The following is a 94925-nucleotide window of genomic DNA, read 5'->3' on the forward strand; positions in this document are numbered from 1 at the left end:
CGCCAGGCATTGAAGCCCGTGGCGATGGGACATGTGCACCAGAACCCATTCACATCTCCCTCCCCCGCATCACAACGGGGCAGGTACACGCCGGCACACACAAGCCGGCCACCGCGGGGTGGAGCAGCCCGGTAGCTCGTCAGGCTCATAACCTGAAGGTCACAGGTTCAAATCCTGTCCCCGCAACCATATCCCCCCGATATACCACACACCACCGCCTCGGCAGCTACACGCTCCGGGGTTTTTTGCGTTTGTGCTGAAATTCTCCCGGCAGGGCAACGGTATAGAACAGATCGTTGCCTATGACCCAACCGTCGAGGATGACGCCGGCTCATGTGATCCACGGACCGCGGAGTAGCCGCCTGCACTTCGGCCGAAACCTGATTTCCACCCTCGGGGGGATCGTGGCCGGACCGGGATCGTTACCGGTGGCAGCGCACCTTGTCTGGTCGCGCTACTGTCCCGAAAAGGCCGATACCCATGAACGCTGCCGATGTCTTCACGACGCTTGATATCGAACTGAAACCCGATCCCTCGCGCACCGTGATCCGGCCGTTCAGCTTCGGCTACCCCGCCGCCTTCGCCGATGGCCATCCGCCACGGCCCGAAGCGGTGGTCGATCGTATCCAGGCACTCGATGCCCCGATGCGGGCGCGGATGCGCGACCTGCTGCTGACCGCGATGAACGACCGGCACCGCAATGCCGAGCAGGTGCTGCTGCGCCGCTTCGAGGAAGTGCGCCCGGATATCGGTGAGGGGGATTTCGATCATGACGAACGCGTGCTGATCGGCGCCTATTTCAGCCAGGAATATGCCTTCGAATCCGCTGCGCTGTTCAACCCCAGCGTCGTCACACTGACCGAATTGACCCCCTCGGTGCCGGGGGCGGTGCCTTTCCTCCTGTCGCTGCGCGGAATTGGCGAGGGACATATCTCTTCGATCACGCTGCGCACCGGTGAATGGGGTCCCGGCGACCGGCTGGTGATCGATCCGCCGAGCCCCGAGGCGGTGCCCCCCCGGATCGAACGGCAGGACGACGGCTGGGTGCGACTGGTGTGCGACGACAGCGAGGATGCGTCCGAGACGATCATCTTCCCTATCCTGCCCAGCCAGCGGCAGGGCGTGGAGGATCTCCGCCTCGTCAACTTTACCGATCATGACGGCGTGCGCAGCATCATCGGCACCTATACCGCCTATGACGGCAAGGCCGCGCGGCAGGAGATGCTGCGCGGCATCGACCTGCGCACGGTCGAGATGCGGCCGCTGACCGGGGCGATGACCGGATACAAGGGCATGGCGCTGTTCCCCCGCCGGATCGGCGGGCAGTTCGTGATGCTGGGGCGGCAGGACAACGAGAACATCTGGCTCCTGCGCTCCGACGATCTCTACACCTGGGAAACCGGTACGCCGATCATGGCGCCGAAATACCCGTGGGAGTTCGTGCAGATGGGCAATTGCGGCTCTCCGATCGAGATCGACGAGGGCTGGCTGGTGTTCACCCACGGCGTCGGCATGGTCCGGGGCTATTGCGTTGGCGCCTGCCTGCTCGACAAGGACGATCCGTCGAAGGTGCTGGCGCGCACCCCCTCGCCTCTGCTGTTCCCCAGCGCAGAGCAGCGTGGCGGCTATGTGCCCAACGTCACCTATAGCTGCGGCGGGATGCTGCACGACCGGCGCATCCTGCTGCCCTATGCGATCGGCGACGAGTTCAGCGCGTTCGCCGTCGGGTTGGTCGACGATTTGCTGTCGGTGATGGTGCCGGCCTGAACGCAGAGCCGGTCATCGGCACCGGCTTGTGTAGCCAAATCCGTCGCGATGCGTTGCGGCAGGGTGATTCAGCGAAGGAGTTGACGTGACGGCATCGCCTTCCACCCATCCCGGCCCTACGCTGCTGGCCGATATAGCGACGCTGGAGACGCCGTCGCAGGCTCCGCACATGCTGCGGCTTTCACCGGCGATGGTCGCGACGATGGCGGCGCAGTGGCGGGCCAGCTTTCCGGGCGGGCATCAGCACGAACAGGGCGGGACGATCGTCGCGGATCGCCACGGCGCCCTGTCGATCCAGAACATCGGCGGGCAGCGCGGCGTGCTGCACAGCAACCATCACCTGTTCCTGCCCGACATCAAGCTACGCGATGCCGCCCATTACCGGGTCGTCGGGACGTTCCACACGCACCCCTATGACAAGGCGAACGGCGGGGCGACAGGGGTGCCGCAGAGCGGTGCCGATATGGGGGTGCTGATCCTGATGACCCCGTTCCTGCTGTCGATCGTTCAGTCGGGCAGCCAGCTGTTCGCCTTCGTCAAGACGCGGATGACCCCCAGCTATGTCGACAAATGGGAGCTGCACAAGAACAGCCAGGAGGAGGTGTGGATGTGGATGAAGGCGGGGCAAAGCTTCGAGGTTGGCAGCCGGAAGATGGCGGAGGGGCACGCGCTGCGGTTCGGTTTCGCCTATTATCGCGGATCGGGCAGCGTCCTCACCCGGTCCTGACCCCGACGGCTGTCCCACCCCGTTCAGATTGAGTTGGGCCCGCCCGGCTATCGGCGCGTCCTCCGCCCGAAGTGCCGGCGGCTGGAGTATCCCGTTGAGCCTTGCCGTCGTCGCCACCTGGTCCGTCTGCGCCGCGGCGATCGGCGGTGTCGTCGCCCGGCCGTTCCGCTGGGCGGAGGCGGTGTGGGCGATCGCGGGGGCATCGGTCCTGTTGCTGGCCGGCCTGATCGCGCCGGGGGCGGCGTGGACGGCGGTGGGGCGCGGCCTCGACGTCTATCTGTTCCTGATCGGCATGATGCTGCTGAGCGAGACCGCGCGCGAGCATGGCCTGTTCGACTGGGTCGCGGCCACCGCGGCGATCCATGCGCGCGGATCGTCGCCCCGCCTGTTCCTGCTGATCTATGCGGCCGGCATCGTAACCACCACCTTCCTGTCCAACGATGCCACCGCCGTCGTGCTGACGCCCGCCGTCTATGCCGCGGCGCGCAAGGCCAGGGCGGAGCCGTTGCCGCTGCTGTTCGCCTGCGCGCTGATCGCCAATGCCGCCAGTTTCGTGCTGCCGATCTCCAACCCCGCCAATATCGTCCTCTATGGCGGCACGATGCCGCCCCTGGGGGAATGGCTGGGGTCGTTCGCCCTACCCTCGGTCGCGTCGATCGTGGTAACGTTCCTGGCGTTGCGCTGGATCGAACGACGCCGGATCGCGGGGACGTGCGCCACGGATATCGCGCGCACGTCCCTGTCCGCCGGCGGGCGGGCGGCGCTGGCCGGGATCGTCGGCACCGCCGGGCTGCTGCTGGCGGTGTCCGCATTCGACATCGCCCTCGGCCTGCCCACCGCGCTGGCCGGGATCGCGACGACGCTGGGCGTCTGCGCCCTGGTGCGAGGCTCGCCGCTGGTGCCGCTTCGGGCGGTATCGTGGAGCGTGCTGCCGCTCGTCGCCGGGCTGTTCGTGCTGGTCGAGGCGCTGACGCTGACCGGGGTGACCGGCCAGATCGCCGCGCTGCTGCGGGTGGTGTCGGCCGATCCGATGCACGGCGCGGCGATCGCGGGGGCGGTGCTGGCCTTCGGGTCGAACGCGATGAACAACCTGCCGGCGGGGCTGCTCGCCAGCATGGCGGTGGCCCAGGCGCAGCCGCCCCGGATCGTGACGGATGCGCTGCTGATCGGCGTCGATCTCGGTCCCAATCTGTCGATCACCGGATCGCTCGCCACCATCCTGTGGCTGCAGGCGATCCGGCGCGAGGGCGAGGATGTCGGCTTCCGGCAATTCCTGAAGGTCGGTGCGGTGACGATGGTGCCCGCGCTGATCGCCGCGCTGGGCACGCGGCTGATGCTGGGCTGAAGGGAAATGACGATGACGATGGCGACGCACCCGGACGGGCGCGACGGAGCGGATAGACGGGTGCCGACCCGCACGCTCGATGTGCTCAACTTCTTCCTGGCGGACGTGCGCGACGGGCTCGGCCCCTATCTCGCCATCTATCTGATCGCGGTGCGCGGGCCGGCCCATGGCTGGAACGAGGCGACGGTCGGCGTCGTGCTGACCATCGCGGGGATCGTCGGCCTGTTGTCGCAGACCCCGGCGGGGGTGCTGATCGACCGGGCGCGCAACAAGCCGCGGATCATCATGATCGCTGCGCTGCTGGTGACGCTCAGCAGCGTGTCGTTGCCGGTCGTGTCCGGCTACACGATGGTCGCGATCACCCAGTCGGTCGCGGCCGCGGCCGGCGCGGTCTTCGCGCCCGCCATCTCGGCGGTCACGCTCGGGCTGGTCGGGCCGAAACTGTTCGCGCGCCGGGTAGGCCGGAACGAGGCGTTCAACCATGCCGGCAACGCGGTGTCGGCCGGGCTGGCGGGGGTGCTGGCCTGGTCGTTCGGCCCGGTGGTGGTGTTCTGGCTGATGGCCGCGCTGACCGTGGCGAGCATCGCGGTCGCGATGCGGATCAGGAACGGCGACATCGACAATGCCGTCGCCCGTGGCCTCGACTGCGAGCCCGACGGGGACGGTGGCGAGGATTGCGCGCAGCCGGGCGCATGGCGCTGCCTGATCGAGAACCGGCCGCTGATGATCTTCGCGGGCATCGCCTTCACCTTCCACCTCGCCAATGCGGCGATGCTCACCTCGGTCGGGCAGTTGCTGGCGAAGACGGTGGGCAAGGATCAGGCCACCTCGCTGACCGCGGCGTGCATCGTCGCGGCGCAACTGGTGATGGTGCCGGTGGCGATTGTCGTCGGGCGCAACACCGAACGCTGGGGGACCAAGCCGATCTTCCTCGTCGCGTTCGGCTTCCTCGCCGTGCGCGGGGCGCTCTACACCGTATCGAACGATCCGTGGTGGCTGGTGGGGGTGCAGGCGCTGGACGGGATCGGCGCGGGCATCTTCGGCGCGCTGTTTCCCGTCGTCATCGCCGACCTGACCAGGGGATCGGGCCGGTTCAACGTCAGCCAGGGCGCGGTCGCGACCGCACAGGGGCTGGGCGCGGCCCTGTCGGCGACGCTGGCCGGATCGATCATCGTCTGGGCGGGCTACAGCGCCGGCTTCCTGACGCTCGCCGTGATCGCCGCGACCGGCTTCGTCCTCTATCTGGTCGCGATGCCGGAGACGAAGCGGAGGTGACTGCCCGACAGCCGCTCACCAAGGCTCGCCGCGGTCGCGGCCGGGTGGCAGGATCAGCCGGTCATCGCGCAGCCGCTGCCGACATTCCCCTGCGAACGCGGTCGCCGCGGCGATGTCGGTGACGAAGCATCGATGCTCATCGGACGTCAGGCGGTAATATTCCTCGTAATCGACCAGCCCGTTCCCGACCGGGATCGACAGATAGGGATCACCCGTTTGGCGATCGGTGCCGATCGAGAAACGTCGTTCGTGCGATACCTGTTTATCCTGAAATCTCATGGGTCTACCGGACCTCGAAACCAATCTGTTCCAGACCCGATCGGGGATCGCGCACCAGCTCCACGCGTATGGCGTGATCCGCGAACCGGACGGCCCCGAACATCGCCTTCATCAGACGGTCGTGCCCGGCACGACGTTCGTGTTCCGCATGCTCGTAATCCTCCCATTTGTCGCCTGGCCTGCACATCCAGAAACAGCCGCTATGCACCTTGCCGTCGAAAAACGTGACGGATGCATTCACAAGGCGATCATCGACCCGGATGAAGCTTCACGCGCGATTGTCCGGCATGGGTTCGATCCTGACCGACAGTGATCCTGTCAGCTGTGCAGCCGTCACGCCGGGGCCGATGGCAATCCCGTCGAGAAGAAAGCATGACCGCGCGTGATCGAACGCGAGCATCGGGTTATCCCCTTACACCGGCGTACGCATCAGGGCGTGACGAACGATCCTGCAGCCGGCGGGATGGGTCGAGAGTATATGGGCAGGCGACTGACCGTCCAGCACATCGATTGGCCGATTGAGCCAGCCCGCCATCCCGACCGAACATGCCGATCAGGGTTTCAGCCAGCCCGGGATCGTCCGGAAGCAGGGACCGGGCCGCACCCTGCGGGCCGTTCACGGCATCGGCGCTGAAGACGGCAGCGAAGTGCGCCCATGCCGGGTCCCCCGGATATTTGCGGCGCAATGTCTCGATCGACGACATCGGCATTCGGATACTCCTGACCTGGAAGCGGAGTGGCGGATCATCCGTTCCCGTCATCGATCGCTTCCAGCCGGTCGAGGGCGCGACGATATTTCGCCCCCCGTTCACGGTCAGATGCGGTGATCCGGGTAAGGCGCGCAAGATCAAGATTGTCCTCGATATCGGCGCGTTTGACGTCGCGGGCGATCGGATTGCGGGCACAGCGCTCGATGAAGGCGTCGTAATCCTCGTCGTCGCGCCGGCTGAGCGCGACCACCGCCTGCGCCACGTCATCGCCGAACCGGGCCGCGATGACCGCCGGATTGATCCCGCTATCTTCAACCACGTCATGCAGCACCGCAGCCATGCGCCGCTCGTCCCCCGATACCCCCAGCATGACGCGCAGCGGGTGAAGGATATAGGGGGCTCCGCCCTTGTCGAACTGCCCGCGATGCGCGGTGCAGGCGAGGATGATCGCGTCTTCCAGAGTGTCGGTCATGACTGCCTACCCCTGTCGTTGAACACCATCTTTCCTACGGCCGGTGCGGCGATCGGCCATCCGGCCTTCGGGCGTTTCTCCGGAAACGCCGGTATAGCGTGCCCGTGCCATGCCGCCAGCGCAACGCGGTCATGGTCATGCAGACCCGGTGATCGCCGCCAGCGCCGCGGCAAAGGCGGGGTCGGGGCGGCGGGTGCCGTCCGGGGCGGTGTGGAGCAGGCCGTTGGGACATGGCCGCTCGTCGTCCCAGCCGGGATGGTCGAGGATCGGATAGAGGCAGACGCCCGCCACCGGCACGCCCAGTGCCCGCGCCCGGTCGACCTCGCCGGCGATATGCGCCAGCCAGACCGGGCGTTCGTCGCCCTCGATTCCCGTTTCCGCCACGAAGATCGGGCGGCCATAGCGGGCATAGGTGTCGGCGAGGATGCGGTGGAACGGTCTGGCGAGCGGATGGTGGCGGTCGATCGGCGGGCCGCCATGGATCCACTGGTTGTTGTGATAGTAATTGACGCCGACGATATCGAGCAGGTCGGGCCGTCCGCCGATCTGCGGCCAGATGCGGCCTGAAATCAGGTCCCACCCCTGGAACTGCGCCTGCCGGTGCCCCTCTGCATGGGGGGCGTCCCATGGTCGGTGCGGATCGGTGATGACGTTGATGACCGGATCGACATGGACGAAGCGTGCGGCCGGATCGATGCGGCGAATGGCGTCCATCGCGACGATCGCGGCGCGGGCCAGCTGCACCTTCAGCTCGTAGCCGCGGCCGCGCGCGAAGGGGTTGAGGTAGGCGGCGTCGCCCCCGCCCCATGACAGGAACGAGATCTCGTTGACCGGACAATAGAAGCGCGTGCCCGTCGTCCGCGCGGCGATCACCTGTGCGGCTGCGGTGGCGAAGGCGGCGAAGCGGGTGACGAAGGCGGGGCTCCACACATCGACATCGTCGGGCCAGCCATAATGAAGCAGGTCCCAGATCACCTCCGTCCCGCTGGCGGCTGCGCCGGCGAGCTGATGGTCGAGGCTGGACCAGTCATAGACGCCGGGGGTCGGCTCGATCAGGTGCCAGCGCAGGCCGTCGCGGACGGTGCGGATGCCGTGCGGGTGGAGCGTACGGTAATCATGCTCCGCTTGTACGTCGTGGCGGGTGGCGGCGATCACGTCGACCCGCCGGCGATCATGGGCGCGGCGATGCGTAGAGCATTCGAACCCGCCCTGCCAGAAGCTGCGGAACAGCGGCTCGGGCGCAGGCGGCACCGGGCGGCGGACCGCATCGAACAGGCGCTGCCACTGCGGCACCACCACCTCGACCGCATAGTCGCGGGCGACCTTCGCGTGGAGCGCCGTGCCCAACTGGCGGCGCAGGGGCGCATCGTCGATCAGGCGCAGCATCGCCGCGGCGACGGCCGGCGGGTCCTCATGCGGCACGAACAGGCCGCTGGTGCCGTCCTCGATCTGCTGGAGCGCGCCATTGTCGGGGGTGGCGATCACCGGCAGCGAGGCCGCGCCCGCCTCGGCGATGACGTGGGGCATCCCCTCCCCGCGCGACAGCCAGACGAAGATGTCGAGCGCCGCGAGCAGCGCCGGGAGGTCGCTGCGGTCGCCGAGGAAGGTCAGCGCGCCGGCCAGCCCCGCCGCCTGCGCCTGTTTGCGCAAGCGGTCGGCATAATCGGGCATGAAGGCATCCGCCCCGCCGATGACGAGGAAGCGCGCATCGGGGCGGACGGCATGGACGAGCGCGGCTGCGGCGATGAAGTCCTCGACCCGCTTCTTGGCATCCAGCCGGCCGACCCAGCCGATCAGCGGCACGGTATCGCCGATGCCCAGTGCCCTCCGCATCGTCGACCTGTCGACAGGTCGATAGGCCGACATGTCCACCATCGAGGGGATTTCGATCGCATCCCCCTCCCGCCCCGGCATTCGCGACGCCGCGGCATCGCGGATCGACGCGCAGACGCCGACATAGCGGCTGGTGAAATGCTTGGGGCCGGCCAGTGCCTCCGATACCAGCCCGCCATGCTCGATCAGGGGCGGGCGCAGGTGCAGGCGTTCGAGCGCTGGGTAGATATCGGCGACGTTCTGGCACGACACCACCGCGTCATAGCCGGGGACGATACTGGCGAGGTACGCGACCGTTTCGTCGAACGACAGGTGATAGGGGGTGGTGTCGACCCGCGCCCCGATCGCGGTCAGCTGCGCGTGCGTCTGGTCGGGCATCCCCGGTTTATGGAAGCAGGCGACGACGTCGATCGTGTGACGCGCGGGGTCGAGCGATTGCGCGAGCAGCCGCACCTCGGTCTCCTCGCCGCCCACGACCAGCCAGGCGAAGACGAACAGGATGCGCATCGGGGGGGCGGTATCAGGGATCAATCGACGTTTCCTGCCAGCCTGTCGTGGTAGCCCCGGCCTTGAGCGGGGCCTTCGCGAAAATACGCTTCCATCCTGCCAGAGCCACCACCCCGGCGGAGGCCGGGGCCCAGTTGGGCGAACGGTGATGATGACCCACGATGGCTATCCCAACTGGACCCCGGCCTCCGCCGGGGTGGTGGAGCGGGTCTTGCACAGGTCCCGCCTCGAACGACGGGACGGGTGACGCCGGATCAATTGACGCCCTTGAACACGATCTGGAGGAACTCCGGCCGGTCCGCGATCAGGTGGCGCAGGAAGTCCGGTGCTTCCTCGATCGGCACGACATGGGTGATGAGCTGCGCGCGGATCGCGTCGCCACGCTCTGCCAGCAAGGCGACCGTCTCGTTCGCCAGCCGGCGCTTGTTCCATGCCGTCGCCATGCCGCGCGGCACGCGGTTGATCTGCGCGCAGCGGAGGTTGAGGCCGTTGTGATGGAACTCCTCGCCCAGCCGCAACCGGTCGGCGCCGCCCTGATAGAAGGCGAGGTCGATCACCGTGCCCTGCGGGCGCAGCGCCTGCATCGCGGCGTGGAGCGAGGCGCTGTCGGCGCGGGTCTGGAAGACGAGATCGGCCCCGCGATCGTCGCCGCCATGATGCCAGCGCGATTTGGCATAGGCCCAGGCATCCGCCTCGACCATCGGCACCAGCCCGAGGCAGGCGGCGCGGGTACGGCGGAATTCGGAAGGGTCGGCGATCACCACCTCGCTGGCGCCCGCGCGCTGCGCGAACAGCGCCACGAACAGCCCGACCACCCCTGCGCCGATCACCAGCACCGGCCGGTCCTTCACGCCCGCGCCGAAGAAGGGCGCGGTCGGCCCCAGCATCTCGGCATCGGCATGGAGGATGCCGTTGGCGGCGATCGGCCCCATCTGGCCGACATAGATGCCGAGGATCGGGTCGATCGCGGGCGGCAGCTTCGTCAGCACGTCGTGGAAGGGATCGGCGGTGTGGCCGGTCTTGTGCCCGAAGACGGCGCCGATCGTGTCGCCGGGGGTATAGTCCCACGCCCGCGATTCCACGACGCGCGCGGATTCCATGTAACCCAGGAACGGCACCGGATAATGCTGCTGCGGCTCGCCGTGAACGAACACGCCGCGGCCCGCGTCCCAGCGTGCGTGGAGATAGGGGTTGGTGTTCTTGACGAAGGTCAGCTCGGTGCCGGCGGAAAAGCCCGTGTAGAGCATGTCGAGCCGGACCTGCCCGTCGCCGGGCGGTCCCTCGTCATAGCCGTGCAGATACGCCTCGCCGGGCCGTTCGACGCCCAGCGAGCGGATATGGCGCCACTCGCTCATATCAGTTCCTCCAGCATGATCGCGGCGCCCGTGCGCGCGGATTCACCGATCGCCAGCGCGACGCGGTGGGTTTCGACCGCGTCGGCATAGGGGCAGCGGATACGGTTCTCCTTGCCCTGTACCGCGTCGATGAAGTCGCGGTCCTCGTGCCAGACGGGATCGCCCTGCGTACCGCGCACCGGCCGGCCGCGCCCGACATCGACCATCAGTTCGCGGTCGGTGATCTCCACCGCCAGCCGGTCGCCGAACAGGTGCAGGCCGACGCGGTGGTTCCAGCCGAGCAGGCAGGTCGAGGCGAAATTGGCGATCGCGCCGCTCGCGAACTGCAGGCTGGCGGTGCTGACGGTCGGTACGTCGAGACCGAGAAATTCGGCGCGGGCCGTATGGCCGGCGAGGCCGAACACGTGGGTCACGTCGCCCGCCAGATACCGCGCCAGATCGATCAGGTGCGTGGTCTGCTCGACCATCTGCCCGCCCGACTGGTCCTGATGCCACCACCATTGCGGGGGCGGCGTGGAATCGAGCCAGTAGCCCGACATCAGCCGCGCCGGATTATGCGCCAGCAACCCGCGCACCTCGTCCACCGTATCGAGATAGCGCCAGTGATAGCCGACCGCGGTGACGAGGTTCGCGGCCGCCACGTCGACCGCGATCGCCTCGGCGGTGGGCAGATCGAGCGCGACGGGCTTCTCGACGAAGAAGGGCAGTCCCCGCGCGATCGCGGCGCGTTCGGGGGCGCCGTGCGCGAAGGGCGGCACGCAGATGTAGAGCGCATCGACCTCGACCGCATCCAGCATCGCGTCGATATCGGTGAAGGCCTGCGCGCCGAACCGCGCGGCCGCCTCGTCGGCGCGGGCGCCGTCGACATCGGCGATGGCGACGATCGCCACGTCCTCGAACCGTTCGAGCACGCCGAAATGGCGATGGGCGATGCCGCCCGCGCCGATGAAGCCGATTCTGGTCATGCGTGTCCCGTCCGGGCGCGGTGCGCCACTGGTTTCCTCGGCATAGATCGCGGCAGTGTCGCGGATCATGCGGTCGGCGTCGTAATGGGTGCGCTGGTGGTCGCTCGCCGTCGCGGCGACGGTACGCAGCCGGTCATGGTCGGACAGCGCGTCGATCACCGTCGCGGCGAATGCGGCCGCATCGCCGGCGGGGGCGAGCCAGCCGGAGCGGCCATGGTCCAGCATCCCGGCATTGCCCGGCGCGTCGCTGGCGACGACGGGCAGGCCGGCCGCCATCGCCTCCAGCGCGACCAGCGACAGCCCCTCGAACCGCGAGGGCAGCACCAGCAGGTCGGCCGCAGCCATCAGATCGGGCAGGTCGCCCCGCTGGCCCAGCATCCGCACCGATCCGGCGAGGCCGCGTGCCGCGATCTCGCGCGCGATCGTCCATTTCAGGGGCCCCTCGCCCGCCAGCAGCAGCGTGACGCGCGGATGCGCGGCGCGGATCGCGGGCATCGCGTCGAGGATCAGGCGGTGATCCTTCTGCTCGGCGAAGCGCGCCGCCATCAGCAATACCGGGCCGTCGTCCAGTCCCCAATATCGCCGCAGGGTCGCGCGCGGTTTCGTCGGGGCGGCCGGCGGGGCGACGCCGTTGGGGATCGTCGCCAGCCGGTTGCCGAGTTCGGCACGGGCGTGGCTGTCGGCGACCGCATCGGACACCGCGATCAGCCGGTCGACATGGCTCAGGCCGGCCCGATGCACGGCGCACTGGTCCGCATCGGTCAGCAGATAGGGGAGATGCTCGGTACGGACCACGCGGGCGCCGGCATCATGCGCGGCCTGCGCGCTGGCATGGCCTTCCCAGCCGATACCGGCATGGACGTGGACGATATCCGGCCGCGTGCGGGCGAACCAGCGCGACAGGTCCGCGATGTCGCCGGGGTCGATCGCCTTCACCGTCAGGCCGCGCGCACGGGCGCGGGGCAGCAGGCCCGACGCGGGGGTCGCGGCGATCACGATGTCATGGTCGCCGCGCAGCCCCTCCGCCAGCGTCAGCATATGCTCGCCCACGCCGGACGGCGCCGGGCTTTCGGTGACGAGAAACAGCCTTGATCGGATGGTCATGCGGCGACGGATGCCGGTTCGATGCGGGAGGCGAGGCGCCGATAGGTCGCCAGCGCCTGCCCGACCACCTGGTCCATGTTGTAATAGCGGTACGTCGCCAGCCGGCCGACGAAACTGACATCGGGCAGCGCATCGGCGAGCGCGGCATAGCGCCGGTACAGCGCCTGGTTTTCCGGGCGCGGAACCGGGTAATAGGGATCGCCCTCGCCCCGCGGAATCTCGTAGCTGATGCTGGTGCGCGGGGATTGCTGGCCGGTCAGGTGCTTATACTCCGTGATCCGCGTGAACGGCGTATCGGGGGACGGATAGTTGACGACCGCGACCGGCTGATACCGGGCCACGTCATGCGTCTCATGCCGGAATTCGAGGCTGCGATAGGGCAGCGGGCCGAAGCGATGGCCGAAATATTCGTCGACCGGGCCGGTGAACACGGTGTGGTCCGCACGCACGTCGCAATCGGCAACATCTACCCCGGTCTGCACGGTGATGTTCGGGTGATCGAGCATCGCCTCGAACATTGCGGTATAGCCGTGCAGCGGCATCGCCTGATGCCGGTCGGTGAAATAGCGGTCGTCGGTATCGGTGCGGGTCGGGACCCGCGCGGTCACCGCCTTGTCCAGTTTGGACGGATCGAGGCCCCATTGCTTGCGCGTGTAGCCGCGGAAGAACGTCTCGTAGAGTTCCTGTCCCACCGCCGCGACGACGACATCCTCCGAGGTGCGAATTTCGCGCGGTTCGGCGCGTGCGGCGAGGAACGCGGCCGCCGCGGCCTCGTCGTGCAGGTCGAGGCCGTAGAGCGTGTTGAGCGTGGTGCGGTTGATCGGGATCGGCACCAGCTTGGTCCCCACGCTGGCCAGCACGCGATGCTCGTAGGGCCGCCATTTGGTGAAGCGCGAGAGGTAGGCGAACACCTCGTCGCTGTTGGTGTGGAAGATGTGGGGGCCGTAGCGATGGACCATGATGCCCGCCGCGTCATGATGGTCGAACGCGTTGCCGGCGATGTGCGGGCGCTTGTCGATCACCAGCACGCGCTTGCCCGATCCCGCCGCCAGCCGCTCGGCCAGCACCGATCCGGCGAAGCCCGCGCCGACCACCAGCGCGTCGTAATGCGGGCGGCGCCCGGCGGGGTGGATCGCGGGGGCGGCGGGGGATGCGGGAGGCGCGTGACGCGGCACCATCCTCGCCTTTATGCCCGCGAAGGTGCGATCCCATGAGGTCGCCGCCAGCAGCGCATCCGCCTCGTCCCGCCACGCGCCGTCCACCGGCAACGCCAGCGCCGCCTCGCAGGTCACGACGAACGCCGGGGCATCGGCCGCGATGGTCACGCCGGTCAGGTCGCCATAATGGCGGATCACGTCGACGATCGGGGTCGATACCACCGGCTTGCCCGCTGCGAGATATTCGGGGGTCTTGGTCGGGCTGATGAAGCGGGTGGCGGCGTTGATCGCGAACGGCATCAGCGCGACCGACCAGCCGGTCAGGTAGGCGGGCAACTCGTCATAATGCCGGTTGCCCAGCCAGTGAAGATTGGGCCGCCGCGGCAGCGTGGCGGGATCGATCTTCACCACCGGGCCGACCATCACGACCTGCCAGTCGGGCCGCGCCGCGGCGAGGGCATCGACCAGCGCCAGATCGATCCGCTCGTCGATCACGCCGTAGAAGCCCAGTTTCGGACCCATGATCGCGTGCTGGTCCGCCGCCTCCGCCACGTCCCCCCGCGCTGCGGCGAAATGCGCGACGTCGACCGCTGAGGGGAAGGGCGTGATCGCGTCGTGGCGGTCGCGCTTCGCCTCGTACAGGCTGTACCCGCCGGTGAACATCACATCGGCGCGCGCGATCAGCGTCGCCTCGCGCTCGACCAGCAGCGGATCGGCGAAGGCGAACGCGGCCAGCTCGTCCATACAGTCATAGACGACCAGCGACGATCGCAGATGCCCCGCGAACCCCAGCATCATCGGCGTGTAGAACCACAGCACCGGGTCCGCCGGCATGGCCGTCGCGACCAGCATGTCGAGCAGACCGCGCAGCCCTTCCTCCACCTGTTCGCGGTTCCACCAGTGCGGCACGCGCGGGCGCAGCGCGATGACGCCGTCGGCGGGAAAGGGATGATGTTCGAGATAGGGCAGCGGATGATCGCAGCCGATCGGTTCTTCCCAGAAGAACACGCGGCGTTCGGCCGCGAACCGCTTCATCAGGTGCTGCGGCCGCTGGGTCACGAAATCCCAGCGCAGATGAGAGAAACAGATCAGCGGGGCGGAAACGGGATGGGCCGGCGCTTCATCGACGGACCGGGACGGACCATGCACATCGTTCTCCATCTGATCCGACGGGTGTGGGCCGCGGCATCGATGAACTCAACTAACGCAGATCAAATCACAGGATTTTTTCTGTGCGGCCTGCGCCAGCAATGGTCGCAGCCGCGCGATGGTGTGCGGCCACGTCCACCGCGCCAGCGACGTTTCCCGCGGGAAACATCGGCCGGTTTCCGCGCGCATCGCCATGATCGCGGCGGCCAGATCGGCGGGATCGAAGAACCGTCCCGTCTCCGGCAGGATGAACTGCCGCCCGCAGACCAGCTCCGCATTGCAGAGCACCGGCAGGCCGGCGAGCATATATTCGGTCAGGATCGCGGGGGCGCCGTCGTCGCGCCCGCACACCATGCCGAACCGCGCGCGGTTCATCAGCCGGTTGACCGCGTCGAACCCCACCCCCGGCGGGCCGATGCAGTCGACCGACAGGCCGGCATCGGCGATCCGGGCGCGCAGCCGATCCGCCTCCTCGCCGTACCCGAACACGAACAGTCCGCGCACGTCGCGCGGCAGCGTCTCCAGCGCATCCAGCAGCAGGTCGTGCTGCTTGTACCCCTGCGCCGCGGCGACGTAGATCAGGTCATAGTCCCTGGGGCCGTCCAGCGGCCGGAATTGGTCGATCGCGGCGAATTCGGGGCCGACCGGCATGATCGCGGTCGCCATGCCAGGATGGCGCGCCTCGACCTCGTCGGACTGCCACGGCGCGCCGGTCAGCACCAGATCGAAGCGGGCGCTGACCTCCGGGGGGACGCGCAGCGCCGGCGCGTCGATCGAGTTGTACAGGATGATGCTGTTGGCGCACGCCGCCAGCAGCGTCGGTGCGACCCCCAGTCCGTAGACGACCAGGATATGCGGCGCGCCGTGCGTCGCCACGAATTCCAGCATCGCGCGGTTGTCGAACGGGGGGACCGGATCGGCGATTGGAAACCCGCGATAGCCGAGCCGGGGGCCGGCGGGGGCATGGGACGATCGCCCCTGCCCCGCCCGGTGGTGCCAGATCTCCGCCCGCTCGACGATGTCGGCCGCGATGCAGGCGAGCGGCAGGCGTTCCAGATAGCCGCCCGTGACCGCGAAGGGCGCGTCGGTCACCGCCTGCCACGGCGCGGGGGGATCGGCGATGCCGTCATCGGGATGCCAGTCGACCCGGTCGCTGATGACGACGATCGAGGGCATCGGGGTCAGCGGTGCCGGGGCGGTGCTGGCCGCCATCATGCCATCGGTCGCGCTTTAATATATGTCATGGGCGGAGAACGCGTATCGCCATGCTCCGTTCAGCGGGCATGACTTGATCTGATGACGGTAATGTCCCATATTATCGACCTGTACTGGACGAAAGAGTGGACATGGCCGTCGAAGCTAAGGGTATCGGCCGGAAACGCGCAGCGGCAACGATGTCGCCGGCCATCGCACTGGCGGGTCAGGGGTTCGTGACGCATTTCCTCGATCAGGGCGGCATCGTCGACATGGAGCGGGTCGCGGACATATTCCGCATGACCAAGGGCCAGCTCGCCGAGACGGTCGGGCTGGGCGCCGCCACGATCGGCAAGGCGGAACGGCGGACGGCGCCGCGCGCGCAGTCCCGCGTCCGCGAGATGCTGGAGATCGTCGCGCGCATCCGCGACTGGGCGGGCGGCGAGACGCAGGCGATGGCCTGGTATCGATCGCAACCCATCCCCGCGCTCGACGGGCGGACGCCCGAGGCGCTGGTGAAGGCCGGTGAGGCCGGCGCGGTCCGCGACTATCTCGACCATCTGGCGCTGGGTGGTTTCGCCTGAGCGATATCCGGGCGTCGCAGGAATGTTCGCGCAGTGTCGCAAAGAAGATTTGGTTCACGCGGAGGCGCGGAGGACGCGGAGAGTGGCGGACAACATGGCCTTGCCCTTCCCACGATCCGGCTATCCAACCCGGCCGATGATGAATTCTGTGATCGGCCCCGCGCGCGATACCTCTGCGTCCTCCGCGCTTCCGCGCGAACCAGACTTTTTTCTCTTCGCGTCTTCGTGCGAACGGTGAGGTTCGCCAGTCGCTGCTACCGGGGCCACGATCCGATGTGGTCCTTCTCCCCCCTGTCGGGCACGGGCGCGGCGAAGACCGGGGGGCGCTTCAATCGCCGGGGCGAGCCGACGCTGTATCTGTCGCTGTCGATCATGACCGCCGTCAACGAATGCACCCAGGGGTTCGGCCGGCGCCTGCACCCGCTGACGATGTGCGAATATGATATCGACTGCACCCCCGTCGCCGACCTGCGGACCGAGACGGACCGGGCGGCGCTGGGCGTGGCGCTGGCCGATCTCGCCTGTGGCTGGCTGACCTGTCTGCGCGCCGGGCGCGACGCGCCCTCCTGGGCAGTGGTCGATGCGATGAAGGCGGGCGGCCATGCCGGGATGCTCGTGCCCAGTTTCGCCCCCGGCGCGGGGGCGAGCGACGACAATCTGATCCTGTGGCGCTGGGGCCCGGACCTGCCGACCCGCGCGACGGTGTTCGATCCGGGCGGCCGCCTGCCCCGCGATCAGCGATCGTGGACCGAAGGGACCGCCGTCACCGGATCGTGACCCGGCCCGCGTCAGCGGATCGTGACCATCGTCACCGACCGCGCCGGCACGGTCAGCGCCAGCCCCCCGTCCGCCAGCCGCACCCCGTCCAGCGGCACGGGTATGAACGGGTCCGCCTTGCCGAATTCGATGCGCGTATCGATCCGGCCAGCGGTCAGCGTCTCCGCCGTGGCGCCGCGCCCGGCCACTCCCGCCAGCGTGGCGGTGACGGGGGCGGGCCGGTCGGGGTGGAGGTTGACGATCGACAGGTGCAGCACGCCGCCCGCATCGCGGCTGGCCGAGACACTGACCTGCGGCATCCGGCTGTCGCCCTCGACATAATCGGGGGTGCCGATGTCGACGGGGATTTGCGTCGCGCCCTGATGCACCTTGTACAGGTCGAACACGTGCCAGGTCGGCGTTACCACCATCTCGCCCCCGCGCGTCAGGACCAGCGACTGGATGACGTTCACCATCTGCGCTAGATTGGCCATGCGCACCCGGTCGGCATGACGGTTGAAGATGTTGAGGCTGAGGCCCGCGATCACCGCGTCGCGCAGCGTGCTTTCCAGATACAGGCTCGACGCCCCCGGCTCGCTGGCGAACCATGCCCCCCATTCGTCGACCGCCAGCGCGACCTTCTTCTGCGGGTCGTAGCGGTCCATGATCGCGGCATGGCGCGCGATCAGTTCGTCGGTCAGCGTGGCGCGTGCCAGCGCCTTCGCCCAGCCGGTCCGGTCGAAGCCGACATTGCGGCCCTTGTCGCCCCAGTCGTTGCCCGCGAAGGTGTAGAAGTGGAGCGACAGGCCCCACATCAGCGGCCGATCCGACGTCAGCGCCAGTGGCGTCGGATCGGGGCGCCACGTCATCGCGCGCGCCATCATCGTCTCGGTCCAGCCATAGTCGTCGGTATCCGCGCCGACCGCGATCAGATTGGCGCGCGGACCCGAATAGCTGCGCAGGAAGGCGGCATAATGGCGGAACGACGCGGCATAGGTCTCCGCGGTCATGTTGCCGCCACAGCCCCAGGTCTCGTTGCCGACGCCGACGAACGGCACGGCCCACGGCGCGGCATGACCGTTGGCGGCGCGGGCGCGGCCGGGATCGCTGTCGGCGGCCGCGGTCATGTACCGCATCCAGTCGTCCGCCTCCTGCACGCTGCCCGATCCGACATTGACCGACACGAACGGCGCGGCGCCGATCTGGCCCATGAAGTCCATGAATTCGTGCGTGCCGAACGCGTTGGTATCGGGCTTGCCGCCCCACGACGCGTTGATCTCCTGCGCGCGCTTCGTCTTGGGGCCGATGCCGTTTCGCCAGTGATAGGAGTCCGCAAAGCACCCGCCCGGCCAGCGGATGACCGGCACCTTCACCTGCCTGAGCGCGGCCACCACGTCGCGGCGGATGCCGCGCGTGTTGGGGATGGTCGAATCTTCGCCGACCCAGATGCCCTCGTACACGCCGCGGCCGAGATGCTCGACGAACTGGCCGTAGATTTCCGGGGCGATGCGCGGGCCGGGCCGGTCGGCATGGACCAGCAGCGTGGTCGCCGGCGACGGGGACTGCGGCTGTGCCTGCACTTGGACCTGTGCCTGCGCAGGCACGGTCGCGGCGAAGGCCAGCAGCGCCAGCCAGCGCGAACGAAGCGGACGGATCATCGCCCCGGCCCCGTCAGCGCGCGAACCAGCCGCGCAGGCGATCGGCCTCCGCCGGGGTGATCGCCATTACCGTGCCGTGCTTGGGCTGGGAGAAATTGGTCGCCTTCATCCGCGAACCCGGATCGTTGAAGCGGCCGATGTCCCGGAACGTCTGGAAATCGGTCGTCTCGGCAAAGCCCATATTGTTGGGCTTCACGCCGAACACGTCGTACATCAGCACATACGTATCGGTGCCGTGGCGCCGCCACAGATTGGGCGCCTCCGCCGCGACGTTCTCCGGATCGACCTTGCGCGGATCGAAGGCGTAGCCGCCGTCGATGCGGGTCGACACGGCTTGCTTGATACTGCCGGGCTTTTCATGCGCGACGTAGAACATGCGGTACTTGCCGCCGATCTTCGTGATGTCGGCATCGATCGTGTTCACCGCGGGCCGGGGATAGTACAGGATCTGCTTCGGCACCGTCGTCAGCGTGGTGAAGGCGGGGTCGGCATAGGCATAGACCATGTAGTTGGGGCCGTTGCCCATCCGGGTGGTGAAATAGACCATCATCCGCTTCTTCGCGGGATCGTAGATCGTCTCCGGCGCCCAGGCATTGCCGGCGTTGCGATAGGCCGGGAACAGCGCGGCGATATCGACCTTCGCCAGCGTCCAGTGCAGCAGGTCATGGCTCTTCATGAACAGCATGTTGCGGTTGTTGCCCCAGCCATAGTCCTTTTCCGGCCGCTCCCACTGGGTCGTCCGCAGCCCTTCGCGCTCGGCGAAGATGTGGAGGTCGGTCATCGACATATAGAAGGCGCCGTCCGGCCCGCGCATGATGTGCGGATCGCGGATGCCCTGCTGGTCGGCGACCGCCCTGCCCCGCAGCACCGGCTCGCCCCCGTTCACATCGGTGAAGCTGTAGCCGTCGGGCGAGGTGGCGAAATGGAGCGAGTGCGTCTCGTCCTTGAAATAGGCGAGCAGATAGGCCGACCGGGCCTCCGCCTTGTCCGCCTTCGGCGCGGGCGTAGCGGCGATGGTCGGGACGATCGCCAGTTGCCGCGGCGCGATGTTCTCCGCCTGCGCCGGGGGCTGGGGTTGAGGCGGGGTCTGGGGCGGGGCGGCAGGCGCCATGGTACCGAACCCCAGCGCGACGGCCGCCCATGCGATGATCGTCTTCACCTTCTCTCCCCCCGATATCGCCCGCGATCGCGTTTGCCGGCATCCTAATTACTCCGACAAATGTTGCAAGCACTGTTGGGCTGGCCGCAATCGGAAAGTCACGAAAGTCGCATGGTACGGCCTTCTTTGGGGAAACCGTGACGTTCGGGATCGCGGGCGGATGAAGGGTTATGGCGCGGCACGGGGACGTAGGACAGGGGGGGGGGCGGCCCGGCGTTCCGCCCGTCTGTAGCCGGTACTTGTATACCTATCGACACGTAGAAATGTTTTCACATCGACATGTAGACATGTTTTTATATCGACATGTCATTTGCTCTTCCACCGGCGGCATACCGGCCACCGTACGACCACAAGTGGACAGATGACGGGCGTGGAGGGTAGCATCCATGGGTATCGCCCAAAGTCTTTTGGGTCATCCGCCATGGATGCCCGGCGACTGGTGGATTATGGTCACGGCCAGCGATCGGGAGTCGTCGATGAGTCACCATGCCGCCGCGCGCGTCACCGACGTTTTCGGCCATGACGCGATGCTCGAAGGCATTGCTCTGGGCGCGGGGATCGCCGTGGGTGCGATGCTGGCCGCCGGGGTGGTGGTGACGGGCGGGCTGGGCGCGCTGGCCGTCGGCGCCGCCATCGCGACGAGCGGCGGGATCGGCGGGTTGATCGGCAAGTCGATGGACGGGCCCGCCACCGGCAGCCTGCAGACCGGTTCGTCCAGTGTGTTCATCAACACGCTGCCGGCCACCATGGTCGAACAGGCGACCGGTGGCTGCGTGAAGGACGGCATGACGCCCAGACGGGTGGCGACCGGTTCGGCCACGGTTTTCAACAACGGCAAGCCGACCGCGCGGGTTACCGAAACGATGGATTGCGGCGCAGTGATCCGGACCGGCTCACCCAACGTCTTTATCGGCGGACCACGCCAGTCGCCGGTCTGTACGGCGCTGCGCGGGGAGGAGACGACGTTCGAGCGTTTCCGCATCGATGCGCAGGCGGCCACGGCCGTCTATGCACCACCTGACGAACGCAAACCGCCTGACGGACACCGGAATGCCACGACCGAGGATCTGGAGCGGCTAAACCTTACTTCCGCGATGCTTGAGCATCCTATCGATCCCAAAACTGGCGAACCATCGGAATTTCGTGCTGCTGTATTTATCGATAAGGCGACTGGTGCCCCTCTAATTTCTTACAAGGGCACAGAGTCTTGGCTTGGCGAGGATATGGGAACCAATGCAAAGCAGAGTTTTGGTGGAGAGACGTTCTATTACAACCATGCACAGCAGATAGCATCACGTGTTGCTGAAGCACCTGCCGGTCGCAATGCACGTCTGACTGGTCATTCGTTGGGGGGAGGGCAAGCCTCTGCGGGGGCGAAAGCATCTGGCCTGCCTGCTACGACATTCAACGCGGCCGGCCTGCATGCACGCACTGTTCCGCATCCGGTATCCACCAATATCGATGCCGTCTATGTCCGTGGCGAACCCTTGCGTACCCTGCAGCGAACGCCTGGCATTCCACAGGCGGCGGCTACCCGAACATGGCCGCTCGACCCGCCAAGCCGGAAGTGGGCGAGCAACGATCCGAGTAGCAAGGTGAAGATGTCTTCCAATCTGCGGGCGACGCAGGCGGGACTGTTGGCGGCGATCGGCAACGGGATGTTGCACATGATGGACAATGTCGAGGCCGCGCTCGCACAACGTCGGACGGAACTGGAGAGTGAACTGCGGAAGGAAGCTTGCCTGTGATACGTCTTGTGCCTGTTCTGTTGGCAGGCATCCTCTGCATAGCCTGTTCGGACAAGGACCCGACGATGAACAAGAAGAACGTCATGCCCATGCTGGGCGCGGTGATGTATTCCGAAACCGAGGAGGTCCGACGTCTCGCCCGGCAGGGCATCGGTCTTGAAGAACGTGATCCTGCCAATCAGGCGACGCCGATGATCACCGCCTCCGATACGGATCAATGGCCGGTAGTCGAAATCCTGATCGATCATGGCGCCGACATATGGGCGCACGATCGGTTTGGTATCACGACCGCACAACGCACGTTCAAAAGCCGCATCCTGCGTGGTTCCGACGAGGATAAGGCGCGGCTTCGCGTGATCGAGAAGTTGAAGGCGCGGGGATATCCGTTTCCGCCACCGGCGCCCGAGCAGGTGCTGGCGCTCGACAAGGCCGGCCAATGGCCACCGCAGGAGGCGGCACGATGACGCAGGTGCAGGGCATGACGATCGCCTGTCCGGAAGGCTGGCTCGACAAGTCGATGCTGGTGCTGAGCGCCGCCCATCCCGGCCCGACGGGGGTGTCGCCCAGCTTCGTCGTCACCCGCGAACTGTTGCTGGACGATCCGGCGCCGGGCGTCGCCAACCGCCTGCACGATTTCGTGGAACGGCAGATCGCGCAGATGCAGGACATGCTGCCCGGGGTGGCGGTCACCCGGCGACAGGCGTCCGGTTCGTCGGTGGACCTGCGGATCGACTGGCTGTCGGACGGCATCGCACTCACCCAGTCGATCACCTATGCCGATGCCGGCGACGACAATGTCATGATCGCGACGGGCACCGCCGCCCGTGCCGATTTCGACGGGGCGGAGCCGGTCTTCCGAACGATGCTGCAGAGTTTCCGGATCGTCTGAACCCGGGCCCGATGGGAATGTCTGTGCCGGCAGGGCCGGGAATGGACCGGGCAAGTGATGAACCGGGAGCGATGGAATGGAGACGATGGGCGCACCGGTGTTCTACCGAGTGGCGTGCGTGGCGCTCCTTGCATCGTTAGTGGCCGGTTGTGGCGAGCGGCAGGATGCGTCGCTCGACCTGATCGACACCGCAATCGACAGCGGATGGCTCCGCACCGATCTCCAGCGCCTTTTCAACCGGCATCGTGAATGTCTGCCATCACCTTCTGGTCGATCCATCGCGTTCGAGGCGCTCCATCAGGTCCGACAGGGCATCGGATTGATGAAGGAATCTCCTGCTATCGGTCTTGAGGCCGCGTTCGAAATAGAATGTCGACCATCCGAGCAACGATTTCTCCATGACATAAGCCTCGTCGACACGGCGGCCCAGCGAATAGGCGTCGGGACGTATACCCCTGTTTTCGGCCTGTTTCAGGAATGTCGATCTGTCCATCGCCTGCAAACGCCTCAGATAGCCTTCGGCCAAAGCCTTTTCGACCGACATGGGTAATTCATATTGCACGCCCTTTCCGGTTTCCCCGAACCACGGGGCTGCCTTGCCGCCCTGGACTTCCATCGGCCTGACGATGTCGAAAGCCGAATATGGCTTCGAGGTAGTACAGGTCATCGACATACGCTGCTGCACTCGTCAGCTGGTTTGTCGACGGGCGGTCGATGCCCGTTCTCGCACGTGGTGCGAGGCGCTGTCTCGTGCGGATGAAGATACATGCCGTATGATCGACACGAAGACATGTCTTCGTGTTGACATCGGTCTTGTCCGGCATCGACCGGGAGATTCCGCACTCCCTCCGCCCCGTCCGAAAAATCATCCGGCAATTTATCCGCGAAAGCACGAATGGCGGGGGGTTTCAGGGGGCGTTGGGGGTGTTTCCCTAGGGGCGGGGGCATCGCTTCGTGCTTTCGCGGATGAATGACCCGGCCGGTATTCGTGCTTTTGCGGATGAATGGGGGTTCGGGGTAGAACGCGCCATGAAGGATCCCAAGCCGACACCGCTCGACCAGCGCGACCTGTTCGCGCTCGACAGCCCGCTGATGACCGAGGTGCGCGGCGAGCGGTCGCTGATGGCGTTTCCCTTCTTCGCGCTGTCCAAGGGCAAGTGGACCCGGCCGCTGGCCTACAAGACCGACACCGTCTCGATCGAGATCGTGCCGACCGCCAAGGGGGTGGCGACGATCTACGACAAGGAGATCGTCCTCTACATCGCCAGCCTGATGGTCAGGAAGCTGGAGGCGGGCGAGGAGGTGAGTCAGGATTTCTACTTCACCGCGCACGACCTGTTCTGCGTCACCGGCAACAACCCGTCGGCGCGCTCCTATGCGCGGCTGTCGCAGGCGCTGGAACGGTTGCAGGGCACACAGATCAAGACCGACATCGAGACCGGGGGCGAAGGCGAGGAAGGCTATTTCTCGTGGCTGTCCGAGGCGCGGCTTTTCTACAGCAAATCCAAGGAGAAGCCCGGCGAGCGCCGGCTGAAGGCGGTGCGGGTGAGGCTGTGCGACTGGCTGTTCCGCGCGATCCTGCGCGACCGGCAGGTGCTGGACTATGCCCCCGCCTATTTCCAGCTCGGCCCCGTCGAGCGGCGCCTGTACGAGATCGCGCGGTCGGGCTGCGTCGACGGCCCGTACGAGCTGGGGCTGGACGATCTGCGGCTGCAACTGGGCTACCAGAACACGCTCGCGCATTTCCGCCACATCCTGAAGGCGGTGATCGAGGCGGATGCGATCCCCGACTACAGCTTCGCCTTTTCGGAGCCGGAGGAGGATGCGGTGCCCGTCGTCACCGGCAAGGGCGGGCGTCGCGGCCGGCCCGCCGGCCTCGCCCGCGTCGTGATCTCGGCCAAGGCGCTGGCGATCGCGTGACGCGAACAGGGGCGATCGCCTGATTCGAATCGGGCGGCCCCGCGTCGCCCGGGATCGTGGCATTTATCCGCGATAGCACGAATCCGGACCCCGGTTCGGGGGCCTTTTATCCGCGATAGCACGAATCGGCGGGGTATTTATCCGCGATAGCACGAACGATTTTCGCCATTCATCCGCGAAAGCACGAACCGTGAACGCTTCCGATGTTGGATTTTTGCTGCGAAGGTCGTCGGCACCGCGGCGATGCCCGCCGCGGCTCAGGGACAAGCGAGCGACCGTGACCACATAAAGGAAAGCCCGGCACGAAGGCCGGGCATCCCAGGGTATCGATGGAGCGACGTCGCCAAACGTCGATCCGGGCCATTCCGAACGGCTCCCTCCATCTACGCCTGTCCGCCCTCCGGATCAAGGATGCGCGTTTCGCGCCACGCCCCCCTCTTGTCTGGTCCCGGCCCTCGCGAAGGGACGGACGATGACGGCGATTACCCTCGGCCAGGCGGCGACGCTGGCGCTTGGCGGCATGCGTGTGCGCGACAGCGGGCGCATGTCCACGCGCGCGACAGCGGCACCGCGCACCCACATCACCGGGGCACCGGTGCGCCGCGACAGCATCGAGGCGGGGACGTTCGAGGATATGTTCTTCGCGGTGCCCGCCAGGGGGGAGTGCGACCGGCTGCTGCGGATCGCGCGGGTGATGCTGGACGCGGGGCGCAAGTTGAAACGGGCTGCGCGGGCCGAGGGCCGCAGCCTCACCCGCAGCGAACGGCTGGTCGCCGCGCTGGGCGCGGGCGCGGTGCGGATCTACGAGGAGCTGCTGACGCTCGCCCGGCTCAACCGCGGTCGCGTCTATCCCAGCTACGATCGGCTGGCGGAGCGCACCGGGCTGGGCCGCGCCACCGTCGCGCGCGGGCTGGCGCAGCTGGAGGCGATCGGGCTGCTCGTCCGCCAGCGCCGGTTCCGCCGGGTCGAGGGCGCCGGGCCGGGGCCGCGCTACGCCCAGACCTCCAACGTCTATCGCCCGACCCCGCCCGCCGGCCTGCCCGCGCGCATCCTCGCGCATCTGCCCCGCTGGATGCAGCCCGCGCCGCTGCCCGACGACGAGATCCAGCGCGAGGCGGACCGGCAGGGGGAGACGCAGGCGATGCTGGCCACCCTGTCGTGCCGGGATCTGGCGCGGGCGACGCTGGGCGGGCCGCTGGGCCGGATGCTGGCGCGGCTGGGGGCCGGCATCGATCGACGGGCGTGCGAGTCTCATAGAGAGCCTCAACCCCTAACTGATTCACTTTGAACAAACCGAATGAGCCGGCCTAGACGACCGGCACCACATTGAAGGAGACCCAGCAAACCCATTACAAAGAAACCAAGCGCGGAGTGCCGGCTACGCCGTCACATGCTCCCTAGAAGGAGCAAGCGGCTGGTGGTGTGGCCATCAGGGGGGACGGTGGCCGTCATCCTGTCGGAAGGACGGCAGCCGATCATCGACGGCTGGCCCAGCGCAGCCATCCGGTTGCAGCCAGCCCCGTCGCCATCAGCCCGGACAACAACACCAGGATGCGGCCGGCCATGCCCAGCGCCTCGCCGCCATGGAGCGGATGCAGCCAGTCGAGCAGGATATCGCCACCGCGCTCGTGTTCCCCGTCGCGCACCGCCAGGATCGACCCCGTCCACGGGTCCAGCCAGACATTGGTGCGCGGGAAACGCCGGCTGGGTTCGGCCGGCCGGGCGAGGTTGATCCGGACCACGCCGTCGGGCGTGGCCGGGGTTTCGATCCAGGCCGGTACCGCATCGGGGAAACGCTTGATCGCGCGCGCCACCAGCCGGTCGAGCGGAATCGGGGGGCCGGGCCGGGGCAGGGTGATGAGGGCGGGGGCGTGGAACAGCGGCCCCAGCCGGGCCAGAGCAGAGCGCAGCTGATCGGGAAAGGCCAGCAGCACCCCGGTCACCACCACCACGAGCAACAGGGGCGCGCCGGCCAGCCCGATCAGCTTGTGGAGATCGTAGAGCCGCCGGATCGGCGCCGCACGGCGCTTCAGATGCAGTGCACGCCGCCACTGGCCCGGGCGCGGCCACCAGGCGACCAGCCCGGTCAGCAGCAGGAACGCCAGCGCGATGCCGGCCAGCCCCATCACCGTCTCCCCCGTCCGCCCGGCGAGCAATTGCCAGTGCAGTGCATAGATCCAGCTGGTCGGATATTCCCCCCAGAAGCCGGCGCGGACCGTGCGCAGGTCGCGCGGGTCGAGCCACAGCATCAGCGGCGCGAAATCCCGGTCCGCGGTCTCGACCGGGCGATAATAGCGCACCGGGATCGGGCCGCCCGCTGGCGTCACCTCGATCCGCCAGGCGCCGGGGCGGTCGGGATGATCGCGGCGCAGCGCGTCGTACACCGCCTGCCACGACGACGGGCGGCTCCCCGTCGGCACCGCGCGCAACGCGGGCACCAGCGCCCGGTCCAGCTCGGGATAGAAGGCGAGGATGCTGCCGGTGAGGCCCGACACCACGAACAACAGCCCCAGCGACAGGCCGAGCCACAGATGCACGCGCCGGGCGATGATGCGCAGCGTCATCGCCGCGCGCCTCCGGATCTAAGGAGGATAGGCATGGCGAAGGTGCCGACACGCGGCACCCCCGGGAACGGGGAGATCGGAAACGGGAAGATCATGGCCACCGGACAGGATGCGAGGGCAGGGGCCATCGCCACCCGGCAGGGCGGCGGGGCCGGCTATCGTCGGATCGGCAGCGGGGCGGGCGGTGCCTGCGAGGGGGGCCGCAGATACGGCACGCGCCGCCCGGCCTGCGGGGGCGGTGTCGCCAGCGCGACCGCCGCGACCCATGCGAGCGCCGCCCCCAACAGCACCGGATCGACCCCCCCGAGCAGCGGCGCCGACAGGCCGGCAAAGGCGCAGGCCTGCCCGCCGCCCTGATTGTCGCCCGGACCGTCGTGGCGGCCATCGCCGTGCGATCGCTGGCCATGCGCGGCTGGATGCGGGGATGCGCGCGCGCGGTCGCCATCCGCCATGCCGGTCATGGGTGCAGCGCCGGTCGCATCGGGGCAGACGACGATCGCGAACCGGCCGGCCTCGACGACCGGCATATGGCCCGCCGGGATCAGCAGCCGCATCGCCAGCACCGCGAGGCAGAACGGCAGCCACCATCGTCGGTCGATCATGACGAGGCGGCGAAAGGCTTGCACCGCATGGGGTTAGCGCTCCGTGGGGCGGCTGTCACCGCCGGTGATCAAACTGCCGACATGTCGACACGTCGATCATCCGACAGGTCGGATCGGTCCGATGCATGCCGGAGGCCGGGACATGACGACGCAAACCCAGCCTGTCGTCGTTGCGAGCGTAACGAAGCAATCCAGAGCTTCGCGAACCGGGCTCTGGATTGCTTCGCTACGCTCGCAATGACGGGCTGGGTCGAGCCGGTGCCGTCGCGCCTCAGCGCAGCAGATACACGGCGTAATTCTCGTCGGTCTGCGCGGGGGCGTAGGAGACGAGGTGCGTCGTCGCCGCGAGGAAATCCCGCGCTTGCCGCGGCGTGACGGAGAAGGTGATCCGGTAGCCCTCGCTCTCCACCTTCGCTGGCGCAGCCGGGTCGGGCGCCCGGCGCAGCATGATGACGACCGACCGGCCGGTGCGCTGGCGCAATTGCCGGGCGGTGGCGAGCATCTCGCCCAGGCTGAGGTCCTCGTCCTCGAAGAAGGTGAAGTGGACGACCCGCCCGAAGGTGCGCTGGCGCAGCAGCCAGATCGGGTTGGGGGCGTAATAGCCGAGCGCCTCGACCATCACGTCGGGATTGCTCATGACGATGGCGCGGCGCAGGTCGGGCCGGTGCAGCAGCCGCCCGAGTTCCGCGGCGCGGCTGTAGACGCCCTCGTTGGCGGTCTGATAGCCCAGCTGGATGACGGCATAGCTCACCTGGATCGCCAGCAGCAGCGCCGTCAGCAGGGAGGCCGGGGCGGCGATCCGCCGGGCGCGCGCCTCCGCCGGGCCGGACCAGCGGCCCCCGTGCCCGCGCGCGACCATCCAGTGCAGCGACAGCACGAACGGAAACAGCAGCGCGACATGCCGGTATCCACCGGGATACACGAAGTGGAAGAACAGCAGCAGCGCCAGCGTCACGGCCAGCCCGCCCGCCAGCCCGCCGGGCGTCCGGGCCAGGCTGAACGGCAGGGCGAGGACCAGCACGATCAGCAGGACGTCGGTCGCCGGCCGCCATTGCCACATGAACATCGGCAGCAGGCTGCAATAATAGTCCACCATCTGCACGCTGGCGCGCAGCACCGCGCCGGGGCCGATCTCGTGCAGGTGCGGGGATACCGCCGCGTCCTGATAGGGGGGATAGACGGTCGCGAAGCACAGCAGCGCGCCCAGTCCCGCGCACCCCGCCGCCACCGCCCAGGCGCGCAGCGCGGGGGTCCACCGCCAGCCATCGACCGTCAGCAGTTCGACCAGCCAGAACAGCAGCAGCCCGCCCGCGAGCAGCACCGAGGGGACGTTGGTGTTGCAGAGCAGGAACAGCAACGCCCCCGGCCACCAGCCCCTGCTCCGACCCTGCCCCCGGACCTGCCGCGGATCGTAGCGGTCGGCGAACAGGAACAGCAGCAGCGCGCTCATCCCGTAATTGCGGGCGACCGCGGTATATTCGAACACCATCCATTCGCCGAACAGCGCCAGCGCGACGACCAGCCCCCGGAACGGCGCGCGGAACGCCAGCATCGCGGCCGCGCCGATCCCGATGACCGCCGCGATCGCCGGCAACACCTCGCGAACTGGCACGATCATGTGCGCGGCGCGCAGCAGGATGTACCAGATCGCCGGGTGCCCCTCGCCGTGGATGGTGCGCAGCATCGCGACCATGTCGGCGCCGCTGAGCGCGAGCGTGAACGCCCGCACCTCGTCGCGCCACATCACATGCGTCGCGACGAAATAGCCGGCCAGCACCAGCCACGCGGCGAACAGCGCCACCCGCGCCCGCGGATCGGGCCTGCGCGCATCGGCATCCGGCGGGCTGAACAGATCGGTCATCCCCCGATCCTGTAGGCAGGGATGGTTAGCGTCGCGCTAACGGTGTTTCCGGCGGGAGGAGGTTCGAAATTTTACGCCAAGCGCCGTGGCCATCCCGATCGGGATCGAGTTTTCGAAAAATCTTGGCTGGCGTAGCCCCCTGTATGATGTGCGTAGCTTGAAGTATCTTTCTGGCAGAACCGTTCTATGGCAATCGCGGATGTTATTAAATCTTTGTGAGATTTATACATCGTCATGCATACGTTCCTCGGCGAGACACTTAATGCCGGCTAAGCAGGGGCACGAACCTCAATTTTTATACAGTTTTGCCGTCCGCATAAGCGAAGGCGCTACTTTCGGGCTGGGCACGAATATCACTTGGAATGCGTATTTGCGCACGCTCTACAATCAACAGAACGCAGCATTTTCACGTCTAGGGTCCAAACCCAAGCAGCGGGTTGAAGGAGGGCGATTTTCCTGATTCACATGTGATGTGGGTCAAGAGAGGTGCGTGATGGCGCTGTTCTGGTTGTCGGACGAGGCGTGGGCGGTGACCGAACCGCATCTGCCGAAGAACCAGCCCGGCGCACGGCGGGTCGATGACCGCCGGGTGATCCCGGGCATCCTGCACGTGCTGAAGGTTGGTTGCCGCTGGTGCGACTGCCCGCCCGATTATGGTCCGTCGATAACGATCTACAACCGCTTCAACCGCTGGTCGCATCGCGGCTTCTGGCTGAAGCTGCTCGATGCCTTGCTCGATACCGGCGCGGTGACGAAAAGCACCTCGATCGACAGCACCTACGTTAAGGCACAGCGTGCCGCATTCGGCGCAAAAGGGGGCGCTCGGCGCAAGCAATCGGCCGCTCGCGCGGTGGCTGGACGACCAAGGTCCATGCACTCACCGACGTCATCGGCCGTCCGTACGCGCTGATGCTGACGGCCGGCAATGTCAGCGATGTGAAGGCGGCACCGGTGCTTCTCGAACGCGCCAGGCGCATGCGCTACCTGTCCGGCGACAAAGGCCACGATGCCGACCGGCTGCGGCGCTCGCTGCGCGATGCAGGGGCCGTCCCCGTCATTCCAGGCCGACGCAACCGCAAGCGTGCCATCCGCTACGACAAAGACCGCTATCGCAGCCGTCACCTCATCGAAAACGCCTTCTGTCGTCTCAATCCTGTCCTGAGCGTGTCATGCGGGGTCCGTAGACACGGCCCCAGGCAACTGTCCGGGGTTTGGGAAGACGGATGTGGCCCTGCTCAGGAACGGTCTTTGTCGACCGGCTTGTCGAACGGCCTCACATCCGCCGCCTGAGTCGGGTGGCCACCCGGCTCAGGCACCTTGCTGATTACACCATTCCACACAGACAAGCTTGCCGAAGGGGACTTTCGCCGGGTCGCCACCCGCTACGACACGCTCGCCGCCAACTTCCTCTCAGGTGTCGCGCTTGCAACCGCCACCGCGTTCTGGCTCTGAATAAGTCTGAGCCCTAAAAGCTGGACTGGGTTTTTCGACGTCTTGCAAAGATTCATAATCCGATTTTCTTGTAAACTAAATTTCTCATCATTCACCATACCGAGGTATTAACGCGCAATATCTTATCGGTGCGACGAAGTATTTTACCTCACGCCCAACGATTTTGGTTTGGCGCGGCCACCGTCCCTTGCACCGCTGGTGCTGTACATTGATCGCGTAGGGGAGGAATCGATCTACGGATACGTCCAGGATTTCGTACGTTAGGCGAAACGATCATCATCATGATACCGTGCGCCGATGGGCTCGATATACAGGACGGACATATGACGAGAAGGGTCGACGAGTTTCGCTTCCAGGTATCGGATTCGATCGATCTCTGGCAGGCCAACGTCGCCAATCCGTACATACGGGCCTATAACGCCGCCTATAAGACGTACAACCAGACGCTCGAAACGCAGAAGTCGAGCGACAAGGAGAGGGCTGAGCTGCTCGTGTCGGCAGCGGCGATCATGCCGGGCTCCTTCCTGATCGCGACGGCGGCGACGGGATCGCTGCGGGTGCTGGCGCATCGTGCCATGCTGAAGACGCTGTCGATGAACAACCTTACCCGAGTACTCGGCGGCTACAACGCCGCCACCAACAACGCGACCCTCAAATTCGCGTTCGGTGGCCTGCTTGACCTAGCCAAGGGGCAGATGAACGACGGCATCAAGAAGATCGCGGTCAATGCCGCCACGATGAGTCAGAACACTCTGACCGATGATCCGCTGGACCGGGACAAGCATCTCGACAGTTTCTTCAAGAACCACAAGGTGGCGCTGACCGACGCGGCATCGCTGATCGAGGGATCCTCGGTGCCGGAGGCCGAAAAGGTGCGCCAGTTCGCCGCGCTGAAGGCGGCCCCGCTGGCGTGCCGGCCGCAGGGAAAGATCGACAAGGACGCTCTGGCACCCAAGATCGAGCTCGGCCTGTATATGATGGCACTGCTGGAGAGTGATTTCCTGTTGGTCACCCCCGCCCACGCGCCCAACAGCTATGGCGCATCACCCCGCCCGATCCGCACGCCGATCAACGTCATGCCCAAGGATGTGCAGCATTATCCCAAGGCAAGTATGCCCAAGGTCGGCATCGGCGTGATCGGCCAGTCGCAGTCGATTGGTATCGACCGGCCTGGCAGCGACGTGGAAAACCGGATCGACGAGTTGTGCAAGATCGTGCTGAAGCGTCCTTTCTACGCCAAGAGCGGCTTGTTCGGCAAGGATCCGACGCTCAAGGCGGGCGAGCTTCGCCAAGCGCAGGACGTGCTGGAAACGCTTTCCAAGCATCTTTCCCCAATGGTCGCGCTGGGGCTGAAATCGTGAAGCCGCGCCTTGTCGTCGTGTTTTCGGCGCTCGTGACCCTGTTGTCCGCCGGCTGCTCGGCCGACGCGGGCGGGGCAAAGGCCGGCGGCGAGACGCCCCGCGCCCAGCTCGCGCGGCAGGTGGATGGCGTGCGCGCCTGCGCCACGCTCGTCGCGGCCTCGGGTCCGCTCGAGTTCAGCGAAAACCTGATGGCATCCGCCAGCATCGAGGCGCTGGTGGCCGCCGGGCTGATCGCGCGCGAACCGCTGTCCGGTGACGACGGTCGGCCACGCGTGCGGATCGTGGCCGGGCCGAACGGTAAGGCCGATGTGCGCCTGGCCACCGGAGAGGACGGCGCGGCCTCGCCCGCGTTGTGTTTTGGCACGCGCCGCCTCGCCAGCGTGCGCACCGAAAGCGACGGCGCCGGCGGGGAGCGGATGCGCTACAGCTACCAAATCGTCGACGCGCCCGACTGGACACGCGATCCGGCGATCCGAAGTGCGTTCCCCTTCATGGTTCGCCTGCTTGACGGCACGCATGAGGCCGACGCTGCCGCCTTCAAGACGGATGGCCAGTGGCGCATCCCCGGCGATCCCCGCGCCGGGACGATGGCCGATATCGGCAACAAGGGCTTTTTCCCCTGTCCCGTTCCCGATCCCGATCCGGCGAGCCCCTGCACCTGACCATTGGTTCGACCCCGCCCGTGGTCCGGTTGCGGGCGGCCGTATCGATCGCCGGGCGAGGTCCCGAAGCCGTCGCTGCCACTGAACCGTCGACCAAGACATCGATGGTAGATCAGCGGTCGTAAATCGGTGTTGGGCGTGTGGCGCTTTAGGCCATGCATCGTCGGTAGGATCACGTAGGGCCGATGCCCTCATCAAAAGCCTGCATATAGCGACCGGCTGTCATCAAGCATGCTGACGGGAGTGGGGCTGATCCAGTCGGCGCCGCGCTCGGGATAGGGGCCGTAGAAGAGATCGCCCAGCGCCCGGCGGTAATGCGCGTTCATCCATCGCCGGCGCCGATGCTCGGGGTCGTCATGGATCATGTGACAGCGCTGGCAGAGCGCGGCGAGCTGGTGGAACGCGCTGTCGCTGGGATCATGGTTCAGATGCGCACAGGCCAGCACCACCGGTGTCCATGCGCCGTCGGTCAGGATGTCCTCGGTTGGGCGTCGCACCAGCCGGCCTTGGCCGTTGCGCCAGTACAGCCGGTCCCGATCCCACCAGCGGCCGTCGCCGAGGTGGAAGACGCGTTTCCCGTGCGGGCGGCCGCAATGCCCGCAGCGCCCACCGGCACGCACGAAGCGGACATGATGGGACAGCTTGACGGTGGCGCGGCAAGCGCTTGGTTGGGTGATCGTGCAGGAACGGCCGCCTATCACTACGCCACGAGGATGGAGTGGCTGTGATGGGCTTTGTCGATCGGGTGAACCGAGCCTTTTTTCGCCGCCTCCGTGCGCGGTCTCCACGGTACGCTGTGAAGACGGACGCGGTTCGCGTAACGCATCCGGACGGGCGCGACTATCGGCTACTCTTCGCCGATCTGACGACGGCAACGCTCCACCATCGCGATGTCTATGCGTACGACGCGATCATCCTGGCGCTTGGCTTTACGAATGGAGAAACGATCGAATTTGCCCAAGACGATCCGGACTGGGAACAGTTGGTCCATGCACTTGATCGCAGCGGACGCATTGGCGAGCCTTCCAACATATGGCAGCTTTAGGCGATTGGCGATGGTGACGGAGCGCCCGTGCGGCATCTGCCCATCACGTAACCGGCCGATCGCGGTCGTAGTGGTGGACCGGCTTTCCCAAAACGTGTTCCCGAACGAATTTTCTTAGAACTGCCTGTTTTACATGGAGAAACGGAGCGCTCCGCAAATGAGGGTTTGCGTAGCGATCCCCGATTCTGCCCGATCGTCGGTGATCGATGTCATCCGACCCGCCACCCGGTCCATGCGCCGCAAGGGGATGTGGCGTGGCATAGGCTTCCGGACATCCCCTCACCGGTCCCCGTTTACCGGGTTTTTAACGCTTCCGCCCGATAGCGGTGGCGGACAGGGGCGGATGCCTCGCTGGCAGGGACGTGACGGGCGATGATCGACGGGCGCAAGGTCGCGGTGGTGTTGCCTGCCTATAACGCCGCCCTGACCCTGCGTCGCACCGTCGCCGAGATCCCGCGCGATATCGTCGACGACGTGATCCTGATCGACGATTACAGCCGCGACGACACGATCGCGGTCGCGCGCGAACTGGGGCTGCACATCGTCTGCCACCCCGCGAACCGGGGTTACGGCGGCAACCAGAAATCCTGTTACGAAACGGCGCTGACCCGGGGCGCGGATATCGTGGTGATGCTGCACCCGGACTATCAATATTCGCCGCGGCTGGTGCGGGCGATGGCGGCGATGATCGCCAGCGGCCATTACGACGCGGTGTTCGCGTCGCGCATCCTGGGGCAGGGCGCGCTGGCGGGGGGGATGCCGCTGTACAAATACGTCGCCAACCGGATGCTGACCGCGTTCCAGAATCTGGTGATGGGGCAGAAGCTGTCCGAATATCATACCGGCTACCGCGCCTGGAGTCGGACGGTGCTGGAGCGGTTGCCGCTCCGGACCTGTTCGGACGATTTCGTGTTCGACAACCAGATGGTCGCGCAGACCACGTGGTTCGGGTTCCGGATCGGCGAGATATCATGCCCGACCCGCTATTTCGCCGAGGCGTCGAGCATCGATTTCCGCCGCAGCTGCACCTATGGGCTGGGCGTGCTGGGCACCGCGATCGCCTATCGCCTCGCCCGCTGGGGGCTGCGCCCGTCGGCGCTGTTCGCGGTCGAGGACGAGACGCTGCTGATGCCGGCGCCAGCGCCGGTGCCGATACGGGTAGCAGCCTGATCCGACAATCATACCTGTCGTCGTGTCGACAGGTATGATTGTCGATCGGTAGGCCGTTGCTCCCCGATCCCATGCTGCGTGCTTAACGTCTCTTTTAAATCCGTCACTTATGACGGGCGGCGATGCCGAACACGCCAAGCCAGGGGCGCCACGCCCGGATTCGCGAACTGGCCCGGTACGGGGCGGTGGGCGTCGGTCTCGTCGTCATCGAATACGCCCTCTACATTCCCATCGTCCATCTGTGGCCGCAGGCGGTGCTGCCGGCGCATCTGCTGGCGCGCGTCGTCGCCGGGGTCGCGGGTTTCGTGGGGCATTCGCGCTTCTCCTTCGGGCTGGCCGACCTCCGTCCCCGCGACGGGGTGCGCTATGCGCTGATCGTGATCGTCAACATGGCGCTGGCCGCGCTGCTGCTGATGACGCTGCTGCCGCTGCTCGGCCCGCTGGTCGCCAAGCTAGCGAGTGACGGCGCGGTGATCGCGGCAGGCTATATCGCGGGTCGCCGGCTGGTCTTCGCGCGGCCGGCCCGGCGGGAGGCGATCCCGTGAACATGCCCATGACCATGACCGTGCCGGCGGACGCGTCGATCGCCGTCGTCATCCCCTGTCACCGCGTGACCCGCCACATCCTGTCGCTGCTGAACGGCATCGGGCGCGAGGTGCGCCACATCATCGTCGTCGACGATTGCTGCCCCGACCGGAGCGGCGAGCTGGTCACCGCGCTGTGCCGCGATCCGCGCATCACCGTCATCACCCATGCCGACAATCTGGGGGTCGGGGGCGCGGTGATGACCGGGTATCGCCACGCGCTGGCGCTGGGGGCGGACATCGTCGTGAAGCTGGACGGCGACGGGCAGATGGACCCCGCCCTTATCCCGCAGTTCGTCGGCCCGATCCTCGACGGACAGGCGGATTACACCAAGGGCAACCGCTTCACCAATATCGAGGATGTGCGCGCGATGCCCGCCGCCCGGCTGTTCGGCAATGCCGTGCTGTCGTTCGTGACCAAGGCGTCGTCGGGCTACTGGACGCTGTTCGATCCCACCAACGGCTATACCGCGATCCACGCCGCGGTGCTGGCGCGGCTGCCGCTGGACAAGATCCGCCAGCGTTACTTCTTCGAATCCGACATGCTGTTCCGGCTGGGCACGGTGCGGGCCTGCGTGATCGATATCCCGATGGCCGCCATCTACGGCGACGAGGAAAGCGGCCTGAAGATCGGGCGCGTGCTCGGCTCGTTCCTGAAGGGCAATCTGGTCAATGTCGGCAAGCGCGTGTTCTACAATTACTTCCTGCGCGATTTCAGCATCGCCTCGGTCCAGCTGCTGATCGGGATCGCCGCGCTGGTCTTCGCGCTCGCCTTCGGGCTGCACGGCTGGATCGCCAGCGTCGACACCGGCACCCCCGCAAGCACGGGGACGGTGATGCTGGCCGGGTTGCCGGTGATCGTGGGGATGCAGCTGCTGTTGTCGTTCCTCGCCTTCGACATCGCCGCGATGCCGAACCGTGCGCTCCATCCCCTGCTGACGCCGCGCCTGCGGGCCAGATCGACCGCGGGGCCGAAGGCGGAGCCGGAGCTGCGGGTGGTCGACGCCGCGTGAACCGCATCCGGTCGTGGCGCGCATGGTGGTCGGCTTTGCTTCCCGACACCGTCACCCGCTGGGCGTTGCTGGTCGGGTTGCTGGGGGCCGTGCCGCTGGTGCTGCTGACCCCGCCGTTCCAGGTCGCGGACGAGCCGCAGCATTTCGAACGCGCCTATCAGATCAGCCGGCTCGACCTGATCGGCCATGCGCATGGCCGCGAGGCCGGGGCGGTGTTGCCCGTCTCGCTGTCGGCGATGGCGCGCAACCTGCTGGGGACGGACGCGATCGATGCCGACCGGCCGATCACCCCCCGGCCGCTGTCGGCCAGTCTGGCCGGGCTGGGCCGGCCGCTCGATCCCGATCGGGTCGCCTTCACCGCCTTCACCGGCGCCGCGCCCTATTCGCCGCTGCCCTATGTGCCGCAGGCGATCGCGATCGCGATCGGGCGATCGTTCGGCATGGGGCCGCTGGCGCTGCTCTATGCCGCGCGGCTCGCCAATGCGCTGGCGGCGGTCGTCCTGCTCGCGCTCGCGGTGCGGATCGCGCCGGTCGCGCGCGAGGCGATCGTGTTCGCCGGGCTGATGCCGATGACGCTCTATCAATATGCCTCGGCCTCCCCCGATGCGATGACGATCGCGACCGCGCTGCTGTTCACCGCCATCGCGACGCGGGCGATCGTGCGGGGCTGGACCGGGCGGAGCGTCGCGGCCGCAGCCTTGCTGGGTGCCGTCTTCTGTTCGCACAAGCTGGTCTATGCGCCGATCCTGCTGATCGGACTGATGCCGGCGATGGCGGGCGGGCGGGCGCGCCTCCGCACGGTCGGCCTGAGCGTCGCCATTGCCCTGTTCGCGCTGGGCGTGGGGATCGGCTGGTTCGCGCTGAACAGCGGCCTGGCCCTGACGCGGTTGCCGGATACCGATGTCCACGCGCAGGCGGCGTTCCTGATCGGGCGGCCGATGGCGTTCCCCGCGATCCTGTGGGCCAGTTTCCAGAGCTATGGGATGCTCTATTATTTTGGGATGGTGGGCGCGATCGGCTGGCTGGTGGTGCCGCTGCCCCCTACCGCCTATATGCTCGCGCTGTTCGGCATGATCCTGACGGTCCTCAACCGCCGGCCGGACGAGCCGGTGCTGCCGCGCCTCGTGGGTGTCTGGCAGTTGCTGCTGGTGGCGGGGGGCATCGCGCTGGTCGCGCTGGCGCTGTACCTCACCTGGAACACGGTCGGCAGCGCCGCCATCCTGGGGATACAGGGCCGTTATTTCCTGCCGCTGCTGCCGCTGCTGCTGGTCGCCTGCACCTTGCTGGTGCGGCTGCCGCCCGATGCGGCGCGAGCGCGGCTGTTCGGGCGCATCGTGGCCGTGGTGGCGGTGCTGCAGGTCGTCGTGCTCGATGCGACGATCGTCACCGCCTATTCGGTGTTCCGGGACGCCGTGTAACCGAAGCATCACCCCGGTCTTGCCGATTCGACATGTCGACATGTATGGAAGCCGACATGCCGACGATCGCGATCATCAGTCAGAAGGGCGGGGCGGGGAAGACCACGCTCGCGCTCCACCTCGCCGCTGCCGCGCAGGAGGCGGGGCGGGTAGCGCTGGTCATCGACACCGATCCGCAGGCGACCGCCAGCCAATGGGCATCGTGGCGGCAGGATGCGCCGCCCGAGGTGATCGATAGCCCGCCGCCCCGCCTCGCCGCCAAGGTCGCCGCGGCGCGCGGGCAGGGGGCCGACACGATCGTGATCGACACGCCCCCCCATGCCGACAGTGCCGCGCGCGCCGCGGTGGAGATCGCCGACCTCGTCCTGATCCCGTGCCGGCCGAGCGCGTTCGACCTCGCCGCGATCCAGACCAGCGCCAAGCTGGTGCAGTTGCTGCGCAAGCCCGCCTTCGTCGTCTTCACCGCCGGCAGCCCCAACGCGCCGCGCATCTATGCCGAGGCGGGCGAGCTGGTGGCGGGCTATGGCACCCCGTCCTGCCCGATCATCATCCCCGATCGCGCCGCCTATCGCCACGCCTCGGCCGAGGGGCGGACGGTGATGGAGCTGGAACCCGCCGGCAAGGCGGCGGACGAGATCAGACAGCTATACCAGTGGACATGTCGACAGATCGACATGGCCACCTCCACATCCGGAAGGATCACGGCATGAGCCGCAAGCCCAGCTTCGCCAACCTGCGCGACCGCAACGTGCCCGCACCCGCCCCGGCCCCCGTGGTCGATGCCGGCCCCGCCGACGTGGCTGGGGGCGGGGCAACGCCACGCCCCAACAGTCGTAAGGGCCGCAAGCAGATCGCCGGTTTCTTCTCCCCCGACATGTCGTTGGCGATGCACATGCTCGCCCGCCGTCAGGGCCGCAGCCTTCAGGCGCTGATGGCCGAGGCGTTCAACGACGCGCTGCGCAAATATGGCGAGAGTCCGATCGGGGATTGAGGAATGCGGGTCGTCCCGGCCACGTCGCCGGGACGACCCGCATCACTATCGCACCCGGTCTGGGCGAAGGCGGCCGTGAACAGGTCGAGGCCGCTGCGCAGACGATAGCCGATCCCGCCCGTCGTGTTGCCGACCAACTCTGCGCGCGATGCGCCGACCCCGTTCAGCCCAAGCCCACCGCTGGCTTGATCCCGTCGCGATCTTCGACCAGCGCAAGACGAAGGAGGTGCGCCCGATTGCGCCTCACTCACTTCAACGCATTGCCGAGCCCGATGATCGAGAAGGCCGCGTTCGACACCGTCGTTAGGAATTTCTGGAAATCCGCCAGCGGCGCATTTGAGACATAGATCACATCACGGTTCTGGATTTGAAAATCCTGCGCAGCGAACAGCGCGGTGCCGTTGCTCATGTCGAGCCGATAGATGACCGGAATCTTGCCCGCAGCGGTACGGCGCGCCGAGGTGGTAATCGCAGCCGGCAGTGCAGTGGGATCCTCCAACCGGAAGATGAAGACACCGTGGATGCTGGCGCGATCGTCGCGCAGCCCGCCGATCCGGCCTAGCGCCTGCGCCAGCGACAGCCCACCGCCTTCGAACGGCACTTCGGCATTCTGCGCGACCGCGCCTAGCGCGATAAAGCTGTATGGCTGGAACAGCGCGGTCACCACGTCGCCGGGTTGCAATACGACGTTCTGCGCCGGATCGCGGATGACGGTATCGAGCGGCATCGCCGCCGTTCGCCCGTTGCGCGCCAGTTGCACCGTCATTTTGCCGATCGGCTGGCGCGGACCACCTGCGGCTGCCAGTGCATCGAGCAGGCGTTCGCCGCGCGGGGTCAGCGGCATGCGGCGGCTGGCTGCCACTTCGCCCAAGATGGTCACCGAACGGCTGTCGTTCTGCACCACACGCACCACCGCCTGCGGGGCATGCGCGCGTCCAGTGAGCCGGGACACGATCAACTGTGCGACCTGTTGCGGCGTGCGCCCGCGCACTGGCAATTGCCCAATGAAGGGGACGGAGATCGTGCCGTCTTCGTCGACCATCTGCTGCGGGATCGCAGCGCTTTGCGCGACCATTGGATTGGCAGCGAGCCGCGCATCGACGCTGGTCGCGCCGAACAGCACTGCGGGTGGTGCCTCCCAGATCGCGATGTCCAGTATGTCGCCGCTGCCGATGACCGTCCCGGCTGGCTGCGAGGTACCGAAAATCTGGGCGAAATGCTGCGACTGCGCCAGCAGCGAAGTACGCTGGATGACATTATTGTCGAGCTCCATCACTTGAATGTCGCCTGCAGCATAGCTTTGTGCGTCCGCATGGCGGATCGTGCGCGTTGATGGTCCCGACCCGCCGAATGACGAGCAAGCAGATAGCGCGGCCAAGATCATCATGCCGCTGACCGATCGCAAGCGGGTCATCACAGGAACTTTCGGTAAAGCGCGGCAAGATTGTCGCGATAAATCGCCGGGCTGAAGTTCCGAGCCTGTTCTAACCCGCGCCGCGACAGGTCGGCGCGCAGGTCGGCATCGGCATCCAGTCGGCGGATCGCCTGGCTGATCGCGGCGGTGTCATAGGGGTCGACCATCAGCGCCGCTTCGCCCGCGACCTCGGGCAACGAGGAGGTGTCGGAACACAATACCGGCGTCCCTAGCGACATCGCCTCTAGCACCGGTAGTCCAAACCCCTCGTACAGAGACGGGAACAGCGCCGCCTTCGCGCCGCGGATCAGGCTGACCAGCAGGCTGAACGGCGCATATTGCAGCTGGATCACACGCTTGCGGTGGAAGATCGAGCGGTTGGCGATCTGGAACCATTCGAGGCCGTCATTGTCGAGCAGTCGCAGTTCCTGTTCCGACTTCCATGCTTGTGCGCCGACTATCACCAGTGGTGCGTCGATCTTGCTGGCCAGATAGGCCTCGATCATCCGACCGATGTTTTTCTTTGGCTCGATCGAGCCCCAGAAGAGGAAATATTCCTTAAAGCCGGTGCCGGTCGCGCCCTCCACCTCGCGGGCAATCTGCTCATCGGGCTTGTCGCGGTATTTTGCGGGGATTTCGACCGACTGATATGTGTTGGTGATGCGATCGGGCGAGATTCCGGCGATCTCGATCAGGTCGCGGCGCGAGCATTCCGACACGGTCACGAAGTGATCGGCGATGCGATCCAGCTTCTTCAACAGGTTGAAATAACGCCGCTTATGATCGAGCGTCGCATAGGGAAGCCGCAGCGGCACCAGATCGTGCAGCGTGTAGATGTTCGTCGCGCGCTTGACCCTGAGCGGAATGGGATAGGTCCAGTGCACCAGGTCGGGCTTGGCAGGCATCCGCACGTTCGACACCTCGCCCCACAGCTTGAACGCGCTTTGCGACCGCTTGAACACGTCGGTGGCATTGTAGAGCGTGTCGTAATGCGGCATCCGCGCGCTGTACTGGCGCGAAATGACCTTGCCGGTGATCGGTACCTCGGCCGCGACATGGCCGAGCGGCCCCAGCAGCGCACGGTGCATCTGTTCCATGATCTCGATCATCCGATTCCGCTCTCCGACATTGCTGTCAAAGAAGGCGATCTCACGCATAAGCGGCTGGCGCGACGGTGCGGCGCGATTGCCGTAAAGAACCGACGTCTGGTATCCGAGACGACCGATCTCGTAGCTGAGGTTGCGGGCGTAGGTGGCGACCCCGGTGCCCTTTTCCAGCCCGAGATTGTAGCCGTCGATCAGGATGTTCTTCATGGGTTTCGTACCATAGGAGATGAGGTCGCGCCGCTCATTGTTCGATCTGCAGCGTGACGAGGTGCTGCAACGCCGCGCGGGTGAGTGGCCATTCGGCGAAACCGCCTAGCGCGACCAGAAGCGGCAAGACGTCCTGTCCGGCCGCGATGCCATCAATTAGTTCCTGACGTGCCTGATCGGACGTATCAGACAGCGCGATGACGCACAATGTGTGCGCCCAGTCAGTGGTATCGCCGTGTTCGTCTGTATACGGCGTCGGGATCACACCGTTGCTGGCTACGCCATGCTCGCCGGCGTAGCGGATCCAGGCCGTGTGCGCCTCCCGGACCCGGCCATCGGACAACATGGCGAACAGCAGATCATCGAACGTAGCATGGCGGCGTAGCAGGTCGACCACTTCCACCTCTTGGACATCAGTCTTCCACAACAGGCGGGCGAGCACCTCGATATCAGGACGTCCCGGCACCTGATTTTTCACCGGCCCTTTCACATACGGATGGACTGGCCAAGTACTGGGGTCGACGCCCTGCCGGTCCAGTACGAAGGCAAGATGTTCGAACACGTCTTGGATAGGCTCGCCAAAAGCGCAGGCGGTGCGATAGGATGCTTCGGCCCGCTGGAAGTCGGTGCCTTCCTTAGCGACATGCGCGTGCTGGACCCAATAGGACCGCTGATAGGGATGGAGCGCCAACGCGGCGGTGTACCGCTCCTCTGCCTCCGCCCAGCGTCGTTCGTCACGCAGCCAGTCACCTTCACGCACCAGCATGGTGAAGCGTTCGTCCTGCAACGCCCGGTGCTGCGCAACTTCGATGAGCGCACCGCGATCGGTGGTGGTCGAATGATCGACCACCGGCGCGGCGATCAGCCCGATGCGTTCGCGAAACTCACCATACGCCGTCTCGAAATCGTCGTAGAGCGCTAGCTTGCCCTGATGAAGCAGCGCGAAGCGGTTGCAATGATCGCGGACATAGCCCGCGTCATGGGAGATCAGCACCATCGCGCGGTCGCCGCGCTTGCCGAACAGTTCGTAATTGCAGCGGTCGTGGAAGCGCGCATCGCCGACTGCGCCGATTTCGTCGATCAGGAAGCAATCGAACTCGATGATCATCGAGATCGCGAAAGCCAGCCGTGCGCGCATCCCCGACGAATAGGTGCGTACGGGCTCCTTCAAATAGGCGCCTAGTTCGGAAAAATCCTGCACGAACGCCAGGTTGTGTGCAAAATCCTGATCATAGATGCGGCTGATGAAGCGAACGTTGTCGACGCCGGTCAGGTTCTGTTGGAACGCGCCGCCGAAGGCGAGTGGCCATGATACCGACATCGTCCGCTCGATCCGGCCAGACGTCTGCCGCTCGGCACCGCTGATGAGGCGGACCATCGTCGACTTACCCGCGCCGTTACGCCCCAGGATGCCGATCCGCTCGCCCATGCGTAGTTCGAGGTTGATGCCGTCGAGCACGACATTGTCGCCGAAGCGCGTGCGATAGACCTTGCGGACGCGTTCCAGCCGGATCACTCGGGCACTACCCTGCCCGCCACCCAGCGCGTCGCGATCAGCGCGACGAAGGTCAGCGCCAAACAGAAAGGCAGGACATAGCCCAAGTCATAATGCGCGTGAACGCGTGATCCGAAATAGCCCTCGCGCACGATCTCGGTGCCGTGGACCATTGGGATGTAGAGGACGTATTTCTGCGCCACCTCTGGCAATGCGTCGACCAGAAAGGCTGCGCCCGACAGCGGAAAGATGAGATACGATGCCGGGTGCCAAAGCTTGTCCACCAGTTCGCTCTCGTGCGACAGCGCGCCAAGGGTGATCGCCAGCGCCGATCCGAACCAAGCGATGATCAGCCAGCCTCCTGCGACCTCAAGCACGTTCTCGGGCGGCTTCAGCCAGCCGAGTGCGATGAACAGCACGCTGAGCGTCGCGAACGAGATCGTCGCACCGCCGAATTCGAGCAGCAATCGCGCGATATAGATGTCCAGCACGCGGATGTTGCGATGGTACATCAGCGACAGGTTGTTCCACAGCGCGCCGATGCAGCGGCCAGGCATGTTGCGCCATAGCAGCACGCTGGAATAGCCAGTCAGCGCGAAGGCCACGATCGGCAGGTCACTGCCATGCACCGACTTGCTGGCGGTCCACAGCGCGGTGACGCCGGCGGTGAACATCATCGGCTCGACGAACAGCCACAGGAAGCCAATATTGTGCCGGCCGTAGCGGGTCAGCATCTCTCGCATCAGCAACGCGCCCAGTACACGAATCTGGACACGCAAGCTTTCCCGCAGCGCCGGTGCCGATGCCATCAGTCGCGATGCTCGCGCACGCCGGCCAGCAGCACCGAAAGGATGCCCCAGGTCAGCAAGCCGAGCGCCAGTGTCGCGGCGATTGCGCGCAGCCGCTTGGGCTCGTCGGCATAATCGGGCAGGCTGGGATTGGAAATCCGCTCGACATAGGCGCGCTTGCGTCGCGCCTCCGCGCGTGCATCCTGTAGCGAGATCAACGTGGCGGCGAGCTGTTTGCCGGCCAGTTCGGAGTCCAGCAGCAGGACTTGATAGCGCGCTGCGGTTGACGACAGCGATCCGGCGCCGCCGGCAATGCTGGCGGTCTGCGCAGCGATCTCACGCTGCAGTGATGTCACCTGCGTTCGCAGATACGGGATTTGCGTCGCCTGCGGGGTATAGGTCTCCATCTGCTTGAGCTGGGTCTGCGCGGCGATCAGCTCGTCCTGCAGCTTCGACACCATCTGGAGGCGCGCAGCGGCCTGTTTTTCGGGGTCGATGATGCGCGAACTGTTGCGGTAATCGGCGAGGGCTACGGCAGCGCGGCGCGCGCGCGCCTGCGCCTCGTCAACCTCGCGCATGGCGAGCGCCAGCGCATCGCCGCGTGCCCTATCCGACAGGCGATTGACCAGCGCCTCGGAGCGTTCGAGCAGCCGTTCGTTGATGGCTTGGGCTCTTTCGGGGTCGAAGGCGTGGACGGTCAGGTGCAGGACCTGCGTGGTCGTCTCATTCTCGACCTTCACCTTGTCGAGGTAATATTGGAACAGCCGTTCGCGGTTTGGTTGTCTCAGGCCGCCGAAGCGGTCGAATACGAAAATTCCGCGGTCGCCATAGGCGTTCGCCAAGAACCCGTCGCGGTTGATGTCTGATACCGCGCTGCGCGATTCCAGATATTCAAGAACCGCGTTGCTCTCCTCGGTCGCGCCGGTCAGCCCGCCGCTGTTGAGTACTTGGCCCAGCGAGGTGACGGTGGCCTTGCTCGGGCTGCGCACGACGAACCGTGCCTCCGAGACATACACGTCGCTGGCGAACAGACCGAAATACAGCAGGGCTACCAGCGTCGGCAGGACGACGGTAAGGAAGAAGATCGGACCCAGGTTTCTTAGGCGTGCCAGCACAGTGTGTTTCAATCTCGCGGAAATGCGTCTTTACGAGCCGACATAGGTATCGGCAATTCGCACGTGTGGTGCGCGACGGGGGCCGGTCAGGCCCGTGAGCAGCCGGCTCTATAGCTTATAGAACGCCCTCGCACAGCATGATCGGTGCGGCCATTCGGGGCAATGGCGCGGACAGGCTTTCCGTGGACCCCGCGAGTCTTGGCAGCCAGCGTTCCACTCGCGCGAAATGCTCCACCCAAGTCGTGGGTCGGAAACGGCTGATCTGCATGATCTGGCGCCGGTAGCGGGGGCAGGTGTCGCCGAATCCCGCAATCAAGTCGGTCCAAGCCGCGACGTCGTGCGGATCGAGCAGACACGGCGCGCCCTGCCCTACTTCGCGATAGCAGGGCAGATCGCTGGCGATCACGGGTACGCCCAGCGTCAATGCCTCCGCCATCGGCAATCCATAGCCTTCGGCCAGCGAGGGCATCAGCATCGCGCAGGCACCGTTTATCAGTTCGGCCAGATCGTCATCGGTGCAGCCCTTGACCAGCGAGACATGCTCCGCCAGTGCCCGGTCGCGCGTTAGCATGTCGGCAACGGCCTCCGCTCTCCTGCCCCATTGCCCGACGATGACGAGACGGGGCGTCGCTGCGCCGAGGCGCATGCGAAGCCGCTGCCATATCTTGAGCAGCAGGATGTGGTTCTTGCGGCTCTCGATCGTCCCAACGCATAGGAAATAGCGGTTGCTTACCTTGGGACGCACGCGGCGGCTGCCGAGATCGGCACCCGCCAGCGGCGCGACCAGCACCGGAGGCGTCTCCAATCGCTGTTGCCGGGTGAACGTGGTCAGGTCGTCGGCGACCGCGGTGCTGCTCACCACGATCCCCGCACCGTGGCGCAGCGCTCCGATCACCCGGCCGCGATGCCGCTGGACGGCGCGCGGGCGACAATGCTCGCCATGCGTCAGAGGGATGAGGTCGTGGAGGAGATAAACCGGCTTCAGCGCTTGGCGCCGGATCCAGCGCGCATGGCTGGCGAGATCGAAGTCGGTATGGCTGACGTTGATGTAGGTCGCACCGGGCACGTTGGTGTGCCCGGTCATTAGTGCGCGGGGCGCGAAAGCCGCCATGCGACTATGGAACCGGCCCTCATCGTCCAGCAGCATGTTAAACAGTGCGCTGGTATACGAATGATCAAGAACGCGGATGAGGCCACGATGCTGTACCACTGCTAAGGCACGATCCGCGAAATGATGCAAATATGCGTAGCAGACCCGGTCTATTCCGGTAGACAGGCGACCGGTCCAACTCCGCGAGATCAGCCGCGTCACGTCCAGCAGAACGGGAGGACGGGAGACAGCACTCGGCCTGGCCGAACTCTCAAAGGCGAACGCTGCCGGCACCAGGGCATTCCACGTTCCGGCGGAATCTGCGGCGTCATCCAGGAGGTGGTTCGTCTTCACCGGGTGGCGTGACCGGATGGTTCGACCCGGATTGGGACGCATTCCCAGGCTGGGTTGTACGCAGACATCATGATCGCCCCAACCTTGATACGCACGTAGGCTGACATTTGCCAAACCGTGCCAGTCGATTTGTTGTTCGCAGATGCACAACTTTTCGATAAGGCGCAACGGTGATGACGCACCGCCTGCTATGTTGTTCCAAGCCCTTGTCGATGCTTCAATCCTAAAACCAAAATCCTGTAGTCATGGCCATATCCCACACGTATATTAGTGCTGCCGCACCGTCGTTAAGGGTGGGGTATATTGATTGCGGCATAATCTGTGTTGAGGTGCGCCAGAATGGTACCGGGCACCTTACCGGATGGCCTGCAATCATGTTGGGGTATGCGATCGTTTTCGGCCCAAATGCCAAGTGTGACGCAGCGTGACGACGATCTGTATCGATTGTCGCTATATTGGTAGGCGCTACAGCGGCATTGCCGAGGTGATCCGCGGACTGATCGACAGAGTGCCGGCGCTTGCCCCCGATCTACGTTTCGTCCTGTTACGCAGCCCCGCGCATCCGGGACCGCTCAGCACGGCCCCCAACGTAACCGAGCGGGTCGTCCCGCAACCTGCCAACGGTCCCGCGACGATGTGGTGGCTGTCGCGTGTTGTCGACATGCGCGGTATCGCCGTCTTCCATGCGCCCGCCAACATCATGCCGGCGGGCCTGCACGTTCCGTGCGTCACCACAATCCACGACATCATGTGGCTGACGAACCCCGACTGGTGCCGGACCGGCGCGCAGGGAATGGTGGATCGCTTATTCTACGGTCATGGGATACGGCGCGCCATGCGGTCGGCAAGGGCCATCATCACCGTGAGCCAAGCAAGCGCCGACGCCATCATCGCGCACGATCCGGTGGCCGGCGCGCGCACGCATGTAGCCTTGTCGGGGGTGTCGCCTCGTTTTCGGCCGATCGCGCCCGACTGGATCGCGCTTGCGGCGCTCGGCCTGTCGCCCGCCCGCCGCTTCGTGCTGACGACCGGGCAATATGCGCCCTACAAGAACCATGAAGGCGCCATCGCCGGTTTCGCGCACGCGTTTCGCGACCGGGCGGACATCGATCTCGTGATCGTCCAACGCGCCGGGCGCGGCAGCTATCGCCTGCAACGGCTCGCCGACCAATTAGGGATCTCCGATCGTTTGCGGCTGTTGACGGCGGTCAGCGAGGATATCCTGCTGTCACTCTATTCCGCAGCCAGCGTCTTCCTGCATCCCTCGCTGTGCGAAGGGTTCGGCAATCCGGTTGCGGAGGCGATGGCCTGTGGTTGTCCGGTAGTGACCAGCGCGGTGTCCGCGATGCCGGAAGTGGCAGGCGGCGCAGCGCGCCTCATCGATCCGCACGATCCCAACGCCATTGCGCAGGCGCTGCAAGCGGTGGTCGAGGATCCGCAGGTCACGGGCGCGATGCGTGCGGCGGGGCTGGCCCGCGCGGCGGACCTGAATTGGAACACGGTCGCGACGACCACTCTTGGCGTATATCGACAGTTGCTGGTTCGATGATCGACATCGTCTTTGCCGATGCGGCCACGCCCGAATGCCGGGTGGCTGGTGTCCCCGCCGCGGCGCGTGCGGTCCATGCCGTGGCGCGGGCCTTTCCGGACGGCGATGTGCGCTGTACGATCCGGGCGGAGCCATCATGGATGCCGAGTGCGACTTGCCGTGCGGAATGCGCCCGACTTGCCCCGCACCTGCCGCTCGCGTTGGAAAATGATGGCGTGGGCGATGCATCACCTCTCCGGCTTCGCCTCGACGGTGCGGCGTTGGTGCTTGCGGCGGCGACATTGCCTAGGGGCACGTCCTTCGAAACCGTCATTGCAGCGGGCGCAACGGCCACGCCGCGTCCGCGTGCTGCGCTGCGACAGGCGAGCCGCGCGATCGTCTTCGCAACCGGCAAGCCGGGCGACGGGCTCGTATCACGCTTCGTCAACCGGCCAATCTCGCAACGGATCAGTCGCGTCCTGCTACGCATCCCGGGCATCACGCCGCTCCACGCCACGTTCGGCAATGCGATCCTGGGGCTGGCCATGGCACTTTGCCTGTTGCTGGGCGGCAAGACGGGACTCCTGGCAGGGGCGGTCCTTTTTCAGGCAGCCTCGATCCTCGACGGGGTCGATGGCGAAATGGCGCGGGCGACCTTTGGTACTTCCGATCGCGGTGCAATGCTGGACAGTCTGGTCGACGCGTTGACCAACCTGTCCTTCATTATGGGAGTAACGATCAACTTGGGGCTCGCAGGCGATCGTTCCGCCTGTACCGCCGGGACGGCCGGGCTCGTCATGCTTGCCAGCGGGCTGTTCCTGATCGGGCGGCGGGCGAAGGCATCCGGCCAACCGGTCAATTTCGACGTCATCAAGGTGCATTTTCGCAAGCGGCGCTCGCGGGTCATGCAATGGCTGATCTGGTTCACAATGCGCGATTTCTTCGCCGCGGCGGGCGCGCTGCTGATCCTGTTCGACCTGACCCCTCAGGCGCTGTTCGCCTTCGCGACGGTCACGACGGGCTGGTTGATTGTTACCGTCACCGTTCTGCTGCGGACCAGCCGCAGACGCCATCCGTGGACGAACGATGGCGAGCGCCGCTACAGCGGGCGCCCCTCGGCCTGAACAGCAAGGCGGATTGCGGAGTATGCGTATGATTTCCGACCCCGACCTGCTGGCTGCTTTGTCTGATCCTTACTGGCAAGAACTGTATACCTTTTTGTCCGCGCGATACGGCGATGTCGGGCGGCTCATCGTGCCCGCGCCCTTGCACCGCACACTTGCCGGTGCGGTTTGCCCGCAGAATTTAATCGGCCAGACGGATGGATTCGAGGCGGTGGCGATCCACAAGGGCGATTACACAGCGATCCCGGCGGATGTTCTCTACCCGGTGCTGATCGGATATCGTCCAGTCTTCGCCAATGCGGTCTTCATCGTCATGGCATCGTCCGCCATCGGCGTTGCCGTCGATCGCGATCACATCGGTGCGCTGAGCGACATGATGACTTGGGCGCGGGCGCATGCGACGCCCGCGATCGTGCAGGCGACCCTTCCGCCACGAATGACGCTGGCGCCGGGCGATGCGCTGGCGCGGATGGCGCGGTTGATCGCGCGCGATCTGGTGAAGCCGGTGAAGGGCACCGGGCTGACGGCGGTTGCTGAAACCGCCCTCCCCTTTGCGGGCACCCGCTGGTTCTGGGGCGACGATGCCGCCAAGGTCGCCGAGCTATTCTGCCTCCCCACGCTGCGCGCCGTCGAACCCGAGCTCGTCGACCGGCTGATCGACACGATCCTGGCACTGTCGCGGGACGGGATCATCCAGCGGCGTCTCGGTCCGGCAGAGGCACGGGTCGAAGTGGCGGAGACGACCGACTTCCGCGTGCTGGGGACGTTCGTCATCACGTCCGGCGATCTGTCGCGCGGGCGCGTGCGGCAGGCGATCCGCTTCAACGACGGGCGCACCCGCCCCATCGTCTGTTTCGTGCCGGGGACGCTGGAGTGTGAATGGCGCGGACGACGCCTGACCTGCGATATCGCCGCCAGCATCTTCGCGCATTCGATTGAGCAGCACGGTGACCATGTCCTGCTGCGCCATGTCAGCACCATTCGCCATCCCGACGACGTGATGCGCGAACTGGGGACGGTGACCTGCACCTATACACTGGCGGCGGGACGTAGCGCGGTCGCTGTCGACCTGGTAGTAACCCCGGCGCGGTTCGTGACCCTGAGGGACATCAGCGTCACGTCGGGGCTGGGCGAATTGAACGAACTTGGCTGGTTCGATACGATCACGTCGTTGAGCGAGATGGGCGACGTCGCCATTACAGAGGCTCCATTGGGCCTGCCGCTTACCGGCAAGAACCCGGCGTATTTCGGTTTCTGGGAATCGCGCGCCCTACCCGGCCATGCGACGGGGGTCCACATCGTGCCAGACGATGGCCCGCCTGTTGAGATTGCCGGTACGGTCGATGGCGAGCGTATCGCCAGCCTGCAATGGCGTTATCGTAGTCGATCCGCCACGCGTCATAAGCCGTTTGTGATCCGCGACGAGCGTTTGGTGACTGCTGGCGGCTATTACGACCGGGCGCCCGAATATCGAGCGCTGGTTCGGGAAACGGACCCGGCATGGTGCCGCGATCCGAGCATGACCTATGATACGGGCGTCGAGCTGAACGCCGTAGCAACTTGGCTGTTCTTCGCGATCAATGGCCATTACGGCAATGTCCCACTGGCGCGCATTGCCGCGTTGCGCGCATGGTACGACCGGCATCTGGCGCTCTATCTCGATCATCTCCGCCTCGACGAGCCGAACCGGCACGAACGAATCTTCGTGCGCGGACTGGCTTTTGCTATCCTGTCGTTGGACACGGCCGCGCGCGCCTTTCCGGACGCGTGCTATCGCGATACCGCCGATCAGCTGACCGAGGCGCTGCTTGGTACCGAAGTGGCGGTGGGGGGCATCGACGACGCGGGGATCTTCGGCAGCGGCTTGCCAGAGGCGGCATGGCGTCCCGAACTCGACAGCCAATGTGCGGCGCTGCTAGCGCTGGGGCGCATGGCATATGCACCAGAAGCAGCAGCTGCGCTGTCGCCTGCCATCGCGCGTGGGCTGGCGGCGCTGCGGATCTCGATCCCGACCGGCTCGTCCTATGGCAACGACCCACTCGATCATCCGACGATCGTCATTGGGCGGCATCGCCAGGACGACGATCTGATCGATACCGGCTTCTGGACCTACAAGCTCGGATTGGCGCTGCGCGCGTTCCACATCATCGCACACGGCGCCGAGATCGGCGTCATCAACCTGCCCACGCCGCTCCGTGCGCATTTGGCGGATCTTGATCGCACCGCCCGGGAGGCGTTGCTGTATGCGGCGGAATGCCGCAACGACGTCATTGAGGTGCGAACTTCGTTTAATGCCGGGGAGACGAACTCTGAAACCCAGCCATGGGTCGCATTGGGGTTAGTCTCTGATCTCGAACGGGTGATCGTAGGCGAACCAACGATGGTAGATGCATCATTGCGCTTCTTTCGTTTCCCGCATGTATAACGACGGGCGATTGATCACTCAGAAGAGGGCAGTTTAGCAGCCACGCCCCGCCACGTTCAATTGATCGATCAGCAGATCAAATGGCGTTGCGATCAGGCAATGCCCGGGGTTTCCGGGCAGATACGTTCTGCTGGCCGGCTGTCACGCCGGCCCTAAGGCCCCACGGGATGCCATAAATGATGCCGAGGCCACAAAACCAACCCACGACCTAATTACGATCGGCAAAAGCAAGGAGCACACACCACGCTATGCATAGCGGTTGTGCAACGAGCGAAAAGTCGTTGGTGGACAATGGTGTAGCAGCGTAGCAGCATTGCTACCGGACGGATAAAAGCTGGCCGGGGACGTGCTACAGGCCTGCTACGCTGCTACGCACGGCCTTGAGGGCCGCCATGACACCGGCTTGGCATCCCAGCCGGATATGACCGTCGGCGAGTCATATTCCCGCCCCGCGGGACGGCCGGAAACGTGGCCTCGGCAGCGGGTCCGGGTCAGTTTTCGACATCCTGCGGATCGCTCGTGGAGATGCCGGCCGAGCTTGCGATGACAAGCAGTCGGATTGCCGACATGATGCCCGGCATGACCGACGATCCGACCTCCTCGCGCAAGCTTGCCGTGCTGATCGATGCCGATAACGCATCACCTCAAATTGCGGCGGGATTGTTCGAGGAAATCGCGAAGATCGGTGAGGCCAGCGTGCGACGGATCTACGGCGATTTCACCGGTACGAGGCTTAAGGGCTGGGCCGAGATCGCGCCGCTTTATGCGTGCCTGCCGCATCAGAATTTCGCGAACACTGTGGGCAAGAACGCCTCCGATATCGCGCTGGTCATCGACGCCATGGACCTTCTGCATTCGAGGCGGTTGGACGGCTTCTGCCTGGTGTCGTCGGATGGCGATTTCACCCGACTGGCAGCGCGTATCCGGGAACAGGGCATCGACGTTTTCGGCTTCGGCGAGAGCAAGACGCCGGCCAGCTTCCGGCAGGCCTGCAAACGCTTCATCTACACCGAGAACCTGACGGCATCCGGGAAGGCCGCACTGGTCGTGACGGCGAGCCAGACCACAGGCGATTCCACAATGGCGACAGGCTTGCCGGCAACGGCTGCCGCGTCCTTGATCGAGACCGCGATGGGGGGCAACTCGATGATCACGCCGGCTGGTATTTCCTGGGCTCGGTTGGGCAGCGGCTGATCACGCTGACGCCGGACTTCGATCCGCGCAATTACGGCTGCGCCAAGCTCATCACGCTCGCCGAGAAGATCGATGCTTTCGACGTCCGCCGGGACGGTCAAGATCTACATCCGCCCCCGCAAAGCGGCATGAACGTCGGCTCGACCTCGCGACCCGGACAGGTCAGCGGCGATCCTGAAAATCGGCACGTCGCGTGATGAAGAAGCGGTCATCGTAGAAGCGGATCAGCATGGTCATGCCGCTTGCCGCGGCTCCGGTCCAGCACAGGATCACCATGAGGGATGAGCCAAGCAGGAGATCGACGGCAAGACCGGCAAAAAGCAGCACGACGCATAGCCAAGCCAAGCGGCGTCCGCTGTTCCAGTTACGCCGTTCGAAACCCATCAAACGGTTGCCCTCTGCCCACTCGGCCATGATCCTGTCGCTGCGCTGTTTCATGTCAGTCCCCTTGCGATAGCGCGAGTAGCATATGCCGCAGGCGCCGGCGTGTGTCAGCATCGGCATCGTCGCCTTCGTCGTAGAGCGAGCGGGCCAATACCTGGCAGCGACCGGGCTTGAGGCGCAAGCCGACGTCGACGCGGAGCGCTTCGATCATCGCCAGCAGCCGGTCGTACCGCTCCCACTCGACGGGGCCGTGATAGCGGGTGGGCGTGGTATCGGTGCCGAAGACCAGCCAGCCGGCATCGATCTCATGATCGCGGCACAGCTGACGCACCACGCCAAGCGGCGGTTCGACCACATCCTTTTCCCAGCTGATCAGCGACCGGGTGGAGAAACCCAGCGCTTGCGCCAGTGCATCCTGACCCATTCCCGCCACGCGACGGATCGCCTTGATGCGGCCCCCGAGGGTTGAAAGCCCACTCATTCAAAGCTCATTGACATGAAGACTGCTTCACCTAGCGTAAGATAAACAACTGTGAGTGTATCCGGTCACGCTTTCGGAAGCGATGGTCTGACGCAAAGGGGGAAGACGGAGCATGTCGAGGACTATCCAGGTCAACATACGAGTGACGCCCGAGGAGCATGCCCGGCTGCTGAAATGCGCTGGCGATGCCGGCCTCGAACGCGGCGTATTTACCCGCGGCCTCGTCATGGAAGGTCTCGATCGCATAGCCGGCGGTGAGCCCATGGTCCAACGCACGCTGCCCGGACCCGGTCACCTCGTCGCTATGGACGCCATGCTCAACAAGGCGATCATGGAAGTCGAACGCTTCGCCAACAAATGGGCCGCCCATGAGGCAGAGCTGCTCTCGCTGGAGCGCAAGGATCAACTCGCGATGCATTCCGCGCGGGTCGAGTTCCTCAACGGCTTCCCTGAACGCATCTCCCGCAGCCTGGAGCCGATCAAGAAGGAGATGACGGCGATGAAGGCCGCGATCACGGACCAGCCGCGTCTCGATGCCATCGATAAAAAGCAGGCGGAGCTTGTCGAGGCGGTGCGGGAGAATACCGAGGCGATCAAGGAAGTCCGAGAGGATCCACGCACGGTGACGGGTCTCGTGCTGGGTGACGACCGCTTCTGGTCATCGGCGTCCATCTGCCTGTGGAGCCTGTTTATGGCAGGTGTCGGCGCCTTGTTCATCATCGGGTTGAGTATGTCCGTGCCCGCGGTTGGTATACCCTTGGCGCACAAGATGGCAGCGGGAGACGCCGAGTTCTGCCGGCTGGTTCGTTATCACTTCGAAGCCGAAATCTGCCAGGTGCCGGTCGGCCATCGCACCGATCCGATCGTGAAACCGGCAGCGGCACCGGCAGCGGGCAAGGGCTCCCGCACCAAGGCAGGCGCGGCATCAGCCAAGGTGAAACGCTCATGATCTCGGTCAGCGCTGTCTCCTCCGCCGGCAATGCCGCGAGCTATTATGCGAAGGACAACTACTACACCATCGATCAGGCCGAGGGGGCGAGCGCCTGGGCGGGGGAGGGGGCGACCGCACTCGGCCTTGAAGGTGCGGTCGACGCCGACCGCTTCGAGGCAGTGCTGGAAGGCCGCCTGCCCGACGGCAGCGTGATCGATGCGAGGCGCGGTGAGCATCGCCCCGGCTGGGACCTGACCATGTCGGTGCCCAAATCGGTCTCGATCCTGGCGCTGGTCGGGGGCGATGCCCGGCTGATTGCCGCGGTGCGCGAAGCGGCAACGGCAACGCTCGGCTGGATCGAGCGCAACATCGTCGAGGCCAGGGTATCGACCGCTGAGGGGCAGCGGGCGGTGCGTACCGGTAACGTGCTGGCCGCGACATTTCTCCATGACGTGAACCGCAACGGTGAGCCGCAGCTGCATGCCCATAACGTGCTCGCCAATGCCACCCGGATGGCGGACGGCAGCTGGAAGGCACTGCACTCCGACGCATTGTACCAGCGTCAGCACGTCATGGGCGCGGTCTTTGCCTCCACCTTGCGCGCCCGTGTTGAGGCGCTGGGCTATGCGACGATGCCCGCACAGAACCCGATCGATGCAGCATTCGACATCGCGGGTGTGCCGCGCGGCGTGGTCGAGACGTTCTCGACACGCTCGGGTGAGATCGACGCTCACCTGGAAGCGCTTGGACGCGAGGGAACCGCGCGCGAACGCGAACTGGCGACGCTGGCGACCCGGGACGCCAAGACCCCCGAGGTGGCGCCAGCACTCCGCGCGGAAGGGTGGCGGGCTTTGGCGGCGAAGAATGGTTTCGACGCAAGCCGGCTGGTGGGGGAGGCGCTTGCCCGGTCGGGGCGAGCGGAGACGATTTGGACACGAACGATGCGCGGCGTACGCGGGGTCGGGGAACGGGGGCTCGCCGTCGTGGCGCGGATGGGGCTTTCCCCACGTGACGGTGATCCCCTCGTACCCGAACGGCTCGGGCGTCTTGACCCGGTTCGCTATGCCGCGGCGCAGGCGGTCGCCTCGGCGGCCCGTGATCTTGGGGAGAGTGAAGCCGCGTTCGACCGGCTCGACCTGATCCGCGCTGCCCTCGAGCGTGGTGGACCGGTCACGGTCGGTGATGTCGAGGCACGCATCGCGCTCCTGGAGGGCAAGGGCCTACTGTTGGGTGACGGCGACCGTATGATGACCACCGAGAGCGCCGTGCGCCTCGAGCAGGCCTATCTGGCCGGTATTGAGGCGGGGAGGGGGCAAGCGGTACCGATCGTGTCACCGAGCGCTGCCGTGTCCGCCGCGCAGGAGGCGGCGCGCGAGCTGGGCCTGCGCCCGCTCAATTCCGGCCAGCAGGCCGCAGCGGTACTGATCCTGTCGTCGACCGACCGGGTGGTGAACATTCAGGGCGGTCCCGGTCGCGGCAAGTCGGCAGCTTTGGCGCCGGTTACCGCGATCGCGAAGGCGCAGGGGCATCATGTCATCGGGCTCGCCATCGCCAGCCGTACCGCGACTGCGCTGGGGCGTGACACGGGCGCGGAGACGAGCACGGTGGCCCGCTTCCTGGCGCGTCATGCCCGGGTGATCGACGGCACCGCGAGCGCTGCCCAGCTTGCCCGCGTCACCGCCGAACTGGAAGGCGCGGTGATCATGGTCGAGGAGGCCAGCCAGGTCGGCACCAGCGACATGGAGCGCATCGTCCGTCTCGCCGACATGACCGGCGCCGCCCGGCTGGTCCAGATCGGCGACAGCCGCCAACTGGGCGCGATTGCAGCTGGCAGGCCGTTCGAGGATAGCCAGCGCGCCGGGCATGCGACCGCGCACATCACCGAGAACCTACGATCGCGCTCCGATCAGATGAAGGGGATCGTCGCCGCACTCGACGGCAAGGACCTGTCCACGGTGTTCGAGCTGTTGAAGCCCGACACGACCGAGGTAGCCGCAGGGGATGTCGCGCGGGCTGCCGCTGCCCGGTGGGCGGCGCTGCCCAAGGAGATACGCGACAACACGCTGTTGCTCACCGCCGGTCGGGCGATGCGCAGCGAGGCCAATCAGGCGGTGCAGGCCGAATTGAAGGCAACCGGCGAGATCGCGAGCATCGGCACCCGCATCGAGGTGCTCGACCGGGTCAATGCAACCCGGGAGGGTGCCCGGCTCATGAAGGGCTATCAGCCGGGCCGGGTGGTGGAAATCCGTACCAATCTACCGTCGCAGGGTTTCGCCCGTGGCGAGCGAGGTGTCGTGAAAACGGTTGAGGGCGGACGGGTACGCCTCGAGATGCAAGGCGGCGGAGAAAAGCATCTGCAGCCCGGCCGGTTGGCGAAGAACCTCAAATACGATGCCGTCACGATCTACCAGCCCAAGCAGATCGAACTCCATGCCGGCGACCGCATCCGCTGGACCGACAACGATCATGACCGCAAGCTGAGTAACGCTGACATGGCCCGTGTTGAGGAGGTGGGTGCCGGCAGGCTTGTCGCCTCATCGCTCGTTGACGGCACCGTGCATGAACTGAAAGCGGGGGATCGCATAGTCGAGCGGCTCGATCTGGCGTACGCGATCAACGTCCATATCGCGCAGGGCGTCACCACCGACCATGGCATGCTGGCGTTGCGCTCGAGCGAGCGCCGCCTGCTAAGCGAGCGCTCGTTTCTCGTCGCCTTGACCCGCATCGCCGACAAGGTGGCGCTGATCGTCGACGATGGTCGTGCGATAGAGCGCGGCGTCGCGCGCAATGCCGGCGACAAGACCTCCGCGTTGGAGACGATCGGGCGGGCGGAGATGGGTGCGACGATTCGGATGCCGGTATCATCGCCGGCGATCGATACTGCGGTCGAGCGCTATGCGCATCTGTTCCTCATCGCCGAGCAGCGGGCAATCGACGGCCGACCCACATCGATGGCCCAGGAACGCGAGCTTAGCGTAGCCGCCGCGGCGCTTGACCGGGTACGCGTGAACGGCGCGGGGGATTTGCAGATCGTGCTCGACCGTGAGCTTGGGTCGCCAGGCACCGTATGGAACGACCTCGGTCGCTTGACCCAGGCATGGCGGCAGGAAGGGCAGGTACGCACCGATCGTGGCACCTATGCCGAGCGGTTCGTCACGGACTGGAAAGCGGTGTCGGCCGACAGCATGGCAGCGACGACCAACCGTAGCGAGGCGATCGTCGAACGGCGCCAGGAGCGGCTTGAAGACCGCATGTTGCGCGAGCCGGCGCTGGAACGCGCGCTTGACCGTGCGATGCCGGAACGTCAGCTTCGGATCGAGGAGCCGGAATCCGGGGGGCGGGTGCGAGAGCGCGATTTCGGCATGGACATGTAGGCTGGTGGAGCCAGTCATTGTGTTCTTCACGAGAAGCGATTTCGCCGATGTCGCCAGCACCCGCGTTCACCGGCCCGCCAAGCAGTTCCAAAGCCGCCGCGGATGGGATATTCGGCAACCGTACCAAAGATGACGGCCCCTTTTATGATAGGTGGCTCATGAAATTTGAACAGTGGCGATAAGGAATAGTCGTTCTGACAAAGGCCATATTGGCCGCGAGCAGGAGGCAAGATGGGCAATCGACCGCGCTGAAATTATAGCTCGGTGTTCAAGGCCAAGGTAACACTGGCTGCCGTGAGAGGCGAGAAGATGCTGACCAAGCGCAGCAGTATGACGTGCATCCGAACCTCATCAACCAGCGGCGGGCACAGCTGTTGGACGGCGCGGCGGACGTGTTCGGTGCGGAGCCGGCCGCAGGAGAAGCTACGGTTGACGCGACGACACTGCACGCAAAGCTCGGCAAGCCGATGCTAGCGAATGATTTTTTTGGCTAGTGCGCTCGGGAAGGCTGGTCTGTTGTCGAGTTAAAAACAATGATCGACCGTAGTCATTCGTTGTTGTTGGTTGCCCAAACGCGACAGCTCGGCAGCATCTACTATCTGCCACCGGGCGGTATCCCTGGCTGATCTGACGATCATGCGGCGGATAGACGAACGTCACCGGCTCTGTCCGTTCGCCGGCAGCCGGATGCTGCGCGATCTGCTTCGGCAGGAAGGCTTGGTTGCGGGACGAATGTCTCAACGAGACGCTGTTCGTGTCGCTCGGTCATGCCCGCTCGGTGCTGCGGCTGGCGCGACGACTACAACCACGTGCGACCGCATAGCGGGATAGGCGGGCTGACGCCCGCCGATGCTGCCGGGCGGGTTGCGCAACACCGCCCTGAGGGGCATCATACCAACCCCGGACTCCAGTTACGACTGGTAGAGCTTTGGGGAGCACGTCACTCGATCCAGACTGTCATAGTCGATGGATCATGCAGAAGGGGGCAGTTCAATTACTCTGATCAGATTGGAGTATATCTCACTCACCGGCGACTATCGCTGTAACACCAAAGACCGTCCTCTATCCGGTCGGATCAGGCCGTTGCGCATACCAGCATCATTGCTTGCAGTGTAGCACTACCCGGAAGTTTGCTTATCTTTCACGCTTGGCGTACGTAAATCCCACTTCCGTGTCGTACCCCCTAATACGGCAAGGGAGTATCCATCGGCTATACGAACCAAGGCAAGTTGCCTATTTTTAGTGATGACAAATAAATAGTTCGAGGTCGTTGCGAGTGTCTTTTATCCATAAAACTAATAGCTTATTGATACGCCGTAGAGGTGTGACGGGGCTTGTATTGATGTCCTTTGGTCTCCTGACAATTGGTCGACGCACACAAGCACGCCCTGTGGCAAACGCGATACTGCTTACTCAGGTGAAGTTGGAAAGCTTTCGCGATCCCGTTCGTCCGGAAACGATCAGGTTGCCTGCGGGTATCTTCGAATGCACCGGATTGACGATCGGATCAAATACGCGGCTGATCGGCGCCGGTCAGGGCAGAACCGTCCTTTGCCCTACACGCGGAGCAAACCGGCCTGTTCTGGTGAATGCCGATCCGCTGGCCGGTAATAACCATATCGAGATACGTGACATCACGATCGATGGTCGTGCTTCCGATCAGGATCGAACGGTCAACGGCATTCAGATGGAAAATGTCACTCAATCCATCTTCGATCTTGAGGTTAGAAACTGCTTCGGGTCCGGCTTCCTGCTGAGCGGTGGTCGTGCGAACCATTTCGGTCCGACCATGTATTGCCACGGCAACGGCCGTCGTAGTGCCGGTTATGGTTTGTATATATTCGGATCGAGCGGCAACGTCGTTCGAGGCGGTCGATTCAACGACAATTGCATAGGAATAGCCGTGGAGGCATCGCGACAGGGTGTCGAAGCCCGCGACAACCGCCTTCTTCAGGTACAATGCACAGCAAATCGCGCCGATTTTGGCCAGTCTGGTGCCGGCATCCATTTTGAGCAATCGGAAGGTGGTAATTGCGATGGCGGCGTGGTGATCGATCCACGGTGCATCCACTCGACGGGGGTCGGCATCAATAACACCGGCTGCCTGTTGAGGATCGATGGAGGTTATTGTGGCGAGAATCGTGAAGCCGGCATCGTCACGATCGCTGCCATTGGCTTCACCTACGATGGCATCGTCTGCAAGGACAACGCACGGGGCAATTCCACCGGTTATCGTAGCGAGATGCGTTTCGATGATACCGGACTGCAACCGGGCAGCCGCGGAACGGTAACGAATTGCCGGTTGAACGGAACGGCCCCCGACGGAGGGATGCGGACGATGTCCCGGCATAGTGCCATCCGTTTCATCAACAACAAAGTCATTGGCTATCGTTTTCCCTATATCATGTCGGGTATCGCGGATCTGGCAAGCTGATCGCGAACGGCGTCGCTACGCAGCGCAGTTCGCCGCAGGTCGCGAAGATAGGATTGCGCTGCCTCGGCATTTCCCTCGTCCGGTGCCCATAGCGCGGGTTCCTTTGCCGCCTGCGGATCGAAGGGACCGGCCTTTACTTCAAGCAGGATCGCCTGGTCCGTCAGCGGCACGACGCTATGCCATGTCAGCGGCGAAACCCTGACCCCGAACGGTGCGCCACGACGCCAATGTGCTTCCGTCGAGAACGGCACGATCGTCGCGATCATACCTGCTTCGTCGAACGTCAGCAGCGCCAGGGCGCCGCTGATCGCGACCAGCAATTCCTCTTTGGGGTCCAGTGTGTGCCGATGTGGGCGGATATAGCTGTCGGCGTGCAACGCGTTGAGGAAACGCTGGCACGGCTCTTCATAACTGTCATGCAGGTTTAGATGCTGCCGACGCCGCGATGACGTCGTGGCGGCAGCCTGAAGTTTTGCCAGCGTATCTGGACCGAATGCCGTCATGGGGTCCGACACCATATCGCACCGCAGGCTGGTATCACGCCAGTTGATCCTTGATGAAGTCCAGCTTGCGCAGCAAATCCATCGTCTGCTCGACGTTCAGCCGTTCCGTATTATGCGAAGTATAATCATCGGACGCCAGCTCTGCCGGCTCTCCTTCCGAGACGTATTTGGTGTAATTCAGGTCGCGGGCATCCATCGGCACGCGATAATAAATGCCCATATCTTCTGCCTTGGCCTTTTCTTCGCGCGATAGCAGGGATTCGAACAGTTTTTCGCCATGACGCGGTCCGATCACGTTGACCGGGCGATCCGCATCGAACAGGTTCAACAACGCCTGTGCGAGATCGTTCACCGTCGATGCCGGTGCCTTCTGGATGAACAGGTCCCCCTGTTGCCCATGCGTGAAGGCGTGAAGCACCAAGTCGACAGAATCTTCCAGCGACATCAGGAAGCGCGTCATGTTCGGGTCGGTGACCGTCAATGGCTTGCCTGATCTGATCTGGTCGACGAACAGGGGGATCACCGATCCACGCGACGCCATGACGTTGCCGTAGCGCGTGGCGCAAAAGACGGTGCCGCCATCTGTCTGCATGCGCGCCTTGGCGATCATCACCTTTTCCATCATCGCCTTGGAGATGCCCATGGCGTTGATCGGATAGACCGCCTTGTCGGTACTGAGTACGACCATGCGTTTGACGCCGTGCGTTATCGCGGCGTTCAGCACATTCTCGGTACCCAGTACGTTCGTGCGAACGGCCTCGATCGGAAAGAATTCGCACGAAGGAACCTGCTTCAATGCTGCGGCATGGAACACGTAATCGACGCCGCGCATGGCATCGTTGACGCTCTGCTCGTTGCGAACGTCGCCGACATAGAACTTCACCTTGGGATTCTGCAGGGCGACACGCATGTCCTCCTGCTTTTTCTCGTCGCGACTGAATACCCGGATTTCCCGCACATCGGAGTTCAGGAAACGTTTCAGCACGGTATTGCCGAACGACCCCGTACCTCCGGTGATCATCAGGACGGAATTCTCAATCATTCTTTCATTCCAATCTGTAGGCGCCGATATCGCCTGTCTGTCAGCGGGTCGGCAGATCGTGCCGCCAGGGATTGGCACGTCGCATATTTCGGATCAACTCCGACCATGGCGCGGGGCGGTAGCCGGTATGATCGCGGAAGCGTGTCGAATCCAGACTGCGATCAATCACGAGGCGATCGCTCTTCCGGATTGGAATTCTGTGATCGTAAATCTCGGCGAGGAGGCGCAGCAGTTCGTATTTGGCGATTGGATCGGCCGACACGTGATACAGACCAGTCAGCGAATCATCCGTCAGAACGTATCGACCGATCACCCTAGCCAGTTCGTCGGTCGGCAATCCACTGAAGATCGCTCGCTCGAAACCATCGACCGCGTCCCGCTGGCTTAGGAACCAGTCGACCAGCGACAAGGAGGTGCCCAGTTCATGCCCGATGATCGACGTCCTGAGCGTAACAGCATTGGGATAATCGACCTCACCCAGGTATTTGGACATACCGTACAGGTCCCTGGCATCCGACGGGTCGATTTCGACATAATTGCCCCGGTTCCCGGTATAGACGCAATCGGTGCTGACATGGACCAGCCTTGCGCCGGCAAGATCGCACAACCGTGCCAGTCGATGCGGCAGCATGGCATTGAGCGGCAGGCTGGCCAGCGGGTCCTTGGCGGCCCCCTGCTGCTTGATGACGCCCACACAGTTGATGACGGCCTCTGGGCGGATTTTGCCCAGCACCGCGACCAATTGGTCGTCGTCCAGCACATCGATGCCGGGGATCAGCCGCTGGGTCTGCTCTGCCGTGAAATAGCGGAAGCAACCGCTACCACGTACCGTGCCAAAGACGTCATGATCGAACGGTTCCTCGCCCAGCACCCGCAAGACCGCGTTACCGAGCATCCCCGATGCGCCCAGGATCAGAATTTTCATCGTCTGTTTCTTCTTCTGTGAGGCTTGCAATGCCCGTTGTTCACGCAGGCGTGCCTAGTGCTGAAACCGGGCGAATGCCGCTAGATGGCGCTCGACGCACAACGCCCAGCTGAACCGCTGGCGGATGGTCCCGCAGTTGGTTTCGCCCAGCTTTCCATGCGCGGTCGCGTCCATTGCCTCGAACCGGTCGATACACTGGGCCAGTTCTATTTCGTCTGTGAAATAGAGGTCATCGTTCGGCCCCAGCACATCCGCGTTCGACGAGGTACGCACCGCGATCACTGGTGACGAACAACCCATTGATTCCAGAAGCGATGGATTGGTACCATCGCTTGCGTGGCCGTGAAGCAGCGCGGCAGCGTGTTGGCGGTACCGTACCAGCAGGTCGTGATCGTAGATCGGCCCCAGATACGTCACGCGATCGCCATCGGCCAATGGCAGCACCTCTTCATCGAGAAAGCGCTGATCGGGTGCCGGGCCGATGATGACCAGCCGGCGCCCTGTACCGGATGCGCGAAATCCCCGCACCATCAACGGTATGCTCGTTTCGGGAACCATCCGGGCGACCGCTAGGTAATAACTCTCCTTCTCCGGTGATCCAGCCGCGCCCGGATCGATCGCCAGAATAGGGGCACCATATTGGATGGTGACGGGATCGACCTTGAACTTAGCGCGAAAATGCTGCCGGATCGGCTCGGCATCCGCGATCAGCCCATTGCTGAGGCGGGCCGCGGCCCATTCGCACAAGAATAGCCATGTGCGTGCGCCCGGCCCCCAGCGCTTGCTCTTCCATTCCAAGCCGTCGGGATTGACGACCATCGTCTTTCCGAAAAGCCGGGGGATAACCAGTGCGGGACCGCTGGCATAGCCCAGCATGTAGACGATGTCCGCATCTGACAAACCTGCCTTGATCAGCGACAGCACATCGTAAAGGAGGTTCGCGATCGCCCGTAAGACGCGGTTCTTTGTCAGGTATTCGAGATTCCTGACGAACGTCAGGCGAATTCCCTTATAGTCCGGCGCCCGATATGCCTGATAGCCGGGACAATAGACGGTGACATCGATACCGGCCGCAACCATGCCGAGGCCAAGCTGCTCGGCAAAGGTTTCGAACCCTCCATAGCTGGCCGGTACACCGCGTGATCCGAGGATGGCGACTTTCATCTTTCGATCCTGTCTCGCTAGTTCGTTATATACCGGCCGGTGAGCGTAAGGCCCGTGAAACCGACGTAAAAAAGGCCAAGGGCCAAAAGATTAGGATAGAACGGGAAAGCGACGAGCGGAACGCCACCGGCCGCGGCCATCGCCAACCATCGTGTACGGCGGTCGAGCGAATAGGCCCGGCGCAGCGAATAATCCAGCACCTTCAGGATAAGCACTAGACCGATCTGAGCTGCCAGATACCACCACCGCAACGCCTCCGGCGTTCGAACGACCAGCGCCATCAGCGATAGCGTCCCATTGTAGAAAAGATAATTTCCGATCTGGAAGCGGATCGGCGACTTGACCAGAAGACGGTGGCTTTCCTTGGCCGCGATCGCGAACGCAGCTGCCATGACGGCGAGCAGCGCGACCCGGATGACGATGTTCGTGGTGAACTGGGCGGGCATCAACAGGAAAGGCGCCGCGCTGACGATCATCAGGATCCGGAAGCCGGTTACGACCCGGATGCCGTACGACTGCGTCGCCAGATAATCGGTCAGGATCAATAATCCCGGATAGGCGATGATGCATGTCTCGTACCAGCCGGCGCCGCTGCCGATCGCAAGCAGTGCCGTCACGAATATCGATACCAGCACGATCGATCGCCTGACCGTGGCAAATTGTGAAAAGTAAATGAAAAACAACAGGCTGAAGACGACGCTCGCACCGTTGTAGATGAGTACGTAACTTCGCAGCAAGTCGGCTGGCGCGGTCAGGATGACCAACGTGTTTGCGGCAAAGCTGAGCAGGTACAACCCGAAGTGAAACATCGTTTTCCCGTCCGACGATCAAGCGGCGAAAGCCGGAGCGATCCCTGCTTGCCGCAACCGATCGACTTCCTCGGTGTAACGCTGCTGGATCGCGACGATCGGCAGCACCACGAGCAGGGGGTACACATAACGGATATAGGCCGTGTATCCGGTCACCAGTGCACCGATGATGGCCATCGGCACCAGAATGGCGAGGGGAACAGCGAAACGGCCCGTCGCCATCCGGCAATATATTTGATTCATAACCGAACCGATTGCCACCGGAATGAAGGCAAGGGCCGGACTCAATACGGCAAATGCTCCCGTCATCGCCAAGATGGGCCAGAAGACACCCCGTGCCAAGGTCCCAAACAACCCCAGATTTCGAAAGTTAGGAATTCTGTCAAATTCGCGCAGTTGCATATCTGCCGAATTGAATTCTAGCAGTCTACCCCCCAGCGCATCGGCAAATACCAGCGACAGCAAAAGTGCCACAAACAATAATCTGATCAAATGTTTGCGTGGAAGTTTGATAATCAGATAAAATATGGATGCAACCCGAAGAATTCCCAGGAATGGTGCGAACCACGGAACGGCACGTCGGCCGTTTACTGCCATCAGTACGACGAACATGACTATCATCGTGTCCTTGAGGGCTGTCGTCGCCAGATGCAGGCGGTAGGGGTTGGCCAAAATCAGTAGCAGAGCAATCAGCCAGCGCACCGATCCTCGGTCATTGTTGCAATAACGATCATGGAACCTGAACAGAATGACGTTGGTTGACGCAAATAGCAGCATGTTGGCGGCTGTCATCAAGGCAACACTCATTCCGAGCAGATCCGCCCAGAAATAATAGCCGTTATTAAGGATGAGAAAATAGCTCTGCGCTAAAATCGCCCTGACCGTGTCATGGGCAAAAGTGGCATAGGTGACGCTGTCAGGATGAAAATTCCACGGTATCCCGGCAAATCGCTCGATCCCCAGGAACAGCAGCGCTGCCGCCAGCGACATAACGAAGACGACTATCGTCCTCATGGCTGGGCCTGCGGTAAAAGGGAATCGGCCCGCGCAAACCCGATGCGGTCGATCCTTGCGTCGACGGCATCGCTACGATCGCTGCCAACCAGCAGTTCCAGTCGCTGCCACCCACAAGTCGGGACAATGCGCAGGGGAGAGTCGTTACCCGATGTCCAGATCGGTGCCGAACTATCACCAGCCTTTAAACAAGTCACCCGCCAAGTGATGGAATTTTCACCGGTTTTTGCCTCAGGCTGTTGAACGAACAGATAGTTGCCGGGTGGCAGATGCAATGTACGCTGCAACAGGATCTGGTCCCCCACCGCACCCAGACGTGCCGAGACGTAAAGCCGGCGTCGACCACCTTCCGCCGGCTCGAACGCGATGCTTGCATCGGCCGATTCGATCGCACGCCAGCCGAATGGCCCATAGACGGGATCGGTCGTTCTCATGGTGAACGATGGATCGGCCAGCATGGCGGCATCGGCCTTCGGCAAGGCAAGGAACAGTCGCTCGGCAAGCGGGAAATCCCCTGATCCCACTAGGTGGGTCAGCAGGCCTGGTGCCAGATCAATCAGCAGAGCGACATTATTCTTCCTGCCCGATGCGAGCAGCAGTTCGGCAGCGGACGACGCTCCCCCAGGCATATCGAGGGCATTGAACAGAAATCCGCCGATCCATGGGGCACCATGCCGCACATACGGCACCAGGTCCTGACGGATCGTCGGATCGGCGATCGCCGCACTCAGAATGGGAAACAGCAATTGCTTGCTGTTCGGCGAAGTGCGCAAGGCCATGTCGTAATGGGCGAGGGTCGCGGCGACGTCACCGCGACTTACGGCCCGCTCGATCATGAAAAGTTGATTGGAGAGATCACGCCGCGACACCTTTTCCGACAGACCGGCAAGCCGATCAGCGCGCCGCAAATACCCGTGTCCCGCAGCCCAGATCGCCAGCATCCGCAGGGCAACTGGATTGAGCGGCTGGGCCCGTAACGCCTGTACAGCTACTTCACGCGTTCGATCGTCGGGGATGCGGTCGGGCTGCTGAGCTAATGTCTGCCCCCATTCCGACATCGGCGCGAGAGGATCATGCCAGAAAGCCGGTATGCGATCCGGTGCATGATTGCGAACGGTAGCGGAAAAGGCGAACAGGCAGGCCGCCGCAGCAATCGCTGCGGCTGCCACGACGATCACGACGCGGCGACCGGCGTGAACGAACGACATGGCGTCTTTCGATCGGCGATCAGTTATCCTTGTCTGAGCCATAACCATAATCATAGCCATAACCGTAGCCGTAGCCGGCCTGTCGATGGCTCAGCTTGGTCAGCACCACCCCGATCACATGGGCATGGACCATTTCTAGGCGTCCCAACGCCGCTCGCAGGCCCCGTACGGCCACCCCTTCGGCCTCGATGACGAAGACGCAACCTTCCACGGCCTTGGTAAGCAACGGGGCATCCGCAAGTCCCAGGATCGGCGGGGCATCGATCACCACGTGATCGAACGTTTCGCGCAGTTCCTGAACGAGACGGCTCATTCGATCGCTGCTGAGCAATTCCGCAGCACTAGGCGGCATCGGGCCGGATGCCATGATGCTGATATTGCGAAAGCCGACATCCTGAACGAGGCCGCGCCAATCGTCCTGCCCGGCCAGGAAATTGCTCAACCCCTCGGCGTTCGAGCAATCCATGATCGAATCGACCGAAGGCGAGCGCATGTCACCATCGATCAGCAGAACGCGCTTGCCGGTCCGCCCCAGCACGATGGCCAATGCCGCGGCGGTCGTGCTCTTGCCTTCGCCGGCACGCGAACTCGTGACCATCAGGGTCCGCGGTACGCCGTGATCCGACGAGAATGCCAGACTGGATCGAACGCTGAGATACGCCTCCGACAGTTCCGACTTGGCATCTTCCAGCGTGACCGTGAGATTCTTGTCGTCGGTTTGTTGTTTGGGAATGCTGCCCAAGAGCGGCACGCCCAGCAGACGGCTCACATCACCGGGTTCGCGCAGGCCCTCATCGATCTGCTCGAGTGCGAAAACGGCGATTGCGGAAAGGCCAATGCCGGCAAACAATGCGATCGCCAGATTGAGCAGCAGCCGCGGCGAAGACGGCGCCTTGGGCGGGTTGGCTAGATCCACGACTGCAACATTGGTCGCACCCACGTCACTGACGCTGATCTGCTTGGACCGTTGCAGCAGGCTATCGTAAAGCTGGCGATTGGTGTCAGCTTCGCGTTGCAGGATGTTATACTGGATAGAAGCACTCTGCTGACGCCCGAAACGGCCCTTCGACTCATCGACTCGGGAGCGTAGATCCTGTTCGCGGGCCACAAGCTCCTGATATTGGGCGGTGCGGCTGCTGCCAACGCGGCTGACTTCGCGTGCGATACTTGCGTCCAGCGCGGTGATCTGTTCACGCAATGCCCGTACGGTCGGGTAATTCGGTTCAAACTGAACGGATAGCTTAGCCATTTCCGATGCCGCCTCGGCACGCCGCTGGCGCAGGCCTGCGATGGTCGTGTTGGTCAAGGCCTCGGCGCTTGTGCCACTGTCGCTCCCGGAACTGGCTCGGCTTTCGGCGCTGATCCGTTCCGCCGTGGCGGCAGCAAGAGCGGTGTTTAGCGCATCCAGGTCGCTGGAAGCCAGGGTCCGCTCGATTTCCGTCTTTCCATCCGCGCCACGCACCCGACCCAACGCGACAATATCGTTACGGTTCGCAAAATTCACCGCTGCGCGTTCCGAGACCTCCAGCCGTCGGGCCAGATCCGCTAGCCCGGTTGTCAGAACGCGACGGGCATAGGCCGTTGAGGCGAACCGGCGATCGATGCCGGCTGCGATGAATTGTTCGCACCATTCGTTGGTAATGCGACTGGCCCAGATCGGGGAGGCACTGGTGTAGCTGACATCCACGAGGCTGGACGTGGCGATTGGATCGATACTGATGTGATCCAGGAGAAGCTTGATTGCCCGGTCCTCGCGCGCTTGCCGTTCCACAGGTGTCAGGCGCGCGGCATTTCCCTCCGGCTCGATACCGTGCGCTGCGAAGAATTCGTCGTTGGTTGCCAGCCGCAACGACCGGGAAACGCGTTCGGCGAGTGAACGGGCTTCCAGCAGGGAATATTGGGTCTTGTAGAACTCGACATCCTGCCCCGCTTGCGGTGATTCCAGCGTATCGACATTGGTAACGTTCTGCCGTTCCCGGCTGATTTCCAGTCGGGCGGTAGCCGTATATTGTGGAGTCATGAGCAGCGTGACGATGCCCCCCGCCAGCAGCAGGGCAGCGACGATGGAAAGAATAACCCATCTCCAGCGAACGACGCTCTGCAACAGGGAAACCAGAACCGGCACGCCGACACGCCGTTGCGCACCGGCAGCAGATCCCTCGTCAAGGGTGACGGATTGATGCGGGGCGACCGACATCAGCGCATGGGATGACATAACGGATTCCAAAAAAACTGGTGGATCAGCATATCACTGAAGAGCAAGGATGAGCGGCGCTACGAGGATTGGCAGGACGGATATCGCATCCTTGAACAGGCGCCGCGCCGGCGAGTCACCGACGACCACGACATCGTTGGCATAGACTTCGGGGTCGGCATAAGCTCCACGACGGATCGCCTTCAGGTTGTAAAGCGCCGCGTATTTCTGCCCCCGTACCGTTCTGAAAACGACTACGTCACTCAGCTTCGCGAATTCATCCGCCCCCTTGGCCGTGGCAACCGCGCGCATCAACGTCATCCGGCCGACGACGGGATAAAGCCCCGGCTCCTTTACCTGTCCATCAACGGTAATCACCTGACTGACCGTCTCGCGCAAATTGACGGTGACTTGCGGATTGCGAATACCCCCCTGACGCAGCCGTTCCTCGATGATGGCCCCCAGTTCGCCGGGAGTGCGCCCGGCAGCGTCGATGCCACCGGCAACCGGAAACGAAATCCGTCCTCCGGCATCCGTCTGAATCTCCTTGTTGCTCAATTCGGTGATGCCGAAAACGTCGATCATCAGCTTGTCGAACGGACCGATCAGGTACGGACGGTTCTGACCGAACAGATCCTCACGCGTAGGTGCAGGCAATACCGAATCCTGCTGTACGGTGACCGCACCGGTATCCCGAAGGCCGGTGTCATGCGCACATGCTGACAAAAGGATCGCGAACAACACGCACAAGGTACGAAAAATCATCAATCAGGCCTTACGAGCGGCATGTAATTGCGGGCGCTATGCAGCAGGAACCGTGCGTGGTAAAGGCGCGCCGATATTCACCGGGAATGCATGGTATCAGAGCCGGTGGACGTCGCATGATCCGATTTTCGTCCGCCCATCCATAGGGCCGCCAATGTCAGCAGACATGCCAGGGACGGCACCCGCGCCGGATAATCAACGATGCTGCCGACGGCGAAGGTGAAAACGATCACGCTTCCAAGTCGTCCATACAGGATTTCGGGTGAACGTGGTGGCTGCATCATCCACTGCCATGTCACGCGCACCCATCCGAAAATGGCCACCCCGAGGATCAGCAATGCCGGAAGCCCACCCGTCATCGCGATTTCCAGAAATTCATTGTGAGCATGATTGCGATACGTTGGTGACAGAATATTGTAAGTTTCGTACACTTGATAGGAACTGACGAACGAACCGATACCCGATCCCCACGGCATGAACTCACCGATCGCGTGAATGGCCGGTTGCCATATCTGCAATCTGGATTCTTCTGCCGGTGACGAAGCGAACAAACGCCTGAAGGCCTCGGCCCGACGCGAAAGGATGATGACGCCGACAAGCATCACGGCAGCGGCGCCAACCAATAGCCTAGGATCGTTTAGCCATGACCGCCAGCCATGGTCGTCGCGCTTGGTCACCGTACGCGACATCAACAGTAACAACGATAGCGATGCCAGAACACCCAGCACCAGCCCCGCTCGCGAACCGGTGACCAGCAGCAGGGGGATGAGTATCAGGATGCCTGCCGCCATGACGCCCTTGCGCCGGGTCAGTCGGCCTCGCTCTCCGGACTGGGCGAACACGGCCAGCATCGGGATGAGACAAGCGAGCAGCAACGCCTGATGGTTGCGATTAGCGAACAGTCCGTCCGAGGCATTCGGGTTATCGAAACGATAGAAGTGCAAGGCGGTATTGCCGGGGCTGAGCGCCTGCAATGCGCCCATGGTGGCAGAGAGGGCGCCGATTGCCAGCATCACGAACAGCAAATGGTGGCGCTCGCGCTCGGTCAGGCCGATACCGAGCAGCAGCACTGCCAAGGGTACGAATAGCGAAAACAGTGCGTTCCAGGTGTCGAGTGGCGACAGGCTCAATGGTCGGACATCATCGGGTGATCCGATGGATCGGCCGATCGTGATGACCAATTCCCGGCCCGGCAACGCCTGCCAGATCGCCGCTGGCAGCGGTATCAGGTGAAATGCCGTCAGCGCAAATAGCGCGCCAGCCAGCATGAGCAGCCTTCGCCAGCGATGCCATGCCGCTGTGTCGAACCGGACAAGCGCCCAGGCGCACAGGATAACGGCAATCGGCCGGAGCAGGATCAGCGATGCGATATCACCTCTGGATCCACCACCCATTAGGAAGACGCACGTCAGATATACGGCCAGCACCCAGAAAGTGGGCGACAAGCGTTCGAACTTGCTGATCGGATTCATGGACCGGCCCGAACGTACGGCTGCTTTCATCGACCGGTTACCCCCGAGGTGATGCCGATCATTTCGAGCCAAACCCGGTCATGATTGTCCGTACTGTCTTGAATACTATCAATATGTCGAGCCAGGACGAGAAGTTTTTGATATAAAAGAAATCGTAATTGAGTTTTTGGCCGACGCTTTCAAGATCGGCAACATGTCCCTGATTGACCTGTGCCCAGCCTGTTATACCTGGACGGACGATATGTCGGTACAAGTAGAAGGCTAGCTCCTTCTCGTACCATTTGGACAGGGCGATCGCTTCCGGGCGAGGACCGATGAAACTCATCTCACCCTTGATGACATTGAATATCTGCGGAGTTTCATCGAGCCGCGTGCGCCGCAGAAAGCGGCCGACGCGCGTGATGCGCGCATCGTCGGACTGGGTCATCGCATCATGTCGGGCGGCTTCGGTATCGGCAACTGCAAGGCGGACCTTCATCGTCCGGAACTTGATCATGCGAAATTCTCGCCCCCTAAAACCCATTCTCTTCTGCAAGAAAAACGGATTTCCCGGTGAATCCATGGCGATCAGAGCGGCAATCATGGCAAACGGAACGATCAACAGCGGCAGCAGAATGAAAGAAGCTACGATGTCGATGATACGCTTGACGTTGCGATAGCCCAGATTGGGCAATAGCGAGCCGAAGCTATTTTCGGACATATGTGAGATCGATACGCGACCCGTAAGAGACTCGCCTAGTTGCTTGAAATGATAGACGGGGTGGCCGTCGACCGCAGCTTCCGCCAGCATCCGCTCCCAATTATCGTCAAAATCATAGCGTAGATCGGCAACGATCGGGGTACCGCGTGGCATGGGAACAGTTGGTTCGGTCAGTACTACCCAGTTGACGTAATCGATCAGCATCAGTTCCTTAGCATCGCCGAACGGTACGACGAAAAATCTTGGAATGACATATCGCTCAATAAGGAAATTTAAACCATATGCGACAATCAATGCGATCAGGAAGCTGGAAGCGAAATATAGTCGGCCATAATCTATCCGAAAAGCAAAGAAAAATGTGAATACCGTTGCATATGTTGCCGCGAAAGATGGCAGTATGAAGCCGAATGCCTTGGCGCCGGGATATGCTGTAACGCGGCCGATGAAGGTGATCCCGATCACCGTAGCTAGAATGGCACCGGCCATGCTGTTGCGCACCGGATCGAAACCGGCACTGGCAAGCGCCATGTCCGGATACAGAGCGATCGCCGGAGCGACCACGGCCAACACGATCGTAAGCGAAAGTTGCGTCCAGAAAGATGCGAGAAATGCCCCACGGCTTTGTCGTCCGGATGTCTTACGACCGATAAACATGAAACTACGGACTCTTATCTGTGAAAACGGCTTGGCGAACGGACAACCTAAGGAAGGAGCGGCATATTCGCCATCGTGGGGCGCATAATCGAAGCGTCACTCCATTCCAAGTTTTACCTCTGGCCAAGCGATTCGGCTATCTACGACACAGCGTTACATACGGTGCGTTCGCCTGTCGTTTGATCGCTCACATGGCAAAATGGCATACGTTGCACGCTGTCACCGCCGCTGCCATGAGCGCAGGCGATCCCCCTTTTCGACCCGGAGTCCCCCCGCATGTGCGGTATTATCGCCTTTGTCGCCGACCATCCCATCGCCGAGCGCAGCGTGCGCGCGCTCGAACAGCTCGAATATCGCGGCTATGATTCCTACGGCTTCGCCTTCGTCACGCCGACGGGGTTCGACATCGTCCGCGGCGTCGGCCCGTTGTCCGAACAGGCGCCCGCGCTGATCGCCGGTGGGCTGCCGCCTGCACACGCGACGATCGCACACACACGCTGGGCGACGCACGGCAAGGTGTCGGTGCCCAACGCCCACCCCCACCGCTCGTTCGACGGCAAGTTCGCGGTCGTCCACAATGGCGTGATCGACAATTATCTGGAGCTTCGCCGCGATCTGACCGCGCACGGCATCGTCTTCGCCTCGGAAACCGATACGGAGGTGATCGCGCATCTGCTGGCACATCATTATGCCGCCACCGCCGATCTCGACGCCGCGCTGCACGCCACGCTGGCGTCGCTGTCGGGCGAGTTCGGGCTGGCGATCACCTGCACCGACCGGCCGGACCTGCTGATCGGCGTCCGCCGGCTCAGCCCGATCGCGGTCGGCATCGCCGGGGGCGCGGGCTATGTCTGTTCCGATCCGATCGCGGTCGCCGGGCAGGACGGCTGGATCGCCTATCTGGAGGAGGACGAGATCGCCTTCGTCACCGCCAACGCGGTCCGCGTCGCTTCGTTCGCCACCGCCGATTTCCCCGCGCGCGATCCGCAGCGCGTTCCGCTGACCACCGTCGCCGAAGCGTCGGAACTGGGCCCGTGGCCGCATTACATGATCAAGGAGATCAACGAAACCGCCGACGCCGTCCGCACCGTCGCCGCCATGCCGCGCAGCACATTCGCGCCCGCGGTCGCGCGGCTGGCGCAGGGCGACATCGCGCTGTGCGGCGCGGGCAGTTCGCACTATGTCTGCATGCTCGGCCAGTATTTCTTCTACCAGATCGCCGGCCGCCGCGCGATCTGCCATTCCGCCGACGAGTTCATGAACCTCGCCCGGCTGGACGCCGACGCCACGCTGATCGCGATCTCGCAATCGGGCGAAACCTACGACACGCTCCGGGTGATGGAGTATGCGCAAGGAGACGGTGCTACGCTCGTCTCGGTCAACAACGTCGCCGGCGCCACCGCGCAGCGGATGGCGGAGTTCCCGATCCTGCAACAGGCCGGGCGCGAGGTATGCGTGCTGTCGACCAAGTCGGTCGTCAGCCAGACCGCGATCGCCTGGCGCCTCGCCGCCGAGCTCGCCGCAGGCGACGGCGGCGCGGACATGGCCGATCTGACCGCGCTGGCCACGCAGCTCGACGGGCTGGTTCAGGACCTGTCGGCCACCATCCGCGACGTGGCGGAACGCTATCGCTGGATCGAACACTGGTTCTTCCTGGGCCGCGGCATCCACTGGCCCGTGGCCGCCGAATCGGCGCTGAAGTTTAAGGAAGTGTCGTACATCCATGCCGAAGCGATGCCCGCCGGCTTCCTGAAGCACGGCACCATCTCGCTGATCGACGAGAAGTTCTTCACCGTCGCCTTCATCCCCAATGCGCAGAGTGATCCTGAATCCTTCGCGCACGTCGTCTCCAGCCTGCACGAGATCGCGGCGCGCGGCGGCAACATCATCGGCTTCGGCCACGACCTGCCTTCCGCCTTCGCCGAAGGGCTGCTGGAGGCCTATGTCGAGCTGCCGAGCGTGTCGAAGTTCATGGACCCAGTGATCCAGATGGTCGCGGGCCAGCTGTTCGCCTATCACGGCGCCGTCAAGCTCGGCCGCAACATCGATCGCCCCCGCGCCCTCGCCAAGGCCGTCACCGTCAGGTGACGCTGTCCTACACGCCCGCCATCCGGTAATCCTTCCCGGTGGCCCTATTCCCGCCGCATCTATTCTTCGAAGCCAATCGAGGTGACCGATAACATTCCTTATCGGACACTCGACAGCAATCCATAAAACCGGCAGGATCGATCACCGTGGCACCGCCCCAACACACCTTCGACGATTACGTGACGGGTGATGGGCCGTCGTCGCGGTCGCTGGTGGTCGTCGCGCCGGTGCCCGCGCTTCGATCGCAGCCGTCGCTGCCGGGGCTGGTGCGGGCGGAGACCGCGCGGGCGGATGCGTATGCGCGAGCGGCGCGGGCGGAGAATACGCATCGCGGTTACCGGGCGGACTGGACGATCTTCACCGCCTGGTGCGCGGGGCGAGGGGAAAGCGCGTTGCCGGCCGGTGCGGATGTCGTGCGGCGCTTCATCGGGGCGGAGGCGGATCGCGGCCGCTCGCCGGCGACGATCGAGCGCCGACTGGCGGCGATCGGTCATTATCATCGGCTGGGCGGATTCGTGGCGCCGACCGACAGCCCCGATGCCGGTCCCCTGCGCGAGACGATGGCGGGCATCCGCCGCGCGCGGGGCGGGGCGGTGGTGCGCAAGCAGGCGGCCGATGCCGCGATCCTCGAACGGCTGCTGGCGACGATCACCGGGGACGGCGTGCGGGCGCGGCGCGACCGCGCGGTGCTGGTGATCGGCATGGCGGCCGCGCTTCGGCGCAGCGAGCTGGTCGCGCTGACCATGGCCGATGTCGCGCTGGTGCCGGAGGGGCTGCGCCTCACCATCCGCGGTTCGAAGACCGATCAGGCCGGGCGGGGGGTGGTGATCGCCATCCCGGAGGGGATGCGGCTGGCGCCCAAGGCGCGGCTGATGGCGTGGCTGGCTGCGGCCGGGCATGACGAGGGGCCGCTGTTCCGCCGGCTGACGCGCGGCGACGAGCCGATGGCGGTGGCGATGTCGGACCGGGCGGTCGCACGACTGGTACAGGGGGCGGCGGTCCGTGCCGGGCTGGACCCGCGGCGCTTCGCCGGCCATTCGCTGCGCGCCGGCTTCCTGACCGAAAGCGCGGCGCGGGGCGCGACGATCTTCAAGATGCAGGAGGTCAGCCGCCACAAGACGGTGCAGATCCTGGCGGATTACGTCCGCAATGCCGAACTGTTCAAGGATCACGCCGGCGCGGGCTTCCTGTAGGCGGGCGGCTCATGATGCGGAAGCGCGACGGGGCCGTGTGATAGAAGGGATCTTAACGCATTGAATATAGGGTAAAGCGATGGACAAGGATCGCTCGATCGATGCCCTGCGACGGCATCAGGATGCAGCGTTGCGGCTGCTGGCACAGGGTGTGGAGATCTTCGCGCACGGGCAGGAGGTGTCGTTCGAAAACCTGACCGGCCTGCGGCGGGAACTGGTGCAGGTGCTCGGTGCGTATCAGGTCTTCAAGCACGATGTCATCTTCGATCCCGCGATCGCGTCGGGCGATGCGGAGCGCGGGGCGCTGGCGCGGGAGATGAAGGTGCATTGCATCGCGGCGGGCGAGGTGTTCCGCGTGCATGTGATGCAATGGACGCCGGCGCGGATCGCCGAAGACCGGGCAGGCTATCAGGCCGCGGCCCGGCTGACGCTGAACCAATTGCACCGTCATATCACGGCGGAGCGGGTGGGGATCGCCGATCTGCTGGGCCGCTACCACGACTGAAGGTCGGGATCGACCCGGCCGACCTGCAACCGTCGCCGCAATCGTTCCTGTAACTGTCATCGCCCCGGTAATTGAGCAATGTAAGCATGGTCTTACGCCATTTGCCGGAACGTATCGGCGTATGCCGCGCTTCACCGCGAAAGACCTGTCGCGGAGCCTGACATGACCGATACCGATCGCCGTACCTTCGTGACCGGCGCCGCCCTGGCGGCCGGGGCCGTCGCCGCCCCCGCCGCGGCGGTTCAGGGGGGCGCGAAAGCAGCGACCACGCCAGCCGCAGCCGCCTATCCCAAACCGCCCTTTCCGGTGCAGCGCCAGCCCTGGCCCGGCCTCGCCTCAAAGATGACGCCCCGGCCCGATCATGGCGAGACCAGCTACAAGGGATCGGGCAAGCTGGCGGGCAAGAAGGCGCTGATCACCGGGGGCGACAGCGGCATCGGCCGCGCCGCGGCGATCGCCTATGCCCGCGAGGGCGCCGACGTCGCGATCAACTATCTGCCCGCGGAGGAGCCCGACGCGCGCGAGGTGATCGCGCTGATCCGCGCCGAGGGGCGGCGGGCGGTCGCGATCCCCGGCGACCTGCGCGACGAGGGCTTCTGCCGGAAACTGGTGGAGCAGGCCGCGACGCAGCTCGGCGGGCTCGACATCCTCGTCAACAACGCCGCGCGCCAGCAGACCCGGCCCGGCATCGCTGACATCTCCGCGCAGGATTTCGACGATACGATGAAGACCAACGTCTATGCCCCGTTCTGGCTGACGAAGGCGGCAGTGGCGCGGATGGGCGCGGGGGCGGTGATCGTCAACACCTCGTCCGAGCAGGCGGGCGATCCCTCGCCCGATATCGTCGACTATGCATTGACGCGCGCGGCGGTGCTGAACTTCACCAAGAGCATGGCCAAGCAACTGGCGCCGCGCGGCATCCGCGTGAACGCGGTGGCGCCGGGGCCGTTCTGGACGCCGCTGCAGGTCAGCGGCGGGGCGACCCCCGACAAGCAGCGCAGCTTCGGCCAAAGCTCGCCGATGGGCCGGCCGGGACAGCCGGCGGAGATCGCCGCGCTATATGTCGCCGCGGCCGATCCGTCGCTCAGCTATTCGACCGGGCAGATCTTCGGATCGACCGGGGGCAACGGCCAGCCTGCCTGAGGTCCAGGCCGCCTGACGTGCAAAACAGCGGATTCATGTCGTTTTCCGCTTTCGTTCCGGGCCGGGATGAATCAGAGTCGGGCGCACGATGCCGATCCGCGCCGATCATCTCTGGCTCTACCCGATCGACTGGACGCAATTGTCGCAGTCGATCCGGTTCGGCCGCGCCGGCGGGCGATGCGAGCATTGCCGCCGGCCGCATGGCGAGCGGGTGTTCCATCTGGGTGACGGCCTGTGGTGGGATCGCCACGACCGGCGCTGGCGCGACGGGCAGGGGCGGCGGGTGCGGCTGCCGCGCCGCGATCTGCTGCGCGAGGGGCGCTGGACGCAGGTGGTGCTGGCCTGCGCGCACCTGAACCACGATCCGACCGACAGCGTCGCGCACAATCTGGCCGCGCTCTGCCAGCGCTGCCACATGATCCACGACGGCCCCGAACACCGCCGGCGCCGCTGGCTGAACCGCCATTACCGCTGCGCGCTCGGCGATCTGTTCCATGGCCCGTATCCGCAACTCGGCGCGCCGACGATCGTGCCGGTCGGAGGGTGGGGGCTGGTGGCGTGATCTGGTTCGACCTTGGCCGCAGTATATAGCGACGCTCCGAAGACACAGGTTAAAAACCGTGCCTTTTCAAACGGAACGCCAGATGCCGGATGCCGGTTGTCCCTGTAGCCACCACTGGCTGGAGGAATTCCGGATGCTGAAGCGGACCCCCGATACGACCCTGCCCGGTGAGGCAGCGGCTACCGATCCCGTCGCGATCGTCGCGGCGCGGATCGCGCTGCGCGACGAGGCGCGGACGCTGGCGGTGGTGCGGGACGGGCAGCGGGGGGAGGCGATCGCCAAACTGGTCGCGGCGTTCGTGCCCGATGCGGTCGTCGTCCACCTGATCTCCAGCGACGCGCTGCCGGGCGAGGCCGCGCCCCCCTCCGCCGGCAATGTCGGGCAGCGGGTCGCGGCGCTCCGGCGGTTGCGCGTGGCCGCCACGGCAACGCCCGGGGCGCGCATTGTCGCGATCGTGTCGGCCGCGGCCAGTGCGGTGCGCTATCCCGAGCCCGCCGCGTTCGACGAGCATCCCCCCGCCTTCTCGGTCGGCGACGCGATCGACCCGGCGGGCTTTCCCGCGCAGGCGGAGGCGCTTGGCTATAGCGAGGACGACCGCGTCGACGAACCCGGCGAGATCGCGATCCGCGGCACGGTGATCGACATCTTCCCCGCCGACCGCGCCACCCCGGTGCGGATCGAATTCGCCGACGGGGTGGTGACGGCCTTGCGTGCCTACGACCCCGTCACGCAGCTTGGCACCGAGGCGGTCGACACGGTGGTGATCGGTCAGGCGAGCGAGCCGGAGACCGGCAGCGACGGCAAGGGGGGTGTGACGATCGTCGATCACCTGCCCGGTGCCGCGATCGTGATCGAACCCGGCGCACAGGCACGGCGCGACGCGTTCCTGGCATTGGCGCGCGACGGTGCGCCGCGTCGCCGCACGCCGGCCGGGCTGGTCGATGCGAAGACATGGGCAAAGGCGATCGGCGACACGCCCGCGACGCTGGCGGACGACGGCCCGGCAGAAGCGGCTCCGCCGCGCTTCGTCGAGCGCGCCGACCCGATCCGCGCGTTCCGGCGCTTTGCAAAGCCCGTGCTGGCGGACGGGCGGCTAGTGCTGGCGGGAACGGCGCGTGATCTGCGGTTCCTGCGCGCGCGGATCGGTGCGGCTGCGGCCCCGGCGGAGTCGCTGGCGGCGGCGATGGCGGCCCCGGTCGGCAGCGTCGCGCTGCTGGAGGCGCCGGTCGAGCGCGGCTTCGTCCATGCCGGCTGCACCGTGATTGCCGCGGCGGACCTGCTCGGCAGCCGTGCGCAGGGCGAGGAGGCGAGCGTCGCGGTCGCGGGCTTCGCGGGCGGGGCCGAACTGCACATCGGCGACGTCGTGGTGCACGAGGATCACGGGCTGGGCTGCGTCGCCGGGCTGGAGGCGCCGCAGGGCGAGGCGGCCGGCGATCATATCGTGCTGGACTATGCCAGGGGCGCCCGCCGGCTGGTGCCGGTGGAGGAGGCGAACCGTATCTGGCGCTATGGCGCGGACCGGGATGCGGTGACGCTCGACACGCTGGACGGCGCGAGCTGGCACAAGCGCCGCGCCGCGATCGATGCCGCCATCGCCGAAAGCGCGCGGGCGCTGGCGGCGCTGGCGGCGGAGCGGGACGCCCGCACCGTCGACCCGATCGTCCCCGACAATGCCGCCTATGAACGCTTCGCGGCGGGCTTCCCCTTCACCGAGACCGCGGATCAGGCGCGCGCGATCGCCGCGGTGCGCGCCGATCTGGCGAGCGGGCGGGCGATGGACCGGCTGGTCGTCGGCGATGTCGGCTATGGCAAGACCGAGGTGGCATTGCGTGCGGTCGCGCTGGTGGCGCTGGCCGGGCGGCAGGCGGCGATCGTCGCGCCGACGACGGTGCTGGTGCGCCAGCATCTCGACAGCGTGCGCCGGCGCTTCGCGGGCACGGGGATCGAGGTTGCAGGACTCTCGCGCTTGTCGACCCCGGCGGAGCGCAAGCGGGTGCTGGCGGGGCTGGCGGACGGCAGCATCCAGGTCGTGATCGGCACCGCGGCGGTCGCGGGCAAGGCGGTGCGCTATGCCGATCTCGCGCTGGTCGCGATCGACGAGGAACAGCGGTTCGGCGCCGCGGCCAAGGCGGGCCTGCGCGCGCTGGGCGCGGGCCATGTCCTGACGCTGAGCGCGACGCCGATCCCCCGCACGCTGCAATCGGCGCTGGTCGGGCTGCAACAGATCTCGATCATCGCCACCCCGCCGGCGCGGCGCCGGCCGATCCGCACCACCGTCGCCGCCTTTGCCGGCGACGACGTGCGCAAGGCGCTGCTGCGCGAGCGTGCGGCGGGCGGGCAGAGCTTCGTCGTGGTGCCCCGGATCGAGGATATCGCCGCCATGGCCGCGACGCTGCAACGCCTCGTCCCCGCGCTGGGGGTGGTGACCGCGCATGGCCGGATGGACGCCAGCGATTTGGACGAGGCGATGGCGGGGTTCGCAGCCGGCGACGGCGACGTGCTGCTGGCGACCAACATCATCGAGGCGGGGCTGGACGTGCCCCGCGCCAACACGATGATCGTCCACCATGCCGACCGCTTCGGCCTGTCGCAGCTGCACCAGTTGCGCGGGCGGGTGGGGCGTGGCGGCCGGCGCGGGCAGATATTGCTGACCACCGATGGCGAGGCGACGATCGCGGAGGCGACGCTGAAGCGGCTGCGCACACTCCAGGCGCTCGACCAGCTGGGCGCGGGCTTCGCGATCAGCGCGCGCGATCTCGACATGCGCGGCGCGGGCGACCTGATCGGCGAGGAACAGGCCGGTCACATGAAGCTGATCGGGGTCGACCTGTACCAGCATCTGCTCGGCCATGCGCTCCGCGTGGCGCGGGGCGAGGCGGCGGACCGGTGGCAGCCGTCACTATCGCTCGGGGCGACCGGCCGCCTGCCCGACGACTGGATACCCGAGGCGGATTTGCGCCTGTCGCTCTACGGCCAGCTCGCGCATCTGGACGAGGTGGCGGCGATCGACGCGTTCCAGGCGGAACTGGAGGACCGGTTCGGCCCGGTGCCGGAGCCTGCCGCCCGCCTGCTCGACACCGCGCGCATCGCCGCGCTGGCCGCGGATGCGGGCGTCCGCCAGATCGACGCCGGCCCCGCCGCGATCGCCCTGACGCTAGCGGACCCGAAGGCGACGCTGCCCGCCCCGTTCGAGGCGGTGAAGCACCGCTGGCTGCTGCGCGAACGCATCGACGACCCCGCCGCCCGGATCGAGCGGCTGCGTGACGTGCTGGACGGGCTGGGATGATCCGTCTTTATGCGTAACCTGACGCCATGGGGAAAACGGTGGGCGGAAACAGGGCGCACGTTGCTTCCGGTTTTAGGTTTTCGATGTCGGTATTCAGTACGGCGAGATCGCCTGCCGGTGCCCGAAACATCGCCCGTTCGCCTTGCGGTGATCGCCGATCCGGCATAGGTTACATGTGACGGTTTTCATCGGAGCGATGCCCATGCCGGCACCTGTCAGCCAACGGGTTCGGAAGCGCCGCGACGCGCTGCGTGCGGCCGGCCTGCGACCCATCCAGATATGGGTTCCCGATACGCGGCGACCGGGTTTCACGGAGGAATGCCGGCGACAGGCGCGCGTGGTGGCCGCTGCTGACAGGGTGGATCATGATCTGGACGCTTTCATGGATGCGGCCCTAGCCGATCTGGACTCCGAGAGCGGGGCGTGAACCGGGGCGATCTGGTGACGATCGCCCTGCCCGGCGACTTCGGCAAGCCGCGTCCCGCGCTCATCATCCAGTCCGACCAGTTCAACCAGACCGGCACGGTCACGGTCCTGCTGGTGTCGGGAACGCTGGTGGATGCGCCCCTGATCCGCACGACGATCGACCCGACACCGGCCAACGGGTTGAAGAAACAGTCGCAGGTGATGGTGGACAAGGCCATGTCGGTGAAGCGTGACAAGATCGGGGCAACGATCGGTCATCTCGATGCCGAAACCATGCTGGCGGTGACGCGAGCTCTGGCTGTCTTCTTCGCTATCGCCTGATCCGGTCGGGCCCGAAAACGGCTTCACCCCGGATGATGAGGGGCCTTCGCAAAAAGTGAAAGCCGGATCGAAAAGCCCCGTCACCCCGGGCTTCTCCCGGAGGGTTACAGTGTGGCGACAGCCAACGGTACCGCCCGCAGGCCGCAGGCGCCGGTGGATAAGACGACCTTGTTCTGGAAAGGAACGTGCGCCTCATACGAGACGCTCCGTGTCTCTGCGCGAGCAACCTTACTTCGCCGCCAGCGTCCGCTGCGTCATCATCATCGCCCCGACGATGCATCCGGCGAACAGCGCGCCCTCCATCATGCCGGTGGCGAAACGGGTGACGGGGCCGAAACCGGCCTCCCCGAACAGGTGCCCCATCCGGTCGAGCTGCAGGCGCGAGGCCGGAAAGCTGCGCGCCAGCGCGTCGAGGCTGCCGCCCATCATCCGCCCGCCGAGCAGCAGGATCAGCAGCGCGCCCGCCCCGCCGCTGGCGGCCGCGCAGGCGATCCCGTGACGGGGCGAGGGAGTGCGCCCCGCCAGCCATGCGCCCAGCCCAACCGCGCCCCCCAGCACCAGTCCCTCGGGCGCACCGGTGATGTCGTCGGGCGCATGGCCGAGCAGCAGGTTGAACGCGTCCAGCCCGAGCAGTTTGACGATCCCCCCCACCGCGAAGCCGCCCAGCGCGCCCCCCGCGATGCGCCACGCGCGCGCGCCGGCGACCCGCGAGGCGGCAATCCCGGCGCTGACCCCGGCCCCGCCGACCACCGCGGCCACCACCGTCAGCCACAACAGGACGAGCAGGACGGAGGCGCCGCCTGCCCCGGCTCCCTGCCCAGTTCCCTGCGTCGCCATGATCGAGCCGTAGAACAGTCCCCCGACGATACCCGCCACCCCGGCCCCCAGCGTGCCCGCGCCGCCCAGCATCAGGGCATCGTGCAGGTTGTCGGTCGGGGCATGGGCCGGCGGTGCGGGCGGACTGGCGGGTTCGTCATCGGCCGGCAGGGTCGCGGCGCGGGTGACGGTGGCGACGAAGCGATAGCCATGTTTCGGGACGGTGACGATGAACCGGGGCCGCGCGGCATCGTCGCCGAGCTGGCGGCGCAACGTCCTGATGCACTGGGTCAGCGCCTCGTCGGTGACGGGGACGCCGTGCCACACCTCGCCCAGGAAACGGTCCTTGGTCACCAGCGTGCCGGCCTCCGTCACCAGCAGGATCAGCGCGTCGAGGTAACGGGGGCTGAGGTCCACCGCGATCCCGTCGCGCCGCAACAGGCGGTTGTCCGCATCCAGGGTGAAGCGGTCGAACAGATAGCCGTCGCCTGTCATGTACTGGCTGTCACTTGCTGTCTGTCACTTTTCAGCAAATCCTCATCGATCGCTCATGCCGCTCACCCCGCGACCGGGCAGGGAACGGCCTTCGCACCATGGAGGCAAGCCGATGACGAAGGAAGTGACGGAAGGCAAAGGAGGCTGCAACCCGTGGCGGATCGCGGGCTGGGGACTGGCGGCGACATTGTGGCTGATCCCGCTGGCGACGATGCGGATCACCGATGCGGTGAACTGGACGGCCTTCGATTTCGTGTTTGCCGCGGTGATGATCGGGGGTGTCGGGATCGCGTTCGAACTGGCGGTTCGGACGACGCGCAACCTGGCCTATCGCGCCGGCAGCGGGCTGGCGCTGGTGACCGCCTTCCTGCTGATATGGATCAACGCCGCGGTGGGCATCATCGGCGACGAGGGCAACCCGCTCAACCTGCTGTACGGCGCGGTGCTGGCAACCGCGCTGGCCGGCGCAATCGGCGCACGTTTCCAGGCCCGGGGCATGGCCCGCGCGATGACCGCGGCTGCGATCGTGCAGGCGCTGGTTGGGGGCGTCGCGGTCGTCGCCGGCGGCAGCGCGCCGCCCGGCCCGACCGGCCAGATCGTGCTCAACGGCCTGTTCGTGCTGCTGTTCGCCGGCGCCGCGCTGCTGTTCGCCCGCGCGGCCGGAACCGCTGATGGATGACACGAAGCCATATGCCTGTCGGATCGTCGACATGTATGCCGTACGATGGCCTTTCGTCACCACGCCCTGATCCCGTAGAGCTTGTCCCACCGGACACAGGCGCATGCAGGAAGGTGCCGATGATCCGGACCAACGGGAAAGCACGGACGGGGCATGAAACGGGGCATGAAGAAGCGTGGCCCATCCCCGCAGCGCCGCGATGACCGCCGCCGTCGTCGATCCTCCGTCCCCGGCGCGGTCGCCGGGGCGGCGGGGTTTGCCTGGCAGGAATGGCTGGTCGGGATCGGCGCGCTGGCGATCGGCATCGGGGCTGGCCTGTTCGGCCTGTCGGACCTGTCCGTCTGGGTCGACGCCATGCGCCGCGATGCCCCCGTCATCCGGACGGGCAGCATGATGTTCGCGCTGCCCCTGTTCGGGATCGGTTTCCTGTCGTTGAGTGCGCTCGCGCCGCTATCGCGCCTCGGTGCCGCGCGGCGGGAGCGGTGGACGGGGGCCGCGTTCGGGCTGTTCCTGGCATCGGTCGTCATCGGGATGTTGCTGATGATCGCCGGGCCGTTCGTGATCGGTGCCGTCATGACGCGCCATCACTACGCCTGCCAGACCAGGGCGGGGTTCCGGACGGTGTATGTGACATGGGCGTATGACGGGCGGCCGTGCCCGGCATGACGGTCGATCCTGCGGGGGGAAGGGGTAACGGATCGACAGCCGGCCGTGATCTGCGCCATGCTGCCCCCGCGTGTCGCGACAGGGGATCGCGCGACAGGGGATCGAACGCTGATGATATTGTGGTCGGCGTTGTTGGCGGCGCTCGTCGGGTGGGTGCTGGTCGGATACAGTGAGCATGGACTGATTCTAGGTGGGATCGTCGGTGCGCTGGTCGGCTGGGCCGGCCGCAGGATGATCCGGATGGAGGTCGCGACGGCGACTGCGCCGCTGCAGGCGCAGATCGACCTGCTGGCCACCCGCCTGCACGAACGGGGGGAAAGCATGCCAGCCCCCGTACCGGTGCCGGCCCCCGCGTCAGCGCCGGCGGAGCCCGTCGTCGCGCCGGTCGATCCCTTCCCGGACGAGGAGGAGCCGGGGCGGATGGTCGGGTTCGATCCCGCGGTGTGGCGCGCACCCCCCGGCACCCCCGCACCTGCACCCGCCACGCCAGCGCCGGTGGAGCCGGCCCCCGCCGCGCCGGCCGAACCGGGCCTGGTCGAGGCGGCGATCGCGCGGGCGCGGGATTGGCTGCTGGGCGGCAACACCATCGTCCGGCTCGGGCTGGTCGTCCTGTTCGTGGGCCTGTCGTTCCTGGCCAGCTATGCCGCCGCGGCGGGGCTGTTCCCGATCGAGTTCCGGCTGGCGGTGGTCGCCGCGATCGGCGTCGCGCTGCTCGTCACTGGGTTCCGCACGCGGACCGGCCGGCCGGGGTTCGGGCTGGCGCTGCAGGGCGGCGGGGTTGCGATCCTCTACCTCACCTTATTCGCCGCGGCGAAGTTGTACGACACGGTGCCGGTCGGCGCGGCGTTCGCGCTGATGATCGTGGTGTGCGCGGCCGGCTGCGCGCTGGCGCTGCTGCAACGGTCGCAGGCACTGGCGCTGACCGCCTTCGCGGGCGGGTTCGCGGTGCCGCTGCTGCTGTCGGACGGCACCGGCGACGTCGTCGGCCTGTTCGCCTATTACACGCTGCTGAACCTCGCGATCCTGTTCATCGCGGGCCGGCGGTCGTGGCGGCTGCTCAACCTGCTGGGCTTCGTCGCGACGTTCGGCGTCATGACCCTGTGGGAGGCGGCGTCCTATCAACCGGCCGATTTCGCGGCGGGGCAGGTGTTCCTGATCGTCTGGGTCCTGATCTACGTCGCGACGGGCATGATGCAGGCGCGCGCGACGCCGGGCCGGTTCGGCAACGTGGTCGATACGACCCTGTCGTTCGGGCCGGCGCTGGCGGGGTTCGGGTTGCAGGTCGGGCTGGTCCATGACCGTCCGTTCGGCAGCGCCTTCGCCGCGCTGGGGTTCGCCGCGCTTTATCTGGGGATCGCCGCGTTCACGATGCACCGGCGTCGCGACGAACTGCGGGTGATGAACGAGACGATGCTGGCGATCGGCATCGGCTTCGTCACGCTGGCGGTGCCGCTGGCGCTGGGCGCGCGCTGGACCTCGGCGGTCTGGGCGCTGGAGGGGGCCGGCGCGGTCTGGGTCGGGATGCGGCAGGCGCGCTGGATGCCGCGGCTGTTCGGCCTGTTGCTCCAGTCGATCGCGGCGCTGCTGTGCCTGATTGCCCTCAATGTCGCGCCGTTGGCCGGTGCCGGGTTTGTCGGCCCGGTGCTGATCGCGCTGGCGCTGGGCATCACCGCCTGGTGGCTGCGCACGCCGCTGCCGCACAGCGGATCGCGGTTCGCGCGCGGCTATGCCCGGATCGAAGCGGTGCTGGGCGATCCGGCCTTTCTGGTGGCGTTCGGCTTCTGGTGGCTCGCCTGGGCGGTCGAGGCCGGGCGGTACCTGCCCCCGGTCGAGCGCGGCGGGATGCCGGTGCCGGTCTTCGCGGGGGCGACGCGCGCGCTGCTGATGATGCTCGCCTATGTCGGCAGTGCGTGGGGGGCACAGGCGATCGGCCGTCGCCTGCGCTGGCCGGTCGCGGGCTGGCCCGCCCGGGCGACGCTGATCGCGCTGGCCTTGGGGTTCGTGGCGGAGAGGGCGGCCGGCTCGCATGTCCTGTCCGCCCCCGACTGGGCGATCTGGGCGGTGTCGATCGCGCTCCATCTGCACATGCTCCACCGGATCGATCGCGACGGCGACGCGGCCGGGCGGCAGCCGATGGTGCGCGCCGCCCATGCCGGCGGGGTGTGGCTGGGCGGGGCGCTGGCGATCGACAGCGTGCTGTTCGTCCTCGAACAGACCGGCCTGTCGACACGGGGCGCATGGGAAGAGGCGGCGCTGCTGACCACGGTCGCCGCGATCCTCGCCGGGCTGACGCGGTGGACGCGTGGCGCCTTGCAGGGGCGCGGCACTCCCCGCTGGCCGCTGGCACGGCACGAAGCCGATTATGGCTGGTACGCGGCGTTGCCGGTCGCGGCGCTGCTGGTGCCGGCGATGCTGCTGGTCGCGCTGTTCTCGTCCGGTTCGGCGGACCCCTTGCCCTATGTCCCGCTGCTCAACCCCGCCGACCTGTCGGTCGCGCTGGCGCTGGCGACGCTGGAATGGTGGCGGCGGGCGATCGGGGCGGCGAACCTGCCGAACCCCGGTGCCGCAGCCCTTGGCGGCCGGGCGGCGCGCGGCATGATCGCGTGGCTGGCGTTCGTGGCGGTCAATACGGTGTGGCTGCGCATCGCCCACCATCTGCTGGGGGTGGCGTGGAATCCGGGGGCGCTGCTGTCCAGCTTCGTGGTGCAGACCGGCCTTGCGATCCTGTGGACGCTGGTCGCGCTGGCGCTGATGGTGGTGGCGCATCGCCGGATGCGGCGGACCTTGTGGCTGATCGGCGCGGCGTTGCTGGGGCTGACGGTCGTCAAGCTGCTGCTGATCGACATGAACGGCAGCGGCGGGGGCGCGCGGATCGTCGCCTTCATCGTCGTCGGGTTGCTGATGCTGGTCGTCGGCTATCTCGCGCCGCTGCCGCCCAGGCCGCAAGCCGTCAAGGGGGAGGGACGATGAGGCGGCTGATGCTGGCGGCCGTCCTGCTCGTCGCGGCCGCCCCGGCGGGCAGGGATGGCGATCCGGGCGCCTATGCTGTCCGCATTGCCGTGACGGCGGACGGCGATGCGCCGGTGCAGCGGCTGGCGCTGCCCCCGGCTGCGCTGGCCGCGGTGCAGACGCCGGGTCTTGCCGATATCCGCCTGTTCGACGCGCGGGGCCGCGCGATGCCGATCGCCCGCCTCTCCGCCACGCCGGCGGAACGCCGCGACACGCTGGCGGCGATGCCGATCCTGGGGGCGGCCGACGCGTTCAGGGTCAGCGGCCTGTCGCTGCGGATCGACCGGGCCGGGGATGCACGGATCGCCCGCGTCGACGGCACGATCGCCCCCGGCACCGACGGATCGGTACTGCTCGGCACCCTGCTCGACACGCGCGCCGTGACGGGCGAGGCGCGCGCGCTGACGCTCGATGCCGATATGCCCGCGGGCCAGCCGGTGACCTTCACCGTCGAGGCGAGCCGCGACCTGTCGGACTGGCGGCCGCTGGGGCGGAAGACCGTCTATCGCGCCGCCACCGATACTGCGCGCAATGCGACGATCGCGCTGGAAGATGCCGGCTTGTCCGGCGATTATCTGCGCGTGACGTGGCGGCTGGCGTCGCGGCCGCTGTCGCCGATCGCGGTACGCGGGGCGACGTTGCGCAGCCGGCCGGCCGCGTCCGTCGCGCTGGCATGGGTGACGGCGCGACTACCACCGGGCGGGGATGCGCGCACCATCGACGTCGCGACCCCGTTCGCCCTGCCGATCGCGGCGCTGCGGCTCGTGCCGGCGGGGGACGACATGCTCGTCCCCGTCCGCATCCTCGGCCGCGACGATGCGGAACAGCCATGGACCCTGCTTGGCGAAGGCGTCGCGGCGCGGACGGGAGAGGACATCGCGTTGACCGGTGGCCCGTACCGGCTGCTGCGGATAGCGGCCGATCCCGGCTCGTCGGGCTTTTCCGCGTCGCCGGGGGTGCGGATCGGTTTCGTGCCGCACGACCTGATGTTCCTGACGGCCGGGCGCGCGCCGTTCACGCTGGCGGTCGGCCGGGCGGGGGCGCGCGATGCCTATCTGCCCGTGGCCGCGTTGATGACGCAGGCGGCCGGCCGGCCCGTCGGCATCGCGCAGGCCGGCGCCCCGCCCGCAAGCGTGACGCTGGCCGAGGCCGGCGACACCGGCCGCGATATGCGCCGGACGATACTGTGGCTGATCCTGCTGGGGGCGACCGCGCTGCTCGCCGGGCTGGCGTGGCTGCTGTGGCGGCGACGGTTGCCGGACGGTGAGGCGGCGCCGGTCGACCGGCCATAGGGGACGGATGATGTTCGGATGGTGGCGACGGCGTCGCAAGGCCCCGGCAAGACCCGGACCGTTCATGCATCTGACGCCCGGCCAACGATACCGCGTCGTGTGCGCCTTCGTCGACCATGACGGCATCGTGCATTCCGTCGGCGAGACATGGCGGTTCCTGCGATCGGATTTCCTGCCCTATGAGGATGGGCTGTCGCTGTTCGTCGCGATGCCCGGCGGGGCGGAACGGCAGATACGCCTGCAATGGCGGCCCGAGGCGGAGGGACCGGTCATCGACGCGCTTGACCGGCATGTGCTGCCGGTATCGGCCGGGCCGGGCGACCATGCGTTGCTCCTGACCCGCGACAGCATCGGGCTGGCGGACGATGTCCGGTCACCCCATCATTTCCTGCTGGAGATCGCCGGCGATGCCGATGCGGTCATGGTGGCGGAGGCGATCCTCGCCGCTGGTTATCCGGCGCGGTCGGGTCGTCGCCCCACATGGTCGTTCGACTGGGCCGGGGCGGGTGTCCTGCTGGGCTATCGCGACGACAGGCCGTTCGTGGCGCCGCAGGGATCGGCACCCCCCGCCGGGCGGGCATCGGATGTCGATCGCCTGCACCTGACCTGGCTGGGCGGGGCCGCCTGACGCACGGGAGCCAAAACCCGGCGCGGACGTTTCGGCTAGATAACGGAAAACAGGGGAAACGGTGGCGGCACCGTGGCCGGCCGTCTTCCGTATTCCTTCCTGCCGGAGCGTGCCCGCCGATGACTTCCGTATCCGCCCCCGTATCCGTCGTGACGCTGGCCGGGGGCCGGCCCGACCATCTGCGCAACGTCGTGGCGGGGCTGGGGCGGCAGACGCGATTGCCCGTCGAACTGATCGTCGCGGTGATGCAGGACGAAACCTACGACCTGCCCGACGCGCCGTTTCCGGTGCGGCAGATGATGATCGCGACCGACGCCGGCCTGCCGCTGGCGACCGCGCGCAACGCCGCGGCGAAGGCGGCGGCGGGGGAGGTGCTCGTCTTCCTCGACATGGACTGCATCCCGACGCCGACGCTGGTCGCCGATTACGCGACCGCGCTCGGCGAACTGGACGGGTTGCTGATGGGCGAGGTGATGTACCTGCCGGGCGGGGCGACAGCCGGTGAAGATGGCGCCGGCGACTGGAGCTACGAGGATTTCGCGGCGGTCGCGGTGCGCCATTCCGACCGGCAGGGCCCGCCCGCGCACGGGATCGAGCGGTGCGGCGACTATCGCTGCTTCTGGTCGCTCAACTTCGCGATGCGCCGCGCCACCTTCCTCGCCAGCGGCGGATTCGACGAACGCTATGTCGGCTATGGCGGCGAGGATACCGATTTCGGCAAGACGATCGCGGAGGCGGGTATCCCGATCGCGTGGATCAGGGGCGGGCTCGCCTATCACCAGTATCACCCGCACCACATGCCCCCCGTCCATCACCTCGACAGCGTGGTGCGCAATGCCGAACTGTTCGAGAGCAAATGGGGTTATCGGACCATGGATCACTGGCTCCATGCGTTCGCCCTGATGGGGTTGATCGATGCCGCGCCCGGCCGGCCGATCCGCATCCTGCGCCGCCCCGACGACGCCGATCGCGCGCTGACCGGGCAGCAGCGGCATCAGCCCTATGCCAATACCGCCAGCATCATCCGCATCCTGGAAGCGCGCCCCGTCATGGAGAAGGCGTGAGGATCGCGCTGCTCGCGCATGTCCGCCAGCGGATCGCCCCGCCGTTCATGGGCGGCATGGAATCGCACAGCTGGTATCTGGCGGAAGGCTTGCAGGCGCGCGGGCACGAGGTGGTGCTGTTTGCCGCGGGGGACAGCGACCCGCGCTTCGCGATCGATCCCGTCGTGCCCGAGCATTACGAACGCACCTTCCCCTGGGCGGAGCATCGCGGCTCCGCGCCACTGATCGCGCATCTCGACGCCGGTTACGCCGCGGCGTGCGACCGGATCGCGGCCGGCGGCTTCGACGTGGTCCACAACAACAGCCTGCACCGCTTCGCGATCGAGCCGCGCCGGACCGCGCTGGTGCCGACCGTCACCTCGCTGCACGTGCCGCCCTATGACGCGCTGCACTGGTTCGTGCGGGCGAGCGCGACGCCGGGGCACCGGCTGACCGTCACCTCCGCGCGGCAGATGGCGGCATGGTGGCCGGAGGGGGCGCCGGCACAGGCATCGGTGCTGCACAACGGCATCGATTCCGCCGCCTGGCCCTTCACGCCGGCGGGCGACGGCAGCGCGGTGTGGTGCGGGCGGATCACCCCCAACAAGGGCACGCATCTGGCGATCGACGCGGCGCGGGCGGCGGGCGTGCCGCTCACCCTGTTCGGACAGATCGAGGACCCGGATTACTGGGCGGCCGAGGTCGCGCCGCGGCTGGGCGGGGCGATGCGCTATGGCGGCCATCTGGACGGCGCGGCACTGGCAGCCGAGCTGGGTCGCGCCTCGGTCTTCCTGTTCACGCCCTGCTGGGACGAGCCGTTCGGGCTGGTCGCGATCGAGGCGATGGCCTGTGGCCTGCCGGTGGCCGCGTTCGACCGGGGCGCCGCGCGCGAGGTGATCGGGGAGGCCGGATGCTTCGCCCCGCCCGACGACGCGGCCGGGCTGGCGGCCGCGATCGGCGCAGCGCTGGCGATCCCGCGCACCGTGGCGCGGCAGCGGGTGGAGCGGCTGTTCACCCGCGACCGCTGGCTGGACGGGTGCGAGACGCTCTACGCCGCGGCCCGCGCCGATACACCGATGCCGGCCGCGGCATGACGACGATGGCGGACGCGATCGCGATCGCGACGCAGCGGGCGGCGCTGCTCGCCCTGTATCGCCGGCATGTCGGGCCGGGGCAGGCCTATGCGCTGCTCGACTTCCCCGATCACGCCAATGTCGGCGACAGCGCTATCTGGCTGGGCGAACTGGCGATGTTGCGCGAGGTGACCGGCCGCGATCCCGATCACGTCGCCACCTGGGACGGTTTCGACGCAGCGACGTTCCGGCGCGATTGCCCGGGCGGCGTGGTCTTCCTGCATGGCGGCGGCAATCTCGGCGACATCTGGCCGCATCACCAGCTGTTCCGGGAACGTGTTTTGCGTGACGTTCGTGAATTTCGGGTGGTGCAACTGCCGCAGTCGATCCACTTCCGCGACCCCGCGCGGATCGTGCCGTTCGTGGACGCGGTGGCGGCGCATCCCGACTTTCACCTCTATGTCCGCGATCGGCGAAGCCTCGACTGGGCGACGGCGCACCTCGCCTGTCCGGTCGATCTCGCGCCCGATTCCGCCTTTGCGCTGGGGCCGCAGGCACGACGCGGGACGGCCGATTGCGACCTGCTGATGCTGCTGCGCACCGATGACGAGCGGGTGGCGGGGATCGCGGCGGACCGGCCCGGCGCGGTGGTGGTCGACTGGCTGGCGGACGACATCGTCCCCGTCGCCCCGCCCGGCGAGACGCAGGCTGCGGCTTGTGAGCGGATGGCGACCGCGCGGGTCGAGCGTGGACTGCGCCTGTTGTCGCGGGGACGCGAGATCGTGACCGACCGGCTGCACGGGCATATCCTGGCGATGCTGCTGGGCATCCCGCACACCGCACTCGACAATGATTACGGCAAGCTGTCCGCCTATATCGGCTGCTGGACGGCGGGGTGCGCCGGGGTCAGCACCGCGTGATCGACATCAGCCTGATCCTGTGCACGCGCGACCGCTGCGCCAGGCTGGATGTGACCCTGGCCTCGATCACCCGCGCGGTGGCGGCCGCGCCGGGACTGGCGGTGGAGGCGGTGATCGTCGACAACGGCTCGACCGATGCGACCCCGGCCCGGCTGGCGGCATGGCGCGCGGACCAGTCCTTCCCGGTCGTGCTGCTGAACGAGCCGCGCCCGGGCCTGTCGCGGGCGCGCAACCGGGGCCTGGCCGCGGCGCGGGGGCGGATCGTCGCGATGACCGATGACGACTGCGTGCTCCATGCCGACCATCTGGCCGGGCTGGCCGCCTGTTTCGCCGAGGTGGCGGGGCCGGCCATCATCGGCGGGCGCATCCTGCCGGGCGATCCCGCCGACCTGCCGGTGACGGTGAAGCTGGAGGATCATCCGATGATCGCCGCGCCCCGTGCCTTCCCCGGCGGGTTCGTGATGGGCGCGAATCTGGCCTTCACTGCCGATGTCGTCACCCGGATCGGCCCGTTCGACGAGCGGTTCGGTGCCGGCGCCCCCTTCGTCGCGGCGGAGGATACCGACTTCCTGTTCCGCGCATTGGGGCACGATATCCCCGTGCGCTACGACCCGCGTTTCACGGTCGATCATCATCACGGACGCCGGGACGAGGCGACGGTCGCCCGGCTGCTGGCCGGCTACAGCTTTGGCGACGGTGCGCTCTATGCCAAACATCGGCGTGATCCCCGGATACGCAAGGCGATCGGGCAGGACCTGCGCGACCTGTGGCTGGATATCGCCGATCCGGTGCCGCCATGCGGGGGTATCCGCCGCTTCTACCTGTTCCGCCTGCGTCACAAGCTGGCGGGGTTCCGGGCGTATCTATGGACCGGATGGCGCAGGGCACGGTCCGGGACCCGTTCTGACGGGCGTGAGGCGCTAAAAACGGCATCCTGTCAAAAAAACGCAAAAAATGTTGTTGACGCCCGCAGCGCGCTTCCCTAGTTACAGCGAACCGCAGCGGCGGCCTTCGTGGCTCGTTTCGCAGCGGTCGCAAAAAACCAGATGCCTTGTGCGACCTGAGAGGGGAGCTGGAGGGCGTTTCAGTTTTTGTTCTTTGACATTGTTGATTTAGATGAAGGGACATGTGGGCGGCGGCCTGCGGGATGTCTGGCGTTATCAAGGCGTCGGATGTGTCGTAAGCACTAAGCTGTTCTCACAGGTCCTTCACGTATCCATACGTAATAGATTTTGTGCAGAGCGGCTCCTTGAGATGTCTGCGCTGTCCTGGCGATTCCAGTTGGGATGGTGTGGTAGCATAAACTTGAGAGTTTGATCATGGCTCAGAACGAACGCTGGCGGCATGCCTAACACATGCAAGTCGAACGATTGCCTTCGGGTGATAGTGGCGCACGGGTGCGTAACGCGTGGGAATCTGCCCCTTGGTTCGGAATAACAGCTAGAAATGGCTGCTAATACCGGATGACGACGTAAGTCCAAAGATTTATCGCCGAGGGATGAGCCCGCGTAAGATTAGGTAGTTGGTGTGGTAAAGGCGCACCAAGCCGACGATCTTTAGCTGGTCTGAGAGGATGATCAGCCACACTGGGACTGAGACACGGCCCAGAC

Annotated in this window: 79 protein-coding genes, 1 tRNA gene, 1 rRNA gene and 5 pseudogenes; 51 read left to right on the top strand and 35 right to left on the bottom strand. The window is 65.7% G+C overall.

The annotated features are described in order from the left end of the window. Positions 1-112: 112 nt before the first annotated feature. The 5 genes from IFT82_RS15390 to IFT82_RS15410 all read left to right on the top strand — a co-directional run bounded on the left by IFT82_RS15390 (position 113) and on the right by IFT82_RS15410 (position 5114). Positions 113-189 (top strand) — tRNA-Met (locus IFT82_RS15390). 291 nt (positions 190-480) lie between these two features. After that, entirely contained in the window at positions 481-1767 is a 1287-nt protein-coding gene (locus IFT82_RS15395; protein ID WP_192128416.1) for a glycoside hydrolase family 130 protein, read from the top strand. An 85-nt stretch (positions 1768-1852) separates the two neighbouring features. Continuing rightward, positions 1853-2494 (top strand): hypothetical protein, encoded by a 642-nt coding sequence (locus IFT82_RS15400; RefSeq protein WP_192128418.1) that lies wholly within the window; start codon positions 1853-1855, stop codon positions 2492-2494. A 94-nt stretch (positions 2495-2588) separates the two neighbouring features. Next, positions 2589-3839, top strand: coding sequence for an arsenic transporter (locus IFT82_RS15405; RefSeq protein ID WP_192128420.1), 1251 nt, complete (start codon positions 2589-2591; stop codon positions 3837-3839). 18 nt (positions 3840-3857) lie between these two features. Next, a complete protein-coding gene (locus tag IFT82_RS15410; protein WP_244646820.1) occupies positions 3858-5114 on the top strand; it encodes an MFS transporter in 1257 nt (418 codons plus the stop codon). 15 nt (positions 5115-5129) lie between these two features. Here IFT82_RS15410 and IFT82_RS15415 read toward each other — a convergent pair whose 3' ends face one another. After that, entirely contained in the window at positions 5130-5393 is a 264-nt protein-coding gene (locus IFT82_RS15415) for a hypothetical protein (protein WP_192128424.1), read from the bottom strand. Here IFT82_RS15415 and IFT82_RS15420 point away from each other — a divergent pair. Then, positions 5392-5706 carry a hypothetical protein gene (locus tag IFT82_RS15420; protein WP_192128426.1) on the top strand — a complete coding sequence of 105 codons (315 nt, stop codon included), beginning with the start codon at positions 5392-5394 and terminating at the stop codon, positions 5704-5706. The genes IFT82_RS15415 and IFT82_RS15420 overlap by 2 nt on opposite strands. A 99-nt stretch (positions 5707-5805) precedes the next feature. Here IFT82_RS15420 and IFT82_RS21510 read toward each other — a convergent pair whose 3' ends face one another. From IFT82_RS21510 to IFT82_RS15450, 7 genes are all read right to left on the bottom strand, one after another. Beyond that, positions 5806-5928: an antitoxin Xre/MbcA/ParS toxin-binding domain-containing protein gene (locus tag IFT82_RS21510; protein ID WP_192128428.1), complete on the bottom strand. Its 123-nt coding sequence runs from the start codon at positions 5926-5928 to the stop codon at positions 5806-5808. A gap of 209 nt (positions 5929-6137) precedes the next feature. Beyond that, the gene (locus IFT82_RS15430) at positions 6138-6575 is read right to left on the bottom strand and encodes an HD domain-containing protein (RefSeq protein ID WP_192128430.1); all 438 of its coding nucleotides are present in this window, start codon (positions 6573-6575) and stop codon (positions 6138-6140) included. Positions 6576-6710: 135 nt separating this feature from the next. Then, on the bottom strand, positions 6711-8939 hold the full coding sequence (locus tag IFT82_RS15435) for a glycosyltransferase family 4 protein (RefSeq protein WP_244646822.1): 2229 nt from the start codon (positions 8937-8939) through the stop codon (positions 6711-6713). 230 nt (positions 8940-9169) lie between these two features. Next, positions 9170-10270: a zinc-dependent alcohol dehydrogenase gene (locus IFT82_RS20465; protein WP_199860526.1), complete on the bottom strand. Its 1101-nt coding sequence runs from the start codon at positions 10268-10270 to the stop codon at positions 9170-9172. Then, complete coding sequence (locus tag IFT82_RS15440; RefSeq protein ID WP_199860527.1) at positions 10267-12339, bottom strand: glycosyltransferase; 2073 nt, start codon at positions 12337-12339, stop codon at positions 10267-10269. Before IFT82_RS15440 ends, IFT82_RS20465 begins: the two co-directional genes overlap by 4 nt. Further along, positions 12336-14531 carry a UDP-galactopyranose mutase gene (gene glf / locus IFT82_RS15445; RefSeq protein WP_192128551.1) on the bottom strand — a complete coding sequence of 732 codons (2196 nt, stop codon included), beginning with the start codon at positions 14529-14531 and terminating at the stop codon, positions 12336-12338. Before glf ends, IFT82_RS15440 begins: the two co-directional genes overlap by 4 nt. A gap of 162 nt (positions 14532-14693) precedes the next feature. Continuing rightward, a complete protein-coding gene (locus IFT82_RS15450; protein WP_244646824.1) occupies positions 14694-15860 on the bottom strand; it encodes a glycosyltransferase in 1167 nt (388 codons plus the stop codon). A gap of 131 nt (positions 15861-15991) precedes the next feature. On the opposite strand from IFT82_RS15450, the gene IFT82_RS15455 reads away from it, so the two are divergent. Both IFT82_RS15455 and IFT82_RS15460 read left to right on the top strand, forming a co-directional pair. Beyond that, positions 15992-16423: an antitoxin Xre/MbcA/ParS toxin-binding domain-containing protein gene (locus tag IFT82_RS15455; RefSeq protein WP_244646825.1), complete on the top strand. Its 432-nt coding sequence runs from the start codon at positions 15992-15994 to the stop codon at positions 16421-16423. A 234-nt stretch (positions 16424-16657) separates the two neighbouring features. After that, complete coding sequence (locus IFT82_RS15460; RefSeq protein ID WP_192128432.1) at positions 16658-17200, top strand: RES domain-containing protein; 543 nt, start codon at positions 16658-16660, stop codon at positions 17198-17200. Between the two features lie 11 nt (positions 17201-17211). Here the strand turns inward: IFT82_RS15460 and IFT82_RS15465 are convergent, their stop codons facing one another. After that, positions 17212-18837 (bottom strand): alpha-N-arabinofuranosidase, encoded by a 1626-nt coding sequence (locus IFT82_RS15465; RefSeq protein WP_192128434.1) that lies wholly within the window; start codon positions 18835-18837, stop codon positions 17212-17214. A gap of 13 nt (positions 18838-18850) precedes the next feature. Beyond that, positions 18851-19996 (bottom strand): glycoside hydrolase family 43 protein, encoded by a 1146-nt coding sequence (locus IFT82_RS15470; RefSeq protein ID WP_342355127.1) that lies wholly within the window; start codon positions 19994-19996, stop codon positions 18851-18853. 386 nt (positions 19997-20382) lie between these two features. On the opposite strand from IFT82_RS15470, the gene IFT82_RS15475 reads away from it, so the two are divergent. From IFT82_RS15475 to IFT82_RS15485, 3 genes are all read left to right on the top strand, one after another. Beyond that, positions 20383-21744 (top strand): PAAR domain-containing protein, encoded by a 1362-nt coding sequence (locus IFT82_RS15475; RefSeq protein WP_192128436.1) that lies wholly within the window; start codon positions 20383-20385, stop codon positions 21742-21744. A 65-nt stretch (positions 21745-21809) separates the two neighbouring features. Beyond that, complete coding sequence (locus IFT82_RS15480; RefSeq protein WP_192128438.1) at positions 21810-22208, top strand: hypothetical protein; 399 nt, start codon at positions 21810-21812, stop codon at positions 22206-22208. Beyond that, positions 22181-22633, top strand: coding sequence for a DcrB-related protein (locus IFT82_RS15485; protein WP_192128440.1), 453 nt, complete (start codon positions 22181-22183; stop codon positions 22631-22633). The genes IFT82_RS15480 and IFT82_RS15485 overlap by 28 nt, the downstream gene beginning before the upstream one ends. 259 nt (positions 22634-22892) lie before the next feature. Here IFT82_RS15485 and IFT82_RS15490 read toward each other — a convergent pair whose 3' ends face one another. Beyond that, the gene (locus IFT82_RS15490) at positions 22893-23306 is read right to left on the bottom strand and encodes a TNT domain-containing protein (protein WP_342355132.1); all 414 of its coding nucleotides are present in this window, start codon (positions 23304-23306) and stop codon (positions 22893-22895) included. 356 nt (positions 23307-23662) lie between these two features. Here IFT82_RS15490 and IFT82_RS15495 point away from each other — a divergent pair, with 356 nt between their 5' ends. Next, on the top strand, positions 23663-24553 hold the full coding sequence (locus tag IFT82_RS15495) for a replication initiator protein A (protein WP_192128444.1): 891 nt from the start codon (positions 23663-23665) through the stop codon (positions 24551-24553). 472 nt (positions 24554-25025) lie between these two features. Continuing rightward, positions 25026-25841, top strand: coding sequence for a helix-turn-helix domain-containing protein (locus IFT82_RS15500; protein WP_192128446.1), 816 nt, complete (start codon positions 25026-25028; stop codon positions 25839-25841). A gap of 187 nt (positions 25842-26028) precedes the next feature. On the opposite strand, the gene IFT82_RS15505 is transcribed toward IFT82_RS15500, so the two are convergent. From IFT82_RS15505 to IFT82_RS15515, 3 genes are all read right to left on the bottom strand, one after another. Then, positions 26029-27117, bottom strand: coding sequence for a PepSY-associated TM helix domain-containing protein (locus tag IFT82_RS15505; RefSeq protein WP_192128448.1), 1089 nt, complete (start codon positions 27115-27117; stop codon positions 26029-26031). Between the two features lie 155 nt (positions 27118-27272). Further along, the gene (locus IFT82_RS15510; RefSeq protein WP_192128450.1) at positions 27273-27719 is read right to left on the bottom strand and encodes a hypothetical protein; all 447 of its coding nucleotides are present in this window, start codon (positions 27717-27719) and stop codon (positions 27273-27275) included. 271 nt (positions 27720-27990) lie between these two features. Continuing rightward, complete coding sequence (locus IFT82_RS15515; protein WP_192128452.1) at positions 27991-29580, bottom strand: hypothetical protein; 1590 nt, start codon at positions 29578-29580, stop codon at positions 27991-27993. Between the two features lie 490 nt (positions 29581-30070). Between IFT82_RS15515 and IFT82_RS21005 the strand changes: the two are divergent. From IFT82_RS21005 to IFT82_RS15535, 4 genes and pseudogenes are all read left to right on the top strand, one after another. Further along, positions 30071-30729, top strand: a pseudogene (locus IFT82_RS21005) (IS5 family transposase); the annotation flags it as partial. Positions 30730-30939: 210 nt separating this feature from the next. Next, a pseudogene (locus IFT82_RS21010) lies at positions 30940-31032 on the top strand (IS5/IS1182 family transposase); the annotation flags it as partial. A gap of 323 nt (positions 31033-31355) precedes the next feature. Beyond that, on the top strand, positions 31356-32393 hold the full coding sequence (locus IFT82_RS15530; protein WP_192128453.1) for a hypothetical protein: 1038 nt from the start codon (positions 31356-31358) through the stop codon (positions 32391-32393). Then, positions 32390-33055, top strand: coding sequence for a hypothetical protein (locus IFT82_RS15535; protein WP_192128454.1), 666 nt, complete (start codon positions 32390-32392; stop codon positions 33053-33055). Before IFT82_RS15530 ends, IFT82_RS15535 begins: the two co-directional genes overlap by 4 nt. A 194-nt stretch (positions 33056-33249) precedes the next feature. Here the strand turns inward: IFT82_RS15535 and IFT82_RS15540 are convergent, their stop codons facing one another. Beyond that, a complete protein-coding gene (locus IFT82_RS15540) occupies positions 33250-33675 on the bottom strand; it encodes a hypothetical protein (protein ID WP_342355128.1) in 426 nt (141 codons plus the stop codon). Positions 33676-33851: 176 nt separating this feature from the next. On the opposite strand from IFT82_RS15540, the gene IFT82_RS15545 reads away from it, so the two are divergent. The 7 genes from IFT82_RS15545 to IFT82_RS15575 all read left to right on the top strand — a co-directional run bounded on the left by IFT82_RS15545 (position 33852) and on the right by IFT82_RS15575 (position 39276). Next, positions 33852-34100, top strand: a complete 249-nt coding sequence (locus IFT82_RS15545) for a hypothetical protein (protein WP_192128455.1) — start codon at positions 33852-33854, stop codon at positions 34098-34100. Between the two features lie 372 nt (positions 34101-34472). Then, positions 34473-35270 carry a glycosyltransferase family 2 protein gene (locus tag IFT82_RS15550; protein ID WP_192128456.1) on the top strand — a complete coding sequence of 266 codons (798 nt, stop codon included), beginning with the start codon at positions 34473-34475 and terminating at the stop codon, positions 35268-35270. Between the two features lie 122 nt (positions 35271-35392). Then, the gene (locus tag IFT82_RS15555; protein WP_192128457.1) at positions 35393-35815 is read left to right on the top strand and encodes a GtrA family protein; all 423 of its coding nucleotides are present in this window, start codon (positions 35393-35395) and stop codon (positions 35813-35815) included. 14 nt (positions 35816-35829) lie between these two features. Continuing rightward, a complete protein-coding gene (locus IFT82_RS15560) occupies positions 35830-36867 on the top strand; it encodes a glycosyltransferase family 2 protein (protein ID WP_244646827.1) in 1038 nt (345 codons plus the stop codon). Beyond that, positions 36864-38285 carry a DUF2142 domain-containing protein gene (locus tag IFT82_RS15565; protein ID WP_192128459.1) on the top strand — a complete coding sequence of 474 codons (1422 nt, stop codon included), beginning with the start codon at positions 36864-36866 and terminating at the stop codon, positions 38283-38285. Before IFT82_RS15560 ends, IFT82_RS15565 begins: the two co-directional genes overlap by 4 nt. Positions 38286-38341: 56 nt before the next feature. Further along, on the top strand, positions 38342-38995 hold the full coding sequence (gene parA, locus IFT82_RS15570) for a ParA family partition ATPase (protein WP_192128461.1): 654 nt from the start codon (positions 38342-38344) through the stop codon (positions 38993-38995). Beyond that, a complete protein-coding gene (locus IFT82_RS15575; protein ID WP_192128463.1) occupies positions 38992-39276 on the top strand; it encodes a ribbon-helix-helix domain-containing protein in 285 nt (94 codons plus the stop codon). The genes parA and IFT82_RS15575 overlap by 4 nt, the downstream gene beginning before the upstream one ends. 247 nt (positions 39277-39523) lie before the next feature. Here the strand turns inward: IFT82_RS15575 and IFT82_RS15580 are convergent, their stop codons facing one another. The 6 genes from IFT82_RS15580 to IFT82_RS15605 all read right to left on the bottom strand — a co-directional run bounded on the left by IFT82_RS15580 (position 39524) and on the right by IFT82_RS15605 (position 46845). Then, positions 39524-40549, bottom strand: coding sequence for a polysaccharide biosynthesis/export family protein (locus tag IFT82_RS15580; protein ID WP_244646829.1), 1026 nt, complete (start codon positions 40547-40549; stop codon positions 39524-39526). 140 nt (positions 40550-40689) lie between these two features. Then, a complete protein-coding gene (locus IFT82_RS15585; RefSeq protein WP_199860529.1) occupies positions 40690-42003 on the bottom strand; it encodes a glycosyltransferase family 4 protein in 1314 nt (437 codons plus the stop codon). Between the two features lie 34 nt (positions 42004-42037). Further along, complete coding sequence (locus IFT82_RS21360) at positions 42038-43462, bottom strand: ATP-binding cassette domain-containing protein (RefSeq protein WP_342355129.1); 1425 nt, start codon at positions 43460-43462, stop codon at positions 42038-42040. Between the two features lie 53 nt (positions 43463-43515). After that, a complete protein-coding gene (locus IFT82_RS15595; RefSeq protein ID WP_192128472.1) occupies positions 43516-44307 on the bottom strand; it encodes an ABC transporter permease in 792 nt (263 codons plus the stop codon). Then, the gene (locus IFT82_RS15600; protein WP_192128474.1) at positions 44307-45401 is read right to left on the bottom strand and encodes a hypothetical protein; all 1095 of its coding nucleotides are present in this window, start codon (positions 45399-45401) and stop codon (positions 44307-44309) included. The genes IFT82_RS15595 and IFT82_RS15600 overlap by 1 nt, the downstream gene beginning before the upstream one ends. 115 nt (positions 45402-45516) lie before the next feature. Then, on the bottom strand, positions 45517-46845 hold the full coding sequence (locus tag IFT82_RS15605) for a glycosyltransferase (protein WP_192128476.1): 1329 nt from the start codon (positions 46843-46845) through the stop codon (positions 45517-45519). 424 nt (positions 46846-47269) lie between these two features. On the opposite strand from IFT82_RS15605, the gene IFT82_RS15610 reads away from it, so the two are divergent. The 4 genes and pseudogenes from IFT82_RS15610 to IFT82_RS15625 all read left to right on the top strand — a co-directional run bounded on the left by IFT82_RS15610 (position 47270) and on the right by IFT82_RS15625 (position 53313). After that, entirely contained in the window at positions 47270-48394 is a 1125-nt protein-coding gene (locus IFT82_RS15610) for a glycosyltransferase (protein ID WP_192128478.1), read from the top strand. Then, positions 48391-49497 (top strand): CDP-alcohol phosphatidyltransferase family protein, encoded by a 1107-nt coding sequence (locus IFT82_RS15615; RefSeq protein ID WP_207105805.1) that lies wholly within the window; start codon positions 48391-48393, stop codon positions 49495-49497. Before IFT82_RS15610 ends, IFT82_RS15615 begins: the two co-directional genes overlap by 4 nt. A gap of 211 nt (positions 49498-49708) precedes the next feature. Beyond that, on the top strand, positions 49709-51922 hold the full coding sequence (locus IFT82_RS15620; protein ID WP_192128482.1) for a hypothetical protein: 2214 nt from the start codon (positions 49709-49711) through the stop codon (positions 51920-51922). Between the two features lie 579 nt (positions 51923-52501). Further along, a pseudogene (locus tag IFT82_RS15625) lies at positions 52502-53313 on the top strand (NYN domain-containing protein). Here IFT82_RS15625 and IFT82_RS15635 read toward each other — a convergent pair. Next, positions 53279-53554: a hypothetical protein gene (locus tag IFT82_RS15635; protein ID WP_192128483.1), complete on the bottom strand. Its 276-nt coding sequence runs from the start codon at positions 53552-53554 to the stop codon at positions 53279-53281. The pseudogene IFT82_RS15625 and the gene IFT82_RS15635 sit on opposite strands and share 35 nt — an antisense overlap. A 1-nt stretch (position 53555) precedes the next feature. After that, entirely contained in the window at positions 53556-53981 is a 426-nt protein-coding gene (locus tag IFT82_RS15640) for a helix-turn-helix domain-containing protein (RefSeq protein WP_192128485.1), read from the bottom strand. 142 nt (positions 53982-54123) lie between these two features. Here IFT82_RS15640 and IFT82_RS15645 point away from each other — a divergent pair, with 142 nt between their 5' ends. From IFT82_RS15645 to IFT82_RS15665, 5 genes and pseudogenes are all read left to right on the top strand, one after another. Beyond that, a complete protein-coding gene (locus IFT82_RS15645; protein ID WP_207105806.1) occupies positions 54124-54930 on the top strand; it encodes a hypothetical protein in 807 nt (268 codons plus the stop codon). Beyond that, entirely contained in the window at positions 54927-58286 is a 3360-nt protein-coding gene (gene mobF, locus IFT82_RS15650; protein ID WP_192128493.1) for a MobF family relaxase, read from the top strand. Before IFT82_RS15645 ends, mobF begins: the two co-directional genes overlap by 4 nt. 264 nt (positions 58287-58550) lie before the next feature. After that, positions 58551-59021, top strand: a pseudogene (locus IFT82_RS21020) (IS3 family transposase); the annotation flags it as partial. Beyond that, positions 59008-59140, top strand: a pseudogene (locus tag IFT82_RS15660) (integrase core domain-containing protein); the annotation flags it as partial. The pseudogenes IFT82_RS21020 and IFT82_RS15660, both read left to right, overlap by 14 nt. A gap of 536 nt (positions 59141-59676) precedes the next feature. Next, positions 59677-60720: a hypothetical protein gene (locus IFT82_RS15665; protein ID WP_192128497.1), complete on the top strand. Its 1044-nt coding sequence runs from the start codon at positions 59677-59679 to the stop codon at positions 60718-60720. On the opposite strand, the gene IFT82_RS15670 is transcribed toward IFT82_RS15665, so the two are convergent. The 11 genes from IFT82_RS15670 to IFT82_RS15720 all read right to left on the bottom strand — a co-directional run bounded on the left by IFT82_RS15670 (position 60684) and on the right by IFT82_RS15720 (position 73170). Then, the gene (locus tag IFT82_RS15670) at positions 60684-61223 is read right to left on the bottom strand and encodes a WbuC family cupin fold metalloprotein (protein WP_192128499.1); all 540 of its coding nucleotides are present in this window, start codon (positions 61221-61223) and stop codon (positions 60684-60686) included. The genes IFT82_RS15665 and IFT82_RS15670 overlap by 37 nt on opposite strands. A gap of 34 nt (positions 61224-61257) precedes the next feature. Further along, on the bottom strand, positions 61258-62265 hold the full coding sequence (locus tag IFT82_RS15675; RefSeq protein WP_192128501.1) for a polysaccharide biosynthesis protein: 1008 nt from the start codon (positions 62263-62265) through the stop codon (positions 61258-61260). Between the two features lie 40 nt (positions 62266-62305). Beyond that, positions 62306-63190 (bottom strand): dTDP-4-dehydrorhamnose reductase family protein, encoded by an 885-nt coding sequence (locus IFT82_RS15680; RefSeq protein ID WP_192128503.1) that lies wholly within the window; start codon positions 63188-63190, stop codon positions 62306-62308. A 54-nt stretch (positions 63191-63244) separates the two neighbouring features. After that, a complete protein-coding gene (locus IFT82_RS15685) occupies positions 63245-64354 on the bottom strand; it encodes a DUF1972 domain-containing protein (RefSeq protein ID WP_192128505.1) in 1110 nt (369 codons plus the stop codon). 17 nt (positions 64355-64371) lie between these two features. Continuing rightward, on the bottom strand, positions 64372-65163 hold the full coding sequence (locus IFT82_RS15690; protein ID WP_192128507.1) for a hypothetical protein: 792 nt from the start codon (positions 65161-65163) through the stop codon (positions 64372-64374). A gap of 18 nt (positions 65164-65181) precedes the next feature. Continuing rightward, positions 65182-66177: a hypothetical protein gene (locus IFT82_RS15695; protein ID WP_192128509.1), complete on the bottom strand. Its 996-nt coding sequence runs from the start codon at positions 66175-66177 to the stop codon at positions 65182-65184. Beyond that, positions 66174-67385 carry a hypothetical protein gene (locus tag IFT82_RS15700; RefSeq protein ID WP_192128511.1) on the bottom strand — a complete coding sequence of 404 codons (1212 nt, stop codon included), beginning with the start codon at positions 67383-67385 and terminating at the stop codon, positions 66174-66176. The genes IFT82_RS15695 and IFT82_RS15700 overlap by 4 nt, the downstream gene beginning before the upstream one ends. 19 nt (positions 67386-67404) lie before the next feature. Next, positions 67405-69582 (bottom strand): GumC family protein, encoded by a 2178-nt coding sequence (locus tag IFT82_RS15705; protein WP_207105807.1) that lies wholly within the window; start codon positions 69580-69582, stop codon positions 67405-67407. Between the two features lie 51 nt (positions 69583-69633). Next, complete coding sequence (locus IFT82_RS15710; protein ID WP_192128515.1) at positions 69634-70344, bottom strand: polysaccharide biosynthesis/export family protein; 711 nt, start codon at positions 70342-70344, stop codon at positions 69634-69636. A gap of 77 nt (positions 70345-70421) precedes the next feature. Next, positions 70422-71816 carry an O-antigen ligase family protein gene (locus IFT82_RS15715; protein WP_192128517.1) on the bottom strand — a complete coding sequence of 465 codons (1395 nt, stop codon included), beginning with the start codon at positions 71814-71816 and terminating at the stop codon, positions 70422-70424. A gap of 58 nt (positions 71817-71874) precedes the next feature. Then, the gene (locus IFT82_RS15720; protein ID WP_192128519.1) at positions 71875-73170 is read right to left on the bottom strand and encodes a sugar transferase; all 1296 of its coding nucleotides are present in this window, start codon (positions 73168-73170) and stop codon (positions 71875-71877) included. Between the two features lie 276 nt (positions 73171-73446). Here IFT82_RS15720 and glmS point away from each other — a divergent pair, with 276 nt between their 5' ends. From glmS to IFT82_RS15760, 8 genes are all read left to right on the top strand, one after another. Then, positions 73447-75258 carry a glutamine--fructose-6-phosphate transaminase (isomerizing) gene (gene glmS / locus IFT82_RS15725; RefSeq protein ID WP_192128521.1) on the top strand — a complete coding sequence of 604 codons (1812 nt, stop codon included), beginning with the start codon at positions 73447-73449 and terminating at the stop codon, positions 75256-75258. 146 nt (positions 75259-75404) lie between these two features. Beyond that, the gene (locus IFT82_RS15730) at positions 75405-76451 is read left to right on the top strand and encodes a site-specific integrase (RefSeq protein WP_342355130.1); all 1047 of its coding nucleotides are present in this window, start codon (positions 75405-75407) and stop codon (positions 76449-76451) included. A gap of 79 nt (positions 76452-76530) precedes the next feature. Continuing rightward, complete coding sequence (locus IFT82_RS15735) at positions 76531-76956, top strand: hypothetical protein (protein WP_192128523.1); 426 nt, start codon at positions 76531-76533, stop codon at positions 76954-76956. Between the two features lie 162 nt (positions 76957-77118). Beyond that, positions 77119-78099: an SDR family oxidoreductase gene (locus IFT82_RS15740; RefSeq protein WP_199860530.1), complete on the top strand. Its 981-nt coding sequence runs from the start codon at positions 77119-77121 to the stop codon at positions 78097-78099. Between the two features lie 88 nt (positions 78100-78187). Beyond that, the gene (locus tag IFT82_RS15745) at positions 78188-78661 is read left to right on the top strand and encodes a hypothetical protein (RefSeq protein WP_192128525.1); all 474 of its coding nucleotides are present in this window, start codon (positions 78188-78190) and stop codon (positions 78659-78661) included. Between the two features lie 133 nt (positions 78662-78794). Continuing rightward, entirely contained in the window at positions 78795-81947 is a 3153-nt protein-coding gene (locus IFT82_RS15750; protein ID WP_192128528.1) for a helicase-related protein, read from the top strand. A gap of 202 nt (positions 81948-82149) precedes the next feature. After that, the gene (locus tag IFT82_RS15755; protein ID WP_192128570.1) at positions 82150-82374 is read left to right on the top strand and encodes an antitoxin MazE family protein; all 225 of its coding nucleotides are present in this window, start codon (positions 82150-82152) and stop codon (positions 82372-82374) included. Between the two features lie 14 nt (positions 82375-82388). Next, the gene (locus IFT82_RS15760) at positions 82389-82694 is read left to right on the top strand and encodes a type II toxin-antitoxin system PemK/MazF family toxin (RefSeq protein WP_342355131.1); all 306 of its coding nucleotides are present in this window, start codon (positions 82389-82391) and stop codon (positions 82692-82694) included. A gap of 228 nt (positions 82695-82922) precedes the next feature. On the opposite strand, the gene IFT82_RS15765 is transcribed toward IFT82_RS15760, so the two are convergent. After that, positions 82923-84005, bottom strand: a complete 1083-nt coding sequence (locus tag IFT82_RS15765) for a winged helix-turn-helix domain-containing protein (RefSeq protein WP_192128532.1) — start codon at positions 84003-84005, stop codon at positions 82923-82925. Positions 84006-84117: 112 nt separating this feature from the next. Between IFT82_RS15765 and IFT82_RS15770 the strand changes: the two genes are divergently transcribed. The 10 genes from IFT82_RS15770 to IFT82_RS15815 form a co-directional block, all read left to right on the top strand. Next, positions 84118-84684, top strand: coding sequence for a hypothetical protein (locus IFT82_RS15770; protein ID WP_192128534.1), 567 nt, complete (start codon positions 84118-84120; stop codon positions 84682-84684). 165 nt (positions 84685-84849) lie between these two features. Then, the gene (locus IFT82_RS15775) at positions 84850-85350 is read left to right on the top strand and encodes a hypothetical protein (RefSeq protein ID WP_192128536.1); all 501 of its coding nucleotides are present in this window, start codon (positions 84850-84852) and stop codon (positions 85348-85350) included. A 111-nt stretch (positions 85351-85461) separates the two neighbouring features. After that, the gene (locus IFT82_RS15780; RefSeq protein WP_192128537.1) at positions 85462-88320 is read left to right on the top strand and encodes a DUF2339 domain-containing protein; all 2859 of its coding nucleotides are present in this window, start codon (positions 85462-85464) and stop codon (positions 88318-88320) included. After that, entirely contained in the window at positions 88317-89651 is a 1335-nt protein-coding gene (locus IFT82_RS15785; RefSeq protein ID WP_192128539.1) for a DUF3999 family protein, read from the top strand. The genes IFT82_RS15780 and IFT82_RS15785 overlap by 4 nt, the downstream gene beginning before the upstream one ends. 64 nt (positions 89652-89715) lie before the next feature. Next, complete coding sequence (locus IFT82_RS15790) at positions 89716-90279, top strand: DUF3601 domain-containing protein (RefSeq protein ID WP_192128541.1); 564 nt, start codon at positions 89716-89718, stop codon at positions 90277-90279. A 119-nt stretch (positions 90280-90398) separates the two neighbouring features. Then, entirely contained in the window at positions 90399-91343 is a 945-nt protein-coding gene (locus IFT82_RS15795) for a galactosyltransferase-related protein (protein ID WP_192128543.1), read from the top strand. Next, positions 91340-92416: a glycosyltransferase gene (locus IFT82_RS15800; RefSeq protein WP_192128545.1), complete on the top strand. Its 1077-nt coding sequence runs from the start codon at positions 91340-91342 to the stop codon at positions 92414-92416. The genes IFT82_RS15795 and IFT82_RS15800 overlap by 4 nt, the downstream gene beginning before the upstream one ends. Then, positions 92413-93315, top strand: a complete 903-nt coding sequence (locus IFT82_RS15805) for a polysaccharide pyruvyl transferase family protein (protein ID WP_244646832.1) — start codon at positions 92413-92415, stop codon at positions 93313-93315. The genes IFT82_RS15800 and IFT82_RS15805 overlap by 4 nt, the downstream gene beginning before the upstream one ends. After that, complete coding sequence (locus IFT82_RS15810) at positions 93312-94301, top strand: glycosyltransferase (RefSeq protein ID WP_192128547.1); 990 nt, start codon at positions 93312-93314, stop codon at positions 94299-94301. The genes IFT82_RS15805 and IFT82_RS15810 overlap by 4 nt, the downstream gene beginning before the upstream one ends. A 315-nt stretch (positions 94302-94616) precedes the next feature. Continuing rightward, positions 94617-94925 (top strand): 16S ribosomal RNA (locus tag IFT82_RS15815); the annotation flags it as partial.

It is taken from the genome of Sphingomonas sp. CFBP 8760, from assembly GCF_014841615.1.
Taxonomy (GTDB): Bacteria; Pseudomonadota; Alphaproteobacteria; order Sphingomonadales; family Sphingomonadaceae; genus Sphingomonas.

What these genes read in the sequence shown, in the direction of transcription:
- IFT82_RS15430 (WP_192128430.1), bottom strand. Translation starts at nt 6,575, where the DNA reads ATGACCGACACTCTGGAAGACGCGATCATCCTCGCCTGCACCGCGCAT.
- IFT82_RS15495 (WP_192128444.1), top strand. Translation starts at nt 23,663, where the DNA reads ATGAAGGATCCCAAGCCGACACCGCTCGACCAGCGCGACCTGTTCGCG.
- IFT82_RS15415 (WP_192128424.1), bottom strand. Translation starts at nt 5,393, where the DNA reads ATGAGATTTCAGGATAAACAGGTATCGCACGAACGACGTTTCTCGATC.
- IFT82_RS15580 (WP_244646829.1), bottom strand. Translation starts at nt 40,549, where the DNA reads ATGGAGCTCGACAATAATGTCATCCAGCGTACTTCGCTGCTGGCGCAG.
- IFT82_RS15670 (WP_192128499.1), bottom strand. Translation starts at nt 61,223, where the DNA reads ATGACGGCATTCGGTCCAGATACGCTGGCAAAACTTCAGGCTGCCGCC.
- IFT82_RS15640 (WP_192128485.1), bottom strand. Translation starts at nt 53,981, where the DNA reads ATGAGTGGGCTTTCAACCCTCGGGGGCCGCATCAAGGCGATCCGTCGC.
- IFT82_RS15805 (WP_244646832.1), top strand. Translation starts at nt 92,413, where the DNA reads ATGACGACGATGGCGGACGCGATCGCGATCGCGACGCAGCGGGCGGCG.
- IFT82_RS15575 (WP_192128463.1), top strand. Translation starts at nt 38,992, where the DNA reads ATGAGCCGCAAGCCCAGCTTCGCCAACCTGCGCGACCGCAACGTGCCC.
- IFT82_RS15615 (WP_207105805.1), top strand. Translation starts at nt 48,391, where the DNA reads ATGATCGACATCGTCTTTGCCGATGCGGCCACGCCCGAATGCCGGGTG.
- IFT82_RS20465 (WP_199860526.1), bottom strand. Translation starts at nt 10,270, where the DNA reads ATGAGCGAGTGGCGCCATATCCGCTCGCTGGGCGTCGAACGGCCCGGC.
- IFT82_RS15720 (WP_192128519.1), bottom strand. Translation starts at nt 73,170, where the DNA reads ATGTTTATCGGTCGTAAGACATCCGGACGACAAAGCCGTGGGGCATTT.
- IFT82_RS15480 (WP_192128438.1), top strand. Translation starts at nt 21,810, where the DNA reads ATGAACAAGAAGAACGTCATGCCCATGCTGGGCGCGGTGATGTATTCC.
- IFT82_RS15440 (WP_199860527.1), bottom strand. Translation starts at nt 12,339, where the DNA reads ATGACCATCCGATCAAGGCTGTTTCTCGTCACCGAAAGCCCGGCGCCG.
- glmS (WP_192128521.1), top strand. Translation starts at nt 73,447, where the DNA reads ATGTGCGGTATTATCGCCTTTGTCGCCGACCATCCCATCGCCGAGCGC.
- IFT82_RS15765 (WP_192128532.1), bottom strand. Translation starts at nt 84,005, where the DNA reads ATGACAGGCGACGGCTATCTGTTCGACCGCTTCACCCTGGATGCGGAC.
- IFT82_RS15510 (WP_192128450.1), bottom strand. Translation starts at nt 27,719, where the DNA reads ATGATCGACCGACGATGGTGGCTGCCGTTCTGCCTCGCGGTGCTGGCG.
- IFT82_RS15680 (WP_192128503.1), bottom strand. Translation starts at nt 63,190, where the DNA reads ATGAAAATTCTGATCCTGGGCGCATCGGGGATGCTCGGTAACGCGGTC.
- IFT82_RS15780 (WP_192128537.1), top strand. Translation starts at nt 85,462, where the DNA reads ATGATATTGTGGTCGGCGTTGTTGGCGGCGCTCGTCGGGTGGGTGCTG.
- IFT82_RS15485 (WP_192128440.1), top strand. Translation starts at nt 22,181, where the DNA reads ATGGCCACCGCAGGAGGCGGCACGATGACGCAGGTGCAGGGCATGACG.
- IFT82_RS15560 (WP_244646827.1), top strand. Translation starts at nt 35,830, where the DNA reads ATGACCGTGCCGGCGGACGCGTCGATCGCCGTCGTCATCCCCTGTCAC.
- IFT82_RS15770 (WP_192128534.1), top strand. Translation starts at nt 84,118, where the DNA reads ATGACGAAGGAAGTGACGGAAGGCAAAGGAGGCTGCAACCCGTGGCGG.
- IFT82_RS15395 (WP_192128416.1), top strand. Translation starts at nt 481, where the DNA reads ATGAACGCTGCCGATGTCTTCACGACGCTTGATATCGAACTGAAACCC.
- mobF (WP_192128493.1), top strand. Translation starts at nt 54,927, where the DNA reads ATGATCTCGGTCAGCGCTGTCTCCTCCGCCGGCAATGCCGCGAGCTAT.
- IFT82_RS15785 (WP_192128539.1), top strand. Translation starts at nt 88,317, where the DNA reads ATGAGGCGGCTGATGCTGGCGGCCGTCCTGCTCGTCGCGGCCGCCCCG.
- IFT82_RS15755 (WP_192128570.1), top strand. Translation starts at nt 82,150, where the DNA reads ATGCCGGCACCTGTCAGCCAACGGGTTCGGAAGCGCCGCGACGCGCTG.
- parA (WP_192128461.1), top strand. Translation starts at nt 38,342, where the DNA reads ATGCCGACGATCGCGATCATCAGTCAGAAGGGCGGGGCGGGGAAGACC.
- IFT82_RS15705 (WP_207105807.1), bottom strand. Translation starts at nt 69,582, where the DNA reads ATGTCGGTCGCCCCGCATCAATCCGTCACCCTTGACGAGGGATCTGCT.
- IFT82_RS15530 (WP_192128453.1), top strand. Translation starts at nt 31,356, where the DNA reads ATGACGAGAAGGGTCGACGAGTTTCGCTTCCAGGTATCGGATTCGATC.
- IFT82_RS15410 (WP_244646820.1), top strand. Translation starts at nt 3,858, where the DNA reads ATGGCGACGCACCCGGACGGGCGCGACGGAGCGGATAGACGGGTGCCG.
- IFT82_RS15635 (WP_192128483.1), bottom strand. Translation starts at nt 53,554, where the DNA reads ATGAAACAGCGCAGCGACAGGATCATGGCCGAGTGGGCAGAGGGCAAC.
- IFT82_RS15475 (WP_192128436.1), top strand. Translation starts at nt 20,383, where the DNA reads ATGGGTATCGCCCAAAGTCTTTTGGGTCATCCGCCATGGATGCCCGGC.
- IFT82_RS15775 (WP_192128536.1), top strand. Translation starts at nt 84,850, where the DNA reads ATGAAGAAGCGTGGCCCATCCCCGCAGCGCCGCGATGACCGCCGCCGT.
- IFT82_RS21510 (WP_192128428.1), bottom strand. Translation starts at nt 5,928, where the DNA reads ATGGCGGGCTGGCTCAATCGGCCAATCGATGTGCTGGACGGTCAGTCG.
- IFT82_RS15500 (WP_192128446.1), top strand. Translation starts at nt 25,026, where the DNA reads ATGACGGCGATTACCCTCGGCCAGGCGGCGACGCTGGCGCTTGGCGGC.
- IFT82_RS15595 (WP_192128472.1), bottom strand. Translation starts at nt 44,307, where the DNA reads ATGGCATCGGCACCGGCGCTGCGGGAAAGCTTGCGTGTCCAGATTCGT.
- IFT82_RS15750 (WP_192128528.1), top strand. Translation starts at nt 78,795, where the DNA reads ATGCTGAAGCGGACCCCCGATACGACCCTGCCCGGTGAGGCAGCGGCT.
- IFT82_RS15550 (WP_192128456.1), top strand. Translation starts at nt 34,473, where the DNA reads ATGATCGACGGGCGCAAGGTCGCGGTGGTGTTGCCTGCCTATAACGCC.
- IFT82_RS15710 (WP_192128515.1), bottom strand. Translation starts at nt 70,344, where the DNA reads ATGATTTTTCGTACCTTGTGCGTGTTGTTCGCGATCCTTTTGTCAGCA.
- IFT82_RS15490 (WP_342355132.1), bottom strand. Translation starts at nt 23,306, where the DNA reads ATGTCGATGACCTGTACTACCTCGAAGCCATATTCGGCTTTCGACATC.
- IFT82_RS15420 (WP_192128426.1), top strand. Translation starts at nt 5,392, where the DNA reads ATGGGTCTACCGGACCTCGAAACCAATCTGTTCCAGACCCGATCGGGG.
- IFT82_RS15715 (WP_192128517.1), bottom strand. Translation starts at nt 71,816, where the DNA reads ATGAATCCGATCAGCAAGTTCGAACGCTTGTCGCCCACTTTCTGGGTG.
- IFT82_RS15795 (WP_192128543.1), top strand. Translation starts at nt 90,399, where the DNA reads ATGACTTCCGTATCCGCCCCCGTATCCGTCGTGACGCTGGCCGGGGGC.
- glf (WP_192128551.1), bottom strand. Translation starts at nt 14,531, where the DNA reads ATGAAGCGGTTCGCGGCCGAACGCCGCGTGTTCTTCTGGGAAGAACCG.
- IFT82_RS15735 (WP_192128523.1), top strand. Translation starts at nt 76,531, where the DNA reads ATGGACAAGGATCGCTCGATCGATGCCCTGCGACGGCATCAGGATGCA.
- IFT82_RS15465 (WP_192128434.1), bottom strand. Translation starts at nt 18,837, where the DNA reads ATGATCCGTCCGCTTCGTTCGCGCTGGCTGGCGCTGCTGGCCTTCGCC.
- IFT82_RS15790 (WP_192128541.1), top strand. Translation starts at nt 89,716, where the DNA reads ATGCATCTGACGCCCGGCCAACGATACCGCGTCGTGTGCGCCTTCGTC.
- IFT82_RS15695 (WP_192128509.1), bottom strand. Translation starts at nt 66,177, where the DNA reads ATGAGGACGATAGTCGTCTTCGTTATGTCGCTGGCGGCAGCGCTGCTG.
- IFT82_RS15450 (WP_244646824.1), bottom strand. Translation starts at nt 15,860, where the DNA reads ATGATGGCGGCCAGCACCGCCCCGGCACCGCTGACCCCGATGCCCTCG.
- IFT82_RS15555 (WP_192128457.1), top strand. Translation starts at nt 35,393, where the DNA reads ATGCCGAACACGCCAAGCCAGGGGCGCCACGCCCGGATTCGCGAACTG.
- IFT82_RS15505 (WP_192128448.1), bottom strand. Translation starts at nt 27,117, where the DNA reads ATGACGCTGCGCATCATCGCCCGGCGCGTGCATCTGTGGCTCGGCCTG.
- IFT82_RS15515 (WP_192128452.1), bottom strand. Translation starts at nt 29,580, where the DNA reads ATGACCGATCTGTTCAGCCCGCCGGATGCCGATGCGCGCAGGCCCGAT.
- IFT82_RS15700 (WP_192128511.1), bottom strand. Translation starts at nt 67,385, where the DNA reads ATGTCGTTCGTTCACGCCGGTCGCCGCGTCGTGATCGTCGTGGCAGCC.
- IFT82_RS15745 (WP_192128525.1), top strand. Translation starts at nt 78,188, where the DNA reads ATGCCGATCCGCGCCGATCATCTCTGGCTCTACCCGATCGACTGGACG.
- IFT82_RS15690 (WP_192128507.1), bottom strand. Translation starts at nt 65,163, where the DNA reads ATGTTTCACTTCGGGTTGTACCTGCTCAGCTTTGCCGCAAACACGTTG.
- IFT82_RS15455 (WP_244646825.1), top strand. Translation starts at nt 15,992, where the DNA reads ATGGCCGTCGAAGCTAAGGGTATCGGCCGGAAACGCGCAGCGGCAACG.
- IFT82_RS15740 (WP_199860530.1), top strand. Translation starts at nt 77,119, where the DNA reads ATGACCGATACCGATCGCCGTACCTTCGTGACCGGCGCCGCCCTGGCG.
- IFT82_RS15675 (WP_192128501.1), bottom strand. Translation starts at nt 62,265, where the DNA reads ATGATTGAGAATTCCGTCCTGATGATCACCGGAGGTACGGGGTCGTTC.
- IFT82_RS15685 (WP_192128505.1), bottom strand. Translation starts at nt 64,354, where the DNA reads ATGAAAGTCGCCATCCTCGGATCACGCGGTGTACCGGCCAGCTATGGA.
- IFT82_RS15585 (WP_199860529.1), bottom strand. Translation starts at nt 42,003, where the DNA reads ATGAAGAACATCCTGATCGACGGCTACAATCTCGGGCTGGAAAAGGGC.